This window comes from Acinetobacter septicus (assembly GCF_019355975.1).
In the GTDB taxonomy this organism is placed as follows: Bacteria; Pseudomonadota; Gammaproteobacteria; order Pseudomonadales; family Moraxellaceae; genus Acinetobacter; species Acinetobacter ursingii.
The window spans coordinates 1,266,157-1,381,499 of record NZ_CP079898.1 but is presented as its reverse complement, the minus strand read 5'-3'; the positions used below and the strand labels follow the sequence as shown (position 1 = coordinate 1,381,499).

Below are 115,343 nucleotides of genomic sequence, written 5' to 3'. Positions count from 1 at the left end.
GACATTACATGACCATTTCGATTGGTTGTACAGGCGGTCAACATCGCTCAGTCTATATTGTAGATAGACTAAAAAAGGCACTTGAGGCAAAATGGTCTATTCAGGTTTTACATAGAGAAATGAAGCACTGGTCATGATTGATACCACTGTTGATGTAATTAATAAACTTGGCCTACATGCACGTGCGTCGGGGAAACTGATCGAAGTGACAACGAAATTTCGATCTTCTATTCAGATTGGTAAAGGCGAAAAGCTCGTCGATGCTAAAAATATTATGTCCTTGCTGATGCTTGGTGCTGGTAAGGGCACGACTTTGCGTTTGGTGATTGACGGCGCTGATGCTGAAAAAGCAGAAGAGGAAATCAAGGCATTATTCGCAGCAAAATTTTATGAGGCAGATTAACCGTGGCACGTCGTCCCAATAAGCGTTACAGTGAAGAAGATTTTGATTCTTTAGAAGGGCGTGCAAGTAAAACCGAACAGAAGAAAGCTGTGCAGCGTATGGCAGCATTAGGTGAACAGTTGGCAGAGCTTTCTGCGAAACAAATCCAGAAGTTACCTGTAGATGAACGTTTAATTGATGCTTTGCTCGATGCGCAAACGATTACTTCATTTGAAGCACGTCGTCGTCAATTTCAGCGTGTGGGTAAGTTGCTACGCAATGAAGATGAAACGGTTATTTTGTCCTATTTGACCCCACAACAGGGACTCAAAAAACAGGCACAATTACAGCGCTGGGTCGATCGTATGATTGAACAAGGTGATCCTGCGATTAATGAATTTAGTAAACTGCATAATGCTTCTGAACGTCATACCTTGCGTCAGCATGTATTGCGTATTCAACGTGACATCACTCAAGCGGTAAACGAAGAAGAACTTGCAGCCTCCAAGTTAAAGCTTTTTAACTATGTACAGCAAGTAGCATTACTATCGGATAATTGATTTTACTGACAGTTTCAAACGATGAATTTATAGTAAATGCCAGTCAAATTAAGTGTTGACTGGCATTTTTATTGACGTTAATTAAACTCACCTGTGGCACGTTGTTTGGCCCAGTCGCGTAAAATAAATTTCTGTAATTTACCTGTTGAGGTTTTTGGAATCTCGGTAATCACAATATCTTTAGGGACCTTAAACCGCGCCAATTGTTGCTGACAATGCGCAATCAATTCATCGGTACTGACACTGATGCCTTGTTTTAATTCAATAAAAGCGCAAGGCACTTCCTGCCAGCGTGGGTCAGGTTTGGCAACGACTGCGGCGGTCATGACCGCTGGATGCTGATATAACACCTCTTCCACTTCAAGCGATGAAATATTTTCACCACCTGAGATAATTACATCTTTGGCACGGTCGGTAATTTTGGCATAACCATCGGCCTGACAAACGGCTAAGTCGCCGCTATGAAACCATCCGCCTGCAAACGCTTCTTCAGTCGCTTTCGGATTTTTAAGATAACCCTTCATCACAATATTGCCACGGAACATAATTTCCCCCAGTGTTTGTCCATCGGCAGGCACAGGTTGCATGGTTTCAGGATCAAGTACCCGCATACTGTCTTGTAATGGATAAGGCACACCCTGACGAGAATGTAACTGCGCCTGTTCCTGAATTGATAAATCATTCCAGCCTGCTTGAGAGGCACAAAGCGCAGAAGGGCCATAGGTTTCAGTGAGTCCATAAACATGGGTCACATTGATACCAATATGGCGCATCCCTTCAATAATCGCAGCAGGTGGAGCTGCTCCAGCAACCATGACTTCAACGCGATGATCAAAATGAACCTGTTTGTCTTTAGGGGTATTGATTAACATGGATAATACGATGGGTGCGCCACAGAAATAATCCACTTTATGTTTGGCAATCAGCTCAAATACAAGTTCTGGATCTACTTTACGCAAACAGACATTGGTGCCGCCATTGGCTGCAATCGTCCATGCGAAACACCAACCATTACAGTGAAATAGTGGCAGTGTCCATAAATAACTGGCACGAGGCGTCATACCACAGGCAATAATATTGCTCGCTGCATTGAGATAAGCTCCGCGGTGATGATAAACCACACCTTTTGGATTACCTGTGGTGCCAGAGGTGTAATTCAGACTAATCGCATCCCATTCATCATTGGGAAGTGACCATTCAAAATTGGCATCGCCTTGACTCAGCCATGTTTCATACTCAATTTGACCAATCGGATTGGAAAGTTCAGATTCATATTCGAGATCAGCAACATCAATGACATAAATTTGTTGTGAGATCAGCGCTAGTGCTTCCCGAGCAACATGAGCAAATTCTGGATCGACTAAAAGTACTTTACTTTCTGCATGCTCCAACATAAACGCAATGGTTTTGGCATCAAGTCGGGTATTCAAGGTATTTAGTACAGCGCCTGCCATAGGAACAGCAAAATGTGCTTCAATCATGGCAGGGATATTCGGAAGTAGGACCGAAACTGTATCGTTTTTTTGAATCCCTAACTTTTGTAATTGATGTGCAAATTGGCAACAGCGTTGATAGGTTTGTTTCCATGAGAGCTGACGCGCACCATGAATAATAGCTGCCTGATCTGGATAAATATAAGCGGCGCGCTCTAGATACCGTAAGGGTGAAAGTGCTACAAAATTGGCAGCCGTTTTTGGTAGCTCATCATAAGCATTCATGGCAATAGACTCCGTGTCATTGTTTTAATGATTGTTGATTAAAAGATAGGGGTTTAATTTCATCAAATCATTTAGGCTTTAGTCTTAGAGTATGGGTTGCAATCTATGAGCTTTAAATGCTGGATGAAAAAAACTTGTGGTTATTTTTATCATAAACGCTTCATAAACCAATCCGAGCAATAATTTTGCGTCTATTTGTTTTTATATGATTGAGCTTGTAAATGCTCCAATTGTCCTCATTAACTAAGACATGAATGCAAAAAATTGAGAAACTTATCTTTTTTTAAGTGTAGCTGTTTTCTCAAACTCTTAACCCGTGTAAAATTCTGCCATAATTTTATATTATCCACCGTTTTTATCTTTTGAGGTCTTCCTCGATCATAATCTCGCGGTGATATGCTCCATTGTGCGGGGCATCACTCCTTAAGGATTTTCTTATGCCAATTATCACATTGCCAAATGGCGATCAAAAATCATTTGATCAAGCTGTCTCTGTTATGCAAGTTGCTCAGAGTATTGGGCCAGGTCTTGCTAAAAATACCGTTGCGGGTCGTGTCAACGATCGCCTTGTAGATGCATGTGATTTAATCACCGAAGATGCAACAGTACAAATTATTACGCCGAAAGACCCAGAAGGTGTCGAGATTATTCGTCACTCTTGTGCGCATTTGGTTGGACATGCCGTTAAGCAATTGTTCCCTGACGTGCAAATGGTGATTGGGCCTGTGATCGAAGAGGGCTTTTATTACGATATCTTTAGTCCAAAGCCATTTACTTTAGAGGATATGGCGGCGATTGAAGCACGAATGAAACAACTGATTGATCAGGATTATGATGTCATTAAAAAAATGACACCACGTGCTGAGGTGATCAAAGAATTTCAATCTCGCGGTGAAACTTATAAATTACGTTTGATTGATGACATGCCTGAAGAAACCCAAATGGGCTTGTACTATCATCAGGAATATGTGGATATGTGCCGTGGTCCTCACGTGCCAAATACCAAATTTCTAAAGAACTTCAAGCTGACTAAAATTTCAGGTGCTTATTGGCGTGGTGACGCTAAAAATGAGCAATTACAACGTATTTACGGCACAGCTTGGTCAGATAAAAAAGAGCTAGCAGCTTATATCAAACGTATTGAAGAAGCTGAAAAACGCGACCATCGTAAAATTGGTAAAGCGCTTGATTTGTTCCATATGCAAGAAGAAGCACCGGGTATGGTGTTTTGGCATGCCAATGGCTGGACGATTTATCAAGTTCTTGAACAATACATGCGTAAAGTTCAGCAAGAGAATGGTTATCAGGAAATCAAAACCCCGCAAATTGTCGATTTTAGTTTATGGGAAAAATCTGGACATGCAGCAAACTATGCTGAAAACATGTTTACCACACATTCTGAAAATCGCAATTATGCTGTTAAACCGATGAACTGTCCTTGCCATGTGCAAGTCTTTAATCAGGGTTTAAAATCTTACCGTGATTTGCCGATTCGTTTAGCCGAGTTTGGCTCATGTCATCGTAATGAACCATCTGGTTCTTTACATGGCATTATGCGTGTCCGAGGTTTTACTCAGGATGACGCGCATATTTTCTGTACCAAAGAACAGATTGGAAAAGAAGTTGCAGACTTTATCCAATTAACTTTGGATGTCTATAAAGACTTTGGTTTTGAAGATGTACAAATGAAACTTTCAACTCGCCCTGAAAAGCGGGTGGGTGAAGATGCACTTTGGGATCTGGCAGAAAAATCATTGGCAGATGCCTTAGATGCTGCTGGACTGGATTGGGAATTGCAACCCGGTGAAGGCGCATTCTATGGTCCAAAAATTGAGTTTTCATTAAAAGACTGTTTGGGTCGTGTTTGGCAATGCGGTACTATTCAATGTGACTTTAACTTGCCAGAGCGTCTGGATGCCTCGTTTGTGACAGAAGACAATGAGCGTGATCAGCCTGTCATGTTACATCGCGCAATACTTGGCAGTTTTGAGCGTTTTATTGGTATACTTATTGAACACTATGCGGGTTTTATGCCACCTTGGTTGTCACCTGTACAAGCTTGCGTTATGAATATTACCGATTCGCAAGCTGAAGCATGCCAACAAGTAGTGGCAAAACTCAAAGAAAATGGTCTTCGAGCGATTTCTGACTTGAGAAATGAGAAAATCGGCTTTAAGATTCGTGAGCGTACACTTGAGCGTATTCCGTACCTTTTGGTTCTTGGTGACCGTGAAGTAGAAGAAGGTACTGTTAATGTTCGTACTCGCTCAGGAAAAAATTTAGGTACTATGTCAATTGATGCATTCATTGACTTAGTGAAATCTGCCGTTGCCGAACGTGGCCGGTACATTGTGGAGTAAGAAAGATTAAACAGCCTGATCGTAACCAACAACAAGGTGCAAAAAGTAACCGTCCTGCGATTAATGACGAGATCCGTGCAAAAGAAGTACGCCTCGTAGCCGCAGATGGAGAACAAAAAGGGATCGTTTCACTTGCTGAAGCGTTGCGTGCTGCCGAAGATTCAGATCTTGACCTAGTCGAGATTGTTGCTAATGCAGAACCACCTGTTTGTAAAATCATGGATTACAACAAGCACTTGTTTGATTTGAAGCAGAAGCAAAAAGATGCGAAGAAAAAACAGCATCAAGTACAGGTCAAAGAAATCAAACTACGTCCAGCAACGGATGTAGGTGATTATCAGGTCAAGCTTCGTGCGATTTTAAAGTTCCTTGAAGAAGGGAACAAAGTTAAAATCACGTTACGTTTCCGTGGTCGTGAGATGGCACACCAACAGTTAGGTTTGGCGCAATTGCAAAAAATTGAAGCAGACGTGACCGATTTTGGTGTGGTTGAACAGGCTCCGAAAATGGAAGGTCGTCAAATGGGTATGTTACTTGGACCGAAAAAGAAAAAGTAAGCTTTTACCCATTTCAAAAAACGCAGCCTAAACGCTGCGTTTTTTTATGTTGCTGCTTTTTTTTATGTTTAGATTTATAGATAATTGAAAAATAATCAGCTCACTCTCACCGTATCAAAAAATTTGGAGAAAAACAGGAACTCATCCTAGTCATTCCTACATTATTTAAGGTGAATCTATTTGATCCGTTTCCTGTAGAAGAGTGGATAAACGGAGAAAATCAGGAACGTAAAATTTTCGGTAAGCAGGCAAAACCATATCAGAATAAACAGCATCGACTGACTAGATAAAGATTTAGATTCTCATTTTATGATTTTCTTTAAGGTTGTTAAGCAAAGTCACTGCTAAACTAAATCACTTTTTATACTTTTATTCGATGTTAAAAAACATGTTATAAACGTATACAAAGACTTAAAGATAGAAAAATAGGATAAGAAGGTATTTCATGATAGACCTATATTATTGGGGAACCCCCAATGGACATAAGATCAGCATCGCGCTCGAAGAAATGGAGCTGGAATATCAAATTTTTCCAATTAATATTTTAGAAAATGATCAGTTTCAGCCAGACTTTCTGAAAATATCACCGAACAATAAAATCCCTGCCATTATTGATCAAGATGGCCCAAATCATGAGCCAATTTCGATTTTTGAATCGGGTGCAATTTTACAATATTTGGGTCGTAAGACGGGACTTTTTTACCCGACAGATGAGCAAGAACGCGTTGAAGTTGAGCAATGGTTAATGTGGCAAATGGGCGGTTTGGGTCCAATGCTGGGTCAAAATCATCATTTTGGTCGCTTTGCCAAAGAAAAAATTCCCTATGCCATCGAGCGTTATGTCGCTGAAACTAAACGCTTGTATAGCGTACTTAATACGCAGCTCATTGGACAAAAATTTGTGGCAGGTGAGTACTCGATCGCAGATATGGCAATTTTACCGTGGATATTACGTCATGAGTGGCAATCCATCGATTTAAATGACTATCCTTATGTGAAGGATTATGTAGAACGTTTGACTGCGCGCCCAGCCGTACAGAAAGCTTTATCCATTCAAATCATCTGATTTTTTACTGAAAGATCATTCAATCTTTGATAAAAAGTAATGGCTTTTGTCAAAGATTCTCTGATGGCGTATTTTCTTTTATTTTTGTCTGCTTTTGGTGCTGCAACATTGTTGCCATTGCAGTCCGAAGCTGTATTATTTTCTCTGTTCGTACTTCAACAGCATCCAGTCGTGCTTTTATTATGTGTGGCGACGTTGGGTAATGTATTGGGTTCGTGTGTCAATTGGTGGTTAGGTCTACAAATTGAACATTTGAAACATAAAAAATGGTTTCCTGTTTCAGCAAAGCAATTGGAAAAAGCACAAAAGATTTATCATCGTTATGGTTTTTATTCCTTATTGCTAAGTTGGGCACCGATCATTGGGGATCCCATTACCTTAATTGCAGGTGTCCTGAAAGAAAATTTCTGGCGTTTTGTAATAGTGGTCAGTTTTGCGAAAGCAGGACGTTATTTGTTTATTTATTTACTTTATATCGGATTGATTCACTGACCAGAAAGCGATGTTTCTGGTCAATTTAAACTTTAGAGTGCAGAACATTTATCCAGTTTAAAATGGATTTCATCTTTAAGCTTGGATTTTTTAAAGAACCAAAGTTTTTTAGGAACATCCACTTGAGTATTTGAAAGGGCTTGCATCACCTGTGCATCTAAAGCGTAAATCCCTGAGCCTTTGTTAATTTTGACTTGGGTTGCTTCACCTTGTTTATTCACTTTAAAATTAAAACGCACCAAGCGATCTTTGCCTTTAAGTTCATCACGTGGCACATTTAATGTAGGTTGCTGAACATAGCGAAAAGGAACTGATTTGGCTGTTTGCTGTTTTAACCAGTTCTTTGAATCAAAATGATAAATACATTCAGCAGTTGAGTCATCGCGGTCTTTATAATCCAGATTAAAAGTTTGGTAACCTATTGTTGAAATGAGATTTCCATCTTGTTGGAACGGTTTTACTTTGGCTTGTTCTACTGCTTTTACGAGCAAATCGTCCAGCTTTTTATTACCAGTACTTTCCTGAACTTTGACTTGAGTGACTGTTCCTGTTTCATCTGCCGCGACACGTAAAATCGCAGCCCGATCCTGTCCTTGTAAATCTGCATTGTCATAATTGAGCTTTGGAAATTCACGCCATTCAAGCCGAGTTGTCAAATGTGCGGGAAGGGCAGAGCTTTTTTGTGGTGCCAATTGTGAAGAGTTTTCTTTTGCATCAGCTTGGGTGATGGATACACTTGCAAAAAGTGCAAGGCAAAAAATAGATTGTTTCATCTTGGATGGTTTGTGATTGTAAAAGCATTGTTGCGAAGTATTCCCTGTTCAGGAAATACACGCAACAAAAAAATGCAGACTTGAGGGTATCTAATGAAAAATCATATTATTTGAGTGAAAACATACCTTAAACTTAAGGATCGGTGCCTTTATTAATATCCATATGAAATAAATCTTTGGTTTTCGTCCAGCTTAATATCACCACTGCAAGCGTCATACAGCCACCAAACAGGGTTGCTGCAAGAGTTCCCATATATTTAGCAGCCAAACCTGATTCAAACGCTCCTAGCTCATTACTACTCGAAACAAACATACCATTGACCGCGGCAACGCGACCGCGCATATTTTCGGGTGGAAAAATTTGTAGAATGGTTTGACGCACCACCACAGAAATACTGTCGCAAGCGCCTGTCATAGCTAAAGCAAAGAGTGACAACCACATGTGACTTGAAAAAGCAAAAATAATGGTAAATATGCCGAAACCAGCTACAGCCAGTAGCATATTGCGCCATGCATGATGTGTTGGTGGAAATCGGGTTAAAGCAATCATGGTAAAGAGCGCACCAATAGAAGGAGCTGCTCTTAAATAACCTAAACCTTCGGGACCAACTTTTAAAATATCCTCAGCAAAAATTGGCAGTAACGCCACTACGCCGCCAAATAAGACTGAAACCAGATCCAGTGAGATTGCCCAAAGCACAATCTTGGTTTTCCAGATAAAACGAAAGCCTTCTCCCAAACTTGACCACATATTTTCATGTTCAATTGCGGGAAAGCTTCTTTTCTTCAGCAACATGATTAAACAGAAGCAAATGAATAGGAGAATGGAAACACTTAATAGACTGGTTTCACGACCTAAAAAAGCCAGCATAAAGCCACCGAGCATTGGCCCTAAAATCACGCCACTTTGCCAACCTATAGTTGTCCAAGTTGCGCCATTGGTATAAAGCTCTCGTGGAATCAAAAATGGCTTAAGTGATGTCGCAGATGGGCTATAGAAGCCACGAATCACACCAAAACAGAAAATAACCGCATAAATCCCTAATGCTAGGACATGGACACTGATTTGATTTAAACCATATAAGTGAAAGAGTCCCCACAGCACTAAGGGCAATGGAAATGAAAAGAACAGACAAATTTTCATAATCAGTTGTTTATTAAACTTATCTGCTACATAGCCGCCCCAGAGTGACAGACTAATAAATGGAATCGCTTCTGCAAGACCAATCAGACCCAAAGTGAGTGGATCTTTGGTAATTTTATAAAGTGAATAGGCAACAATAATTTCCTGAATTAAAATGGCGAGTGTCAGGCAAAATTGATTGACCGTAATAATGGAAAAATCGCGATATCGGAGTGCGGCAAAAGCATCCTGCTTGGGTTTCATAACTATCGTATTTTGAGAATCTTGCTTTAATTATAAGCACGAATTCTTAAAACAAGGCTATAAAACTAAGTTTTTTGATGGGTAAAATATTAAAACTCAGAGCTGTGTATACGATACAATTTCAATTGAATTTGCTTTTGTTTTAAGCAAAGATGCTATATCATACTGCCTTCCTTACCTGCAGGTCGATTTGCAATGGTGCAAACGTGCCGAACAGGTGCCCAAAAGAGGTTACTATGGCTAAGTTAAAAACTCGCCGTGGTGCAGCTAAACGCTTCAAAGCGACTGCAAACGGTTTTAAGCGTAAACAAGCGTTCAAGCGCCACATCTTGACCAAAAAATCTGCTAAACGTATTCGTCAATTACGCGGCTGTGTAATGGTTCATGTTTCTGACATGAATTCAGTTCGTCGTATGTGCCCATACATCTAAGGAGATTATAAATGGCTCGTGTAAAACGTGGTGTAGTGGCTCATCGTCGTCACAAAAAAATTCTTGCTCGCGCTAAAGGTTACTATGGTGCTCGTTCACGCGTTTATCGCGTAGCGTTCCAAGCGGTAATCAAAGCTGGTCAATACGCTTACCGTGACCGTCGTCAGAAGAAACGTCAATTCCGTGCTCTATGGATTGCGCGTATCAATGCCGGTGCTCGTCAAAACGGTTTGTCTTACAGCCGTATGATCGATGGCTTGAAAAAAGCTCAAGTGATCATCGACCGTCGCGTATTAGCTGACATCGCTATGCATGATGCAGTTGCATTTGCTGCTTTAGCTGAAAAAGCGAAAGGTGCATTAGCTGCATAAGCTTAGAGATTCAAAAGAAGGCCGCTTTTTAGCGGTCTTTTTTATTGGTTGATTTATGGTTGAGGCAGATTTTTCAAAAATTATAAAAGAAAGAGAGATAAAATGCGTAAACAATACCATTTTCGTCAGGTTGGTCATGATACTTATATTTGAGATATACATCGACTGGTCAATTTGTCAAAAGATTTTAAAATTAAAGAAATCTTATTAGATCAAATTTTGGAGTTAAATGAAGCGTATTGGTTTCCTGATCAATTTCCGACGACACTGCAAATTCTTGAACATATTCAACTTATCGAACAGGCGGATTTAACCTATCCAATCATTCTAAGCGCTGATGGTCGAGTCATGGATGGTATGCATCGAGTGGCTAAGGCAAAACTACAGGGAGATTTGAAGATTCTAGCTGTACAATTTGAGAAAACGCCTGTACCTGATTTTATCAACGTTGATGAGGATGATTTAAACTATGATGAATAAGATGATGCATTGATTTGTATTGAAGATTACACAACCCCAACATCTTTGATTAGACATTTAGCCTCGAATCTTTCTACAGTAAAGAAACTTTTATAGTCAAGAGAACTTGAGGAGAATAAAAACATGTTAGTCAGCGTAGAAGGTTTAGAGCAAGGTACAATTGAAACGGAATTGAGTATTTTGCCAAGAAAAGGTGAAACAATTCGAGTTTTTTATGGACCAGATGCCGAAGTTGAAGGTGAAATTGAAAATGTTCATCACATTGTTAATCAACATGATGGTGGGCACAAAGTCATTATAAAAATAAAACCCAGCTATTGAGAGATAAACCTAAAAACCTAAAGTAAACGTACTTTAGGTTTTTATTCAAAATCCTTATAGACCAAAATAATACGCGCAAGCGCAAATAATAATGGTCAGAATAATAAGTTTGATCACTCCCGATGAACCTACTTTATGATGTTGATGATCTTTAGAGGTAGAAGGCTTTTTGTTTTGCGATAGCGTCTGTGCTTGAGGATCGAGAGGGGATACGATTTCGATAGAAGTCCGCTGTGCAGACTTATAATGATTGGCGATCTTTACAATCAGTTTGGCACTCAGGTCGTCAAGTTTCTGAGAAAAATTACGCAGATTAATCTGATCTTCAGGTGTAAGCATTTCACCAGATTCGCGATAAGGATGTTGACGTAACTGCTCAATAAAGTCGGACAAAGCTTCGGTACGATGCAAAAGTTCATGCGCAATATCGGCGGAATAATCTGTTGGAATAAGCGCTAGATATTGCATGTCCTGCAAAAGTGATCCATCCGGTTTTTGTACCAGTTTGGCGTCGATTCCATAATAGGGTAAATCATGATTTTGCGGTTCAATAAAGCCTTGCGCATATTTACTTTGGAATAATTCATTTTCAATAAAGATCTGAATCTCATCCCAATCTGATTCTTTTAAATCAGCTTCGATTTTTTTGCAGAGTTTATCGGACAAATCAAAACGCCAAAATGTTTCCTGATGCAAAGTTGATTGCTGTGAAGCTGGAATTTCAAAGTCATTGTCATTTAAGTACCATTCGGCAAGTTCTTTACCCAAGATCCATGCAGTTTTTTTATTCTTTTCATGACTCACAATAAAATGGGCAAAAGGCAGTAGCTCCACATTGGCATTTGGATTCTGTTCATCAGTGAGTAATGTGGAAAGATGTAGACTAATGCGGTAAACCCCCTGCTTTTTTAATCCCTCAAGCCAGACTTGAAAATGCTGTGCCAGCAGGTGCTGTGAACCCAGATCACGAAACTGAAAATAGTGCTGATAAAAAATAGAATGCTGTAACCAACGACTAAAACTGAGTTCATGGTTGAGATATTCATTGCCATAGGTGACTAGAGTAAGTTGTTGTTTCCAGATTTGATCAAGTGCCATAATTCAGTTTTCTCATCTGTGCTGAATGCAATCTTATACGTTTTATAATTCGTATGACTAGAGGTCCACTCGCATTGAACAGCAATTTTCCTGCGTTTGATCTTCATCATTGTGTCTAAAAACTGTTAGAATGCAGAGTTTTATTTTATTTATAACTTTGTTGCTTTGAGAGTTACTATGTCACTGGAAGCCCTGACCACCGAAGCGCTTGCTGCCATTGCAGCAGCTCAAGACCTTGCTGCACTCGATCAAGTCCGAGTTCAATTTACAGGGAAAAAAAGCCAGCTTGCAGAACAATCGAAAGCATTGGGCAAAATGGATCCTGAGGAACGTAAGGTTCAAGGTGCTGCGATTCATGCTGTTCGTGAAGCGATGAATAACGCACTGACTGAGCGTCAAAATGCGTTACAACAAGCTGCATTACAACAAAAACTGGCGAGCGAAACGATTGATATTACCTTGCCAGGACGTGGTCAACACACAGGGAGTATTCATCCTGTGATTCAGGTGCAAGAACGTATTTGTCAGTTCTTTACCAAAGCAGGTTTTATGGTCGCGACAGGGCCTGAAGTGGAAGATGATTATCATAACTTTGAAGCCTTGAATATTCCAGGACATCATCCTGCACGTGCGATGCACGATACGTTTTATTTTGATGCCAATCATTTATTGCGTACGCATACCTCTGGTGTGCAGATTCGTACCATGGAAACCACACAACCACCGATTCGTATCGTGTGTCCGGGTCGTGTCTATCGTTGTGATTCGGATCAAACCCATTCTCCGATGTTTCATCAAATTGAAGGTTTGTATGTTGCAGAACATACCAGTTTTGCTGAGTTGAAAGGTTTATTGATCAACTTGCTGAATGAGTTTTTTGAAAAAGATTTAAAAGTCCGTTTCCGTCCATCTTATTTCCCGTTCACAGAGCCGAGTGCTGAAGTGGATATTATGGATGAGCGCGGACGTTGGTTAGAAGTGTTAGGCTGTGGCATGGTACATCCAAATGTACTACAGGCAGCAGGAATTGATCCTGAAAAATACAAAGGCTTTGCCTTTGGTTTAGGGGTAGAGCGTTTTGCGATGTTGCGTTATGGCATTAATGATTTGCGGATGTTCTATCAAAACGATGTGCGTTTCTTGCGCCAATTTGCTTAAACATTTTTCAGGATTAAATAAGGTTTTATACAAATGAAAATTAGCGAAAACTGGTTACGCACTTGGGTGAATCCAGCGATTGATAGTGAAACTCTGGCTGATCAACTGACCATGCTGGGTCTGGAAGTCGATGAACTTGCACCTGTTGCCAAGCCATTTACTGGTGTGGTTGTCGGTGAAGTACTTACGGTTGAGCAGCATCCAGATGCAGATCGCTTACGTGTCACTACGGTCAATATTGGTTCAGGCGAAGCTTTGCAAATTGTGTGTGGCGCGCCCAATGTACGTGTAGGCATGAAAGCACCTGTTGCCACCATTGGTGCAGTATTGCCAGGCGATTTTAAAATTAAAAAAGGCAAACTGCGCGGAGTTGAATCCCAAGGCATGCTCTGTGGTGCTTCAGAAATTGATCTGGAAGACAAAATCGACGGTTTACTTGAATTGCCTGATGATGCACCAGTGGGTGTCAATGTTCGTGATTACTTAAAACTTGATGACAACGTCATTGATATTAGCATCACGCCGAACCGTGGTGACTGTTTTAGTATTCGTGGAATTGCGCGTGAAATTGGTGTGATCAATCAGTTGCCTGTTACTCAGCCTGAGATTCAAGCGATTGCAGCAAACATCACTGACCAAAAACAAGTTCAATTGACCACTGATGGCGCACCTCGTTATTTAGGCCGTGTTGTCAAAAATGTCAATATCAAAGCAGCGACACCTGCTTGGATGGAACAAGCTTTAGCACGTTCAGGGGTTCGTACCCATAGCATTTTGGTCGATATTACCAATTATGTGTTGATGGAATTGGGTCAGCCGATGCATGCCTTTGATTTGGCAAAATTGCAAGGCGATATTCAGGTCCGTCAAGCTCAGCCTCAAGAAAAACTCATGCTACTCAATGAGCAGGAAGTTGAACTCAATCCTGAGATTATGGTCATAGCGGATGATGCTAAAGTATTGGCGATTGCAGGGATCATGGGCGGTCTTGAAACTAGTGTAACTGATGACACACAAGATATTTTTCTTGAAAGCGCATTCTTTGCCCCACTTGCAATCGCAGGTCGTGCACGTCGTTTCGGTTTACATACAGATTCTTCACAACGTTATGAACGTGGGGTTGATTTTGAATTGCCAATGATCGCAATGGATCGTGCTTCACAGTTGATTCAGCAATATGCAGGTGGAGAGTTTGGTCCGATTACAGTAGCTGAAAAAACTGAGCGATTGCCACAACGTAACGCGATCGAACTCGATCAAGCACAGGTTGATGCATTGCTAGGTTACCAAGTGTCGGCTGAGTTTATTGCAGATGCTCTAACGCGTCTAGGTTGTGTGGTTACGGTTAAAGCACAAGGACAATGGTCAGTTCTACCGCCATCACATCGTTACGATATGGCAATTTATCAGGACTTGATTGAAGAAGTTGCCCGTATTCATGGCTATGACAATATTCAGATTCGTTTGCCACAGATTGATGTGAAATTTAGTGCTTATCAAGATGGTTTTGAGCAAGATCAGTTACGTCAAACGATGGTCACACTGGGTTATCAAGAAGCGATTAGTTTTAGCTTTGCTGACTTAAAACTGGAAAAACAACTGAATCCAGCCGTTCATCCGCTGGCATTGGCGAATCCAATTTCAAGTGATTTGGCGGTGATGCGTAGTACTTTACTGTCGAGTTTGATTCCGTGTGTACAATACAATTTAAATCGCCAACAAAATCGGGTACGTCTGTTCGAACTTGGTCTGCGTTTTGATTATCAAAATGCTCAGTCGATCCATGATTTAAAACAAATTCCGACTTTGGCTTTAATTGCAGTGGGTTCACGTATTCCTGAACAATGGCATGCCAAAGCACAGCCTATGGATTTCTTTGATCTTAAAGGTGAAGTTGAGCAGATATTGGCGGCTGGGCGAGTGCAAGTTGATTATGTCCGTTCAGAACGCGTTTGGTTGCATCCGGGGCAATCTGCTGAGATTGTGGTGAATGGTCAATCGATCGGATATTTGGGACGTTTACATCCATCACTTGAAAATGATCTGGATTTAGGTGTAACTTGGGTAGCAGAATTAGATCAAAGTGCAGTTTTGCAATCTTATGTATCTAATTTTACAGAATTATCACGTTTTCCATCGGTTCGACGTGATATTGCGCTGTTAATCAGTGATAATATAAATGTGAATGATATTCAGCAGTTAATTAAACAAACAGGTGGAGACCTTTTGGATTCTAGTTGGTTGTTTGATGTGTACACGGGTCAAGGTGTTGAACAAGGCAAGCGTTCTCTAGCATTTGCATTGTTATGGCAACATCCTTCACGTACGCTTGAAGATGCTGAAATTAAATCTGGTATGGATCAAATTATAGAAGTGTTAGAAAACACTTATCAAGCGACATTGAGGGCCTCATGACAGCACTAACTAAAGCAGACATGGCGGATCATTTAAGTGAGCTCACGAGCTTAAATCGTCGTGAAGCAAAACAAATGGTTGAGTTGTTTTTCGACGAGATTAGCCAAGCCCTCATCGCAGGTGAGCATGTGAAACTTTCGGGTTTTGGCAACTTTGAATTACGTGATAAACGTGAGCGCCCTGGGCGTAATCCTAAAACAGGAGAAGAAATTCCGATTTCTGCACGTCGTGTTGTGACTTTTAGAGCGGGTCAAAAATTTAGACAGCGCGTAGGAAATGAGCAGGATTAAACTGTTCTATTTCAGAGCTGTGTTTATTTGATTTTTCTTTTTTATAAAATGGCAGGTTTAATCCTGCCATTTTTTATGTCTAATTGGGTGATTTAGAAAATCCAGAAATTTACATATGACCTTTGATCACTTTATTTGCCGTTCTTATATATTTGAAGGTGTAGGCTGTTTGTTTGAAATTCGAGATAAAATTTACGCTGAACCTAATACTTTTCATTAGATGACTCTAATATTGCAAAATCGATTTGAATGCACTATGCCTTGATTTTATTATAAAAAATAAAATAATAATGAACTGGTAAATAGAAAGGAAAAGGAGCTTATGGTTATGAAAATTATGATCCTAAGCAATAATATGTGAATCGTGAATCGTGAATCGTGAATCGTGAATCGTGAATCGTGAATCGTGAATCGTGAATTTATTAATTTAATAGTGAATCATTTCTAAATAAAAAAGAGAGCTAAAAAGCTCTCTTTTTTGACACTAAATCTAGATACTAGATTAGTGAGCAGCTTCTGATGCAGAAGCAGCAGCGTCAGTTGCAGCGCCAGCAGCGTCAGTTGCAGCAGCAGCAGCTGTGTCAGCAGCAGCAGCAGCGTCAGATGCAGCAGCAGCAGCTTCTGGAGCAGAAACAGCAGCAGCGTCAGTTGCAGCAGCAGAAGCTTCAGATGCAGCAGCAGTAGCTTCAGATGCAGCAGCGTTAGCGTCAGCAGCAGCTTCTTCAGTTTTCTTTGCACAACCAACGAAAGCTAAAGTAGTAGCGATAGCAGCAGCAATAGCGATTTTCTTGAATAACATGGCATCACTCTCATAAATTTTGTGAGATTAAAAAAAACCGGTGTTAGCCTGTTTGTGCTTTAATTATTCCTAACGAAGCTAGGTAACAACGCATGGAGCAGTCTAACTGGTCTGGAAATATGCTATCATTGCCTATGATGAAATACTACTGCTGAACGATAAAATTAAGAGAAAAAAGCGATAAAATAGACGAATTATTAACAGAAAATAACAATCAAAAAGTCAGTTTATATTGGAGAAATAATTGTTAAGCCTCTAAAAGCTAAACGTTTTTTCTTTTTAATCTTGAAATTTATCATTTAATAACACGGGGTTTAACATTAAATACCTACAATTGTATATTTATGTAAAAAATGTCAACCAAAACAAAAGGCTGCCATATGGGCAGCCTTGATATGAAATAACAATGAAATTAATTCGCTGCTTTTCGTTTCATCTGATCGAAGAAATCATCATTGGTTTTGGTTTCTTTCATACGATCAAGTAAGAATTCCATTGCAGCAAGCTCATCCATTGGATGCAGTAGTTTGCGTAGAATCCAGACTTTACGTAGGTTATCTTCATCCATCAAACGCTCTTCACGACGCGTACCAGATTTCTTGATATTCATTGCAGGGAAGACGCGTTTTTCGGCAATACGACGATCCAGTGTAATTTCCTGGTTACCTGTACCTTTGAATTCTTCGTAGATCACATCATCCATCTTACTGCCAGTTTCGATCAATGCAGTTGAAATGATGGTCAGTGAACCGCCTTCCTCAATGTTACGTGCTGCACCAAAGAAACGTTTTGGACGTTCGAGAGCATGCGCATCGACACCACCCGTTAACACTTTACCTGATGATGGAATCACCGTGTTATAGGCGCGAGCCAGACGAGTAATCGAGTCGAGTAGAATCACGACATCTTTTTTGTGCTCAACCAGACGTTTCGCCTTCTCAATCACCATTTCGGCAACTTGAACATGACGTGCAGGAGATTCATCAAAAGTGGAAGCCACGACCTCACCGCGAACGGTACGTTCCATTTCAGTGACTTCTTCTGGACGTTCGTCAATGAGTAGAACGATCAGGAAAACCTCTGGATTATTACGAACAATCGACTGTGCGATGTTTTGTAATAACATGGTTTTACCCGCTTTAGGTGGGGCAACAATGATGGAACGCTGGCCTTTACCAATTGGCGCAATAAGATCTACAACACGTGAGGTCAAATCTTCAGTGGTACCGTTACCAAGCTCCATGACCAGTTGCTCGGTTGGGAAAAGTGGCGTTAAGTTTTCAAAAAGAATTTTATTACGAGAGTTTTCAGGAGTGTCGTAGTTAATTTGGTTGACTTTTAACAGTGCAAAATAACGTTCACCTTCTTTTGGTGGGCGAATGGTTCCTGTAATCGTGTCACCTGTGCGCAAATTAAAACGACGAATTTGCGAAGGGCTGACATAGATGTCGTCTGGACCTGCAAGGTAAGAACCCGCAGCTGAACGTAAAAAACCAAAACCATCAGAGAGGATTTCGAGAACACCATCACCAAAGATTTCTTCACCGTTCATGGCGTGGCGTTTTAAGATGGCGAAAATAATATCTTGCTTACGGTTACGAGCCATTCCTTCAAGGCCCATAAACTCAGCAATCTTAATGAGTTCGCCAATCGGTTTTTTCTTGAGTTCGGTTAAGTTCATAAGTGGTCAGATTGATAAGGAAAATAAAGTTGGAGTCAAATAAGAGAAGCAAAAGTCAGCCGCAAGTTTCAAATGCGAAATATACGCACTTGCATAGTCACAAACGCAGAAGTCTGGTTGATTGTTTCGGTATGAAATATATGAAAACAATTGCTAGTGCCGAGCGGCGATCTTATGTTTTGTGTCTTGCTTTGTAAGAAGGCAGGTGAAGTGATTTTCCTTCAGCACTTCTTGCTCAAGAAATATAAGTCAGATCAGCGCATTTGTCAATTTTTCAGCAAAAAAAATACGCTATTTGAAATAGCGTATTAGGGACTCGCATCGTTTGGCAAAAACTTAGGTGTTTTCATCCAGGAATGCAGCAAGTTTAGAACGAGGTGCCGCACCCACTTGTTGAGCAACAACTTGACCGTCTTTGAACAAAAGTAGTGCAGGAATATTACGGATGTTGTACTTCACCGCAGTTTCTTCGCAAGAAGTCACATCTACTTTTACAATTTTTACTTTACCTTCGTATTCTTGAGACAAATCTTCAAGCACAGGCGCAATGGCTTTACATGGCGCACACCATGCTGCCCAGAAGTCAACCAGTACAGGCGTTTGTGAGTCTAGAACATCTGCTTGGAAATCAGCATCAGTGGTATTTACAATATTAGCAGACATAAGCTTGCTCCAAATCTTTTAAGAAATTTTTAGAAGGATAAGAACGTATCGGCATGAAGTATTACATAGCCTTCTAGGTCAATGTAAGGGTTGTTTTACATTATTCAAGGATTCGATTAATTTGTCTAATAGATGTTGGCAATGCTGATCATCGTGACAAACAATGCTAGATCGTCATTATTTTTATATAAAAGCAGCCAACTGATTGGCAAAAATGGCTTTTCAATTGCATGTATGTGAATTACTCTAAGCGACAATTCTGTAGGGGTTAGTTTCAATGGCTGATTTTTTAATTGATGAAGAATTACTTGCTGCCATCGACATGGGATCGAACAGCTTCCATTTAGCCATTGCACGTGTAGATCATGGTGAAGTCAAAAAAGTCGCTTCAATGTCTGAAAAAGTGCAATTGGCGGCAGGCCTTGATGAAAATAAAAATTTGACCGAAGCCGCGCAACAGCGCGGTTTGGCGTGTCTGGCCCGTTTTGTCGGGCGTTTGGGTTCGGTACAGCCGAATCGTTTGCGGATTGTGGCAACTAATGCTTTGCGTCAGGCTAAAAATGGTCATGAATTTATTCAAAAAGCAGCTGAAATATTACCTAAACCCATCGAAATTATTGCGGGTCGTGAAGAAGCTCGTTTAATTTATTTGGGCGTCTCGCATACCATGGCGAACGGTGGTCGCAGATTGGTGATTGATATTGGTGGTGGTTCAACAGAGCTGATTATTGGTGAAGAGTTTGAGCCAATTCAAACCGAATCTTTACAAATGGGTTGTGTTGCCTATACCAAAGCTTTTTTTCCAGAAGGTGATATTAGCCCTAAAATTTTTGATAAGGCTGTCACAGCGGCACGTAAAGAATTATCTGCAATTGCCAATACCTATAAAGCTGAAGGATGGGACACTGTTGTTGGTTCTTCAGGCACTATCAAAGCGGCCAAGCAAATTATGGTCAATCTGGGCTTAAGCGATGAACAGGAAAATGTCACACGTGACGGTCTGGAAAAACTCAAAGATAAACTCCTCAAATTTAAGCATAGCGCCGAGATCGATTTTGAAGGTTTAAAAGACGATCGGCGAGCAGTTTTGCCAGCAGGCTTGGCGATTTTATATGCAGTTTTTGATGTTCTAAATATCGATAAACTCGCATATTCAGATGGTGCGCTACGTGAAGGGGTCATGTACGACTTACTTGGTCGTTTTAAGCATGAAGATATTCGTGATCGAAGCGTACAGGCACTAATGGGGCGCTATAATGCCGATTTAAAACAGGCAGAGCGGGTGGTCAATACCGCACAACAATTGTTTGATGATGTCGCGCAACAACTGGATTTAACCAACGAAGACAGTGATTTATTGCGCCGCGCAGCCTATTTACATGAAATAGGTTTAGCGATCAGTCACGGTGGTTATCATCGTCATGGTGCATACTTATTGCAACATTCGGACATTCCAGGCTTCTCACAAATTGACCAAAATCATCTATCTTTGTTGGTTGCCTATCATCGCCGCAAATTGCGTAATGACGCTAAACACGACGTTTTAAAAGGCGGCGGCATCAAATTGGTCTATCTTTGCCTACTGCTACGTTTGGCTGTTTTACTCAATCACAGCCGAAGTGATCAGATGCTTCCTGCCATTGAATTGACAGTACTAAATAGTCAACAATGGCAACTTAGTGTTTCTGGTGATGCAAAACAATGGCCGTTGCTGGTTGCCGATCTGCATGATGAGCAAGAGCAATTTAAGCATTGGGACATTGAGTTGGATATTCAGTCGGAAAAATTTATCGATTAACTCGACTTGGTTGGGCGATTGAGCATGTGCAATATGCCATCAATACGCCCCAATTTAGGGATAATACTCGACTTATGAAAAGTAAAGCTGCTCAGTCTAAAGCGTGGAAAACCGTACAAATTGCACGACATCCTGATCGACCACAATTTCTAGATTATGTCGGTGAAATTTTCACTGAATTTGATGCCTTGCATGGCGATCGTCTGTTTGGTGATGATGGTGCAATGGTCGGTGGTTTAGCACGTTTTGAAGGCCGCCCAGTCATGGTGGTGGGTCAGCATCGTGGTCGTAGTACCCGTGAAAAGTTAAAACATAATTTTGGGATGTCGAATCCCGAAGGTTATCGTAAATCACAACGCTTACTGGATATGGCGGAACGTTTTAATCTGCCTGTTTTTACCTTTATCGATACCATGGGAGCATATCCCGGTGTCGGTGCAGAAGAACGCGGTCAGGCTGAAGCGATTGCAACGAGCTTGGCGCAACTGTCTCACTTAAAAGTGCCTGTCATTGCGACAGTATTAGGTGAGGGTGGTTCTGGTGGAGCGTTGGGGATTGGCGTTGCTGACCGTGTGATTATGTTGTCACATAGTATCTATTCAGTGATTTCACCTGAAGGCTGTGCCTCTATTTTATGGAAAACAGCAGAAAAGGCAGAGCAAGCCAGTGATGCTTTGGCACTGACTGCAGATAAGCTGCAAAAGATTGGTATTGTCGAATATGTCGTCGATGAAGGCGAAGGCGCACATTTACATCCAGAACAGGTTATGCAAAATCTGCAAGTCGTGTTAAAACAGGCGCTAGATGAATTGCTACCGATGGATGCAGATGAACGATGCGAAGCTCGTTACCAGCGTTTAATGAAATTTGGCAGCGAAAATTTAGGTCTCACCTCTTAAATCAAGCTGAACAGTTTTCACCTGAAACCACATTTTTAATTGGATGCAGTGGTGGCATGGATTCCATGCTATTGCTGCATTTAATGTCGATTGTTTTTCCAGCGCACGTTCGTGCGATATATATCGATCATCAATTACAAGCCTCCAGTCATGAATGGGGTTTTTTTGTGCAAAACTATGCACAGCAACTCAATATTCCCGTTATTATTCAGAAGGTTGAAGTTGCCTCAGGTAATCTGGAAAATCAGGCACGTACTGCACGCTATTCTGCATATCAACAACATTTAAAATCTCATGACATTTTAGTCTTGGCACATCATCAACAAGATCAGGCAGAAACTGTTTTACTGCGATTACTGTCAGGTGCAGGAGTCAATGGTCTGTCTGCCATGCAAGCATTGGAAAATCGGGAAAATTTTCAATTGTGGCGACCTTTTTTATCGTTGTCGCGTGAACAAATTGAATTATGGTCGATGCAATTAAATCTGCCATTTGTACAAGATCAGACCAATTTTGACACACAGTATGATCGGGCATGGTGTCGTCAAGAGGTCTGGCCATTATTGCAACAACGTTATCCCAAAATGCAGCAAGCTTTGAGCCGTACCAGTATTTTAATGCAGGATGCCCACAACATTTTGCAAGAGGTATTTCTACAAGATCTACAATATTGTGGTAATAGCACTCAAATTGATTTGGAAAAATTACAACAACTCAGTTTGCCTCGGCAGCGTCAGCTTTTATCGGCGTGGATGAAAGGGGAGGCAGATTATCGACCGCCTTTTGAGATGGTGGCGCGTTTACAACAAGAAGTGATCAATGCCAAAGCAGATGCCCAGTCGGCTTTGCATTGGCATGGACACTATTATGTCCGTTATCAAAAACAACTTTATCGAATTGCTAAAACTTTATATTTAGCGTCAAAAAATTGTTCTCATGTAACTGGTACGATTTGTCTAGATCTTAATCAAAGTATTTCTTTAATTTCAGGGAAATTTAAAATCATTTATGCTGAGATAGGACTTTCTGCTGATTTATTAAAGCAAAACTTAACGATACACTCACGTCAGGGCGGTGAAAAAATCCATTTATATGGGCGTGTTGGACATTGGCCATTAAAAAAAGCCATACAAGAGGCACAAATTTTGCCGTGGTTACGTCATACAATTCAAATATTAGCCATAGATAATGTTATGCTAGGGGTTTTTACCCCAAAAGGGTTTTGGCTAGCACAATCGAAATATTGTGAAAATGACGGTTGGTTGCCACATTTAAGTTCTGAGATAGATAATTTGCGAGTTGAGCATAATTCATGAATGCGACATTAAATTCAAATATCACATTTATTGGTGGTGGTAATATGGCGCAAGCCCTGATTGGTGGCTTGCTGGCACGTGGATTACCAACAACTCGGATTATGGTGTCTGATCCTGTCGAAGCAATTCGTCAGTTATTGCATGAAAAAGAAATTCAGGCAGTGGATGATAATGTAAAAGCCATTAAGAATGCCGATGTGGTCGTTTTAGCAGTTAAACCACAAGTTTTAGGTACTGTTTTAAAACCTTTACATGGTCTATTTGAAGGTAAGTTAATTGTTTCGATTATTGCTGGAGCAGAAATAGAGACGATTGCTGCATTGACTGGAACGGATCGAGTTGTACGTGTCATGCCGAATACACCTGCTTTGGTTCAGACTGGTGCTCATGGTTTATATGCCAATGAAAATGTGACAACGAAAGACCGTGATTTAGCCAGTCAGATTTTGGCGGCAACAGGATTAACGATTTGGGTAAATTCTGAAGCACAAATTGATGCTGTGACAGCGGTTTCAGGCTCAGGCCCAGCGTACTTTTTCTATTTAATGGAAAGTATGATTCGCGCTGGAAAAAATATGGGACTGGATGAAAAAGTCGCGACTGCGCTCACTTTGCAAACTGCTTTGGGTGCAGCACAAATGGCAATTACCAGTTCCAATACCCCAGCGGAATTGCGTAAAAATGTGACGTCTCCAAATGGCACAACCCAAGCGGCCCTTGAAGTCTTTGATCGCGCCCAGATTTCACAGAATATCCAGACAGCACTTGCTGCTGCACAAAAACGTAGTCAAGAATTAGCACATGAGCTAAGTGACAGTACCAAGACCCATTAAGTAGGAAAGTAACAGTATGGCGAGTTCTGCGCTTATTTTTGGTATTTTAATTAATGTTGCCATTTTATTGGTGTTCTTCCGCTTTTTAATGCAGTTGACAGGGGTAAGTCCTTATAACCCTGTAGTTTTATCAACGGTCAAAGCGACTAAAATTGTGGATATTTTTAGTCGTATTTTTCCGACAGTGGCAAAAGGTCGTGTCAATCTAGCGGCATTGGCACTTTTAATCGTGTTGTACCTGCTCAAAATTTTTGGGGTGATGTATCTTTCTGGTGCGATGCCAAATAGCCCGATCCATTTGTTGATTTTAACTTTTGTGACCATGATTCAGGATTTAATCCGTTTCTGCCGTTATTTGATTTTTGCTACGATTATTTTGAGTTGGGTCGTGATGTTTACTCAATCACGTTCTCCGTATATTGAAGTGATTCAGGAATTGGCTGAACCTTTGCTTGCACCATTTCGTCGATTATTGCCGAATATGGGCATGATTGATCTTTCTCCAATTATTGCATTTTTAGCTTTATATATTGCTGAAATCTTAATGAATGAAGTTGCAAAAATTTTACTGACTGGATTGTAAAATTGATGTGGTTTTAAATGAATAAAACTTAGATAAAACAAAGGCCGAATCAATCGGCCTTTGTTTTATCTGGATTTTCTCTAAAGATTAATGTGCTTCTTCCCAGTTCAATCCTTTACCGACTTCAACCACTAAAGGCACTGAAATTTCAACCACCGATTGCATGGTTTCAGCCAACTTTGGAGCCAGTTCATCTGCCAAATCAGCATCGACTTCAAATACCAATTCATCGTGGACTTGAAGTAATAATACGGCCTGATCCTTTGGCAGCATTTTATCCACTTCAATCATCGCAAGTTTAATGATATCCGCCGCGCTGCCTTGCAATGGCGCATTAATCGCGGCACGTTCTGCACCTTTACGCACCATCATATTTCGGGCATCAATGTCTGGCGTATATAAACGACGACCTAAAATGGTCTCTACAAAGCCTTGTTCTAAAGCCACCTGACGGGTACGTTGCATATATTCATAAATACCCGGATAGCGATGGAAGTATTGTTTAATGTAGTTTTGTGATTCTTCACGGGTAAAACCCAATTGACGAATCAAACCAAATTCGGACATTCCATACAGCAAGCCAAAGTTAACAGCTTTGGCTTGGCGGCGCTGATCATGGGTGACTTCTTCTAGCGGAATGTTCAATACTTCGGCGGCGGTACGGCGGTGTACATCCTGACCGTGTTTAAATGCATCGAGTAAAGCTTCATCTTGAGAAAAATGTGCCATTAAACGTAATTCGATTTGTGAATAATCGGCAGCCAATAATACGCGACCTTCAGGAGCGATAAAGGCTTTGCGAATTTGACGACCAATTTCTCCACGAATGGGAATATTTTGTAGGTTCGGATCTGAAGAAGATAAACGACCAGTGGCAGTCAATGCCTGATGATAACTGGTATGCACTCGATGCGTTTCGTTGTGTGATTGCTCGACCAAACGATCGGTATAGGTGTTTTTCAACTTCGATAAAGTACGGTGTTCTAAGATCACTTCTGCAATCGGATGCTCGACTTTCTCAAGAATACTTTCCCCTGTACTGTGCTGACCTGTTGCGGTTTTTTTGCCGCCTTTTAGCCCCATTTTATCAAATAAAATTTCACCCACTTGTTTAGGGGAGCTGACGTTAAAGGTTTCGCCTGCCAATTCAATTGCCTGATTTTCCAGACCTTGAATAGTTTCAGTAAATTCGAGGCTGAGTTGATCCAAAAAGGCATGATCAAGTTTAATGCCAGCTTCTTCCATACCCGTGAGGATAGATGCCACAGGCATTTCGATGTGATACAGAATATTTTCAAGCTCAGGTGAAGCTTTTAGTTTTTTTGCCAACACTTCATATAAGCGATAGGTGACATGTGCATCTTCGGCAGCATAATGTGCAGCAACTTCAATTTCGATCTGATTAAAGGTTTTTTGTTTTGCGCCTTTTCCTGCAATTTGTTCAAAAGTTGTGGTCAAGTGACTTAGGTAGACTCGCGCTACATCATCCATACCATGACGTGTGGCGACTGAGTTCAACACATAAGAGGCCAGCATGGTATCAAAATACCAACCTTTAAGGTCAATGCCATGATTAGCAAAAATATGTGCATCGTATTTAAGGTGATGTCCAATTTTCTGGACTGAATCATCTTCCAGAATGGGCTTCATTTGTGCCAATATTTGCTCACGATCAAGTTGCTGTGGCGCGCCTTCATAATCATGGGATAGTGGAATGTAATAAGCATCATGAGCATCAAAAGCGATAGAGAAACCGACCATTTCGGCAACACGATAGTCCAGACTGGTGGTTTCTGTATCAATGGCAAAACGTTTCTCAGTCTGTAAACGCTTGAATAAATTGTCCCATGCATCTTGGGTGAGAATCGTATGATAATTGGCAGCACCGAGCTGATCATCATCACTGGTCATGCTAGATTGATCTTCTGTTTCAGTAGGTTGCGCACTTTCAGCTTTAGCGATTTCTTTGTTGGCTTCTTTATAGCTGTTGCTGACAGGATTATTAGGATGATCTAAAGATTGCAACTGATTTCTAAATTCGAGTTCGGTATAGAGATTACGTAAGCTATCGACATGTGGCTCACGTAGTTTTAAATCATCCCATGTTAGACCTAAGTCCAGATCGCAGACGATACTCGCAAGTTGATGATCAATGGCAATACCATCGACATTGTCTTTAATGCTCTGGCCAACTTTACCTTTGATTTGATCAACATTTTCTAAAATGCCACCGATCGAGCCATATTCCGTTAGCAGTTTAGCTGCGGTTTTAGCGCCAATGCCTGGTACCCCCATAATGCCATCTGAGGCATCACCCATCAGCGTTAGGTAATCAATGATCTGGTTCGGCCATACGCCAAACTTATCAAAAACCCCTTGAATATCCATCGGTTTATCTTTGAAACTATCTTCAAGCGTGACTTTTTCATTGACCAGTTGCGCCATGTCTTTATCACCAGTCGAAATTAAGACTTGATGACCTTCTTTTTCTGCATGTTTCGCCAACGTCCCAATAATATCATCGGCTTCTGCACCCGGTAGCATGTATAAAGGAATGCCTAACGCTTTAATTAAGGCATGCAAATATGGAATTTGCTGTGCCAACTCATCGGGCATGCTTGGGCGGTCGCCCTTATAAATAGGCGAAAGTTCATGTCGGAAAGTCGGTTCTGGGGTATCAAAAATTACCGCCATATGCGTGGGCTGAGTGCGGCGCATCAGTTTTTGAATGGCAGAAATCGCACCACGTATTGCATTGGTTTGTAATCCTGTTGAGGTCGTCAACGGTGGGAGTGCATGAAAGGCACGAAATAAAAAATAAGACCCATCAACCAAAACAAATGGTGGCATTGAATACTTCCTTACGAACGATTGGGTCTTATTCTACGTGAAAATGAAGCAAAATGTAGAACTTCGCCTTTAGGGACGGTGGCTAAATATACGCAGATGTTTTGATGAGGTAAGATAGCTTTAAAATAACTGAGTTTGTTTTTTTAATATGTATAAAAATGATAAGTATTACCCCACGATAATCATCATTATTCTTACTGTCGCTTTATTGGTTGCACTTGCTTTTGAGATCAAAAATGCAGTGGCCGTTGTTATTGTACTTTTGATCTTTTTTATCGTACAACAATTCACAGCTTTTGAACGCCGTATTCAACAGCTTGAACAGCAATATCAAATGACTGCATCTGTTGGTCATTTATATTTACCGCAATGGGCTATATATCTTGGAACTTTAATTGCTCTTGCAGGTTACTATTTGCACAGTGGTTCGGCTATTTTAGTTGGAAGTGGATTAGTGTTGTTTAGTCTGATTCAGATGTTAAGTTCGATGAATGAGCGTCTAAAGAATCTTGAAAACCATAAAAAGATACAACAAACATCACTGAGTTCTGATGTTGAACCAATTGAATTGAATCATTTGGAGCAATCGGAAACTCCTGTGTGGTTCCAATCTCAAAGTGATACACCGGTATTGTCAAGCCTAGAGAATGATCCGACTCATGATGCTCTTGCTGTAGATCCACCATCTAAAAAACGGGCATGGTGGCAACCAGCACTGGATTGGCTGATGCATGGTAATCCAATTTTACGAGTTGCGATTGCGATTTTAATGATTGGGGTGGTGTTGTTATTGCGTTTTGCCAGCGAACATTGGCAACTCAGTTTGAGTATAAAATTATTGGGAATCGCCATTACAGGCGGTGCATTGACTGTATTTGGCTACTATTTGAGAAAAAAGAACGCATTATTTGCAGTTGCTTTGCAAGGCGCAGGTCTGGCAATTATTTTCCTAACTTTAATTTTTGCGCATCATTATGCGGTGATTGCAAATTTAAGCATCGCAAGTGTTGGCTTTGCTGTTTTGTTGCTTATTACGGTCGCTTTGAGCTTAAAACAAAATGCGGTTTATCTATCGATGCTTGCATTAAGTATGGCTTATCTTGCACCTTTATTGATTCCACAATCGCATCCAGATAGTGTCTTTTTATTGAGTTACTATTTGATGATTAATCTGGCTGTGGCCGCGATGAATTTTATCAAGCCATGGAAAATACTCAATAAAATTGCTTTTTTCGCGTCAGGATTACTTGCGGGCAGTGTCATTGTTCTCTATGCAAATCCAGCACAATATCATACGCTTGATCTTATTTTGTGGCTGCATATCGCCTTGTTTATCTGGCTGAGTGTACGTTATAGCCAACTGATTCAGAAAGAATATCGCTCTTTAAAAGATCAGTCTTTAAATGATTCTTCCTTAAACCATCAATCCAATATTCAACTTCCACCATTGGTCGATGTCGGTTTGATTTTTAGTGTGCCGATTTTAGGATTTTCCTTACATGCTTTTTTAGTGCAACAGTCAAGTCTAGCACTGACTCTGGGGGCAGCACTTCTGGGGGGAACTTATGCTGCTTTGGGCTGGTGGATTAAACAAAAACAATCTGAATTATCAATTTTAGCCAAAAGTTTTTTTATTTTAGCGGTGGCATTTATTGCGCTGATTTTCCCGTTATATCAAGGGGCGCACTGGACAGCAATTGGTTGGGTGGTGCAAGGGACAGCTTTAATTGTTTGGGGTGTTTCTGAGCGGTATCGATTGAGTCGTTATCTGGGGATATTTTTAGTCGTACTCAGTTCTGTTGTCCTATTTTATCAAGTCTGGTCAGATGACCATTTTCCTGTGTTAAGCACCAGTATCTATGCGATTTCACAATTCATTTCGGCATATTTTTTATTTCGAGATCCATCCTCTCGACAGGATTCATCAGTCATTGCCAGTTTATTTTTGAGTCTGGCTTTATATTCAGGTGCAGTGGCAGGTGTCGAGTATTTTACATGGCACGGGCAGGGCTTAAGCCCTTATTTGGCGATCGCCGCAGTTTTATATTTTGGCTTTACTGGAGTGATGTATTTACGCGCACGTTTGGATTGGCAGTTTCCGCAGTTGATGATTCTGAGTATTTTTATCGGCTTGTGTTTCGTAGAGCTGATTCAACAGGGACTATTCACACATTTTGATTGGATTGCTTCGTTACAGCAAATGAGCTTTTTCATTGTAGCAACCACTTTGGCATTGCTCTTGATTGGTATTCAAAAAATCCAGCAAATTGATTCGAAGTTTAATGCTTGGTGGGCAGCTTTACTTTGGCTAAGTTTGGCGACAATAGGTCCAGCACTTTGGCCAGATGCTGCATTGCTTTCTTTCGCTGTGATTCCTGTCTTATATAGCATTTGGCTGTTTAAGCGAAAAAATGACCTTATGCTAGATCAGTTTTCAGTTTGGGCACTGACTTGGTTTTGGTTGTTAATAGTCAGTTTAAGTGATCAGGTTTTTGTCGCTTATTATTTACCGATCTTCAATCCTGTAGATTTACTGTGCTTAAGTTTGTTATCTGGATTATTGTGGATGGTTTATCATCATAATTTTACCGCTTCATTTAAAACATTAGAATGGTTTTCTAAAGTGGTCAGCATTCTGATTGCCTTGGTGGTGTTTAGCAGTATTGTCGTTCGGGCCTTACATATGTATTTGGCGACACCTCTTTGGGGCTGGACAATTTGGTCGAATGGTACGGTACAACTTAGCTTAACTTTACTTTGGGTAATTTTGGCTTTCGTGCTCATGACTTTTTCAAGTCAGCGTCAAATCCGTCAGCTTTGGTTTGTTGGGGCAGCATTACTTGCTATTGTGGTGATTAAGCTAGTGGTACTTGATTTGTCGCAGAGTGGAACCTTAACTCGTGTGGTTTCATTTATTGGTGCTGGAGGTATCATGTTGGTCATTGCTTATCTGGCGCCATTGCCACCAGCACAATCAAATAAGGAAAGCATTGAGCGTTAAATTTTAAAGCTTATGGATATACTATTTTAGCGGGTGGCAAACCACCCTTGTTAAGTCACCTAAAGTTTTGGTTCTCGTTTCAGTTCCTGTGTATTGGCATAGGAGTCAATGTCATCTTCTGTTAAAGGCGTTGTTGGTGGACGATCAACAAAGCCCATCTTCGGTACAGGAATCTCAATTTGATTTTCCAAAAAGCCATTACGAATACGTTCTTGCAATTCATCGCGAGTTTTTAAATACAACTCTTGACGGCACCAGACTGAAAATAACAGCTCAATTGAAGATTCACGAAAGGCGGTGACAGTCACCTCAGGTTTGGGGTCATCTAATGCCAAAGGATATCTGGATGCAACCTCAAGAAGAACCTTGCGCACTTTCATGATGTCTTCCTGAAAGTTAATGGCGAGGGTAATCGGAATACGTCGTATTGGATACTTGGACATATTCATGACGGGAGCTCGAATCAATTGTTCATTGGGTAAACGTACATAGACATTATCCAATGTCAGTAATTTGACCGAAAGTAAATCGATCGAAATCACTTGTCCTTCAATGGTATGACCACGAATTAAGGTAATTTGAATGGTATCTCCGACCTCAAATGAACCTTCACCAATCAGGAACAAACCGCTAATCAAGTTACTGGCTGAGGTTTGTGAAGCAAAACCCAAAGCGACAGTTAAAATTCCGGCTGCGCCTAAAAATACGCTGAGTTTAAAGCCTGCTTCTTTCAGGCTAGCCATCACAAAAATAATAAAAATAAAGTAGAAAATCCCGCGTCGCCAAACCATTCGTTGGTGTGCATTGAAGCGCATGCCTACGGTTCGGATAAACGTATTTGAAACCAAGCGGGCAAAAATAAAGCCAATTAAACATAGAACAACAGCGACCAGAATCTCACTCAGTCGATCCAGATTAATATTGGTAAAAATCCCTTTGAGGCTGACAGCGACATCTTTGGGGATATTGGAATCTGCCATAATGCCTCCTTAGAAAAATGAATCAAACATGTTAAACAATGCACCGCCTGGCGAACGTGGTGGATGTACATAAGTGACTTCACCAGCCAATGGGGGAGTACGATTTTCTAGACGAATACGCGGTGGACGATCTGAACCTTCGTGTATGACTTTAATTTGAGATGTCCATAAGCGATTAGTGCTTTCACTATAAAATAAAGGCAAAGCAGACACAGGCACATTCATACGATCAAAACGTAATTGTTGGCTACTGGTGTTATGAAATTCAACAGGGGTAACGGCTCGAAATGCGCGGGGTTTAAGTAGATTTAAATCGGTGCGACCATCAACCGCTGTGGCATAACACATTTCCCCAGTACGATGATCAGGGCCAAACCAGGTATCTTTGGGGCGAATCACTGGAAGATCAAAAATGGGTTCTCTCTGATTTTCAACAAAGCCTGCAATCCATAATGGCGTACTAATATAAAGTGTTCCGCGTTCACCTGCTGGAATATAAATGGGATCGACGGGTTTGATAACCACAGAACGATCTGCCAAACGTGGCATCAGTTGAAATTCATTATGGGTGTTGCGAAACATATAGCGTTCAATTTTTGCCCCTTGTGGAAAGGCAAAATGTGGATCTGCAATTCTCTGCCATTGTTGTTCATAGTCATGTTGGTATTGTGGACGATAATACTCCAGTCGCCATTCATTAATTCCGCGTGTCAAACGAAAGAGCAATGATCCAAACTGCCATGCTTTAGATTCGCTGAGTTCAAATTTCTGTTCACCCCACCATTTTAAATTGGTTTGCTCGGGTTCGAGATGATCGTATTGCTGTTGTTCCAAGTTAAAAAATTCCTCTGGTGAGTTTGTAAAAACAGACTTCACGCTGTAGTACGCTTAGAGTACACTCAAAACTCTATTTTTGATCATTATAAATTTGTGATGCAAATACTTAAACAAATACAAATTCCATATAGTTTTGCGAAACGTCATGGCGTTTTGTTGCGTTATGAAGGGGATCAAGTCTTTATTGTACGCCGTCAAAATACAGAGTGGATTGCCTTGCAGGAAGCAAGACGGATCGTAGGGAAACCAGCTCAACATCAAATTTGCGATGATCAGAGTTTTAATGCATTACTGAGTTCAAGTTATGCAGGCGATACAGGGGAATCGCAACAAGTTGCCGCGGGGCTTGAAGACCACCCAGATTTATTAAGTTTGGCAGATCAGGTGCCAGAAGCTGAAGATTTGATGGATCAGGAAGATGATGCGCCGATTGTCAGGTTGATTAATGCACTTTTGTCTGAAGCCATTCGGGTCAATGCGTCAGATATTCATATCGAATCTTTTGAAAAAAAACTTTCAGTGCGTTTGCGCGTCGATGGTCAACTGCGTGAAATTGTACAGCCGCGCCGTGAACTTGCGCCTTTATTAGTTTCACGTATCAAAGTTATGGCAAAATTGGATATTGCCGAGAAACGTATTCCTCAGGATGGTCGTATTTCGTTGCGTTTAGCGGGTCGAGAAGTGGATGTGCGGGTCTCAACTTTACCCTCATCACATGGCGAACGTGTGGTGATGCGGTTACTGGATAAACAGGCAGGACGTTTAAACATGACCCATTTGGGACTGATGTCAAACGATTACGAACGCTTGACGCATTTGGTACACCGACCCCATGGCATCATTTTAGTCACAGGGCCGACAGGTTCAGGTAAGACCACGACTTTATATGCGGCGCTTTCTGATTTAAATGACAATACTCGCAATATTTTGACTGCTGAAGATCCTATTGAATATCAGTTAGAAGGGATTGGGCAAACTCAGGTCAATACCAAAGTGGATATGACCTTTGCCCGTGCTTTAAAAGCCATGTTGCGTCAAGATCCCGATGTCGTGATGGTCGGAGAAATCCGCGATCTGGAAACAGCTGAAATTGCTGTACAAGCCTCATTGACAGGGCATTTGGTTTTATCTACGTTGCATACCAATACTGCAATTGGTGCAGTCACTCGTCTAAAAGATATGGGAATTGAACCTTTTCTTCTATCAAGTTCCTTAATTGGGGTAATCGCTCAGCGTTTGGTCCGGACCTTATGTTCACATTGCGCGACTTGGCGCGAAGCAGATGATTTTGAGCGTCAATTATTTCAGCATATTAGTGCTGAAGAAAACTTAAAACTACCAGAGCCTCAAGGTTGTGAGCATTGTTCACATTTAGGTTTTACTGGGCGAACTGCTATTTATGAAATTGTCCCTGTAGATGACCAAATGCGCCGTTTCATTCACGGCAATGCTGCTGAATTTGAACTAGAGCGCTACGCTCGTCAATATTCAGGTTCAATTCGTGATGATGGTTTAAGAAAAGTATTGGCGGGGAAAACCACATTGGAAGAAGTATTACGTGTGACCAATCAAGCTGAAGAATAGCGAACAAAATTTTAAAATTTAAAAAGCACAAAGCACCGATTAAGGTGCTTTGTGCTATGCATGAGAGGGAGTATGCATTGGGGGTGATATTGAAAGCCTATTCTTTAGCTAATTGTCTAGCAGTCAATTTTATGATGGCTTATCTCATCAAAAAACTATCCTGAAAACTAGCCCTGAAAACGACAGTGCTAATGGCTTCAATATCAAAATCTATTTAACGATTTATTTCCTTTAACTCAGTACATTCACCTTTAGAAGCATTGTTTATCATGGCAAATGCTTATCATTGTTTAGGTATGAATAAACCTATCATGATGACTGAGTACTGCTTAAATAAATTGTATGATATTAATTTGTGCTTAAATATATAGTATGCGATTTAAATAATTTAGCAAGATGATATTCAAAATATTTTTAAATTTTATTTGTTATGCATAAGTAGATTATTGCGTAAAATCTGTAATTGATCTTTGAGTGCTAACAGCTGATCTAAATCACAGGATGTCGTGCTAATGACTTTTTCAGGAACTTCGAGTGCTTTTTTTTGCAGATTAATCCCTGAATCAGTCAAGGTAATAATCACTTGTCGTTCATCCTGAGACGAGCGTTGACGTTGAATCAGTTGATGTGATTCCAGTTTTTTTAAAAGCGGAGTTAAGGTGGAGGATTCTAAAAATAAACGCGCGCCTATTTCAGAAACGGTCACCTGATCTTTTTCCCACAATACGAGCATCACCAGATATTGAGGATACGTTAGCCCTAAGGATGCTAGAACTTTTCGATAAATCTGATGAAATGCAAGATTCGTAGAATAAATCATAAAGCACAACTGATTATCTAGTTGTAAACCCGATGAATCTTGTTGCATAAAAATTCTTCAATACAAAAAAGATGCGATATTGGATTATAGCTTTAAATAAATGATTTCAGTAATAAAAAAATATGATGTATCAAAAAGAAATTAAACGTCGATGCTGCATCAGTGGCATAGATGCTCGAATTTGATCCTGTTCTTTGGCATCGAATTCAATTGTGATGAGTCCTGCGCCTTCATCTTGGATCATCTGCAAAAGCTGTCCACGACTATTGGTTGCTCCTGTATGCCCCCAAGTTTGACGCTTTTCACCATGCCAGCCTTGTTGCGCTGCACCCAATACATCACATTGAGTATCCATTGCACGAGCTTGTAATAAAAGCTGCCAATGCATTTGACCTGTCGTATAAGTAAAAGCCGCTGGAGCAGTTAAAATGCGTGCACCTTGCGCTCGAAGAGTTAATGCCAGTTCTGGAAAACGAAGATCATAACAGACCATCATCCCGATATTGCCAAACGGTGTTTTGGCGACCACAGGCTGATCACCGGGTTCAAAAAACTTGGATTCCTGATACCCTCCGACAGCATCACCCACTTGCACATCAAACAAATGAATTTTGTCATAACGTGCCTGTGTCCCTTCAGGACTGATACATAAGCTGACTGTACGTACACGTCCATCTTGAATGATCGATCCATCAGGACGAAATGGGCAGGGCAATGTCCCTGCAATAATCCAAATATGATATTGATGTGCCAGTTGTTCTAAACGCTGCTGGATATGTTCAAATTGTGCTGCTGTTTCATGCTGTTTCCCCGCAGCAAAACAGACAAAATTTTCAGGAAATACGATCAACTCTGCATGTTGCGCTTTACTCTGTTGAATCAAAGACTCGATCATACGAAAATTATCGTCGATCTCATTTTGAGAATTCATTTGTGCAACAGAGAGTAAAGTCATATGCCAATTTTATCCTGAAAATATCTGGAGGTTAAGCGTTTTGCTTAGCAGATACTTGATCCATTGTATCTTGTTCTTTTTGTAGTTGTTTGACTAAAGGCTCAAACATATTTTGGTTATTTTCGTTTAGTTGCATCAGGGTTTTATGTGCATCAAGTACTGTTTTAAGCATGGTGTTATGTGTAATTTCTTCTTCACATAATTCACGCGTACACACTTGTGGTTCTTTACAATAATTCAAGATAACAAAAACCTGCCCTAGCCCCATGCTATTGGCCAGAGTCGTAATATCCGGATTGGTTGATAACATGACTGCCTGAATATGATGGATCTGCTTCAGTTTTAGACCTAGCTTTGCCAATATTCCAAGAACCGTACTATCAATAAAAGTTGTTTCAGTTAAATCGACAATTGCACCAACCACATTTTGCTGTTGTTCAATTCGATTTAGAAGTTTGTCTAGACTTATGCAAGACTGGGCGCGTACTTCACCAATAAGTTTGAAAATATGCGTTCCATTCAAGCTTGCATATTCAACATGACCTGTTGACATATAAATGCCATTTTCAGAGAAGGATTGCAAAATTATCACATAGGGCGCTTAGATACTCAAGTATCTAACAGTCGTATAAAGAATACTAAAAAGACATGCTATTGATTATGCTGCTAATTCAGTCGACAAAGACTTAGGATTGCAATGTCATCAGCAACATGTTCAGGGGCTTGAAAAGACTGTTTTTGTAAATGATCAACCAATTGAGCAAACTGTTCATTTAGTCCACCATCAAAAGGTTCGAGTGCACCGTCTGAACAAATAATAAACCGAGTCTGACGATTTAAGGTAAATTCGAATTCTTCAATATCCAGATCATCCGTTAAACCCAGAGGAAAACTACTGGTGTTTAAAATTTTAGGCGATTGATTAGGTTCAAAAATAATCGGAGGCGGGTAGTGACCAGCACTTGACCAGCGAATTTGATGGGTGTGTAGATTTAAAATACCTGCCACCATCGTAATATGCTTTTCGATATTTTCCTGTAACAGCATTCCATTGAGTTTTTTAATTAACTCTCGTGGCGTTTTAGAACGTCCATGAAAAGCCGCCATCCATGAAGTGAGTAAACTACTGGTGACCCCATGTCCAGAAACATCGGCTAAATAAAATAATACTTCTTTATCATTAAGCTTCCAGTAATCATACCAGTCACCTGATAAATACGCAGAAGGCTGAAAAAAAGTTTCAATTTTATAGTCGAGTAAATCGAGGGTATTGGGCAGGAGTTTCTTCTGCAATTCAGCCGCAGCAGGTAGATCACGACTATCTTGATTACGCTTATATTGAGCATCAATCTGCAATAAAGCTTCTACAGGGTTTTGCGGCAATTTTCCCCAAATCCAACCTGCAAGTGCACCAAGTTGCCAAGCTTGAGCAAGGGCTGCACCTTCGTCTTCACGTGCAATAACTACGGTAGGTAGTGCCCACTGGTATTGTAAAAAATCCTGAACATCTGCAATCGCGATAATCGTAGGGTCATATAATTCCAGATCATCTATGTGAATGACTTGTAGGCTCGGTAGCTCATCAAGGGCTTTATCTAAATGAGGGACTGAACGTGTCGGTTGAATAAAATACATAGACGATTAAATGGAACCTTATTAATAATCACATTTACTATAATAGATGTACTATAGAAATCAAAAGATTGCTAGAAAAACTCAATCTCTAACAATCTTAAATGAATACATTATGTAAGCTAAAGCTTAATTTTGATCACCTGAATCATCTGATTCATCATCGATAAACTGGATTTGTTCTGTGGAATTGCCTTTTTTCTCTGCAATCTGGAAGTTTTTACGCTGTAAGTATAGATCACGAATGACTGCATACTTGTCGCCTTGCAAAATTTGCTCAATATCGAGAACTTGCGCACGAGTATCAATCGCTTGCAACATATTGGTCGACCAATATAAACCGTCTTGATCATCCATAATATATTTTTGTGGACGTGCTTGACTATCTACAGCAAGTCCAAAACCATCACGTAACGTACTTGGACCAAAGAACGGTAACATCAAAAATGGCCCAGATGGAACACCATAATACCCAAGTGTTACCCCAAAACTTTCTTCTTCAGCGGGTAAGCCTAAGCGACGTGCTGGATCGGCTAAGCCCAAGGTTGTTAACGTATTAATCGTAAAACGGCCAAATGTTTTTGCTGCACGAGAAGGTCGACCCTGAATTAACTGATTTACAGCATTCCACGGTTCGCCTAAATTTTTACGAAACTGGCGATAAGAACCACGAACTTGTTCAGGTGTTTTTTGGGTATATTGAACAGCGATCGGACGCACAATAGTTCGATCTAAAGCATCATTAAAAGCATAAAATTGACGATTAAGTGGCTGTAAAGGATCTTTAACTTGATCAGGCTGTGCAGCATTCGCATTTACCTTGAAATCACTGGCCTTAACATTTTTAAGATCGTCTTTGATTTCCTTTAACTTCTGAAATCGTGCACGGTGTTCAGGCGTATCAGATTCAGGAATAGACGAGTCTTCTGTAGCATCAGTCACCACATCATTTGTACTCTCTTGAGCAAAAAGGTGAAAAGACATGCCAGTTGAAAGAAGTCCAATAAAGACGAGTTTTGAGTAATGCATAAGAATCCTTAGTCGCCTCTTGCGGCAAGATTTTATACCATTCTATATAAAGATGGTTCTATTGAATAATAGGATCATAGCTGTTATTAAAACAAAACTGGGTAAAAAATGTTATAAAAAAGATAAAAAGATTAAAAACCGATCAAACACTCAAAATATTAAATAAAAGGACTTGCGTTGGTTGTGGAATGCTGTAGAATGCGCACTCATCGGCGGTGATTCGGATAAAAACTTGTTGAAAAACAGGGTGTTGGTTGGGTCTTGAGGGATTTGATTGGTATTTTAGTTGAGTAGATTGAGTTTTAAAAATATCTAAATTGCCTGTTGACTTTTAAGAGATTGAGAGTAATATAGCCGACCTAGCTTGATGCTGACGAAGCATGAAGAAGATCATTAAGAATATAGAAGAACAACTTGTGTGGATTTTTACTAATTGATTGATCGAAATATTATCATTGATTGATTGGTTTAAATTACTCGAAGTTTATTTGAGAGAATTTGTCAGTAATTGATGAGCCAGAATTGGCGTCTTGTCTTAACTAAGACGCGAAATGATTTTAACTGAAGAGTTTGATCATGGCTCAGATTGAACGCTGGCGGCAGGCTTAACACATGCAAGTCGAGCGGAGATGAGGTGCTTGCACCTTATCTTAGCGGCGGACGGGTGAGTAATACTTAGGAATCTGGCTATTAGTGGGGGACAACATTTCGAAAGGGATGCTAATACCGCATACGTCCTACGGGAGAAAGCAGGGGATCTTCGGACCTTGCGCTAATAGATGAGCCTAAGTCGGATTAGCTAGTTGGTGGGGTAAAGGCCTACCAAGGCGACGATCTGTAGCGGGTCTGAGAGGATGATCCGCCACACTGGGACTGAGACACGGCCCAGACTCCTACGGGAGGCAGCAGTGGGGAATATTGGACAATGGGGGGAACCCTGATCCAGCCATGCCGCGTGTGTGAAGAAGGCCTTATGGTTGTAAAGCACTTTAAGCGAGGAGGAGGGTACTGGTATTAATACTACCAGCTACTGGACGTTACTCGCAGAATAAGCACCGGCTAACTCTGTGCCAGCAGCCGCGGTAATACAGAGGGTGCGAGCGTTAATCGGATTTACTGGGCGTAAAGCGTGCGTAGGCGGCTAATTGAGTCGGATGTGAAATCCCCGAGCTTAACTTGGGAATTGCATTCGATACTGGTTAGCTAGAGTGTGGGAGAGGATGGTAGAATTCCAGGTGTAGCGGTGAAATGCGTAGAGATCTGGAGGAATACCGATGGCGAAGGCAGCCATCTGGCCTAACACTGACGCTGAGGTACGAAAGCATGGGGAGCAAACAGGATTAGATACCCTGGTAGTCCATGCCGTAAACGATGTCTACTAGCCGTTGGTCTCTTTGAGGGATTAGTGGCGCAGCTAACGCGATAAGTAGACCGCCTGGGGAGTACGGTCGCAAGACTAAAACTCAAATGAATTGACGGGGGCCCGCACAAGCGGTGGAGCATGTGGTTTAATTCGATGCAACGCGAAGAACCTTACCTGGTCTTGACATAGTAAGAACTTTCCAGAGATGGATTGGTGCCTTCGGGAGCTTACATACAGGTGCTGCATGGCTGTCGTCAGCTCGTGTCGTGAGATGTTGGGTTAAGTCCCGCAACGAGCGCAACCCTTTTCCTTATTTGCCAGCACTTTGGGTGGGAACTTTAAGGATACTGCCAGTGACAAACTGGAGGAAGGCGGGGACGACGTCAAGTCATCATGGCCCTTACGACCAGGGCTACACACGTGCTACAATGGTCGGTACAAAGGGTTGCTACCTAGCGATAGGATGCTAATCTCAAAAAGCCGATCGTAGTCCGGATTGGAGTCTGCAACTCGACTCCATGAAGTCGGAATCGCTAGTAATCGCGGATCAGAATGCCGCGGTGAATACGTTCCCGGGCCTTGTACACACCGCCCGTCACACCATGGGAGTTTGTTGCACCAGAAGTGGATAGTCTAACTGCAAAGAGGACGTTCACCACGGTGTGGCCGATGACTGGGGTGAAGTCGTAACAAGGTAGCCGTAGGGGAACCTGCGGCTGGATCACCTCCTTAACGAAAAGATTGGTTGATTGGTAAGAATCCACAACAAGTTGTTCTTCTGGTATCTGAATGAAAGATAGAAAAGGAACGAGTTTTCTCTTTTAATTTCAGAGATAAGTCATGCACTACGCGCTGCGCTTGTCTTGCGAAATAAAAAAAGAGATTATTAATCTCTTTTTTTATTTCTCAGGGTCTGTAGCTCAGTTGGTTAGAGCACACGCTTGATAAGCGTGGGGTCACAAGTTCAAGTCTTGTCAGACCCACCACTGCACAAGCTAAGCGCAGATGACAGATACTTAAATGATATAAGCTGGGGACTTAGCTTAGTTGGTAGAGCGCCTGCTTTGCACGCAGGAGGTCAGGAGTTCGACTCTCCTAGTCTCCACCAAATTTCAAGAACAGAAAACTTAAAGCATCGCTTTAAGGATTTTCCTTGAAATTTAAGCAAGAAGCTATGCTTCGCGCAGTATCTGATCGAACACGAAAGTGAAAGAAAAGATGATTATAGAGCTTAGTAAATATAATGATTTATTAAGCTCTGTGATTAATCACAGTTTAATGTAGCTGACGAGGTTACATTAATTCATTAACAGATTGAGAATTGAGTCTGAAATAAATTGTTCACTCAATAACAAAGAGAGAAGAAGTCATTCTGATCTTAGAGTTAATTGAGAACTAGCAAATTAACTGAATCAAGCGTTTTGGTATATGAATTTAGATTGAAGCTGTACGGTGCTTAAATGCACAGTACTTCAAACTGTAATGTTGGTAATACTACTTGTAGGTATTAACGACTGTTTGGGGTTGTATAGTCAAGTAATTAAGTGCATGTGGTGGATGCCTTGGCAGTCAGAGGCGAAGAAAGACGTGATAGCCTGCGAAAAGCTCCGGGGAGGCGGCAAATATCCATTGATCCGGAGATGTCTGAATGGGGGAACCCACCTACTATAAGGTAGGTATCAATAACTGAATACATAGGTTATTGAAGCGAACGAGGGGAAGTGAAACATCTCAGTACCCTTAGGAAAAGAAATCAATTGAGATTCCCTTAGTAGCGGCGAGCGAACGGGGATCAGCCCATTAAGTGATGTGTGTTTTAGCGGAACGCTCTGGGAAGTGCGACCGTAGAGGGTGATAGTCCCGTACACGAAAGGGCACACATCATGATGACGAGTAGGGCGAGGCACGTGAAACCTTGTCTGAATATGGGGGGACCATCCTCCAAGGCTAAATACTCCTGACTGACCGATAGTGAACCAGTACCGTGAGGGAAAGGCGAAAAGAACCCCTGTGAGGGGAGTGAAATAGATCCTGAAACCGCATGCATACAAGCAGTGGGAGCCGACTTGTTCGGTGACTGCGTACCTTTTGTATAATGGGTCAGCGACTTACATTCAGTAGCAAGGTTAACCGCATAGGGGAGCCGTAGAGAAATCGAGTCTTAATAGGGCGAATAGTTGCTGGGTGTAGACCCGAAACCAGGCGATCTATCCATGAGCAGGTTGAAGGTTGGGTAACACTAACTGGAGGACCGAACCCACTGTCGTTGAAAAGCCAGGGGATGACTTGTGGATAGGGGTGAAAGGCTAATCAAGCCTGGTGATAGCTGGTTCTCCCCGAAAGCTATTTAGGTAGCGCCTCGGACGAATACCATAGGGGGTAGAGCACTGTTTCGGCTAGGGGGTCATCCCGACTTACCAAACCGATGCAAACTCCGAATACCTATGAGTACTATCCGGGAGACAGACTGCGGGTGCTAACGTCCGTAGTCAAGAGGAAAACAATCCAGACCGCCAGCTAAGGCCCCAAAATCATAGTTAAGTGGGAAACGATGTGGGAAGGCATAGACAGCTAGGAGGTTGGCTTAGAAGCAGCCACCCTTTAAAGAAAGCGTAATAGCTCACTAGTCGAGTCGGCCTGCGCGGAAGATGTAACGGGGCTAAAACTATGTGCCGAAGCTGCGGATGTAACTTTAGAGTTACGTGGTAGGGGAGCGTTCTGTAAGCCGAAGAAGGTGTATTGAGAAGTATGCTGGAGGTATCAGAAGTGCGAATGCTGACGTGAGTAACGACAAAACGGGTGAAAAACCCGTTCGCCGAAAGACCAAGGGTTCCAGTCCAACGTTAATCGGGGCTGGGTGAGTCGACCCCTAAGGCGAGGCCGAAAGGCGTAGTCGATGGGAAATGGGTTAATATTCCCATACTTCTGTGTAATGCGATGAGAGGACGGAGAAGGTTAAGTCAGCCTGGCGTTGGTAGTCCAGGTGGAAGACAGTAGGCATGCATCTTAGGCAAATCCGGGGTGCTCTATGCTGAGAGTCGATATCAAGCTGTACTTGTACAGTGAAGTGGCTGATACCATACTTCCAAGAAAAGTCTCTAAGCTTCAGTTACACAGGAATCGTACCCGAAACCGACACAGGTGGTCAGGTCGAGTAGACCAAGGCGCTTGAGAGAACTCTGCTGAAGGAACTAGGCAAAATGGTACCGTAACTTCGGGAGAAGGTACGCTGCTGAGGGTGATGGGACTAGCTCCCTGAGCGCTTGGCAGCCGCAGAAACCAGGCCGCTGCAACTGTTTATTAAAAACATAGCACTCTGCAAACACGAAAGTGGACGTATAGGGTGTGATGCCTGCCCGGTGCTGGAAGGTTAATTGATGGGGTTAGCGTAAGCGAAGCTCTTGATCGAAGCCCCAGTAAACGGCGGCCGTAACTATAACGGTCCTAAGGTAGCGAAATTCCTTGTCGGGTAAGTTCCGACCTGCACGAATGGCATAATGATGGCGGCGCTGTCTCCAGCAGAGGCTCAGTGAAATCGAAATCGCTGTGAAGATGCAGTGTACCCGCGGCTAGACGGAAAGACCCCGTGAACCTTTACTGCAGCTTGACATTGAACTTTGACCTTACTTGTGTAGGATAGGTGGGAGGCTATGAAGATGTGACGCCAGTTGCATTGGAGCCATCCTTGAAATACCACCCTGGTAATGTTGAGGTTCTAACTCTGCCCCGTAATCCGGGGCGAGGACCATGTCTGGTGGGTAGTTTGACTGGGGCGGTCTCCTCCTAAAGAGTAACGGAGGAGTACGAAGGTGCGCTCAGCGTGGTCGGAAATCACGCGTAGAGTATAAAGGCAAAAGCGCGCTTAACTGCGAGACCCACAAGTCGAGCAGGTACGAAAGTAGGTCTTAGTGATCCGGTGGTTCTGTATGGAAGGGCCATCGCTCAACGGATAAAAGGTACTCTGGGGATAACAGGCTGATACCGCCCAAGAGTTCATATCGACGGCGGTGTTTGGCACCTCGATGTCGGCTCATCTCATCCTGGGGCTGAAGCAGGTCCCAAGGGTATGGCTGTTCGCCATTTAAAGAGGTACGCGAGCTGGGTTTAGAACGTCGTGAGACAGTTCGGTCCCTATCTACCGTGGGCGCTGGAAATTTGAGAGGATCTGCTCCTAGTACGAGAGGACCAGAGTGGACGAACCTCTGGTGTACCGGTTGTGACGCCAGTCGCATCGCCGGGTAGCTATGTTCGGAAGGGATAACCGCTGAAAGCATCTAAGCGGGAAGCCTACCTCAAGATAAGATTTCCCTGTGACTATATGTCACCTAAAGAGCCGTTCAAGACTAGGACGTTGATAGGTTGGATGTGGAAGCATAGTGATATGTGAAGCTGACCAATACTAATTGCTCGTGAGGCTTGACTATACAACACCCAAACAGTTGTTGTATTCAAGATAAATACGATACGAAAACTTGATTTAGTCAATAAACTAGTTACAATACCGACTCAATTTCCAATCCGTTAATAACTCTTTGGTTCGTAAGTAAGGCATACATTATTAAGTAATGTGAATAAGACCCCAAAGCACCACAACAGTTTGCTGGCGACAATAGCAAGAGTGAACCACCTGATCCCTTCCCGAACTCAGAAGTGAAACCTCTTCGCGCTGATGGTAGTGTGGCGTTAGCCATGTGAGAGTAAGTCATCGCCAGCTTTTAAATCTAAGGCACCCCCTGATCAAAAGATCAGGGGGTGTTTTTTATTGGGAAAAATTTATATAAATTAAAAATTGACTCATCAGGTTGATTAAACGTTATTGAATGATATAGTTTGAATAGGATATCGTTAAAACTTATGCTATAAATAGCATGTAGGCATATTTTTTGCTTGGCGGGCGTGATTAGGGTATCGATTTATGAAGCTATCTGTTGGATTGAAAGTTGCGAATAGTTTGTCGCTTACCCCTCAATTACAACAAGCAATTCGTTTATTGCAACTCTCGAGTCTTGAGCTTGAACAAGAAATTCAGATTCAACTGGATAGTAATCCGTTGCTTGAAAAAATAGAAGATGAAAGTAGCACAGAAAGCCTAACTCATTTAGAAAGCAATGATACTAATGATTTAACGCAAGATTTGAACGCTGATCATTTACCCAATGATCTTCCTGTCGATACCGATTGGGATGATGTCTATACGCATCAATCCACTGCTTTAGCATCGCCAGAATTTGAAGAGCGGGAAGATAATCGCCAAGCTCATCATACTTTAAAAGAACATATTTTAGAGCAAGTTAATTTATTGCATTTTTCTACAGTTGATAAATTAATTGCTTATTGCATTATTGATTGTCTGGATGATAAAGGTTTCCTTGATGCTGAAATTGAAGAAATTTTATTAGCAGCACAACATTTGCTGATAGAAGCAGACTATGATGAAGAAATAGAGCACGATGAAATTCTGGTGGTGCTTAAGCATATCCAGCGTCTTGATCCAGTTGGTGTCGCTTCAATGAATTTGGCTGAATGTTTAAAAATTCAATTAGAAATGATGGATATTCAAACAGCATTTCGTCGTGAAGCACTGAGTTTGTTACAGTGTTACGAGTTATTAATTGCCAATGACTTAAATAAGCTTTTGAAATCCACAGGCTTGAATATGAGTCAATTAAAAGAAGCAATTGGTTTATTAAAAACATTAAAACCTTATCCGGGTGCAGACTTTGAAAGTCAGGAGTCTGATTATCAAATTCCAGATGTGGTTGTAAATAAAAAAGATAATAGCTGGCAGGTGCAATTAAATCCTGATGTTTTACCTAAGCTAAGAATTAATTCTTTTTATTCAAATATGATTCGTCGAGCCGATCAGAGTGATGAAAATCTCTATTTACGTAATCAAATGCTGGAAGCTAAAAATTTTATTAAGAGTATTGATGAACGTCATAAAACATTATTAAAAGTTGCGACCTGTATTGTAGAACATCAGCGAGCTTTCTTTGAGATTGGTGCGGAAGGGATGAAACCGCTTGTATTGCGTGATGTGGCAGAAGAAGTGGAGTTGCACGAATCTACAGTTTCACGAGTGACCACCAATAAATATATGCTGACCCCACGTGGTTTATTTGAATTGAAATACTTTTTTTCAAGTCATGTGGGTACGACCTCAGGCGGTGAATGTTCTTCAACTGCAATTCGTGCCCGTATTAAAAAAATGATTTCAGTAGAAAATCCCCGTAAGCCTTTGTCTGATAATGCGATTGCGGAATTATTAAAAGAAGAGGGTATCGATGTGGCTCGTCGTACCGTGGCGAAATATCGAGAATCGTTACATATTCCTTCGTCATCTGAACGAAAAGTCTTGATCTGATTTTTAAAGTATGACTATTCTAGAGATTCATTGTTGCAAAATAATGAATCTTTTTTTTCACCAAAGGAGTAGCTGAAATGGTTTAATGATTGTGATGCAGAATTCTGTTTTGTCATTAGATCGGCTTGGCTATGACTTTATATCCTGAAAGAAGGTGAGGGATAGAATTATGCAAATAACAATTCGTGGACATCATTTAGTCATAACGCCTGCAATTGAGCAAAACATTAAAAGTAAGTTTGATCAACTGACTAAACATCTGGATCAGGTGAATAGTATGCAAGTGAAGCTTTCCAAAGACCATCAAATCGATAAAAGAACGCATAAAGGAAGTGCGAATCACATCGCGGAGGCGATTGTACGTTTGCCTGGCGTAGAACTTTTTGCTCAGGCTTCAGCCGATGATATGTATATGTCGATTAAAAAACTGAGTGAAAAATTAAAACGACAATTACAAAAACATCGCAAAATACAGTGTAATCATCAGCAACTCGTTGTTGATATTTAATTTTTATTTTCTGAAGAGGCTAACAATTAGCCTCTTTTTTTATTTATAAAATATGATCATGTGCTGAATTATATCGATGATTTATAGTAAAATAATGCGTTTTACGCCTAAGCTTGTATATGAGGTCTAGCAATGAATAGTGAGCAGCTCACTCAAATTTTACAAGAAGCTTTTCCAGATGCGGAAGTGGCTGTCACTGGTCAGGCGGGAAAATTTGACCTGCGTATTGTAGATGATCAATTTGAAGGTAAGCGCAGTGTTGCGCGTCAGCAAGCTGTTTATGCGCCTTTGAATTCTTATATTGCAAGTGGTGCCGTCCATGCGGTGACAATTCGGGCAATGACCAAAGCCGAATGGCGCAAAGCAAGCCTTTTCGGAGCATAATAATTAATGGATAAATTTTTAATTTCGGGTGGTACTAAGCTCGAAGGGGAAGTGCGCATTTCAGGTGCAAAAAATGCAGCTTTGCCCCTACTGGCTGCTATGATTTTAGCAGATTCTCCTATTACCTTGACCAATGTTCCAAATCTAAAAGATGTCAATACATTGGTGAAGTTAATTGCTGGTTTAGGTATTACCATGGAATATCAAGGTGATACGGTTAAGGCAGATACTTCGACTTTATCTAATCAGTTTGCACCATATGAATTGGTGAAAACCATGCGTGCTTCTATTCTGGTGTTGGGTCCTTTATTGGCACGTTATGGCAATGCACAAGTATCTTTGCCAGGTGGCTGTGCAATTGGCTCGCGCCCTGTCGATCAGCATTTGAAAGCTTTAGAAGCTCTAGGTGCGCACATCGAAGTTGAAAATGGCTATGTGCATGCCACGGTCGATGGGCGTTTAAAAGGCGCAGATATTACCTTTGATATGGTTACAGTCGGCGGGACTGAAAATATTCTGATGGCAGCAGTTTTAGCCGAGGGTGTGACCACACTACGCAATGCTGCACGAGAACCTGAGATTACCGACTTGGCTAATATGCTCGTGAAAATGGGCGCTAAAATTGATGGTATTGATACTGATACACTCATCATTACAGGTGTGGAAAGTTTGCATGGCTGCGAATATGCAGTCGTTGCAGATCGTATAGAAACAGGTTCTTATCTTGCGGCTGCTGCGATTACTGGCGGACGCGTGAAAACCACACATACCGATCCAAGTTTGCTTGAGTCAGTTCTTGAGAAATTTGAAGAAATGGGTGCAGAAGTGACCCGTGGTGATGATTGGATCGAGCTGGATATGCAAGGCAAACGTCCTAAAGCGGTGAGTTTTAGAACACTTCCTCATCCAGAATTTCCAACCGATATGCAGGCGCAGTTGATGGCGGTCAATGTGATTGGTCGTGGTTTTGCTACGATCTCAGAAACGATTTTTGAAAATCGTTTTATGCATGTACCTGAGCTTGCGCGTATGGGAGCCAACATTCAAGTTGAAGGGAACGATGCAGTGGTAACTGGTGTTGAAACCTTACAAGCCGCTCCTGTGATGGCAACGGATTTACGTGCATCTTTCTCTTTGGTCTTGGCAGCATTGGTTGCAGAGGGCGATACGCTGATTGACCGTATTTATCATATTGATCGCGGTTATGAAAATATTGAACAGAAATTGCAAAGTTTAGGCGCGAACATTAAGCGAGTCAGTTAATGAATGATATGAGAAACGATGATCTTAACTTTAACGTCATGGGAAATTTTGATCATGGTTTAACATTGGCACTCAGTAAAGGTCGAATTTTAAAAGAAACTCTGCCTTTACTGGAAGCAGCGGGCATAAATTTGCTTGAAGACCCAGAAAAGTCACGTAAATTAATTTTTCCAACGACACACAAGCAAGTGCGTATTTTAATTTTACGTGCTTCTGATGTGCCAACTTATGTTGAAAACGGTGCTGCCGATATTGGTGTCGCGGGTAAAGATGTGTTGATGGAACACGGTGCACAGCACGTTTATGAATTGCTTGATCTCAAAATAGCGAATTGTAAATTGATGACCGCTGGTAAAGTCGGCATGCAACGTCCACAAGGTCGCTTAAAAATCGCCACCAAATATGTCAATTTAACGCGTCAATACTATGCAAGCTTAGGTGAGCAAGTGGATGTGATTAAGCTCTACGGTTCGATGGAACTCGCGCCTTTAGTGGGTTTGGGTGATTATATTGTCGATGTGGTCGATACTGGAAATACTTTACGTGCCAATGGTTTAGAGCCATTGGACGAGATTATGAAAGTCTCTTCACGCTTGATTGTCAATAAAGCCAGCTTTAAGCGTAAACAGACTTTACTGGACCCGATCTTGTCGCAAGTCGAACAAGCAGTCAGTGATCGCCAATCTTAATTTTACTCCTTAAATGTCTTGTATTTCTGAACCGTCAATTTTTGGCGGTTTTTTATGGCTTGATCTTTATGAAGCAAGCGTAGAGAATAAAACCATAATTTTATTATGGGATTTTATAATGAAAAGTGTAAAACAACGTAAGCAAGAATCAATATCTAAATTAAGACAACAAGGTATTCCTTATATTGAACATTTACCCGTCATTGAATCGTTTGATGAGGCTTGTATTCGCTCTGCTGAGGAAATCGCGAAACGTGCAATTACTTGTTTACTCACCGTTCAGATTGCCTGTGATATTAACAACAATAAGTATGATCAACCAACCAAAGATTTTTTTATTGGATTATTCAATCAATATGAAGTGGCTGATCAACTCACGGCTAAAGAAAGTGCCATACTCAATGATCAAGCGGCGCCTCAAGATGTGATCAATATGGTGTGGAAATATGAATCTTATTGGGTTTTGCTTTGGGCTTTGGGAATTGTAGATGAATTAAATTATCCAGACCAAGTGGTTGATTGTGATTTTGCAATCCAAGCTGTTTCATCTTGTGATTCATTTGATACATTTATGCAAAAAACTCAACTTAGGGAAATCGAACAAATTTTGGATGAGGCCGATCTTATCTATCGTTATGACTGGGCATGTGTTGAGGCGAGATTAAAACAACGTCCGACACCTGCAAATCTAAATGCTTCGGTTGTTCTTGAACGTCATGCCGCACTCAATTGGCTTATTCAATATGATGCAGACTGGGATGAACCTGACGTGAATACCTGATTAGAAAATTAAATATAGTTTAATTTTATTTTCGATAAAACAAAGTCAGATCATTGATGATTGATTACCCACAAACCATCCGAAACAAGGTAAACTAAGTTTTTCTTTTCACTCAAAACCTTGTAGGTAAATTGATGCGACGTTTATCGACTCAAGATCAAAACTTCAAACAAATCTTTGCAGATTTGTTGGCGTTTGAGACTGTTAATGATCCTGAACTTTTAAAAACTGTAGATCAAATCATAGCTGATGTTCGTCAGTATGGTGATGATCATGTTCTTAAGCTCACTCAACAGTTTGATCGACATCCAGCGCATCAATTTTCAGATCTGGAACTGAGCCAAGAACAGCTCAAAGCGGCGTTTGATGCGCTACAACCTGAAATTCGTGAAGCACTCGAATTGGCTGCTGAACGTATTCGTAGTTTTCATCAGGCGCAAAAACAAGAAGGCTGGACTTATGTCGATTCATTAGGAAATACCTTAGGTCAGAAAGTTACGCCTTTAGATCGGGTCGGGATTTATGTGCCCGGTGGCTTAGCTTCTTATCCATCTTCTGTATTAATGAACGCGATTCCTGCACACGTTGCAGGCGTTCCTGAAATTATCATGGTAGTTCCAGCACCGCAGGGTGAGCTGAATCCATTGGTATTAGCTGCTGCCTATTTGGCTGGTGTAAATCGTATTTTTACCATTGGTGGCGCTCAAGCAGTAGCAGCATTGGCTTATGGAACCCAAACCATTCCTGCGGTGGATAAAATTACTGGGCCGGGGAATCGCTTTGTAGCGGCTGCCAAACGTGCAGTTTTTGGTCAGGTCGGTATTGATATGATTGCGGGACCATCTGAAATTTTGGTCTATGCAGAAGGCCAAAACAACGCCAAATGGCTAGCGATGGATGTTTTGTCACAAGCTGAACATGATACTGTTGCGCAAGCGATTTTTATTACGCCTGATGCAGACCTACTAGAGGATGTGGCGCACGCGATTGAGGAACATTTAGCTGCATTGCCTAAAGCCGATATTGCGCGCACATCGATTGCTAATCGAGGTGCTTTGGTCTTGGTGAAAGATCGAGCTGAAGCAATTCAACTCATCAATCAAGTTGCACCAGAGCATTTAGAGCTTTGTCTGGATGATGCCGAAGCCATGAGCCAAGACATCCGTCATGCAGGTGCCATTTTTATGGGACGCTATACACCAGAAGCGATTGGGGATTATTGTGCAGGGCCAAATCACGTTTTGCCGACCTCAGGTACAGCGCGGTTTTCTTCACCGCTTGGTGTCTATGATTTCCAAAAACGTTCAAGCCTGATTATGTGTTCAGAAGCGGGTGTTAAAACGCTTGCCAGAACAGCGGATTTGTTGGCGCAACAAGAAAATCTGGATGCCCATGCACGTTCTGCTCGTTATCGTTATGACGTTTAAAATAGAAATAGGTGTCGTGGTCTAGCGCTATCATCAATATAAACCTCTCCTTTTCGAAACTATATCGCTCCTCATCTCCTAAAAAGAGAGGGAACTTGTCAGGAGCGATGCGAAAGGTTTGAAGACTCCTCTCTCTTTGAGAGGTTAGGAGAGGGCAACAAGAGAATATAAAATGACGTTTACAACAGAACAAATGCGTTTCTGGAGTCCAGAAGTTCGTGAATTAGAACCCTATACACCGGGTGAACAGCCTAAAATCCAGAATTTACTCAAGCTTAATACCAATGAGAATCCGTATCCACCTTCTCCAAAAGTAGTGGAAGCGGTGCAAGCCGTATTGGCACACCAAGCAGATGCTTTGCGTTTATACCCAGATCCCGATGCGACTCAATTGAAACAAGCAATTGCCACTCAGCAAAATGTGAGCGTTGAACAAGTTTTTGTGGGTAATGGTTCGGATGAAGTCTTAGCTCATATTTTCAAAGCCTTTTTTATTCAGGATCAACCGATTCTTTATCCAGATATTACCTATAGTTTTTATCCTGTCTATAGTCAGTTTTTTGGTGTGAAAACTCAACAAATTCCACTGAATGATGATTTTGAAATCGTGTTGGATGATTATCGTCAAGCCAATGGCGGCATTATTATTACCAATCCGAATGCACCGACGAGTATTGCTTTGTCACTGCAACAGATTGAGCAGATTTTACAAGCCAATCCTGATCGTGTGGTGGTGATTGATGAGGCCTATATTGATTTCGGTGCTGAAACTGCGGTCGGGTTAGTCAATCAATATGACAATTTAGTGGTGTGTCAAACGACTTCAAAATCACGTTCATTGGCAGGTTTGCGTGTCGGCTTTGCCATTGCTCAAGCACATTTGATTGCTGCACTTGAAGCAGTAAAAAATAGTTTTAATTCATATCCGATGGATCGATTTGCGATTGCAGCGGCGGTTGCATCATTTGAAGATCAGGCTTATTTTGAAGCACAATGCCAAAAGGTGATTCAAAGTCGAGATAAGTTGGTTGAGGAATTAAAAGAAATTGGTTTTAAGGTGTTGCCATCTAAAGCCAATTTTATTTTTGTGACACATCCCGCGCGCGATGCTGCTGAGTTAGCAATACAATTACGTGAGCAAGGCGTGCTTGTACGTTACTTTAATAAACCAAGGATTGATCAATACTTACGAATTACTATTGGTACAGATCAACAAAACCAACGTCTTGTAGAGACTTTAAAGACACTACTTTAAGTTTATTTATCGTCAAAACTTAATCTTTGATCTGCCATGTATTGAGTAAGTCGAGCATGGCGGACACTTTATCAAAACATTCCTGATATTCTGCATCGCAATCAGACGCAATGGTAATTCCACCCCCCGCCCAAACCGAAAGCTCATCCTGAAACTTTTGAATGCTGCGAATCAGGATATTCCAACGACCAGAACCATCAAAATTAAAATAACCGAGTGAACCACAATACGCTCCACGTGGTGCCCCTTCGAGTTCTTCGATAATTTGCATCGCACGGATTTTAGGTGCTCCAGTGATAGAGCCACCCGGTAACGCGGACATCAATACTTCAAATGGATTGACGTCTGGCTTTAATGTCGCTTCAATTTCACTGACCATGTGATGAACCTGATTAAAACTTTCAATTTCAAACAGTTTATTGGTTTTGACCGAACCTGTTTCTGCATAAACACTTAAATCATTACGAAGCAAATCCACAATCATGACGTTTTCAGCTTGATCTTTTTCGGAAGCTTTTAATTTTTGTTTCGATGCAGCATCCAGTTCAGGATCATCAAAACGCGGCATCGTACCTTTAATTGGACGTGTAATAAGTTGCTGTTGATTAAATTCAATAAATAACTCTGGAGAACAACTGAGCAATTCAAAATCATCCAGTTTTAAATACCCTGCGTAAGGTGCATCGGTAAGTCTCCAAAGGTGTTCAGCACGGCTTAACAGTGAACCTTGCGCTTTGGCGATAAATTCTTGAGTTAAATTAATTTGATAGCAATCACCTGCTAAAATATAATCTTGAATCCGTTGAAATGCTTGACGATAAGTTGCGGGTGACCAACGTGGGCGTAGTGTTTGTTGTAAAGATAAAGTCTCAATTTGAGTCTTTTGATTGAGTAAGATTTCAAGTTGTTGCCATTGTTGTTCAGCATCATCCGCATCACTATAAAAATACCAATGATCATCGTGAAACTTTAAAAAGCTATCGTACTGCCCGATATAAAAAGAAGGCTGTAAACGTTCTTTGACAGGAGTAAATTGATGGGCTGCATAATCATAAGAGATGAAGCCAATATAGCCACCTGAAAAAGTTGCTGCTGTTTGAGGATTATTTGCAGAATGGAATTGAATAAAATTGTCAATAGTGAATTCATCCATCATTTCATATTGATAAATTGAATTAATTTTAAAATATTTAAATTGTTTATTGTTATAAACTACATAATGTCGAGGGTTAAATGCTATCACTGGATGATTTTGATCCTCTAGAAAAACCAGTCCATGTGTAGAGTGAAGTTTGAATAATATTTCAGAAGTAGATCTAATATTTTGATTTAACTTACAAAAAAACTTCACTGAGACAAGCCTAAAAATATGAATAAAGATGAAACCGTGATTTTACTACAGAACGCCAACAGACATAAGCTACCGAACCGTTTATCGGGTAGTTCATCAAATTTGATTAACAGCAGTTGAACAAAAATTAACAGAGTTGTAATTTAGAGAGGCAAATTCGGGTTGATGTTTCAGAAGTCAGTGATCAGACCGCTTTCGATATTGTGGTGAAAATGCTGAATATGCAAAATGCGGGTAGCTTCCAATCTGACTTTTTACCATGGCCACTCCCTGCCGAAAGTGGTGTCGATCAGCAATATATTGAAGGTTTCCATGGTAAGAGCTTATTAGGTAATGAAATTATTGCCAATATGTACTTATTGTCTGATCGTACTGGACACACATTTGGTTATGGTTTGCAATGGAAAGGCAAGCCTGATGATAAGACCAGTGAGGGGACGATCATCAGTGATTCCTTAAAACGTCTGACACTCATTAGTAAAATCGCACCAAAGAAAATGAATGCTGAGGCGCAAACGAACTGGATTAATCCATTAACTAAAAAGTTGGCAAATAGTCCTTTTGTATTTTCTATGGCGGATCAAAGTGGTGATCCACTCAAAATTACCCAAGGCCGTTTAATTAACGGTTACATCATCACAGGAACAGAGGCTGTCTATAAGCAGGCAACTGGTTCTAAAGAGGGTGATGCGGCCAGCTATGGTAAATGGACGCAGCAATTTAGTCCAGAACAGTTTGATGGCAGCATTGATGTCTCTAAAACCAATCCAATTACCTATCTCGACAAGAAAATCTTAACGACACCAAATAATGTGAAGTCGGGCGAATATTATGTTTTCCCAATGTATGCAACTTTGAATTTTAAATTTAGTGATACCAGTGTTAAGGATGTCAAACTGGGAATTGTGATTGATGAGAATGGTGATATTCGTTCGGATATCCGACCTGATGCTACAGCGAATGATATGTCGGGTACTTGTGCGAGCATAAATCCAGCGACAATGGTGGACAGCAATGGCGTTCAACAGTTTAGAATTGGGACTACGGGTACAGGTAATTATGCTGAAACCGATAAATCATTAACTATTCGAATGATTTTAACCAATGCAAAATTTGGATTACTGGAAGGAATTATTTTAGGATTGAACCAGAATCTCTCTGTTCGAGCAGGAAGTGATACAGGACAATCCTCTCAAACATTGACTTCAGGCGGCGTAAAAATTAACTTACACAACCTATTAACCGATCATAATACGACGCGTGGCGTGAATATTACGAATTTTAGTAATGCAGAAGCGAACTGGATTAATATTCATGCGGCTTATCAAAAAGTCTATAACAATATTAAAGATATCTCGCCTGCACCAACTCCTGTACAGCAAGACTTGGCCAAACGTGTTAATGGTACTTTAAGTATCGATCTACCAAGCTGTTATACGATTAAACAAAAGTAATCAGTTCTAAAATTAAAACAGGGGAATCATCATGATTTCCCTGTTTATATCGACTTATCTCTAGGATTTTTAAATATTTTAAAGTTAACCTGTATGATCTAAGCGTGTACCTAATGTTTCCAAATGAACTGGAAATTTTTGTATTTTTCGGTCTTCAAAATAATGTCTTAATGTGCGTTCTACACTTGGAAAAGCCAATTCCCCCCACGGAATCTCATGTTCTTCAAATAAGCGACATTCAATACTTTCTTCGCCAGCACCAAAATAACCTTCTTTCAAGTTTGCTTTAAATAGAACATAGATTTGGCCAATGCGGGGAATGTTGTACATGCAATATAAATGTTCAATGTCGATCTCAGCCTCAGCTTCTTCGCGTGTTTCACGTGCCGCACCTTGTTCCATGGTTTCAAATAACTCCATGTATCCCGCTGGCAGTGTCCATAACCCATAACGAGGTTCAATGGCACGACGACATAACAAGACTTTATTTTCCCAAATAGCCAAAGCGCCACAAATCAGTTTTGGGTTTTCATAATGAATATTCCCACAATGTGTACATACACGACGAAGCTGATGGTCGCCTAACGGAATTTTATCTTCAGTTTCATGTCCACAAACGGTGCAAAAACTCATAATGATCATCAACGATAAGGATGCCTCAGCATAACTGAAATTTTGGACTTTCGCATCATTTCTATACGAAGCCACGCATTTTTCAGCTATGATGAAAAGATAAGAAAACAGAGAGAGAAGCATGGTAGAGCAGGAACTCACGCATCTTTTGCAGCAACGCTTACGGTTCTCAAAACGTACTTCGCCTGCACAGGCCGCAGTGTTAATTGCGATTACCAATGAACACCATCCTAAAGTTTTGTTGACGCGCCGTTCCACCCAATTATCCAATCATGCGGGTGAAGTTTCATTTCCTGGTGGGAAACGTGATGCTGGTGATACCAGTAATATCGTAGTCGCATTAAGAGAAGCTCAAGAAGAAACGGCTCTCAATCCTTTCGATGTTGAGTTGATTGGTGATTTACCGATGCAACGTGCGCGTAGTGGGATGCTAGTTAAACCCATTGTAGGACTCATTCCTCCTAACGTTGATTTGATTGCTCAACCGACCGAAATTGATCGCATTTTTTTTGCATCTTTAAACCAACTCCTCAGCGCGCCTGCAACACCGTATGAAGTGAAATATGCACATCAATCGCTATATTTTCCCAGTCTACAAGTAGAAAATGAGGTCATTTGGGGGTTAACCGCAAGAATGTTAATTTCATTGTTTCATTATGGGTTGAATTATCAGAAAGACTGGCCTTTTCTTTTAAATTCGCCACATTTTCAGCCCCGCAAATTTTAATTCCACCACCAACTAAACAGGATGTTACCAATATGATGTACAGCTTTGAAGGACATTCACCAAAAGCATTGATTGAACCGTGGGACGGATGGATTGCAGACAATGCCACAGTGATTGGTCAGGTGGAATTAGGGCAACAGGTCAGTGTCTGGTTTGGCGCCGTGATTCGTGCAGATAATAGTCCAATCCGTCTAGGACATTTTACCAATATTCAGGAAAATGCTGTATTACATACCGATGCAGGAATTGAGCTTCATATTGGGGATTATGTCACGGTTGGACACCAAGCCATGTTGCATGGTTGCACGATTGGTGAAAATAGTCTGATTGGGATCAATGCTGTGGTGTTAAATCATGCGGTCATTGGTAAAAACTGTATTATTGGTGCGAATGCATTAATTCCAGAAGGTAAGGTGATTCCAGATAACTCAGTGGTCATGGGTTCTCCAGGTAAAATTGTTAAAACACTGGACGAAACTGGTGCTGCAAAATTACGTCTGAGTGCTTTACATTATGCAGAACACTATAAAAGATTTATGCAACTCAAGCCGTTTTCATTTTAGTGATTGCTTTTTGTTGTATTGCTAGAGCACAGTTTTTTGTATCAGCAAAACTCAAATTCTCGCCTAAATTAGTGTTGTAGAGTATGATAGCCCACGTTTTTTAAAAGATAATGGCGTGAAGTTGCATGAACGTGCTGGCATTGGAAACGGCAAATGATCATTGTTCAGTTTGTTTGATTGATGAATCAAATGAGCTTTTTTTTCAACTGGATACGCAAGCGAAGGCGCAAACACGTACCATCTTGCCGATGATTGAGCAGGCACTGCAACAGACACAACTCAGTTATAGCGATCTAACTGCAATTGCATTTAGTCGTGGACCAGGTTCCTTTAGTGGTGTCCGTATTAATGCGGCAGTGACGCAAGCTTTGGCTTGGGCTAATGATTTGCCTGTGATTCCTGTTTCTACTCTGCAAGCTTTGGCACAAGCGGCTTATCGTGAATTGCAACTCAGTCAGGTGACTGCGGTTTTGGATGCGCGGATGCAGGAAGTGTATCTGGCAAATTTTAACTGTGATACAGATGGCATCATGCAACTACAAGGCGAAGAACAACTGTTAAGTTACGACGTGGCAACGTCTTTCGCCAAGTTTAGCTGTGTAGGATCGGGAGCTAAACTTATTTCCTCTCCAATTTCAGAACAACACAGTATGATCAGCCCGTCTGCCCGAGATATTGCAATACTCGCCCGATATTATGCCAAACAAAAGCACTGGGTTAGTGCTGAGCAGGCATTACCCGTCTATTTAAGGGACAATGCTTGGAAAAAAATTGCAGAACAAGGTAAGCCGAACGAGAAAAAATGATGGATTTTTTACTGCTTTTAAAAGCGGCGATTATGGGAATTGTGGAAGGAATTACAGAATTTCTTCCAATTTCAAGCACTGGACACTTAATTTTAGCCTCTGAATTATTAAATTTTTGGACACCTGAGAAAAGTGCAGTTTTTGTGGTTGCGATCCAGATGGGCGCAATTGCCGCGGTGATTTATGAGTATTGGTCACGCCTTTGGGGTGCAGCTATTGGTATGGTGACAGGTGAAGCCAAAGGGCGTCATTTGGCGATTAGTCTGATCATCGCTTCTATACCGATTATCTTGGTGGGTCTCACCTTTGGGCAAACCGTAAAAGATTTATTATTTAATGATATTGCCGTTGCCGTGGGATTGATCGTGGGCGGTTTGATCATTATGTGGATCGAAAAAAATCCACCCAAAGTCAATGCAGTTGAAGTTGAAAATATCACCTTTAAGCAAGCCATCTGGATTGGTTTAATTCAAGTATTGTCTTTGATTCCGGGGACTTCACGTTCTGGTGCGACGATTATTGGTGCGATGTTTTTAGGTGTATCGCGTAAAGCCGCCACCGAATTCTCTTTTTTTCTTGGAATTCCTGTGATTATTGGTGCAGGGTTGCTTGATTTATATCAAAGTCATGATGTATTTCAAGGACAACAGGACTGGATCGTTTTAGCTGTAGGACTGCTGGTTTCATTTATTTCCGCGCTATTATTGATTCGTGCTTTGGTGGCTTATGTGGCAAAACGTGACTTTATGATTTTTGCATGGTATCGAATTTTTTCTGGGCTCATTATTTTACTTTTTGCTTTTACGGGCTGGAAATTGTGGTAATCAGGAGTTTTAGTTAATCATCATGCAATTATTTTCTACTGCCTCTTATTTAAATGCTGCGCATCACTATCAGCAAGTCTTGTCTCAGCGAGGGGTAGAGATTGATGTGTGTGAAGTGGAACAGCTCAATGCGCGTTTTTTTAGACAGCATCCTGATTTGGCACTTTGTGTAGATGAACAAGGTTTGTGGTTATGTGCCAATGGCATGCGAATGCAACCAGACTGGAAAGCGGAAGTTTCTCGTTTAAAACGCGCCAGTATTAAGTCAGAAATGATTGCACGTGCCTGTCAACTTAGCGAAGCGCCACAATTGATCGATGCGACAGCAGGTTTAGGTCACGATAGTTTACTGATGGCGCATTTGGGTGCAAAGGTGACATTGCTCGAACGACATCCGATTTTATTTACGTTGCTTGAAGATAGCCATTTTCAAGCACAGAATGATCCATTTTTAAAACAGATTGTTGATCGGATACATTTGGTTTTCATAGATTCTGCGGATTACTTGCAGTCATGTATTCAGCAGCATCAACAGGTAGATGTGATCTATCTTGACCCTATGTTTCCACAGCGTGATCAACATCAACAGGCCATTAAAAAACAGGCACAGGTTAAAAAACAAATGCAACTTTTGCATTTACTTTTACCAGAGCAAGGTGAAATGGATTTAGGCGATGCGTTACTGCCTTTGGCGAAACAAGTGGCGAAACGGGTCATTGTAAAACGTCCGCGACATGCTATTTTTCTTAATCAACAAACGCCCGATCATCAATGGTTGGGGGATGCTTGCCGTTTTGATGCGTATTTTCAGCTTGCTCTGTGATGAATTGTGATCATTGCTTCAATAATATCCAAATATTTGTTATATAGATAAAAGCATTATTGATATAATTCCACGCAAGCATAAACTGATTATGCATTATCACTCCTGAATAATTTTCTATGATTGACCTGAAGCCCTCCATCAATTTTTGGCATGATTTCAAAAGCAACCAAATTGCTGGGATGTGGTTATTTTTAGGGTCACGCCGTTGTTTACAAATTGTCCATCCCTCGATTTTTCAATTGTTGGTCTGGGGAGTGCTTGGCGGCGCGGCTAATACATTATTTAGCTGGTTGGTCGCTGGGCAGGATGGTCAGTTTAATTCTCAAGGTTTAGTGAGTTATGCGCTTTGGCCGTTTCTTGCTCTTATTGTCGGGATTTTTCTTTCACAGCGAACCAATAACGCCCGCTTGATGTTGGTGCCTGCCATTTTATGGTTAGTGCTGGATACCAATATCGCCTTACTGCAAAGTTTTATTCAGTTTCTGGGACAGCTCGATTACCTCCCTTACATTACTTATGACTATTTACCGACACTCTTTATGGTGTTATTTGTCTGGCAAAGTTTGGCTGTGGTTTGGGTATTTGCACGTGAGCTAAAATGGCCGTGGTGGGAACGTGCTTTGATTATGATTGCCACGCTAGTCACACTGGTGGTTTGGCAAGGTTCGGTACGTAGTCAGCCGATCTGGAAAGTTGAAGATGTTGCGCCGACGTTTACTGAAGATGCTTTTTATGCCCAGAGTCGCTTACTCAATCAGTCGCTTGAACAGATCCAATATGGTGAGTTTGCGCAAAGCCACTGGTATTTTCTCGGTGTTGCGGGTGCTAGCTATCAAGATGTATTCAAGTCGGAAATTATGCGGATCAAGGAGCAGTTTGATACACGTTTTGGCACGTTTGGCCGTTCGATGATGTTAATCAATAACCCAGATACCCGCACAGAGGTGCCTATAGCCTCTCAAACAAGTATTGGGGCAGCATTACGTCGTATGGGCCAGCAAATGAATAAAGAAAGCGACGTTTTGTTTTTATACATGACTTCGCATGGTGCGCCCAACGAATTTGAAATGGAAAATGCGCCGTTGGACTTGCATCAGGTCGATCCAAAATGGTTACGTGAAACTCTTGATAAATCAGGGATTCGCTGGCGAGTGATTGTGATTTCGTCGTGCTTTTCTGGAAGTTTTATTCCTGCACTTCAGTCACCTGATACGCTGATTATCACAGCTTCTGCGGCAGATCGTCAGTCGTTCGGCTGTACCAATGAAGCGGATTATACTTATTTTGGTCGTGCCCTGTTTGATCAGGCGATGCGTGATCAACATACGATGAAAGATGCATTTAAGCAAGCTCAGGATACTGTTGCCAAGTGGGAGTCTGCACAAGGCTTTGAACCTTCAGAACCACAATGGGTCATGGGTAAAAATATGGAATTGATGTTGCCACAACTTGAACAACATTTATTCCCTCAACAAAATCTCCCTCAAACTACGACTGCTGCCAAACACGAGGATAAAAAATATGCATATGTTGCAAAAAAATCGCTGCTTTGATGGTGAACAACGTATTTATCAATGCCCATCCAACGCATTAAAAGGTACAAGTAAATTTGGGGTATTTTTGCCACCAGCGGCATTGAAAGGCGAACAATGTTCGGTGTTATTTTATCTTGCAGGTCTGACTTGTACTGAGGAAACCTTTGCGATTAAGGCGCATGCACAACGATTGGCTGCTCAACTTGATCTGATTTTAATCACGCCCGATACGTCGCCACGAGGTGAAGATGTGGCCCAAGGCGATCATTGGGATTTGGGGTTGGGTGCAGGGTTTTATATTAATGCGACTCAAGCGCCGTGGGCAGAACATTATCAAATGGAACGTTACTTGCTTGAGGAACTTTATCCTTTAGTGCAAGCGGAATTTCCTGTGATTCAAGATCAAATCGGAATTTTTGGCCACAGTATGGGCGGGCATGGTGCCTTAACACTTGCACTCAAATATCCTGAAAAGTTTAAATCAGTTTCTGCTTTTGCACCGATTTGTGCGCCAAGTCAATGCCCGTGGGGTGAGAAAGCTTTTTCAAATTATTTGGGCGATGATCGTGGTGTCTGGAAACAACATGATGCAACCGCTTTAATTGAACAAAAAGGGGCATTATTTGCTGAAATCTTGATTGATCAGGGTTTAGATGATCAATTTTATAGTCAGTTAAATCCCGATTTATTCGAGCAAGCCTGTCATAAGGTGGGACAAAAACTGAGTTTAAGACAGCATGCTGGATATGATCACGGCTATTATTTTATTCAGAGCTTCATGGATGACCATTTGCAGTTTCATGCGGTTCAATTGAAAAGTTAAATTTACAAATAAGAACTATTTTCATTTAATAGCCTCGTCTGACTAGAAATTGCCCTGTAATATGAGTAACATATCGGGGCTTTATTCATTTTACTCTGTAAAATTTGTTCAAACGATCAAAAATAAAATATTAGGCAAACAATGCAAAACTCAGAATCATTTACTTTAAATCAAGATGAATTAGATTATCCTTCTGCACCAGTACCTCCTGAAAAAACAGGATTAGAATATTCAGGTAAACAGTATCGCTTTCAGTTTCATGGTCAGGCGATGGAATATTTTGGTATTTGGATCGTAAATATTGTATTAACCATTATTACTTTAAGTATTTATGCACCTTGGGCAAAAGTACGCCGTCTTCGCTATTTTTATGGCAATACCGAATTTTTTCATCGTAAGTTTGATTTTACGGGTATCCCTACAAAAATCTTATTTGGACGTTTGATTGCGATTGGAATTTATGTGGCTATTTCAGTCATTTCCCAATATTCAATGACGGCTACGTTGATTGGTATAGCGATTTTATATCTGGCGGTACCGTGGTTAATTCGTGCTACTTTGCGCTTTACAGCTAGAAATAATAAATATGCCAATAGCCGATTTTACTTTGCAGGAAGTTCTAAAGATGCGTATGTGCTGTTTTTAAAATCTATTTTAATTTATATTTTTACACTGGGTATTTTTACTCCATATTTGATTTATTTATATAAACGTTATTGTATCAATCACTTGTATGCTGGACAGCTCAACTTTCAATTACATGCCAAATGGGCTGAATATATGAAAGCCGTTTATTTTCCAGTATTAATCTTTTTGGTGATTTTAGCAGTTGCAGGTGGGCTGGCTTTCGGATTAATACGTTCAGGTAATTCGGCGGGAATTTATATGGCAATTGCTGTATATATCTTTGGTTTATTGTTTATTGGACCATTGGTGGTTGCCAGAATATTTATTACGACATGGAATAATGTGTCCATCGGTCAAAGTGTGTTTGCAACTGACTGTAATCAGTGGCGTTATACTTGGATTGTTGCAACTAACTGGATTGCCAAAGCACTGACTTTGGGATTAATGTCGGCGTGGGCTGCGGTGCGAATTTATAAATATCAGATTGAGTCACTTACTTTAACCTTAAATGACGACCCTGATGAAATGATAAATTTGGCACAACATGATATTAGTGCCGTTGCAGAAGAAATTAGCGATATTTTTGATATCGATATTTCTTTATAACATCGATAAGTGCTTATGATGTCTTTATCTACTTCTGTTATTTTTTATGATGGTGTGGTATCCAAACCACGCCAAGCTCAGATTTCTCCATTCGACCATAACAGCGTACAAGTTCGTTATGAGGAGGATGGTGAATCCATTCGCCAATATCAGTATCAGGACATGATCCTGATTGGTGCTTTGGGTGAACTGAAACCCGTGATTGAACTGCCTGATGATGCGCGCATAGAGTTTAGTGACGAGTTACCAGATTGGTTTGAACTGGGAAATAAAAAACTGCATCATTCCATTTGGAAACTTGAACGTTCACCTACGCTGATTTTGTGTAGTGTGCTTTTTATGGTGGCCTTTGCATTTGGGATTGTAAAATGGGGGATTCCACAAGCTGCACATATTGTGGCGTATCAGTTACCAGAGCAGAGTTTAACTCAGCTTGGCAATGAGGCTGAACGATATGTAGTCGATTGGACAACGCCGAGTCAGTTGCCAAAGTCACGTCAACAACAGATTCAAAAAGAATATTTGGCCTACGTCGCAGAAGGGCAACCTGCTCAACTGGTTTTTCGTGGAGGCGGTCAAATTGGAGCGAATGCCTTGGCATTACCCAATCACACCATTATCTTGACCGATGAGCTAGTGCAACTGGCAAAGAATGATCAGGAAATTATAGGTGTTTTGGCGCATGAGCAAGGACATTTAATCAAACGCCATAGTTTGCAACAGGCTTTGTCTAGTTTGGGACTAAGCGTGTTATATGTTGCGATTACTGGGGACAGTTCCGATCTGTTCACCACCATGCCGTTGGCTTTGGCAGGAGCAAATTATTCAAGAAATTTTGAAGCTGAAGCAGATCAATACGCTTTGCAAACCATGCATCGTCATCAAATTCAGGTTATTCATTTTGCCAACTTTCTACAAAGACTGGGTGCTGAAGATGAAAGTCAGGATCAGAATTCACCATTTAAATTTCTTTCAACCCATCCAGCAACGCCTGATCGAATTAAAGCTGTTAAAGCCTTTGAAATGAAACATCAGTCTCAATCATAAGTGTTCATTTAAGTGACCTGAGCAATAGGAGAACAGCTTTTCTCCTATTGCCGTGTCCAATCTGCCTGAAATTCTTGTTGTGCCATACGGTTTAAATGATCGAGGACTACACCTTCCAAACGAATATCTTCTGCATTTTCACTGCTGATCAGCACATCTAAATGGTGTTCAAGCGGTGTCAAAGTCACAGTTGCAGTCGGCATAAAAATTTTATAATCCTGCTCTGACTCCGCGACTTCAAATTTATGTTTCCAATGATTGAGCAGACGTTTTGCAATTCGTCGTGCTTCTGGGGTACTAATCGAGGTCGAGCTTTGCATAAAGGCTTACCTATAAAAGATGGTTGAGAAAATAGGAATTACCCTAACAAATTTAACGCTGAAATCGATAGAGAAAATAAAACAGAGTGTTATTTTTTTGCAAATGATCGCAGTGCTGAGTTTTGAGTTTGATCCACAGCAAAGTCAGTTTTTGTTATAATCAGGTTTTGTTTGCTATTTGCCAGGTCCCGCATGTCCAAGCCTTATTTAATTGCACCCTCTATTCTCTCTGCTGATTTTGCACGTTTAGGTGAAGATGTTGAAAAAGTATTGGAGGCAGGTGCGGATGTGGTGCATTTCGATGTGATGGATAACCATTATGTACCCAATTTAACTTTTGGTGCAGGAGTGTGTAAAGCTTTAAAAAATTATGGGATCAAGGCGCCCATTGATGTGCATCTGATGGTTTCGCCAGTCGATCGTATGATTGGCGATTTTATTGAAGCAGGCGCGGATATTATTACGTTTCATCCTGAAGCTTCGGATCATATCGATCGTTCCTTACAGTTAATTAAGGCTGGAGGGGCTAAAGCGGGCTTGGTCTTTAATCCTGCAACACCTTTACACTATTTAGATTATGTATTGGATAAAGTCGATCAGATCTTATTGATGAGTGTTAACCCTGGATTTGGCGGTCAAAAATTTATTCCGATGACTTTAGAAAAACTCCGTCAGGCACGTCAACTGATTAATGCCAGTGGTCGCGATATTCGTTTAGAAGTCGATGGTGGGGTTGGGCCTGCTAATATTCGTGAAATTGCGGAAGCGGGTGCAGACATGTTTGTGGCAGGATCAGCGATTTTTGGAAAACCAGATTATAAAACGGTCATTGATGAAATGCGTGCTGAATTGGCAAAAGTCGGTGCACAAAACGCTTAATCCTATTTTTCGATATCATCATTATACGCACCGCATAAGCATTCATATGGTGCGTAGTATTTTATTTCTCTTTTTTCTTAGATATACAACAAAGCCCGCTGTATTGCATTCTCAGTAAAGCGTTGACTATTGTCTTTACTCATAGCGCAAAACTATTCGTTTTACGCCAGAAATAAAGCGATGCTTTATTTGCTGCTCATGTGGATAACTTTGTTTATAACTCTCTGGATAACTATGTTGATAAGGCGGTGGATAAGCTGCTGATAGAATAATCAAAACGATATCAATCGTTTAAAAAATCCATAAAATCTGTATAAAACTCATTCGATCTGATTTATTTTTATGCGATTTAAGTCATTTATTTTGCTTTATTTTTAATCTGTGAGCCATGTCACGGATATTGGTTAAAAAATAGAAAGTGATCAAAATAAATTCTCATAAAATGTAGATAAAAATTGTCAAAATCGGCCTATTTTTATCTACTGATGCTCATCAACGTTCCAGAATTGAAAAACAGTTTTATCCTTGATGGATGGGGATAAAATGATTCAGATTTGTATCAAGTCATAAACTTGGTTATGCTGTGTTTATATATCGACTGATCAATGTATTTGTGAGGATTTCCAGTTTGCATCTAGCTCAGCGCAGACAGACGTGGTTTGTGTTGCTTATGGTTTTTATCATGAGCTGGAGTGGTGTGGCTGTTGCTTCAGTCAAAAATATGCATGCCTCTATGATGCAACAGACTGCTCAATCGATGTCGCATGTTTCTGATCAATCGTCGTGTCATCACATGGGCATGCAAGCTACAAAAGCAGCGCATGCGTCGCATGATTTTAAACATGCCAATACAAGTATGTTGCATTGTAATCAACCAACTTCCTTACATGCTTCTAACGCCGCACAGTCCTGTCAGGATTGTCATCAGTTACATTGTCAAAATCTAAATACGTATGTTGAACATGTGATGCCAGCATTGCCGCAACAAACTGTCTTTGCTGCCATCTCAGATTCTCATACGGATTATAGAGGTCAGCATTTTTCTGGTTTTTGGCAAGAAATTCTCAGACCACCCAAAGCCTAATCTCAAATTCAAACTAAATATTCAGTTTTAAATTTTGAGGTTAGTCATGTCTATTTTATTAAGAAATGTCCTTTTTACAGGACTGTGTTTGGCTATTTCGCCGTTTAGTCTAGCGGCGGTCAAAGAATACCATTTGGATATTGCTGAAAAAACCGTCAATATCACGGGAACACCTGTTCAGCGAATTACCGTTAATGGTCAGTTTCCTGCTCCCAAACTTGAATTTGAAGAGGGTGATGAAGCGGTTATTCATGTTCATAATAGCCTGAAAAATCAGGATTCTTCGATTCATTGGCATGGTTTATTGTTGCCCGGCATTATGGATGGCGTACCTGGATTTAATGGCTTTCAAGGCATCAAACCTGACGGTTCATTTGAATATCGTTTTAAAATCCGTCAAAACGGAACGTATTGGTATCACGCGCATAGTAAGGGACAAGAGCAGGATGGCTTATATGGCGCTTTTATTGTCTATCCTAAAGATAACAAGCCACTGACAGCGCAGGAACAAACTAAACGGGATTATGTGGTGATGCTGTCAGATTTTCATGATTCATCGAGTGAAACATTGATGAAAAATCTGAAAAAGTCAGCCGAATATTATCAAAATCAGCGTGAAACATTAGGCGATGTATTGCAACAGGTCAAACAACAAGGGCTGAAAGCCACGTGGCAAGATCGTAAAATGTGGAATCAGATGCGGATGCTGAAAACCGATCTGTCAGATGTCACAGGCTATACTTTCTTGGTCAATGGTAAAACGCCAGAACAGAACTGGACTGGCGAATTTACTTCGGGTGAAAAAGTTCGATTACGTTTTATCAATGCATCTGCGATGTCATTTTTTGATGTGCGTATTCCCAACTTGAAAATGACCGTGGTCAGTGCTGATGGGCAAGCTGTCAAGCCTGTTTTAGTGGATGAATTTCGAATTGGGACAGCAGAAACTTATGATGTGATTGTTGAGCCGAAAGCCGCGCATTATCAAATACAGGCTGAATCGATTGATCGGAGTGGGTTTGCATTGGCAAGTCTGCAAAATGTGGCGATGCCTGCACCACAGCAGATCACCATTCCAGACGCACGACCACGTGCATTGCTCACAATGCAAGACATGGGACATGGCAACATGTCTGATAGTTCAGAACATACAAATCACGCTGCTATGCCAATGTCGCAGAAGATGTCACATAGAGCTAAACCTTCATCAATCAAAGCATCATCGATACCAGATATGTCAGAACACATGAATCATGATGCGATGTCACATAAACAGATGACTCAAGAAATGTCACATCAGCAAATGACGCAGCATGAGACATCCTATCCGCCAACCCTATCCGAGTCAAAACAAACCGTACAAGGTTGGGCCAATGCTTCGACTCCAGAAGGTGCAAAGGTATTGCAATATCAGGATTTACAATCACTCACCTCGCAACCAGATACGCGTCAGCCGACCAAAGAATTAGTGATTGGTTTGGGCGGAAATATGGAACGTTATATCTGGACTATGAATGGCAAAAAATATAATGAGGCTGAACCTTTACAGGTCAAATATGGAGAGCGAATTCGGCTGAAATTTATTAATGACAGCATGATGGCACATCCAATGCACTTGCATGGCATGTTTGTACAATTGGAAAATGGTCAATCTATACAAAATCTTCCAAATAAACACACTCTCATTGTGCCGCCCGGTAAAACAGTGACAGCACTTTTAACCGCAGATGAATTAGGTGAATGGGCAATTCATTGTCATTTGTTGTACCACATGTCGGCGGGCATGATGAATAAACTGATTGTGGCAAAAGTCGATCAAGATACACTGCCTCATATTTCATCTGAAAATACTGAACAACCTGTTCAAGGAGGCCAACATGCGCACCACTAAAATGATGACGGTGTTGATGTTTTCAACAGGCTTTATGATGAGCTCATGGGCTTTTGCTCATGAAGGGCATGACATGATGATGTCCAATATGTCGATGTCGGAGGGTCAAGATCATGCTGAAATGCCAATGCCAGAAAAAAATAGGGCACAGACAAACAGAGAAGTCAGCTCAAATGTGAGCGTTGATGATCATTCAGATCATGATCATCGCCGTGAACATGGTGGACAGATTTATCAGGCAACGAAACTGGATAATCAATGGCGATTGGATAAACACGGGCAGGGCGAGTTTAATACTGAACTGGAAACTTGGATTGGCACAGATCAAAATAAACTTTTCATCAAAGCTCACAGTGAAAAGTCAGAATCTGAGAAAGCTGATTATGCGATTTCGGCATTATATAGCCGAAACATTGCTGATTTTTGGGATGCTCAAGTCGGCTTGCGTTATCGCAGTGAAGCCTTTGATACACATCGTCAGGAAGCGGTGGATGCAGCATTTGGTCTACATGGTTTAGCCCCATATTTCTTTGAAACCGATGCCTATGTTTATGTCGGTAAAGATCAACATGTCAGCTTAAGTCTGGAAACTGAGCGCGACATTTTGCTGACGCAAAAGCTCATTACTCAGCCTTATCTTAAAGCGGATGTTTTAATTCGGGATGAATCTGATAATGCAAAAAAGACAGGCTTAAGCTCTTTGCAAACAGGCGTTCAAACCCGTTATGAGATCAGCAAAAAAGTAATGCCGTTTATGGATGTCGCCTATCGTTATGAAAAAGGGGATCGTGAAACCAGTCGTCAAGTTGCAACCAGTTCAGAATCGGGCTGGCTGTATGGTGCAGGGATTACTTTCAAGTTTTAATTGATTCGTCAAAATAAAGCTGTATAGAATGTCATCACAATTAACCTGATGACATTCTTTTTGCATCTAATCTGGTGCGTCAATGAGCCTAAAACAACAGTACCAACGCTTTTTACTTTCAAATGCTTTTTTTCAATCGCAACGGGAGTTACACACAGACGGCAATTTACTTGCAGATGATGAATATGATTTTTCAGAACAAGAGAATATTCAGTCGGAATGGGTGAGTTATTACTATATTCCCCAACTGGATATGGCGCATGAACGCGAATTGCGCAAGGCTTTGGTGCAATGCCATCAGGTCAAATATATTGAGATGGATCATCAAACTCAACATATGGCCATTTTCCATGATGGTGAAGTAGAGGTATTGACCAGTTTATTAAAGAACCAAGTGAAACAGGCGGATTATCAACAAACCCTATCTAATTTTGTGCCTGTCACCACCACCTTAAAACCCGTGATCAAAACCACGCAAATCCTGTCGTGGCTATCTTCAATTTATATTATTTTGTGTCTGGTCACTTTGTGTATGGCGATTCTGGCGACCTCGTTTAGTCTCTTGGCGATGAGTTTGTTGATCCTGATGGATGCCGTGATTTATTTGGTTGCCAATAATGCCATCGTGATTGAGCCTTTGCTTCGAAATAGATTAATTCAGGCATTGGCGTGGTTTGAACTGGTCGCAGCCACTGCTTTAATGATCGGCATTGTATATGATTATTTTAATGCACAGGTTGCATTGGCGGGATTTGTGCTGTTGCAAGGATTGGTGATCCTGACAGCGACTATTTTATCGCGTTATTTGATTGCTAAAGACTATATTAAACATCGACCTTTGCACTGGAGTCATTTAGTGCGCAATATAGATGTAACAATTGCAATCACGTTGGTGATGGCTGGTGTGCTACTTCAACTCACACAGAACATAAGTATTGATTTGATGATGGCCATGTTGGTGATATTTTTAATTTTTTTAAGAGTGTTTAATATTCTGATTTTAAATAAACTTGCACTGAAACCATCAAAATATTGAGTACACAAATGCGTAAATGGATGTACTTTTTATTGATCATCGCGGTCGCGTGGGGTGCTTGGACAACATGGATAAAACCAGCGCCCGATATTCAGACCTTTAGTTCAGATCACAACATTCATATTCAACAATTACAGGCTTATGAAGGAACATTCAGGGTTTTGTCACGTGAGGACTATCACGCTGGGAGAGAAGCTCAATTTTCACCGATGGATATTGCGGTGGGATGGGGCGAAATGGCAAATCCCAGTATTTATAAACAGATTGATATTTCACAAGGCAATCGTTGGTACCATTGGCGTATTGATTCAATTCCTCCAATTTCATTGAATGATATTTCGACACACAGTGCCAATATGCATCTGGTTCCTGCAACGCCAGAGATTGCCAAACAATTGCAGCAGCTAAAAAAAGATGATTTAGTTTTCCTCAAAGGCGCTTTAATCGAAATTCAGTCAAGCGATGGCTGGCGTTGGCGAAGTTCCTTATCACGTGAGGATACGGGTGCGGGAGCGTGTGAATTGATGCGAGTGGATAAAATCATTTGGCGTGAACAATAAACGTTTCAAAATCAAAATTGGTCATCCCGATTAAATTGACTATAATCATCGTTTCGGAGGAACGACCTCCCCCAGATGAGGGAAACAATGTCAGGACGACCTGACGCCTGATTATGGAGCAAAAATGGCTTGGGCAATCTTAATTTTGGCGGGACTTTTTGAAGTCATCTGGGCATATTCGATGAAAATGTCAGACGGTTTTACCCGTTTGCTGCCAAGTGTCATTACCATCTTATTTATGGTGTTGAGTGTCATATTATTATCAATTTCAATGCGGAGCTTGCCGCTTGGTACGGCTTATACAGTCTGGACAGGAATTGGTGCCATTGGTTCTTTTATCGTGGGTATTTTGATTTTGCATGAACCTATGGGAGCAATGCGCATGATGGCTGCGATTTTAATCGTCTCAGGTCTCGTGCTCATGAAACTGTCATCACCTACTTAAGGTTATTTGGTATGCAGTTATCTTATTGTTATATGGCTTCGCCTGTTGGACAGCTCAAATTAGTGGCGAATGAGCAGGCTTTGGTGGCTATTCTTTGGGACAATGAAAATCCAAAAAGAGTGCGTCTGGCTGAGTTGATTGAAGACGTATCCCATCCGATTTTATTGAATACCCAACAGCAATTAATCGAGTATTTCTCAGGTCAGCGCAAGGTATTTGATATTCCACTTGATTTTGAAGGAACAGATTTTCAGAAACAAGTCTGGAGTGCCTTACTGACGATTCCTTATGGGGAAACTCGCAGTTATAAACAAATTGCTCAGCAACTTGGTAATGAAAAAGCGGTTCGCGCTGTAGGGGCCGCCAATGGTAAGAATCCGATTTCAATTGTCGCACCTTGTCATCGTGTAATTGGAGCGGGAGGAGCATTGGTAGGGTTTGCAGGCGGTTTAGATAAAAAAGAAATTTTACTGCGTTTGGAATTCAAGCATCGTATTTAAATTGGCTAAACTGTCACCTCTATAAAATAAGGATAATGAGATGTTTTTATATATCGTTTTTTTCATTGTTATCATGGGGATTCTTGCTTATCTATCTTCGCCTGCATTTAAAGGAAAAATGGGTGAGAGTATGGTGATTGATCATGCGAAACGTCATTTAGGCGAAGAATATATCATGCTGAATAACTGCACGATTCCCGATCAGCAAAATGGAACAACACAAATTGATCATATTTTGATTAGTCCATATGGCGTTTTTATTATAGAAACTAAAAATTATACAGGCTGGATTTTTGGCAGTATTAATCAAAAACAATGGACGCAAAAAATCTATAAAAAAAGTTATCGTTTTCAAAACCCAATTCATCAGAACTTCAAGCATTTAAAAGTATTGGAGCAAATTCTTGAAGATGTGGTTGCTCCTGAATATCTACATTCAGTCATTGTATTTACATCACGTAGCGAGTTTAAAACCGTCATGCCTGAACATGTTTGTCGGGGTAAAGATTGGATCACACATGTGAAAAAATTTAATCAGGAGGTGATTCCAACTATGAAGCAAAAACGCATTAAATATCGGATCGAAAAAGAAATATTGGAGCCTTCATGGAAAACCAATCGTACACATATTGCTAACTTGCAACAGAAAAATTCAGTGACAACGAATATATCTCAATAAATGGCTACATTTCATAGCCATTTATAAGATAAGGTTTGTACGTTTTAAAAATCATGCGACTTCATGTTGACGAGCCAAAGCCTGATTTTTTAATAATTGCTTTTCCTGTTCAGATAAAAAAGCCACTTTGAGACCATTTTCCTGTGCAGTTCGGATCTGATCTTCGCTTAAACCCGCTTGTGGTGCTGCAACTCGATATTCATGCTGAATTTCAATGCCTTCTACCGCAGGGTCATCGGTATTGATCGTCGCCAAAATTCCATGTTGTAAAAAGTCCTTGATGGGATGCTTTTCAATTGAACTGACCGTGCTGGTTTGTACATTTGATGTGATACACGATTCAATCCCGATCTGATGTTCAGCTAGATAATCCATCAGCTTTGGATCATGAATAGCTTTGACGCCATGCCCGATACGCTCTGCTCCAAGTTCCCGTATGGCTTGCCAGATACTTTCTGGCCCTACGGCTTCGCCTGCATGAACGGTAATATGCCAGCCTGCATTCCGAGCCTGTTTAAATTGATCCAGAAAAAGTGTTCCAGGAAATCCCAGTTCATCACCTGCCAAATCCAAAGCTGTGATATGGGTTTTATGGGTGAGTAAGGCATCGAGTTCAGCCTGACAAGCGGCTTGTCCAAAAGTGCGACTCATAATACCAATCAAATTTGCCTGAATCCCTAAATCACGGCAACCCTGTTGTACGCCGTCAATCACCGCCTCAACCACACCTGCTAAAGGCAGATGATGAGTCATGCCCATATAACCCGGAGAAAAACGTAATTCGACATAGTCCAGACCTTGTTGCTTGGCATCCTCAATATTTTCATAGGCGATCCGTTGGCATGCTTCCAGACTTGCCAAAACCTTGACACCCCAGTCCAGTTTTGCCAAAAAACTGAGTAAATCGGGTTGATTATCCATGACTTGTACGTGTGGACGTAACTCTTCGAGCGTTTGAGCGGGCAGGGCAATATGATATTGCTGTCCCAAATCTAAAATGGTTTGTGCACGAATATTGCCATCCAGATGTCGATGAATATCGGTGAGGGGGAGGTTTGTTGAAATCATCGGCATTACCTCTCTAGCATTGTTTTATAGTGTTTTTATCTTGGCAGAGATGGATTCAATAAAAAAGTAAGGCGATGTTATTTTTTGCTGATAAGTTGAAAAATGACCATTCATGCATGTTCAAAATAAAAATGCCGTGAGCTTGGAGTCACGGCATTTTAAATACAAAATAAATTTAGAAAATCACTTTAGTGGTCAAACCGAGTACCAGTGCATTATCCACTTTATCGGTCGCACCCGGTTGAATGACATATTGCACTACAGGGCGTAACATCAACCACGGTGTGACATAGTGCGAATAGTTCAATTCAATATTGTATTCAGCATCTTCATTAATTAAGGCTTTTTTGTTGTAGATGCCATCCCGATAACGATCATTGACGTGAATGCGATTGACACCTAAGCCTAACATATCAGTGGGATGATCATCTAATAAGCCCAGATAACGAATCCCGATTTGTTGAGTATTGTCAATTTTATTCACAGCGGTGTCATGGAAGGAAATATTGGTAAATCCGTATAAACCCCGTTTGCCACCATCCACAGAAGTGAATTGTTGATCTGCGGTAAACCAACCTGCATAAGCACGGTCTTTCTGCTCACTTGTAAGGACATCTTTGTTTTGGGTTTTATCGGCATTGTTATAAAAAACACCTAGACGATAGCTACCCGGTAAATGGTTAATCCCTTGTTTAGGTTGATAATGCAGTTCAACAGGGACAGTGACACCATCCATGTGGTCGGATTTTAAATTCCAACCTTGATTTTCTTTGATATTGGTCGGGTTAAACTCAAATACACCCACTTGGGCAGAGAGTTCAGGGGTAAATCGATATTTAACAATGCCTGCCCATTGCGCCACTGGTTCGTTATACCAAACATTACCCATCCATTTTCCGTTTTGTGCGGTACAAAACGAGGTGCTTTGGAAGTCACATCCCATCGTATTAAAGTATGAACCCATACCGATACGACCAACGCGAACACTCCAACCCGTATCTGTAAAAATCTTTTCAATCGAGAGTTGAGTCAAGCGAGAGTCGACATTGCCGCGACCCCAAGTGGCTTGTGTATTGGCCATTTGTGGCGCACCCGGATAAGAAATATTATCAACACTGGTACTTTGTCCCTGACGAGCAGTGACAATGGCACGAACTGAAACGCCATTCCAGCCCAACATTTTTTCCAGATCCAGACTACTGCCTAACCAGAGCTGACTTGCGAAGGTTGCACCATCTCGTGGTTTATAGCCACCATCTGCCAGATAGTCGGTATCGACATAAAGATTGGCATCAAAATTTACGCCCTGACTAGCGAGCTCTGTCCGTTTTCCATTCCAGTCACCAAACAAATACTTGCTTTGAGGACTGAAAGCATCATCCGCATGACTTAAATTAAAACATGTTATTGCTGTCACAAAGCTAGCAAAGCTTATTTGTTTCAGTCCCTGAATTTTCATTTGACTCAACCACGCATACTTAAAATTTGTCCATTCATTGTTTATCAACAATGAGTTTGAAAAATCTAACCATGTTTTAAAATTTAATCAACAAAAATTCACTTGAATTTTCATATTTAATATTTGACTGAACGGTTTAGTTTTTATGAATGATTTGATTTAAAGTTGTGATAAGTGGGCCACTACTGTTTAAGGGTTGTAGTAAGGTCGTGTAAAGTTGTTATAAGTATTTCATTTAGAAATTTTTTGAGAAAATCCGAAAAAAGACGATATTTGTCTAGAAGAATGGTGGTAGTCCATAATATATTTTTAAAGTCCCCAGTAAGGAACCTAGATTACTTACTGGGTGTATTATATTTCTTATTAATGATAGAGGATGTGTCGCGTGACGGTGACGGCGTCACGCGACACATCCTCTGTCATTTTTGAATTGTTAAACTCAAAAACTTAGCAATCTTTGCGACACATGATGAGAAAATATAACGACACAGCCCATGTCACTATCACAAAGAAGTGACACATTTGGTGTCATTTTGATAAGAGCACATAAATTCATGAAAAGCAGTAATTGTGAAACTTATGTAAAATAATTTTAGTTTTTTGTTAAAAATACGTCTGTTTGTAATTAATATATAAAACGAACGGAGCTGATAGCTTATTTTTCACACGACAAATTTTGTCGTAGAACTAGAGTGTTTAACTTATAAAAAATAGGCTCAATGCTACTATTCCAGCTCTAACCTTACCAAAACCTAAAAGAGAGAGAATTATGTCTGACAAAGTATGGACTACCACTATTATGTTTGATGAAAACTATCGAGTATTTGAATTATCTTTCCCTGGTTTATTTAACTATCCTGAGTTTAATAAACTAAATAAAATGGAAGCATCGGCAGAGGGTAATCCTCCCATAAATAACCGAAGTTAAAAGTAGAGGTTAAGCAGCCATTAGAGGTGGTTTACCTCCATTGGCTTTGTGTGGTCGTTCATTGTTATAGAACCACAACCAATTTGTTGCATAGTCTTGCACTTGTTCCAATGTATCGAACAAATGTTTGCTCACCCAACTATAACGCATCGTACGATTGTAGCGCTCGATATATGCATTTTGTTGTGGCTTGCCAGGCTGAATATAGTCGATACGTATGTCATGCAACTTTGCCCAGTTAACAAATTCATGGCTGATAAATTCAGGTCCATTATCGCAGCGAATCGCTAGAGGTTTATTGCGCCATTCAAGCAACTGGTTCAATGTACGGATGACGCGCAGTGCTGGCAATGATAACCCAGCCTCAATTGCCAAACCCTCACGACGATAATCGTCAATCACATTCAGCAAGCGATAACTTCGTCCATCACTTAGCTGGTCATGCATAAAATCTAAAGACCATACTTGATCAGGTCGGATCGGTTCTTTCAGTGGCTCAGGTGCATGTCGTTTCAATCTGCGTCTTGGTCTAATGCGTAAGTTCAGCGCCAACTCACAGTAAATACGATATACACGCTTATGGTTCCAACATTCTTGCTCAATATGGCGCAGATGATCAAAGCATAATCCAAAGCCCCAATCGGTGTGTTGCTCAGTCAGCTCTATCAAATGATGAGCAATAATTTCATTTTCATCTTTTAGCTTTGCCTGATAGCGATAACAAGTTTCACTGATACTAAATGCCTTGCAGGCCAAGCGAATGCTGATAGCATGATAAGCAACGGCTTGTTGTGCCATCTGCCGACGACAAGATGGCTTTACCACTTTTTTGACATAGCTTCCTGAATGATTTCAGCTTTGAGCCGCTCTTCAGCATACATCTTTTTAAGCTTGGCATTTTCTGCCTCTAGTTCTTTCAGTCGAGCAATTAATGAAGCATCCATACCACCATATTTGGCACGCCATTTATAAAAAGTCGCATTACTCATGCCATGTTCACGGCAAAGAGTGGCAACAGGTGTACCTGATTCAGCTTGCTTCAAGATGGACATGATTTGGCTGTCAGTAAATTTAGATGTTTTCATGCAGAATCTCCTGCTTCTATCTTAAGAGAAAATTCTACTTTTACATCCTTTTATTTTTAGGGGGGATTACCAGAGGAAAAAGAGAAAAAAAATGAAATGACTCAAAAGAGTATAGAAATAATTAAAAGATACCATAAAGCTGAAAAGCTAGACCTAGCCAATGTGCCGACTATTTTATATGCACATGGTTTTAGCAAAACAGTTAAATTACCAAGTTTTTTTCGTACCCAAGATGGCTTTGTGATTGTCACTGAAGCATGTGCAAATGTACTAAAACAATTTCGTTTAGGGGAAAGTGTACTTTATCCATTGTCATTTTTTGATATTCAATTAAATGAACCTGTAAATGCTCAGACTTACTATTTTTTCAATATTGCTGAGCTAAAAAGCTATTTATGCCCAGAATACTGTACACAAGAGTTGGACAAACGTTCATATACCAAGCATGAAGGTTACCAACTTTTTAGCTTATACCATGCCGATTATGCCGATTATGCGATAGCAGTAGAGAAAGAAGTTTTAGCATGTGATGTCGATTTATGGCAAGATCCAGAATTAAATCACTCAATTTTTATGTCTGATGAACTCAAGAAAGCTCTAGATGAAGCTCAATTGAGTGATGCATGGCAATTATTTTTATGTGACCTTAAATAATAAAATAGATTAGAAATAACTAACATGGCTATTTCGTTTCAAGTACATCATATTTTATGAAGTCAGATTCTTAATTTTTATTTTTTATAATTAGATAGCTATTTGAATAGCCACCAAAATTATTGACACACAAAACCATCTTTCGGTGGGCTTTTTCATAATTTATGGCTCAAAAAATTTTATACATAAATTAATTTTCATTACTTCTTTTGAGCTTAGAGATGAATAATCAGTCGATAATTTAGCCAATTTGTTAGACATACAAAAAACGAAAAGATGGACAACAGAGTGCCTTAAGCGTGGTATTGCACCACTAAGTATTGACTCAGTTGAGTTTAGTCCTTTTAGTCATTAAGTTGAAAAAAAGGCTGCGAATTGCAGCCTTTTTACTATGGTCTCTATGACAACATATGTGTCGCGTGACGAGCGGTAAAAGACAAATAGTTTGATATTTAATTATTTAATAAAAACAAAAGCTTATTATTTTTATTGACACATAATCTCAGCATAATTTTGTCACATAAGTTAAGACTTTTCTAAAATCCTTGCCATATAAGTTAAGATTTTTTTAAAAATTAACTTAAAAAGCTATTCAAATTTCATCATAGAGGCTTTCTAAAAATTCACGACTTTCGTAATAAGGTACTTTTACATTGAACTTATTTCTTAATTCTTCATACGTTATCGGAGGTTCTCCAATCCCTGCAAATTCATATAGATGTTTTGCAGACTCTTTATCACGAACTTCAATAGGGAAGGATTTTGCACCATTCACTAACAGCCACATTGTACGTGTCACCCCATCTGTAAAACCAATATAAGGATTACCGCGTTCGAATCGTGCTGAAACAAATGCAAGAGGAACAGGATTGTGTTCACTTATTGAAAAACCATCAATAGCATGTTTGAATTTATAATCATTTGGCATATCCTTTCTTAGAATACAATGATTTGAGCGATGTTGATCATCTAGATAAATAGATGAAACTAACCAGTAGTAGTAAAATTTCAATGCATCTACATGAACTATATAAAATTTATCATCAATACATCCGAAATCATTACGCATACGACATATTTTATTATTGCCAAGATTAATGTTCCAGACTGCTCTTTTGTGATTAATTGACTCCATTTCTGGGGGAAGAGGGGAGGTATAGTTTTGCGCAAATTGAGTTTCCAGCTTAAAACATTCAAGTTTCTTTAAGTATCCATAGTGATTGCTGATTGGTACAAATATTTTTGTGAACATTACTAATCTCCTGAATTAGTCTAATTTTTAATAAATTTTTGAAATACAATATTTTTTTGTTGATTAGCTAAGTGTATTTCTAGTTCATCATTAAAACTAGTCAATACAGTGTTTAGGTCTTTTTCTTGAAAACTAAACAATTTCCAATGTACTTTTTTGAATATTAGTAGGCAAGAATTTTGTGGTAAAAACTTTGGATTATAGAAAAAAACGTAAGGAAGATTATATAAATCAATTATTTGCTGTATTTTTGATTGATCGTTGTAACTTAATAAGTAAGCTTTGTATTTATTATTAAAGTTTGACACTGCTGAGGCATTAAGATAAATCAGCTTAAGAGAGCCTGTTAGGTAAAATTGTATATTTAATTTAGCAGCGATATGGCGCATTGATGCGAAATGATGAGAACCTCCTTTACCATTCACTAAATAAAGAGTGGGGTTCCAGCCACACAAGAAAAAATGATCAAGAGTATCATGGTCATGAATTATACTAATGTCAGAGTGATTTAAATTTTTTTGAAAATGTTCTACATCTATTTCAAAATATTCACGACAGTCTTGTTCGACAAAATCCTCCATTGATCTACGATTTGTGATGTCACTTCGACTAGCACAAATACCAGTAATATCCTGAATTTCAAGAAATCCATTTATAGTTTTTAATAAAAATAAATTTTTTAACGACTGCTGCAGCGTAATAAAATCTTCACTTTTCAGGCGGTCATATTGATAGCGGCTTCTAGGATCTCTATTAGTAGATAAATCACTTAAGATATCTAAGCGTAATGCATCATCATAACTAATATTATTTTTATGTGTCCAAATAGGTGAAGGATGACGTGAATCTTTACGAGACTTGATAAAGCCCCGTAAAGATAAGAAAAAAAACAGTTGATCGATGACATTCATTATTACGATCTTAGAGAATAAAGTTAATTTCTTAGCTTCATTGAAATGCAAGTCAACTAGTTTTACTAGCATTACTTAGAAGTCTTTGGTATGTCCCTTACCATAACCTGCTTGTCGTAATTTTTCTACATCCGTTTTTTTGAATAACCTAATAGAATAATTATGATTTCCAAATAGATGTGGTTTGATTAAGCCCCGAGTTACTAAATTTGTAATATGAGTTCGATGCATTCCTAGATGAACATTAGCCTCTGATGCAGTAAAGAATTCTTTCTGAATTTCAAGCACATAGTTCAGTTGCTTTTTCGGAATAGAACGCCAATACCCCACACGTCGAATAGTTAAGAAACCTGTCATAACCCAATTCTTCTGGAGTTCATTAAATGTACAGTTGAGGATTTTTAGTGCCTCATCGATTTCGATGAATGAGGGATCATTTTTCCTCTGTAAGAACTTATCAATACTGCGTCTTAGAATGATGTAAGGACGTATTTCTGGGTCATCAATAATCAACCAATTATGTTGGATTAGTTGAGCTACTTGTTGAGATGAGATGTTTAAGAGTAGTGCTGCTTCATTTAGACTTAATAAATCATTATTCTTACTTTTTGAACAAGTTCCTTGTTTCTTTCGACCAAAACTATGTTCGTATGTCGTTATGTTCTCAATAATGGATTTATTTATATGTTTTACATCATCTCTAGAAAAATAAGCCGGATAAAGCTTATTTTCAATAATGGGTTTAATATTCAAGCTAGCTAGTTTGTCTTTTAAGGTAACTACTGAAACATTCAGTTTTTTTGCTAAAGGTGATAAAAAAATATACTTTTCATTAAAATCTATAACAAATTTTTTATCTAAACAATACTTTTTATGGTCATTGATAAATTTTTTAGTAGTAGGAATACTCGGTATTTTTAAAAATTTATGGGTGAGACATATATTAATACAAAGTATCTTGCTAATTTCTATAGAGCCAAAATAATCATTTGAGTCATCTGAATAAAGAGATGGCTTGTTGTATATATAAGGCTTATTAATGCTATTTTTATCTTTGACCAACCAATCTTCAATAATTCTAGTTGTGAAATGGGCTTTGTCATTTTTCATGAGTTCCTCATGATATAGAATTCCTGATTTTAATCTCTTATGAAAGGCAATAAAACTTACATCCAATATGTGTGTTGTATCTATCTTGCTTATTTTTCTAACAATAAGATTGGGTGATAAAGCGTTATGTTCTCTAAATGGGGAGAGTATTTTCTCAAGAAAATTACCAAATCTAGATTTCTTTCTAAGAAAAGGAAGTAATTGAATTCTTGGATGAGCATAAGCCAGATTTCTTTCTATTTCTTTTATAATTTTTTCCTTAAATATTTCTTGGGAAAAGAAGTAATTATGACATAATATTAAAATATAAGAATAATCGATCTCTTTTTCTAAATTTAAAAAGTATTCATGCAAAGCTGTCCAAATATCAAAAAAAATTTCTATGAAGTTGGCATCATCTAATGCTAAATTTTCTAGTAACCATTGATTGGTTTTAATATTATCTATTTTAGATGGATTTTTAGAACACTTTCTTAAATCGAACTTGCAGATCGGACATTCAAATAATGATCTACGATTTGTTGGTAAAAATTTATGGCACTCTGGACAGTTAATCGTTAAATCAATTTTATGATCAGGACAAACCGTTAAAGGATTTAAGAGCCAGTTTTTCTTCCAATAACCATCAAGCTCTAAGCAAATTGAACAGAATTTGTTTAAGCTAAATGATAAGAGTTCAGGTCGAACTATTTTATTGTTATTCCAGAAAAAATGTTGATAAGTTGGTGGGGTTTTATTAATAACAAGCTTCAATAAATCATCTGAAAAGTTAATATTTTTTATGATTTTTTTAACTTTAACCTCGTCAGTAAATATTGAATCATATGAATGTATATAAACTGAAATACCTGCACTATTTAACATTTGTTTTGGAGATTGGTAGCCATTTGAAAAAGAAGCTCTTAGTAAGAAACTTGCAATGAACTCATCTTGAAATGGAATTGGGGTATGAGAAAGCATTAATTTTTTCATAATTTAAATTAGAACTTCAGTAATTTGTGTAGAGTTAATTTTAAAAATTTCTTTTTGTGTCATTGGTTTATATAAGATGCTTTTCAAAGCGTAAGCTTCATGAAAATCACTTAAAGCAACAATGGAACGATTGTTTTTCAAGGCACATAAGCAACTCTGATATATAAGCTGCATGACATATGCCTGATAACCCGTAGTTGCCAAAAAAATACGCTTTAATAGATCGTTTGACGTAATGTCTGGATCAAATGAAATATTAAAATTTTTAGACATATATATAGATGTTTGCTTGAGAAATGGCCTAAGAGTTCCTTCTTGATGATTGTCCAATTTCAATGGGTTAAGCTTTAGAACACGAGAAAATCTGCGAGCTAATTGACTATCAATAAATAAATTTTCTTGAATATTAGGTAGACCGATCAAACATATACATATTTTAGTTTCATCAGCCAACGTCTTGATCCAGTTTGCAACATTTTCAGACGTTTTATTTTTTTGAGCACTGGAACTGTATATATGATGAAATTCGTCAAGCATAATGAGCTGTGTTTTACATTCTTTTAATAGAATGCGTAAACGATAATTCAATTGTTCACTTGTACCTCGATGATCTGTACAACCTAACTCTTCAAGCATGCGGATCGCTAAGCTTTTAATGGTGATAGGAGAGGGAACGGGAAAGTAGAAAGCAGTAACAATCAGTTTCTCCATGTTATCTTCAATAGATTTATAAGATTTATGCTTACTTTTAATTAGTTTACATATCGTTGATTTTCCAACACCTCCATCTCCAAGTAGTAAACAACCATTAGGTTGATTATTCATTTGGCTCATTTGCATACATTCTTCAATCGCACTTAGTGCATTTGAAAAATCAGAATGATGGCAAATAAAATTTCTTAAATTTGAAAGTGTTTGAATGTGTGAATTATTATTCATCTAAGTTAATCTCTTCATAGAAAAAATCGGTTAGATCAGTTTCTAAATTGTCATAAGTAAGCTGTGGAATCTCTTCCTGATGATTTGAGGATGATAGATTCTGAGGCATTTCAACAGTAAGTTTGGTGATATCTAAACGTTTTTCTTGCTCGAAAATCATTGTTTCTAGATCATTTTTAACTTGCCTAAAGCGCTTATTTTTCTTATTAAGATTTTGTATTTTTAGTAAAAAATTTAAGCGTGCAAGATATAACATCTCTTCATTCTTAATTTCTTGCGGATCAGTATTGTACTTTTCTCGCAATATTTCCTTAGCTTCTAGCCATTCCGCTAAAGTTAAATCCGCGGTCGCATGAGGGTATATTGAGTCAGCCTGAATAAAGTTGTTTTGATTAAAAGGATCTTGGATATAAATACTACTTAAATTTAACTGATCGACATAAATGGTGACTTTTTCTTTGAAGCGATAATTTAATGTAGCGAGGGCTTGAGACTTATATCTTAGACCTTTTAAGTTAATTTGCCCTTTATTAATTTTATATCGAAAAACAGTTCGACATTTTTGTTCAATTTCTAACTCAGAAAGTGTTAGTACTGGAAATATTCTTGATGCTTCTTTCCACATCGATTCAGGTCTTCGTTGAGTGCTTGAATGAATTCTTTTATGATAAATATTCTCAATCCATTCATTTATTAAATCTCTTAAAACTTCTAACGTATAACAAGCATTTCCAGTGGAGTTATAGTCTCCTCGATGTTGCGGTGATGAATATGTGGTACCTTTAAGTTTATGGATAACATTTTCATTTAATGATTTAAAAAAGCTTTCAATATGTGCTTTATTATCCGGACAATATGGTTGAGATTCTGATTTTGTAATATTAAAATTATTACAAAAATTAGCTAAAGCATTATTATTAAACTCGGCACCATTGTCAGGGATTATTATTGAAGGTAAACCGCCCATCAAACCATGATGTGGTCTTATTAACATACTTTTTAATGCTAATAATGTTTTTGTGGCACTAGCAGGTAACATGCATAAGTGCCAACCTACCATTGCTCGTGTGTAAACATCTATTGCGATACAAAGCTGAGGTCTACCGAGAATATTTCCACTTTTATCAACAATAATACAATCAATTTCATGTGTATCAATTTGGACTATTGCGAGTAGACCGCAAGAGTTTAAGCTTTGACCAGATGCCTTAAAAATTCGGTTTGCTTCCTTACGACCTTTTTTATTTTTGATCACAGAATATGGATCAAGTCTTTTGAAGCGTCGATAGACTGTCCGCTCTGACGGAATTTTTGCATTAGTATTTAGTGCTTTGATTCGATTTTTAATAATCAAATGAGCATCAGCAGGAGTGAAATCTTCTTGTTCTTTTATAAATTCAATAATCACTTCATTAATAATATTTTCAGCTTCGACTGAAAATCTAAGACTTTTATTCCCTCCTGTTTCTTGATAAAAAGAATTGAATGAATTTTCGTCATCTCGAAATTTTTTAATATATCTGGCTAAAGTACTTGCTGATATCTCTCTTAGATCTGGGTTGTCCTTCCTTAATTTTAAAATTGCACTTTTAAGTTTTTTGTTTGTGCAGGGAATTTTATTGCTAAAGATATAAGTGAGATATTTAGAAATTTCTTCTATAGTTAATGCTTGGTTTTTATGTAATTTTTGGATGCTTAAAGTCGTAAATTTTATATCTCCACTCAAAATCTTATTGATTAAATTATATTCTGTTATGAAATGCATACTTCCACTAGCGAAGTTTGAATATCGAATAACCTCATTTTCTATATAACATATTTCATAGTTCTCATTTAAATACGTAAAGCGATCACCGATGTTTAGCTTGAAATTATTTTTCATGATCAAAACCCCAATGCTTTTTTATAAAAGATAAAATAATCAGCAATACTTTTTTCTAAATTATTTGATTTCATCAAAGTATATAATTCATCTCTACTGTTAAATATTTTATTTTTTATGATTGACTCAGCTCTTTTTAGTTCGATTTTAATTATTTCTTTATGATTTGCTCGTTGATAACTGATATTAAGAAAAATATAGTCCTCTTTCGATAGAAGAGTACTTCGATCAAAAGCTCTAAATTTGATATTGTAATTTTTTAGAATTTTTTCTACTAATTTGAATCTTGAAATTTTATTTTCTGAAAGAGATTCTAAATTTGGCTTTATTTCATGGACTTCAAATCCGTTTGATGTTTTGACAATAAAGTCAGGAATAATAAAATGTTGATCACTAATGAAGATTTGAACTGCTTGTGTTCGATATTGAAGTATATCTTCATTACGCTCAAGGCTTATTGCGTGCGCTAGTTCTAAATTGCTTTCAAGGCAGATGAGTCCTTCATTTTTAGCACTTGGAAAAAGTGAAACACGGCTACCAATACGTGATTTTATTCTACGCTCACCAATATGTTTTGATGATACATGTGTTTGTTTTTGAAAAGCTTCCTCAAATTTTCTTAGTAAATTTTGATTAAGTTGTGCTGTTTTGTGCTCTGTATAACTTACTTGCATGATTGCTCTCACATTTTTAGGATGAGACAAGCCTTTGTGCAGCATTAATCATGCTGCTCAAGACTTGACGGGACATTGCAATCAAGAGATACTAAAAACACCACATAGTTAGTAATCTTTTGATTGCAAACGGGTAGAGCGGATTCCATGAATCCGCTTTATTTTTTAAGTCATGTTTTTTTCTCCTCTCCAATTAAGCCCAAAGCGATCGCAATTCTTTTACTTTCACCTCTCTTAGGCAATCGATTTGTGTTAAGGATTCTGTAAACTAGATCTCTTGAGAAGTTATGTTTTAAGCTCCAATCAGAAATACTAATTCCTGCTCGCTCAAAATCATCTTTGATTTGCTGATTTGTCTTCATAATAATAAGAATAATAATTTAAACATAATCTCAAAATAGTTGTTTTTTTATCTTTTGCAAGTGTTTATTATTTTGGATTTATTTTTTTATTATCAATATAATAAACATTAGTTAAATATTTTATTTTTATTAATAAATATATGATTCTATATCGTTAATAATGTTGGATATAATATTCTTTTTATAATCTAAATTTGTTAAAATATCTTGGTTGCTTTTTATATGATTTTTAAGACAAAAGTTGATGTCAGGAAATTGCTTGCTAAGTTCTATAGTTAGCTGTATTTCCATAACTTTTTCTGTTTTCTCAAGTTCAATTAATTTCAGTTTTTCAGTTAAGACTCTTATAGCTTTTTCCTTACAATGTATAACCCTAAATTCAGTCAATTTATCCGTTTCTGAATAATAAAAATTACCAGATTCATCATATTTTTTTCTTACATATCCAAATCTCTCTAATTCTCGTATAAGAGAGTAGGTTTGCCATTTAATTGCTTGAGATTGACTCCCAAATCTGATCCAAAGATCTTTGGGTTTGTACCATGTAAGAAGAATTTCGTTCTCAATTAGCAAAAGAAATTCTGATTTTAGCGCATGCTTAATTTCGTCCATCTGAAATTGTACAGTAAAAATGAGGATTATAGTCCTTTTTATGTATTTGTGTTTAATCGTATTAAAGAAAATTGCAGTGATTAGTATTTGACGGATAAGAAATTATCAATAATTCAAGGTTTTGTGAGTGCATTTGCAACGCTGTAAGCAATGAGGATTATAAGCCGTGGATACTTAGTCCTCAAAAATGAATAGTTCTATTCTTTATGGGAATAGAACTTATGAACGATTTAGCACAAAAAATTGGACATGCAATTCGCACATGCAGAGTTGATCAAAAAATTACCCAAGAGAAATTAGCATTACTTTGTAATATTGATCGTAGTTATCTTGGTCGAATTGAACGGGGTGAAGTCAATATCACAGTTCTTAAGCTTTATGAAATTGCACATATGCTTGAAGTTGAACCTCAAACTTTATTACCTAAAGCTTGAGCAAGAGTTCATTCTATTTTCAATAACAATTAAATTCATACATCACCTGTACATTTGACTGAGCAATCAAAGTGGTATAGCCTTGGTCACTAGGGAGTACCTATAAGATTAGGCAACCCCAATTCCGAGGCTCGGCAAGATATGTCCGAGCTTTCGCGTTTTTGTACTCGTGTCTTTTTGAATTGCGAAATGAGGTCTTTTAAGCTTTCATTTCATCTTTTCTATTTTTTCCTGCTCAACATCTTGTAGCTGTTTTACTTTTGATAAGTCGAATGGTTTTATCTGGCTTAGCAATGCTAAATATGCAGCTGATTTCTCGGCATTCTTAGTATCTTGACGTAATTCTTCAATTTCTTCAGGCGTCATTCGGCAGTCATCTGGGAATTTAGACATAAAATATAACTCCAAATTTAAGACATCGTAATTTCAATTAATATTTTTGGGGATTATAATCCTCTTTTGTGCTAATCTTACTTTACTAAATAATAGTAAAAATATTTGGTTTTATATATTGTTGTGGATCATCTAAATGAAAAATATAAATTTATTTACTTTTCTAAGCGTATGTTTACCATTTGCAGGATGTGTAACAGTTAACTCAATTAAGCCTAGTGATGTAAAAGCTTATAACACACCAAATCATTTAATTAATTCTAAGTCTCTAAACGGTAAAGACGGAAATGGTAAGGAATACTTATTTGAAGATGCTGTACCCGATGCCTTAATTCCTTATACCTATATGAGTAATTTATGTGCTAGCCAAGATGGTCGTTTCTTTCAAATGTCTAAGAGCATGTTCCAGTATTTGAGTGGTACACATATTTCTGCTTTGAATAATCAACGGCTTGTTTCAGCCACAGGTACATTCAAATGTGCGGCAAAAACTCCATGGAATATCTCGATTGAACCTATTTCATCTCGTATTGGAGGAATGGGGCAGCCTTTGAACTTTGTCACTCTTAAGACTATGGTTATTTCGGATGATGAAGTCTATCGTGGTGTGACTGCATATCAGTCGAAGAAAAATATTGAAGACAATAAGAAAAAGCAAGCTATTGAACAATACAAACTTGAACAACAACAATTGAAAAATAACTATGAAAGAAATCTCATAACCAATGCTCCTAAACCTAAAGATATTGGTCAAACGATTTGTAAAAATGCAAGACTATCTGAATTTACAGGAACTATTGTTCTAGGGCAGCCAACTTATCGTCAAGTTGATGGTTTGGTCATAGCTAATTTAGAAAGTTTTTCAAATGATCATGTCAATTTAAAAATTAATTTTAAAGGTTGGTTGAATAGTTTCAATCAAATCTCATCAGGAGCAAATGTTCTATATAAACAGACACCGTTAGAGTCGGGGCAAGTTATATGGGATGATAAGCAGGGCTGGTATAAGTGTACTTACTAAATAGTAACTAGAATTTGATGGGGTTTAAAATTTAGCTAATTAATTTTATGTTGTATAGTCAGCTTTTAAAGTTGTTCTTTGTTACTTCTATTAAATCATTGATTAACTATCAAAACTTTGCAAAATTCTTTATTCTAATTATAAAGATCAAATATATGGCTTTAGAATGGATAAGAAGAAACTATCTGAACGAGATATATGTAGTAAATTTATCAACCCTGCCTTAGAACAAGCAGGATGGACTGCACATCAAATCCGTGAAGAAGTGACTTTTACCAATGGTCAAATAATGGTGCGTGGAAAACTACATACTCGTGGTGAGCGTAAACGTGCTGATTATGTTCTTTACTACAAGAAAAATATTCCTTTAGCGATCATTGAAGCTAAAGATAATAATCATAGTCTAGGAGCTGGTATGCAGCAGGCTTTAGCCTATGCTGATTGTTTACAAGTACCTTTTGTTTTTTCAAGCAATGGCGATGGCTTCTTATTCCATGACCAAACGGGTCTATTTGGAAAAGTTGAGCAAGAACTAGAATTGGAAGAATTTCCCTCACCTGAACGGTTATGGAAACTGTATGAACAATATAATGGTTTGACTACTCCTGAATCAAAGCAAATCGTTGAATATCCTTACTATGATGATGGTTCTGGAAATATTCCTCGTTACTACCAAGTTAACGCAATCAATAAAACGATAGAAGCATTGCGCGAGGGCAAAACCGTATTTTACTTGTCATGGCAACAGGTACAGGAAAAACCTATACAGCTTTTCAAATCATTTGGCGCTTATGGAAGTCGGGTGCAAAAAAACGGATTTTATTTTTGGCAGACCGAAATATTTTAGTTGATCAAACTAAAAATAAAGACTTCAAACCTTTTGGTCAGCACATGACTAAAATTTCAAAACGTATGATTGATAAGAGTTATGAAATTTATTTATCGCTTTATCAAGCAGTAACTGGTTCAGAAGAAGAAAAGAACATCTACAAGCAGTTTAGTCCTGAATTCTTTGACTTAATTGTGATTGATGAATGTCATCGAGGAAGTGCAAAAGAAGATTCATCATGGCGTGAAATTTTAGAATACTTTAGTTCAGCCACCCATGTTGGTTTAACAGCGACTCCAAAAGAAACCAAAGATACTTCAAACATTACTTATTTTGGTGATCCAGTTTATACCTATACGTTGAAACAAGGGATTCAAGATGGTTTCCTTGCACCTTATAAAGTTGTGCGTATCGACATAGATAAAGACCTAAGAGGTGGTCCCACATGTTTGAACAACTAAAAGCTTATTTATAAGTGATACTCTGCTCTAGTTAAGCTACCTTATTTTGTTGTGGTAGCTGGTCATAGTAAAACGTAAGCGTCCGCTGAACCCCACTTTTTCTAACGCATGTATATGCCGATAGTGTCCACTTAAATTTTAGTGGACACCTATTTATGGATTTAAAGACAGTTACAGACAGTGCACCGACGCTAAAAAAGCCCCGCCGAACCTTCACAGCTGAATTTAAAAATAAGCTTATTCAACAATGCCAGCAGCCAGACACATCTGTGGCCAAGGTTGCAATGCAACATCAGATCAATGCCAATCTACTGCATAAATGGATTCGCCAGTCCGAATCAATGCCCCCTCCATTAAAAAGACCGCCTAGCCCACAGGCCGACTTTCTTCCTGTCATTGCTCACCCGATGCCAGTCAAACAAGAGACATCACCGCCGTCTGTACCAGAGGAGAAAGCTACTGCCTATATCAGGATTCCACTGCATGAGGAACAACATTCCGTAAGACATCAAATGATTGAAATCGAGTGGCCTGTGGAATCAACAACTGAATTGCTATGTCTGCTGCAAGGCTTGATCAAATGATTCGTATTGATGAAATATGGTTGTCTACCCAGCCCATGGATATGCGAGCAGGTACAGATACTGCACTTGCTCAAGTTCTTAAAGCCTTCGGCTGTGTCAAACCGCATTGTGCTTATCTGTTCTGTAATAAACGTGGTCATCGTATGAAAGTATTGGTACATGATGGATTGGGTATTTGGCTCTGTGCAAGGCGGCTGGAACAAGGGAAATTCCACTGGGCTAAGATTCATCAGGGTGAAACAATGAGTATCAGTGTAGAACAATTACAGGCACTGATTCAGGGTTTAGCCTGGCAGAGAATTGGACAATCTCAGGTGGTCAATATGCTCTAAACCAGATAGATCTATTTTGCCATCCTCCAAAGGATCTATTTCCTCCTTGACCTGATCTCAGGCATACTGCGGTCATGAATATATTGCCTAATTTAAGCCAACTGACCCATGAACAATTACTGGAATTTACCCAGCAGTTGGCAGTGCAGAATCGGCAACTTGTAGAAGATAAGCAGCAGCTTGAAGCATCAAAACAACAGTTAGAACAATCTAATCAACACCTAGATGCCAAAGTTCAACATCTTTCCATTCTCACGCAAAAATACGAGCATGAACTTGCTCTGTTTAAACGACATAAATTCGCTCAGAAGAATGAACACTTAACAGCTAAACAAATTAGCCTGTTAGATGAAGCAGTCGAAGAAGACATCGCAGCCGTTGATCTTGAATTGGAACGACTGAATGCGGATCAACCCAACACCCATAAAACCAAGGCAATCAAACCTAAACGTCGAGCACTGCCAGATCATCTCGCCACCATTCGTATAGAGCATGAACCCGCCTCAATAGTATGCACTTGTGGCTGTACTTTGCGTCGTATCGGTGAAGATGTCAGTGAGAAACTGACCTTTAAATCCGCACAGTTTATGAAAGAGCAGCATATCCGTGGCAAATGGGTGTGTGATCAGTGCGAAATCATCAAGCAGGAACCGATGCCTGCTTATGTGATTGATAAAGGCATTGCGAGCCCTGAACTGCTCAGCCATGTACTGGTTTGCAAATATGCGGATCATTTACCTTTATACCGTCAGAGACTGATCTACCAACGAGCTGGCGTAGACTTGGCTCGATCCACTTTAGCTGATTGGGTGGGCCGTTGCGGCGTGGAACTTGAGCCATTGGCAGAAGCTTTAAAACAGATCATATTACAACAACAGGTGATTCATGCAGATGAAACGCCTGTGACCGTGATGCAGATTGCTGAGAAGAAACCGAAGAAAGGTTATGTCTGGGCTTATGCCACCACACAGTACAATTCGATTCAAGCGATCGTGTATGACTTTCAAGCGAGTCGATCAGGTCAACATGCCGAAGATTTCCTTAAAGGCTGGCAAGGTCATCTGGTCTGTGATGATTACAGTGGTTATAAGGCACGTTTTGCCTCAGGTCAGATGATTGAAGTGGGTTGTATGGCGCATGCCCGTCGTAAATTCCATGAGCTGCATGTGACGGGTAAAAGTTTGATTGCTGAGCAAGCGTTATCAATGATTCAACAGCTTTACCGAATTGAAGCAGAATTAAGAGACATTCCAGACTGTACAGCAGAACAACGACGACAGCGAAGGCAACAGGACAGTGAGCCAATCATGCAGCAACTGTATGATTGGCTCAAACAACATCAGCTCAAAGTACCAGCAAGTTCGCCTACGGCAAAAGCGATCAATTACAGTCTAAAACGTTGGTCTGCCTTAAGCCGTTATTTGGATGATGGTCATTTGCCTATATGTAATAACTGGGTGGAAAATCAAATGCGACCATGGGCTTTGGGACGTAAGAACTGGTTATTTGCTGGCTCATTGCGAAGTGGTCAACGGGCAGCCAATATCATGACGTTAATTCAGTCCGCCAAGCTCAATGGTCTTGATCCATATGCTTATTTAACCGATGTTCTTAGAAGGTTACCAACGCATAAAATGAAAGACATTGAAGAGTTGCTGCCGCATAACTGGAAGCCTGCTTGAATTCAAGTGCGGTTCACTGGATGCTTACAGTAAAACTCATCTGGAGTCATTTTGTCCAGACTCGAATGAGGTCGTTTCAAATTATAAAATTCAAAATATGCGTTTAATTGCTTCTTCGCATCCAAAACATTGCTGTAGGCTTTGAGATACACCTCTTCATATTTAACGCTCCGCCATAATCGTTCAACCATCACATTATCAACCCATCGACCTTTACCATCCATACTGATTTGAATGCCATTTGATTTCAATACATCAATAAATGCATCACTGGTAAACTGACTGCCTTGGTCTGTATTAAATATTTCAGGTCGACCATATTTTTCAATAGCTTCATTTAATGTTTCTATGCAAAATGTAACCTCCATACTAATCGATACTCTATGCGCAAGTACCTTGCGGCTATGCCAATCAATCACAGCACATAAATAAACAAAGCCTTTTGCCATAGGGATATACGTTATATCCGTAGACCACACTTGATTACTGCGCTGAATAGCCAATCCTTTGAGCAGATATGGATATTTGCGGTGAGCTTGATTAGCCTGGCTTAAATTTGGTTTGCAATATAACGCATTAATGCCCATTTTCTTCATTAAAGTACGTGTATGACGTCGTCCTATATGATGTCCTTGACGATTCAACAAATCACGCATCATCCGGCTACCTGCAAAAGGGTATTGCATATGTAACTCATCCATACACCGCATTAGCTTCAGATCTGATGCACTCACAGGTTTTGGGCGATAGTAATAACAACCACGGGAGACTTTCAGCAGCTGAGCTTGCTTAGATACTGAAATCTGAAGTGAGTCATCGATTAACTTTTGTGGTTGAAGCGGCCCAGTTTCTTCAACACACCTTCTAAAAAATCAATTTCTAATGCCTGCTCACCGATTTTTGCATGTAGTTTTTTTAGATCGATGGGTGGTTCTGTTGGAGCTTTTGATTGATCGAAAGCTTGCGAGGAAGCTGAAATCAGTTGATTTTTCCAGTCGATAATTTGGTTTTGATGAACATCAAATTCAGCACTCAATTCAGCAAGTGTTTTTTCTGCTTTAATCGCAGCAAGTGCTACCTTAGCTTTAAAATCATTTGAATGATTTCTTCTTGGTCTACGTGCCATAAAATACTCCATATATTGATGTTTATAACATCATTTGGGGAGCAAAATATCACTTATAAGTGTTGTTCAAATTTCCTGATCCACCTCTCTACAAGGATGGCGACCAGAAAAAGGCAAAAAGGATCAGCATGGCAACGAAATTACTGATCGTATCTATAACCTTAAAGATATGGATAAAGGGCTTGTTTTAAAGAAGCGTACAGAACTTGTCGCTCAAAAAATTACAGAATTTTTGGTGAATACTGATCCTTACGCCAAGACAATTGTGTTCTGTGATGATATTGATCATGCAGAGCGTATGCGACAAGCTTTAGCTAACTTGAACCCTGAACGAATCAAAGAAAATCGTAAATTTGTCATGCGTATTACTGGTGATGATAAAGAGGGTAAGGCTGAACTAGATAACTTTATTAATCCTGAGGAACGTTATCCTGTCATAGCAACAACGTCTAAACTGATGACTACAGGCGTGGATTCACAAACGTGTAAATTGATTGTGCTTGATCAGCATATTAAATCCATGACTGAGTTTAAACAGATGATTGGTCGTGGTACACGTATCAATGAAGAGTTTGGAAAAACTTGGTTTACGATTATGGATTTCAAAAAGGCGACAGAACTTTTTAGTGATCCAGCTTTTGACGGTGAACCTGTTGTCATTTATGAGCCTAAACCAGATGAACCTGTCGTACCACTTGATGAGCCAGATATTGGAGATGAAGGTGATGAGACAGATTATCCTGATGATGATTCAACAACAGGTGGTACTTCTGATGGTGACGATACTGGTGGGGGTGATGGCGAGCCACCAAGAAAATTCTATGTAAATGATGTTGCTGTTAATGTGATTGGAGAGCGAGTTCAGTTTTATGATAACGATGGAAAATTAGTGACTGAATCTCTGAAAGATTATACTCGTCAGCATATTTTAAAAGACTATGAATCTTTAGATGCATTTTTAAGAAAATGGAAAGGTACTGATAAAAAGTCACTTATTATTGATGAGTTCAAAAAGCAGGGCGTAATTTTTGAAGCGTTAGAGGATGAAGTGGGCAAAGACTTTGATCCTTTTGATATGATTTGCCATATTGCTTTCGATCAGCCTGCATTAACTAAAAAAGAACGTGCTAACAATGTGCGTAAACGTAACTATTTTACCAAATATAATGATCAGGCTCGTCAGGTATTAGATGCTTTACTAGATAAATATGCTGATCAAGGGATTGAGCCAATTGAAGATGTAAAGATTTTACAAATTCCTCCGTTTAATCAAATGGGGTCAATCATTGAAATTATTCAGTCATTTGGGTCGGTTGAAGCATATACAAATGCTTTAAAAGAATTAGGAGATCATTTATATGAGGATGCATCTTAATCGTCTGATTGGTACAATTGCCGCCAAATTTTTATTGATGCAGTTGTAGTATGAGCATTTCAGGAACAATTAAATCCATTCAGGATACCATGCGTGAAGATGTTGGCGTAGACGGTGATGTCCAACGCTTAGGGCAGTTGGTATGGATGTTGTTCCTTAAAGTTGTTGATGATCGAGAAAATGAACTAGCAACTTTGGCTCTATTTGAAGGTAAAACTTTTAAATCACCAATCCCTGAGAAATTCCGTTGGCGTAATTGGGCAGCAAATGATGAAGGTATGACAGGAGATGAGCTTAAAAATTTCATCGACAATGAATTGTTTCCTGCATTACAAAATTTAGCTGTTGAAAATGATGATCCACGCGCTCGTGTAGTACAAAATGTATTTGCTGATGCATATAACTATATGAAATCTGGAGGTTTGATTCGTAAAGTCATTAACCAGATTCAAAAGGGCTTTGATTTTAATAAATCTAAAGAACGTCATGCCTTTGGTGATATTTACGAACAATTATTACGTGATTTGCAAGCTGCTAAGAACTCAGGTGAGTTTTATACTCCACGTGCAGTCACAACTTTCATGGCGCAGATGATCGATCCTCAATTAGGTGAATCTGTGCTTGATCCTGCGTGCGGTACAGGTGGATTCCTTACTTCTGCAATTGAACATAAGCGTGAAAATTATGTTCAAACTGCTGAAGATGAGAAGATATTACAAAATAGTATTTACGGAATTGAAAAGAAGCCTTTGCCACATTTGCTATGTACAACCAATATGATTCTGCATGGCATTGATGTACCAGTAAAAATTATTAGAGATAACACGCTCTCTTACTCTTTGAATCATTGGGTTAAAGAAAAGCGTGTAGATGTAGTTCTGACTAATCCTCCATTTGGTGGCACGGAAGAACAAGGCATTGAAAAGAATTTTCCTTCAAAATTCCAGACTCGTGAAACTGCCGATTTATTCATGGTGTTGATCATTCAGCTTTTAAAAGCGCATGGTCGTGCAGCAGTAGTATTACCAGATGGTTTTATGTTTGGTGAAGGCATTAAAACTGCGATTAAAGAAAAATTAATGGAAGATTGTAATCTACATACGATTGTTCGTTTACCTAAGTCTGTATTCGCACCATATACATCGATTAGTACCAATATATTGTTCTTTACCAAAGGCAAGAAAACAGAAGAGGTATGGTTCTATGAGCATCATTTGCCACAAGGTGTAAAAGCGTATAACAAAACTAAACCGCTTCAGCTTAAAGAGTTCGACACTTTAAAAGCATGGTGGGGCAAAGAAGGTGATAATTTTGCGAGTCGTGTAGCAAATGAACAGGCATGGAAAGTATCACTTCAAGATATTATTGGTCGCAGCTATAATCTTGATATAAAAAATCCGCATCAGGTTGAAGAGGATGTAAAAGACCCTAAAGAGCTTTTGGCTAAATATGAGAGCCTTGAGGCTGAGGTTGCTAAAATTCGTCAGCAATTAAAAGCAATTTTAGATGAAGCTTTAGGTCAATAGTTCGGGATGAGTAAAATGACAGATGTTAAAAAACTCATTACTGAGGATTTAGATATTTGGTTAACAGCAGAAACTGAGAAAAAGTCGGGACGTGGACGTAGTTCAGGTTCTAGATATTCAATTTATGGGATTTCAAAATTACGAAATTTGATAGTCCATTTAGCTACTAATGGAAAATTAGATACATATCGACCTAATGAAAACTCAGTAGACCTTGCTTCCTTAGATTTAAAATTTATCTCAAGAAATAGTTTTAAAAAAGTAAAAGACAAAACTATTAGCGTGCCTCATGAAAATTGGATTGTTTCAATTCTAGGGGAAACTATAAAAATAAATTCAGGAGATGGCTTAACCTCAAAACAAATGAATCAAGAAGGTTCAATTCCTGTTTATGGGGGAAATGGTATTGCTGGTTACCATGATTCATACAATGTTTGTGAACCGACCTTAGTTATTGGTCGTGTAGGCTATTATTGTGGTTCAATTCATATTACTGAACCTCAGGCTTGGGTAACAGATAATGCTTTCCTTACAAAATTTTCCAAAGACTGTTTTATAATTAGATATTTAGAACTCTTACTTAAATCAATTGATTTACAAGAAAATTCAAGTGCTACTGCTCAGCCTGTAATTTCAGGAGCTAAAATTTACCCTTTACCAATACTCATCCCACCATTAGAAGAACAACAACGTATTGTTGCTAAAGTCGATGAGCTTATGCAATTTTGTGATCAACTTGAACAACAGCACAATTTAAGCTCAGAAGCACATGATCAATTAGTTGATACATTGTTAAATGTTTTGATTTACTCATCTAATGTTGATGAGTTCCAACAGAATTGGCAACGTATTTCAGAAAACTTTGATCTTTTATTTACCACTGAATACAGTATTGAGCAGTTAAAGCAAACGATTTTGCAGTTGGCTGTAATGGGTAAACTAGTAAAACAAGACCCCAGCGATGAACCAGCAAGCCAGTTGCTAGAACAAATTGCTCAAGAGAAAGCAAGATTAGAAAAAGAAGGGAGGATTAAGAAGTCCAAGCCTTTGCCTGAAATAAGTGATGAAGAAAAGCCTTTTGATTTGCCTAGTGGGTGGATTTACACAAAAATCGCTGATCTTTGTCGTCCAATTTCTTCAGGTTCTACACCTAGCGCAGATAAATTCACACAGTCGGGTATCCCTTTCCTTAAAGTCTATAATATTAGAGATCAGAAGATAGATTTTTCTTATAAAGAGCAATTTATTGATGATGAAATTCATAAAGGAAAGCTAAGTCGCTCAAGACTTTATCCTAATGATGTTGTCATGAACATTGTTGGTCCACCTTTGGGTAAAATTGCAATTATTCCTGATGATTATCCAGAATGGAACTGTAACCAAGCCATAGTTTTCTTTGGTGTTTTAATTCCTGATATTTCAGAATATCTGTATACATATTTATGTGAAGGCTCATTTCTGAATCAAATTGAATTGATTGGTACAGCAGGGCAAGACAATATCTCTGTGACAAAATCACAGAATATTGTTATACCTTTACCACCATTAAATGAGCAAAGACGTATTGTTAAAAAAGTAAATCAACTCTTCTCTATTATTGGGCACTTTCAGGTTCTACAAAGTAAATTACGTAAAACTAAACTTCATTTGGCTGATAGCTTAGTTAGTAGTGCATTGAATGATTCAAACGATAAGAGTAAATCTGAAACTACAGACAATATTGTCCAGTTTGAAAAGCCAATTGAGATAGTTAAAAATTCGAAGCAAAAAAGTACTGATCAAATTGATTTGTTTACAGAAGAAAGTGTTGACGATGATGTGAAACTTTTGTCTTTAGCTGCTGAAATCACGTTTCAATTACATACAGAACCAACTTTTGGTCATTTAAAACTGCAAAAGTTGATCTACTTATGCCAACAACTAAAACATATGGATTTAGCTGCTGATTTTAAACAACATGCTGCTGGTCCTTACGATCCAGTTATGGCACGTTATTTAGATAAAGAGTTTAAAGATCGTGAGTGGTTTAGTTACGATCCTAAGCGGGACTTAAAGTACAAACCTCTCAGTAGATGTAATGATCATAAATCGGTATTTAATAGGTACTTTGCTAAGGATGGATCTGAGATTTATGACTTAATAGGACTTTTTAGAACAAGTAAGTCTGACCATATAGAAATTGTTGCAACACTTTTTGCTTGTTGGTTACGTTTGTTAGAGAAAAAACGATCTGTTACTGAAGAACAGCTTTTGAAAGATTTTTATGCTTGGTCGGAAGAAAAGAATCGATTTAGTAAAGCTGAAGTATTAAATGGTTACAAGTGGATGATGTTACATTTCATAACACCAATAAAATAATTGAAAGGGGAATTTATGTCGTATCAGGCTGTTTTTACAGGATGGGAAAATCTTCAACTGGAGGATTTATTAGTCGCTTATAGAAAAGCTAAAGCAGATTGTTTTTTTGAGAATACATTTCCAACAGCTGTAAAATTTGCTAAATACGAACAAAACTTGCTCGAAAATTTAAATGATCTACTTGCACAACTCAAGAGAAAGAAAGGATTTAAGGTAAATAAAAAGTTGTTAGGTGATTATCGAGTCGTTCCGAAAAAATTAAAAATTGAAAAGAAAAATAATTCTTCTATAGCTCATGTACACTTTTCTAATCCTGAAAAAATATTAGATAATTTATTTTCTGAAAATAAATTAGAACCTTCTTTTCGAATAATCGGGGATTTTCCTGTAGAAACTCATATTATTTCTGCTTTATGGATTAATATGATTGGAGAGAAGTTTGATGAAAAATTATCAGAATCCTGCTATGGTGCGAGGCTTAAACGCATTGATAATGATTCTCCTCTTGGTACATATAAACCTTTTCATATTAGTGCTATAGGTTCTTTTTTGCCTTATTTTCAACCTTATCAAAAATGGCGTAATGACGGATTAAATGCTATTAGATGTGAATTGGAAAAAGATAAAAGTGTGATAGCTGTCTCTTTGGATTTGAAAAGCTATTATCATTATATTGATCCGAAAATTATTTCATCTAAAAAATTTCTTGACTCCTTTGATTTTGAGCTTGATAAGAATGAACTTTTATTTACTCAACAATTAGCTGATTTTTTAGAAAAATGGGCAGTAGAAGCTGCTAATTTTTCTAAAAAAATTTCAGATCAGTCTGAAAGTATAACAGGTGGATTAGCTATAGGATTAACTGCGAGTAGAATCATTTCTAATATGATACTTCATAAGTGGGATAAATTGATTAATGAAAAATTAACTCCAATACATTATGGTCGCTATGTGGATGATATGTTCTTAGTCTTAAGAGATGCGGGGGATATTACAAATAGTGATAAACTGATGAAGTTTTTAAGGGAGCGTATAGGGGAAAAGGTCTTAGTACAAGATGCAGATGAACCTACCAATTGGTCTATTAATCAACCATATTTTAAAAATAATAAAACCCAAATTTGTTTGCAATCTAATAAGCAAAAGTTATTTATTTTGCAGGGGCAAATGGGTTTAGATTTACTTGATAGTATTGAAAAAGATATTTATGAGCTTTCAAGTGAACATCGTTTAATGCCTTCTCCTGATCAACTTGATAAATCAACAGCTGCAAAGGTTTTATCAGCTGCTGGAAGTGTTGGTGAAAATGCAGATACATTACGTCGTGCAGATGGTCTAACTCTAAGAAGATTAAGTTGGTCTTTACAGTTAAGACATGTGGAAACTCTTGCTAGAGATTTACCACCAAAGGTATGGAAAGAGCAGAGAGACGAGTTTTATCAATTTGCTCATAATCATATCTTAAGAGCAGATGTTATTTTTGATCATTTCAATTATTTACCTCGTCTTCTTGGCTTTGCTATTAGTCTGAATGAATGGCAGCAAGCACTGTTAATAGTGCTTAAATCCTATCAAGCACTAGATATTATAAAAAATCGAATTTTTGAACCATTGGGTGAAATTAATGGTACAGAATGTCAGCTTCGAGAAGAAGTATGGAAATATGTTTCGGGTTCGCTAACAATATTATTTATAGATGCAGCTACAAAATATTTTGATCCTAAACAATTATTTAAAGAGAAGGAAACTAAACAAAAGGCAATTGAAAAATTATTTTTTAAAAAATTGATAGATAGCATACATTCTATTAATGACTTATTAATTTTTGATTCAGACATTATTGATTTTTATAATAATGCTCCATTGGTCGCTAAGGCTGATTTAGCTAAAATTCCATATAAAGAAATTTTGAATTTCAAAGAGTCTAAGCAATTATTTGAAAGCTCTTTGGGTGAGAAAAATAAATTAATTAAAATGAAGTTTGAAAAAATCGATTTAATTAGTTTTGATTCACTAAAAAATTTCCTTAAGTCATCATATAAAAAACGACTAAAGTATGTTGAGCAGAGCAAATACTCTTATGAAAATTACATGCCATATTTGTTTCCAACAAGACCTTACACCCCTTTAGAAATATCCGAATTAGCACCAGAATGTGTAGGTCTTTTAACTAATGAAGGAAAAGTTTGTCCAACTAGACCTGCATTAATTTGGGCTAATTATACACAAGCTATGCGAGGCGTGTGGATTAAACCAAGCTTACTAGCAATAGAAAATGATAAGCAAATTGACAGCATAAGAAGAAATCCTGAGTCAAAAAAACCACGTAGATTCTTAAAGATAGGCACAAATAATAGAGACAACGTTATTATTGCCTTAACAAATTTAAAGACTACAGAAAAAGATTGGGCTAGTTCAGCAGCAAATAAACCTAATTTAAGTTTGGATAGATATCAAAGAATATCTAATTTGGTTAATGATATTTTAAAATTAAAACCTAAACCGGATTATGTAATCTTTCCTGAACTATCTATACCATTAGATTGGGTTGATAGTATTGCATCAAGGCTCTGCTCTCTAGGGATTAGTATTATAGCAGGAACAGAATACCGTCACACTGGTACTAATAAACTTATCAGTGAAGCAGTATTAATATTAGCTGATAATCGTTTAGGGTATTCAACATTTTCTAAAATTTGGCAGCCAAAGTTAGAACCTGCTGTAGCTGAAGATAAAGATTTAATAAGTATATATGGTAAAGAGTGGGATTTTGATCTAACAAGACGTAGATGTAAAGATGGTATTTTAAGATCACTTAGAAAGCCAATTTATATTCACAATAATTTTTATTTTGGAGTAATGGTGTGCTCTGAATTGCAAAATAGTAAATCAAGAATAAGTTTTCAAGGAAAAGTAGATGCACTCTCAATTCTTAGCTGGAATCAAGATTTAGAAACTTTCTCTACATTAATTGAATCTGCTGCTTTAGACGTTCATGCATATACGATTTTGGTAAATAATAGAATATATGGGGATAGTCGAATTCGGGTTCCAGCTAAAAAATCATATAATCGCGACTTAGCAAGAGTTAGAGGCGGCGAAAATGACTTTGTAGTAGCTGCTACTCTAGATATTAAAGAATTAAGAGCTTTTCAGAGCCATGCAAAGAGGTGGACTCAAGATAGTGATAAATTTAAACCATTACCTGAAGGATTTGAAATAATACAATCCAGAAAGCTATTACCTCCCATCAAGTAAGAAAAAAATAGAGCCATTAGGCTCTATTTTTTTGAATTAATGTAGTTGATGGAATCTGTAACAATCTCGAAATATGTGTCAAAAATCTCACATCAACTGTCATTCAGCGACGAGATCGTTGAACGACACATCAGTTGTCATTGTCTTCAGTCAATATCAATAAGTTGCGTCATCAACGACATTCTATGCCAATCCTTAATGACACAACAGTTGTCATTTTTTATTGGAAACGACATAAAACCTGTCATTTTAAGAATACATGCCAAGATCATTCATCTAAAGACTGTTGATTGAATTCAGTGAGCATCTCAAGAATCTCTTTATGTGAAATGATATTTGCATTATAGAATGCATATGTATTATTGCCAGGTATTCCACCTGCTGAAGTACCAATAGTTTGTAGTTCTATTCTATTGATTTTTTGTGGGTAATAAAATTCAAAGAGTTTTTTGAAATCTTCATTTGAAGCGGCATTGTATGTTGGTCGTAGAAAGCTTAATTCAGTTTCAAGCATATATCCTTTAGATGATAGCTCCTCAACTAATTCTTCAAAATTTAATGATCCATTTCTGGAATGATAAATAAGTGTGTATTTAGGAAATGAATGACTCATTTGATTGACCTCAAAATTTATTAAGTGATTGAACGGTTGGAAAATATTGTGTTTTTTAAAGCATAAATTTTTTATATAGAATATGATTTGTACAAATCAGGGTAAACATCAAAAGAATATTGAACGACTATTTGTGTCGTTTAAGTTCAGAAAACACTGGATTAATCGGCTAAGGATTGGATCTTTATGAAATCGCTATATTTTGTTCGTCATGGTCAAAGTCTTGCCAATACTGGTGCTGTCTCAATGCATGATGTATCCATTCCCTTAACTGACTTAGGTTTAGAACAGGCTCAAGACTTAAGGGATAGATGGGTAGTTGAACCATCAAACATCTATTGTTCGGAACTAAAACGAGCGCAACAGACAGCACAAATTTTTTCAGATAAGTATCAATTATCATCGAATGTTATAAAAGAATTAAATGAATTCAGATGTTTGGATTTTAAAACAGTAGAGGGCTTACAAGGTTCTGAAAGAGGTATCTTGGCACAAAGATACTGGCAAGATGCTGATTTGGTACATCGGGATGGTGAGGACTGTGATAGTTTTCAAGATTTTGTAGATCGGGTTGATAATTTTTTAGAACACATTCCAGAATTTCAGGATCGGAGTCTATTTTTTGGACATGGTATTTGGATAGGTTTATTAAGCTGGAGACTGATGAACTGTAAGATTGAAAGTAATCAAGATATGAGAAAGTTTCGTCAGTACCAAACAGCTTTGCCTATGTTTAACACTGTGGTTTATAAATTATCAATTTCTGATACGGGGGTTAAACAGCTTCAGTGGTTTGACGTTTAAAGCTAACTGTGGTCAATTTCAGTATCTACTACCTCATTATAATGATTCTAGATACTGAAATTATATTGGAATCAATAGGATGAGATTCTATTGCTTTTTACCATATCCTTGTTCAGCCAATCTTATAACATCTTCTCGTTTATATAAGTGCAATGAGTTAGATTCTCCAAAAGGAATGGAGTTGATGAGTCCCTGACTTTTCAAATTAATGATATGAGTTCGATGCATGCCTAGAAATGTGCTTGCTTCAATTGCCGTCATATATTCATTTTGTATGGATTGAATTCTATCTATATCTGCTGTGCTGACAAATTGCCAATACACAAAATCGTATAGAGTCAAATAGCCTGTTTTAATCCAGTTGATATGCAGCCAATTGATGGCACAGTTTAATTTTTTTGCGGCTTCCTGTAGAGATATAAAGTCTGGACGATGGAGTTCTTTGATTAAGGCATATATTGAGGCTTTTTCTACCCTGATTACAGAATGACAAAGCTCATCCTTTTTTAAGATTTTCTTTTGAACAAGAACGGCAACTTTGGATGGACCAATATGCAATTTGAAACTTGTATGTCTCACTGAAAGGTATAAAGTTGGATCTGACTCATAATGTATCATCCTCGCTCTATCCTTTGAGGGGCGGCCTGTATAAGTCTGATAATACTTAAGATTATTAATCATATCGGTAGTAATGTCCTTAATATCGGCTTGTTGATAAAGGTTTGTTCTTAAACCGTCAATGTGAGGGCCACCTATGGGTTCAATTCCAAAATGCTTTAACTTATCAGCTAGATTTGTAGAATTAACATTGAGTTGTCGAGCTAGAGTTCCGATAGAAATATAGTGATTAATAAATTCTTGTATTACCTCTGGCAAGGCTACATTTCGTACATATCCCTCTACTTTCTTTTTATCTAATTTTAGCCAGCCTTTGACACCAAGATCTCGGACTACTTCTTTATGAATTTGGAGTTGGCTTGCTATTTCTGGCAATGTGAGCAAATTACCTTTGGGTACACATTCTCCTCGTGGAGCCTTTAAATGGGCTTTATGTGAACCATCCAAAAGCACGCGCTCAATTTCAATACTACTAATATAAACAAAACGTTTTTGACCTTTTATGACGGTGAGTTTTCCTCCCTTAATTAAGTTTTTTAATCTGATATATGAAATATCAAGGATTGTCATGGTTTGATCTAATGAGAAAAATTTTTCTATAGGATTTTTAGTTGGTTGGTGAAGATGATTACATTCAGCCAATGCTGCATTTGCGTAATCGTGTAACGTTTGACTTTGCTTCTTAAAATATACGACCTGTATTCGGGGATGAGCCTGACAGCTTCTCTTATTCAACATATGACTCAATCTTTTTATAGATTGAATTTGATTCGTGCTGTATTCATGAGCGAGATTGAGACGGTTGTGGTCTATCTGAATATTATGAGTAAGCTCGTCAAATTTTTCTAAAACATACCAATACTCATACATTTGATTAAGGACTTGCTGATTCTCAGTTGCTATCAGATTCATAAACCATTGTGTGGAAACATGACTCTTTGATTGGGATGTTGTAAGTCTAATATCTTGGCCACAATGATTACAAATATGGATTTGGTTTCGCCCTATATCCAATATTTTCTGGCAATTGGGGCAACATTCATGCAATAAAATATGATGTTTTGTACAAACTGTATACGGACGTAAAAGCCAATGTTGCCGCCAATATAATTTTTCCTTTAAACATTCGGGACAAAATGTTTGAGCATCTTTTCTAAAGAATAATTCAGGAATTTGAATGCCTAAATATATGCGTGGTGAGCCTATAGTTGGGCCTGCTATTTTAAATGCTAGTTTGGAATATGTATTATCTAATCCCAATATTGCTATAAGTTGACAAAACTTTTTTTGCTGAGTAATTCTTGAACTTAACGTTTTAGGGTTACAGTATGCTTGCATATAACATAGTGAGTAGACACTGGAAAAGCCATTGGCTTTAGCTGCTCTAATCAAAAAGCTACCTGCACTTTCATCAGCATAAGGAATTGGTTGAATAAGCAAGGATTTCTGTGTCATAGATTAATCCTCATCTGACTCGCCAAAACACTGCGGGACATATTAAACGGGTTATTAGAGGTTAGGCTGACTTGTGCTGTAGTACCTTGCTGCCATGTTGTACTGAAATCTTGAAGTGTGATGAGTTCTCTAGAGTCTTTTAAGGCAAAAAGTACACTGTCTTTGAGTAAAGACATAATGAAAGCATGATTACCTGCTGTTGCTGCATAGATTTGAAGTGCCAGAAGTGGTGAATCTAAAGATTGATCAAATGACACATTACATCGTTGGCTAATCTGTGTTTCAACTTCTGCAAGAAATGGAAAGATTGAGCCTCTACAATCAGATGAGCCAAGTGACAAGGCATGTAATGGATAATGATATTGAAAGCGTCTGGCAAGCTGTGAGTCCATTTCTAAAAATGGTACAAACTCAGATAAGCCGACCAAACAAAAACTAATTTGAGTTTCATTTACAATCGATTTAATCCAGTCACATACAGTAATATTTAACTTAGTTGCTGTTTTTTGAATACGGAATAGGTGATGAAATTCATCCAGAAAAACCAGTTTGGTTTCACATTGTTGAAGTAAATGGCAAAGTCTTAAGGTAATTTGAGAAGCATTACCCGTAGCAGGATTTGGGTCACCTAATTCCTTGAGTAGCATACTTGCGACTGATTTGACTGATGCTGGAGATGGTATTTGGGCATAGAATGCTGGAATAATGGTTTTTTCATAACCATCGCCAACTCGTTTATAGGATGGCATTTGTTTAATCATGACTTTGCAGAGCAAGGTTTTACCATGACCGCCATTAGCATGTAGAATACTGCCTATAGGTTCTTGATAGGTATTACTTTTATACATACATTCTTGTATGCCTTGAAAGGCGTTGTTAAATTCAGGGTGTTGCACGATAAATCGGTTGATTTGGGCAACACGTCCATAAATAGCTTGATAATCCATAAATTAGATCTCCATAGAAGAAAAAGAAGAGTAAAAGTTAGATTTTTGATCTTCTGATGGAGTGGATTCATTCAGAGTGGCGTTTTGCTGAATTGGTCTAGAGAGGTTCTGGACTTCTTCAGGAAAATCTATTAATAGTTGGCGTAATTTAGGCTTTTTCCTCTGTAAATCTTCTTGGATCTTTTTCAGTAAATGCCAACGTGCAACTAGGTTAGCCTTTTCACCTAAACGTCTAAGATCTGCCTGAGCCATCTGTTTTTTGATTTTTTGTGCTTCTTGATGGGCATACATAGTCAAACCCTTTGCATAACTTGGATTGGTGCATTCAGCTTTGATGAGATTAGTTGGATCATTTGGATCAACGATAAATACATGCCCTAAATCTATTTCATCAACAAGTACAATCACTTTGGTGAGCTTTTGTTGTTCAAAGGTTGCGAGTGCTGGAGAAAAATAATACAAGTAGTCGATTAAGACACGTCCCTTGTTAATGCTACGCTCGTAAGGTTTTCGGCATAGTACAGATGCCTCATCATCTGAAAGCGAAGTTGGCTTAACTATTTTTGTGGCGTCTTCCCAAGCAAGTATAGGTACACGATTGGTTTCAGAATGAATACGTGTGTGGTAAATCTCATTGATCCATTGCTCTGCATATTTCTGAACATCTGCAAGTGTCATTTTGGCAGTTTTACTGGCGTTATAATCTCCTCTCGCTGTGGAGTTCGAGAAGGTTGTACCAGGTAGTTTTTGGGTTAAACCTTCAGTTAGTGTTCTAAAGAAGCTTTCAATATGCGGTTTATTATTTGGTGTACCAACTTGAGAAGGTGTAATGGTAATCTTTAAGGTTTCACATAGTCGTGCAAAAGAATTATTTTTGAACTCCACTCCATTGTCTGGAATAATTTGGCTCGGCACACCACCAGATAAACCTCTTTGGGGGCGGGTAATCATGTCCCGAATCACACACATTGTGGTTAATGCACTTGGCGGATATAAATTGACGAAAATCCCAACAATGACTCGAGTGTAAATATCAATCGCACATGATAAAAATGGACGACCTAAAATGGCTCCTGTTATATCATCAATAATAATGATATCCAGATAATGGGTATCAATTTCCACCAAAGCCATTACGGTTGGGCTGATGATGGATTGCCCCGCAGCTTTGAGTAATTTTCTTGCACTACGAGATCCTTTTTTGGCATTGATGACTACATAAGGATCTAAACGATTGATACGACGTTCAATTGTTCGTAAACAAGGAATTTTATGTGATACCCAGCCATTTTCCATAGCTTTACCAATAACAAATGCCAATACATCTTTACCATCTCGTCGTTCTGAACAAAGGTAAATTGCTTGGATGGCTTGATGGATTAGACGTTCGATTTCTAAAGAAAATCGGACATAATGATTACCTGATTTTTTCTTTTCAAGAGATTCTGAGCACTGATTACTTAGTCGATATACTCGAATCCATCGTGCAACAGATCTGGGGCTTGGTGGTATCTGGTCTTGAATCTCTTTGGCAATCTGTTGAATTAATATCGTTAATGGTTGAACTGCGGTTGGGTATGGCAGCTTTGTTATTGCAGCTTGTACATACCTGAATTTACGAATAGTACTTACAGTCATTTCAGGGCTGGTCAGTAAATTGGATGCGTTAAATTCATACTCAACAAGCCCTGATTTATACCATTCTTCAAACTGATGATATGGAATTTGAAATATACGACCACCAGCGATCGCAGAATAACGGCAAATACCATGACCGATAAAGCTAATTTCAAACTGTGAACCGCGAAATAAAAAACGAGTACCAATACTGGGAATAGGAATGGAAGTATTCATAGATCTACTCCCAAGGTGAGATGATTATTTTTGGCGTTTTTGACTTGAATGATTTGATGAAAAAGCAAATAGTCTGCAAGCTGTGGAGATAATTGGTCTTTTTCTAAAATACTATAAGCCTGTTCTAGATTATCCAATTCATAGCGAATCAAAAGGTCTTGTGCTAACTCAATTTCAAGTGATGTCCAATCCTGAAGATGGCCACGAGAATAAAGATGCAATAACTGTGTTAGGGATTGGCGTCGGGGTAATGTATTTGCGTCAACTAACTTAAAAGGGATATTTATAGACGCCAAAATGGAAGCTAGTCGCTCAAAGCGTTGTAGACTTTCCAGAGACAGATGCTGAATAGATGGTTTAACTTCGTGGACTTCAAAATTACCTTTGAGAGTACGAATTAGAAAGTCAGGATAAAGTTCCTGATTTTGTCCAATCGGAATTTTTAAGGTCTGTGTTCGATAAGATTCCACGGTAGGGTGGCTTTCTAGTTGCACAGCATAAGCCAATTCTAGAAAGCTTTCTAAAGCGATTGAACCACCAGCTTTACGGCTAGGAAAAAGAGAGGTTCGTCGTTCTAAGCAGCCTTGGTAAATACGACGCTGGCCATGTAGTGTTCCTGCAATATTTGGTTTTTTGTTAAATGCTGACTGGATCTGCTCAAGAATGAGTTGCTGTATATGTTGTTGAGTGTGGCTTATAGGATAAGACATATTATATCTCCATGTTTTTGAAGCATATGCATTCCTAGAATGCTATTTTCTAGGGATGAGTAAGCCCATCACATTTAAAAAAACTGATGTGAAATGACTTGACGTATGGTTCAACACAGAAGATACTTTGATTACTACGTCTGATACCTTGTGTATTAGAACCAACGGATCCGAAAGGGTCCGTTTTTTTATTTATGTGTAGTTAATTTCCCATTATTTTCCCTCCTGCATTTTTTCAAAAGTAAAGTCGGGATCAATGATGCCATCTTTCAAGCCAAGTTTGACGGCTATCATGTGACTTTTACCACGCATGGGTTTATGTTTGGCATTTAAAACTTGATATACCTGTCTTGGGGCAAAGCCGTTATCTCTAGCCCACTCAGCTATTGATACTCCTCGAGTGTGTAGAATTTCTTTGACCTCATCAGGTGTGCGCATAAAAATGCCTTGTACGAAATATATCCATCTTAGTTTATTTATATACAAAATAATAAAGGTTAGCAAGGAGAAATAAGGTTTAAATTATTGATTTTTCTATATAATATATACTCTATAGAAAAGTGTTTTAGTAGATACTTTAAAAACTTTTGAAATCAAAATGTTAATGATTGATAGAGTTAAGAAGAAACAGTATATTTAGTTTCTTCAGTTGGTTTTGTGGAAAGTAAATTTTTCACCTTGAAAATTGGGATTTCATCATGGCTTTAGTTCCTTTTACCGTTTCAGCAAGAGCAGCAATACTTATAGGTCGAGAAAATATTGCTAACTCGAAAGGGGCTATTATAGAGCTAGTTAAAAATTGTTATGATGCAGATTCTCCATTTTGTATAATTTATATTGATAATGAGTTTTGTGAAGTTCCAAAAATTTTATCTGAGGAACAATACAAAAAACTTATACGAAAAAATATAGATGAAGACCAAATCAATTTGTTTTATAAGGAAAAACAAGGTGAGTTTGAATTAGTTGATATCACTAAGTTATCGGCTTTAGAAACTGAAAAACTTACATTATTTAAAAATCAATTACTGCAATTATGTACTTTATATATCATTGATGTGGGTGATGGCATGACGAAGAGCATCATCGAAAATCATTGGATGACAATTGGGACTGATAACAAATTACATAACTATAAAACATCTTCTGGTCGAATAAAATCAGGTGCCAAAGGAATAGGTCGTTTTGCTTTGGATAAGCTTGGAGCAAAGTGCGAGATGCTCACAATAACTCGAGCAAGAGATACGAATACTAACAATGGATTGGTATGGGCCGTAAATTGGGGGGATTTTGAAGAATCAAATAAAATAATTAATGATGTAACAGCTAATTTGGAAGAGTTTGATTCTGGCGGATTAGTTGAAAATGTGCAAAAAATTAATGATTCATTTGATTTTCATTTTATTGCTTCAAAAGTATTAGAGCTAAGTAGTTCTGATCTACACAGTTTATTACCTGAAAGACTAGAGGATACTTTTTCTCGCGGAACAATTTTAAAAATATCTCATTTACATGATCTATGGGATGATAATTTAGTTAAGCAATTATTTAATGATCTAGAAGTATTAGTACCACCACGTGATACAGAAGACTTTTCTATACATATTTTATCAACTTTAGAGGTTGATAAATATGGTGAAGTATTGAGTTCAATTTGTGATGATTTTGATTATAAGTTAACAGCAATAGCTGATGAAAATCAGAGTGTAACTATCACTATTGAGCGAGAAGAATATGATACTCAAATTATTCCATCCGATTTTTTTGAGAGGGAGTTAGTTAAAAGCTCATTGTTTGCAAGTAGAAAAGAATTCTTAAAGAAAAAATATACTCAAACTTTTACCTTTGACCAATTGGTTGGAGAATCAGTGGAAGCGAATATTTTAAATCAAATAGGGTCATTTGAGTTTATCTTTTATTTTTTGAAAAAAACAACCAATACTTCAGACTCTAAAAGATTTTTTTATAAACCAATTGCTGCTAATTTACGAAAGCAATGGTTAGATAAATTTGGAGGAGTTAAAATTTATCGAGATAACTTTCGTGTAAGACCCTATGGCGAAGTAAACGAACCTGCATTTGATTGGCTAGGTTTGGGATCTAGAAAAGGGGCAAGTCCTGCTGGTGTTGCTAAGGCAGAGGGTGGCTATCGTGTAGAACCAGACAATATAGCAGGTGTTATCAAAATCTCTCGATTAACAAATTTAGAGTTTGAAGATAAATCTAGTCGTGAGGGTCTGCAAGAAACACAAACATTTCATGTGTTTAAAAATATTATTAAGTCTATTATCAATAAGTTTGAAGAAGACAGATCATTTATTGCAAGAGAGCTTAAACATTATGACGATGAGAAATTTGGTCCAGAGAGAGATCTTGCAAAAGCACGAAAATTAACAGAGAGTATTTTGGCTCGCAATCGTCAGAAAAAGGATGAGGGAAATAGCACAGACTCTGGAGTAAATGATGATGATCAATCAAAACAACATAGTGATACAGATGGTAATGAGGGGCTCGATAATTCAGAAACGAAGCTAATGGCTTTATATGCGGATTCTTTACAAGAAGAAAACGAGAGGTTGAAAGATGAACATAAGCTTCTTCGTGGAATGGCAAGTAGCGGTATTATATCTGCTGCTCTTGGACATGATTTAGGGAAAATTCAGGGGAAACTTAAATCTAGAGCAGATAAACTTTCAAATTTATTGAAAACTTTGTTTGAAAGTGATCAGTTTAATGGTGTTGAAGAGTATGAGAATCCATTCATATCACTTGATGAGATTAAAGCAGCCGATAAGAAAATTTTAACTTGGCTTGGTTTCTCATTAGGGTTTTCTCGTAAAGATAAAAGAAAGAGAAAACAGCTAAGCCTTGATTCTTATTTTGAGCATCTTAAATTAAATTGGGAAAGTACTTTAGCAGAGCGTGGAATAGATTTTTCAATAGAGTCTTCACAGAAAATAAACCTTAGGGCTTTTGAAATTGATTTTGATAGTATTTTTGTGAATTTATTGACGAATTCAATGGATGCTTTTACACGTCCATCTGGACGAAAAGTATCTAGAAAAATTCACATTATATTTAAAGAGGTAGGAAATCAGATTTTAATTGAATATAGAGATAATGGACCTGGACTTTCTTCCAGTATATCTAATCCTGAGTCAATTTTTGCACCATTGTATACAACAAAAAGAGATAGTAATGGTGATGAAGTCGGTACAGGGTTAGGAATGTGGATCGCAAAAACAGTTATTGAAGAATATGATGGAACAATTAAACTATTATTAAATCATATTAATGAAAGTGATACTGGATTTGGGGTTAGAATTTCTATTCCAGTAAAATATAAAGTTCAAGAGGTAAAGGATGGCCTATAAAATAGTCTTTATTGATGAACAAAAAAGTGAGCAGAATCAATTCAAAGCGGCTTTTGATGTTCATAAAAAAAGTGGTGAAGTTTGTATAATAACTTTATTTCCAGCTCCTACCCTTGATGAAATGATTGCGAATATATGTGAATTGCATCCAGATGCTTTAGTTTCTGATTGGAATCTTAATGAGATTAAAACTGATTTACCTAGTGTATATGAAGTCGACTATTATGGTTCAGAATTAATTTCAGAATTTAGAAAGATTAGAACAGATTTTCCTTGTTTTATTGCTTCTTCTTATGATACTGATGCTTCACATGCAGATTCTACATATGATGTAAACCAAGTTTATTCAAAAGAGTTGAATATAGAAAGTTTTGATAATGAACAACATTTAACTTTTCCTCAAAAAGTAATTCTTCAGATTCAAAAATATAATAAAAGGATAGATGATGCAAAAAATGAACTTCATGAATTGTGTTCTAGAAAGTTCCAAAATGAAATGTTAACAGTCTTTGAAGAGCAAAAAATTATTGAATTAGATAGTTTCTTAGAAAAAACTTTTGGTGCTGATTCTGCTGTTCCCGATGAATTAAAAAGTACAACTAATTCAAAACAGTTAAGCGATTTGTTGGAGTCAGTAAATAAAGTACTCGAGACTATTAAAAATGTTAAGTAATACTTTTAGAACTTTTATTCCTGTAAGAACATGCACAAATCAATACACTGTATATACTCGTTATAAAAGTATTTTAAAAAAAGATTTTAATGGTAGATGTGGTTATACAGATAGTCCAGATAATTGGTTTGGAGGATCAAAATGTTTTCATATTGATCATTTTAAACCTAAAGATCAGTTTCCTGAGTTAAGTTGTAGCTACTCAAATTTAGTATATTGTTGTTCGCATGTTAATAATAAAAAATCTAATAAAATAGGGTTATTTTTAGATCCATGTGATGTAGATATGAATGATCATTTTTTCAGAGATGATCATGGAAATATTTGTGCTAAAGAAACCAGTGCGGAAGCACAGTTCATGATGAAAGAGCTTGCATTAAACCAGAGACGTTATGGTCTTATTTGGCAACTGGAACAGTTGCAACTAAAATTGGAGGAAATAACATTTTTACTTGATAAACATCTTAATCTTGATACAAAAGAAGAGTTAATATTATTAAGACTTTATAAAGAAACGAGCTCAATGTTCCAAAAATATTTTAAATATTTAGGTACAGAATTATGAGTCTAAAGAAACAAACAGGTTCTTATTACACTCCAACCCATATTGCAAATTTTATTGTAAAAAGGGTTTTTAATAAATCTGAAGAAAGTAGATTAACCATTCTTGAACCTAGTGCAGGAGATGGTGAGTTTATTCGAGCTTTATCTAATAATATTTTGTGTTCTGATATTAAAGTAGAGAAAATTTTAGCAGTTGAAATATCTGAAACTGAGTCTAATAAAATTAAAAAAAATATTAATTTGGATGAGCTTGATGTTGTTCATGCAGATTTTTTAGATTTTCAAACTGGGTTGCAAGATTGTAGTTTTGATCTTGTAATTGGTAATCCCCCTTATGTAAAAAGGAATTATCTTAGTGATAAACAGATTGAGCTTTGTGCTGCTATTCATGCTCAATTTCCTACATTATCAACTAGTACAGTAAAAAACATATGGAGTTCATTTCTTGTAAGATCTATTAGCGTTTTAGCTGAAAATGGAATACTTGCATTGGTTTTACCATCTGAACTATTACAGGTTAAGTATGCGAAAGAGTTAAGAGAGCTTCTATTAAATGAATTCGAGCGTATAGAGGTTTTTACATTTAATGAGCTACTATTTAAAGAATGTAAAGGGCAAGATACGCTAATTTTAATTGCCGAAAAAAAATCAAGTGCTCCTGGTCTTTTTTTCTGTAATATTGAAGCTCCTGATGAGCTAGGTGGAGATGTTACTAAACTAAAATTAAATGAACATAAGGTAGTAAACTCCCTAAAATGGACAAGCCATGCTCTAACTACATCAGAATGTTCATTAATTGAGAAGCTTATCAAGAAAATTCCTAAAGTTAGTGATATAACATCTTCTAAGGCAGGCATAGTAACTGCCGCTAATTCCTTTTTTATTGTGAATCAGGATAATATCAATAAGTATTCTTTTGAAAAATATGCAAAACCAATTATACAGAAATCTACTTATGTTGGTTGTGGAGTCGTATTTGATAATAAATCTTTTAATGATTTATTAACGTTAGGTACTCCTTGTTTTTTATTGGATTTTAATAATGGTTTTGGGGTGAGTGATAATTTATCAAAGAGCCAATATATTTTAGAGGGAGTTGAACAAGGTCTACATAATCGATTTAAAATGCTCAGTAGAAAGGAATGGTTCCATGTTCCAAATATTGGTACACCAGCACCAGCTTTCTTTTTTAAAAGATGTCATGAGTATCCTAAGATTATAAAAAATGAAGCAAATGTATTAGCAACTGACACAGCATATCTTGTTTACCCTAAAGACAATTATGACATAAATAGTCTGATTTTTTCTTTTTATAATTCTTTAACTTTGCTTTTGGCTGAGTTATATGGCAGGTATTATGGAGGAGGGGTTCTTGAGTTAACACCTAATGAGTTTAAAAGTTTATCAATACCTTATATTTCAATAAGTGATTCTGATTTTGAGATTTATTCTAAAGAGTTTATGAATATAAGTTCAATAGATGATATTTGTCTTAAATATGATGAAATTATTTTAAGAAATTCATTTCCTAAAATTACGAGTGAGCAGATAAAAAAATTACAAAATATTCGTAAGAAGCTGTCTTTAAGACGACAAAGATTATAGATGCTTAAAACTCAATAATCATTTGAACTTTACTATGACACCTGTCATGTCGTTCCATGACAGGTGTTGTGTCGTTTATGACAACTGATGTGTCGTTCAACTGTAAGCGTCCGCTGAACCCCATACCAATTTTTAATTCGATTTAGGTTTCCAGCAGTGTGGCAGTAACTCTTCAATCTGGGTCGCTTTATGTGTCGGCAGCCTTTTCAGCACATCACTTAGATAGGCATACGGATCCAGCCCATTCAGCTTTGCTGACTGGATTAAAGTCATGATATTGGCTGCTCGTTGACCACTGCGCAGCGAACCTGCAAATAGCCAGTTCTTTCGTCCCAAGGCCCAGGGGCGCATTGAGTTCTCTGCCCAGTTATTGTCAATGGGTAGATTACCATCATCCAGATAGCGGCAGAGTGCCTGCCAACGTTTTAGGCTGTAATTGATCGCCTTGGCAGTTGGAGAACTCGATGGCACCGTCAGATAATGTTGGTTGAGCCATTCATACAGTTGTTGCATCACCAGTTGACTATGCTTTTGCCGATATTCGCGGCGGTGTTCTGCTGTACTATCGGTCTTTTTCCTGAGTTCTGCTTCTATCGCATACAGTT

General features: G+C 38.6%; 102 protein-coding genes, 2 tRNA genes, 3 rRNA genes and 2 pseudogenes (2 of these 109 only partly in view). 70 read left to right on the top strand and 39 right to left on the bottom strand.

All coding sequences use genetic code 11. From position 1 onward, the window contains the following. The 3 genes in view from rapZ to yjgA are tightly spaced (at most 2 nt apart) and all read left to right on the top strand, a layout consistent with a single transcriptional unit that may run on beyond the window. Nucleotides 1-137 carry the end of an RNase adapter RapZ gene (gene rapZ, locus I6L31_RS06600; RefSeq protein WP_004992999.1) on the top strand. Its footprint begins 715 nt before the window's first position, so 137 of the gene's 852 nt are visible here — the last part of the coding sequence; the start codon falls outside the window, past its left edge; its stop codon occupies nucleotides 135-137. Continuing rightward, on the top strand, nucleotides 134-403 hold the full coding sequence (locus I6L31_RS06595; RefSeq protein ID WP_004994657.1) for an HPr family phosphocarrier protein: 270 nt from the start codon (nucleotides 134-136) through the stop codon (nucleotides 401-403). Before rapZ ends, I6L31_RS06595 begins: the two co-directional genes overlap by 4 nt. 2 nt (nucleotides 404-405) lie before the next feature. Then, complete coding sequence (gene yjgA / locus I6L31_RS06590) at nucleotides 406-942, top strand: ribosome biogenesis factor YjgA (protein ID WP_005002502.1); 537 nt, start codon at nucleotides 406-408, stop codon at nucleotides 940-942. Nucleotides 943-1,019: 77 nt separating this feature from the next. Here yjgA and I6L31_RS06585 read toward each other — a convergent pair whose 3' ends face one another. Continuing rightward, nucleotides 1,020-2,660 carry an acyl-CoA synthetase gene (locus I6L31_RS06585; RefSeq protein ID WP_004993005.1) on the bottom strand — a complete coding sequence of 547 codons (1,641 nt, stop codon included), beginning with the start codon at nucleotides 2,658-2,660 and terminating at the stop codon, nucleotides 1,020-1,022. Nucleotides 2,661-3,097: 437 nt separating this feature from the next. Here I6L31_RS06585 and thrS point away from each other — a divergent pair, with 437 nt between their 5' ends. The 5 genes from thrS to I6L31_RS06565 all read left to right on the top strand — a co-directional run bounded on the left by thrS (nucleotide 3,098) and on the right by I6L31_RS06565 (nucleotide 7,135). Further along, nucleotides 3,098-5,020, top strand: a complete 1,923-nt coding sequence (thrS, locus tag I6L31_RS06580) for a threonine--tRNA ligase (RefSeq protein ID WP_004993008.1) — start codon at nucleotides 3,098-3,100, stop codon at nucleotides 5,018-5,020. A 5-nt stretch (nucleotides 5,021-5,025) separates the two neighbouring features. Continuing rightward, nucleotides 5,026-5,577, top strand: a complete 552-nt coding sequence (gene infC, locus I6L31_RS06575; protein ID WP_080632311.1) for a translation initiation factor IF-3 — start codon at nucleotides 5,026-5,028, stop codon at nucleotides 5,575-5,577. A gap of 113 nt (nucleotides 5,578-5,690) precedes the next feature. Further along, nucleotides 5,691-5,867 carry a DUF7709 family protein gene (locus tag I6L31_RS18640; protein ID WP_418655513.1) on the top strand — a complete coding sequence of 59 codons (177 nt, stop codon included), beginning with the start codon at nucleotides 5,691-5,693 and terminating at the stop codon, nucleotides 5,865-5,867. 155 nt (nucleotides 5,868-6,022) lie between these two features. Beyond that, entirely contained in the window at nucleotides 6,023-6,643 is a 621-nt protein-coding gene (locus tag I6L31_RS06570; protein WP_005002506.1) for a glutathione S-transferase N-terminal domain-containing protein, read from the top strand. A gap of 60 nt (nucleotides 6,644-6,703) precedes the next feature. Further along, nucleotides 6,704-7,135, top strand: a complete 432-nt coding sequence (locus I6L31_RS06565) for a YqaA family protein (protein WP_171064971.1) — start codon at nucleotides 6,704-6,706, stop codon at nucleotides 7,133-7,135. Nucleotides 7,136-7,167: 32 nt separating this feature from the next. Here the strand turns inward: I6L31_RS06565 and I6L31_RS06560 are convergent, their stop codons facing one another. Together I6L31_RS06560 and I6L31_RS06555 are read right to left on the bottom strand one after the other, a co-directional pair. Beyond that, nucleotides 7,168-7,908 (bottom strand): TonB family protein, encoded by a 741-nt coding sequence (locus tag I6L31_RS06560; protein WP_005002510.1) that lies wholly within the window; start codon nucleotides 7,906-7,908, stop codon nucleotides 7,168-7,170. Between the two features lie 133 nt (nucleotides 7,909-8,041). Then, the gene (locus I6L31_RS06555; protein WP_005002512.1) at nucleotides 8,042-9,295 is read right to left on the bottom strand and encodes an MFS transporter; all 1,254 of its coding nucleotides are present in this window, start codon (nucleotides 9,293-9,295) and stop codon (nucleotides 8,042-8,044) included. A gap of 236 nt (nucleotides 9,296-9,531) precedes the next feature. Between I6L31_RS06555 and rpmI the strand changes: the two genes are divergently transcribed. The 4 genes from rpmI to I6L31_RS06535 all read left to right on the top strand — a co-directional run bounded on the left by rpmI (nucleotide 9,532) and on the right by I6L31_RS06535 (nucleotide 10,898). Continuing rightward, a complete protein-coding gene (gene rpmI, locus I6L31_RS06550) occupies nucleotides 9,532-9,726 on the top strand; it encodes a 50S ribosomal protein L35 (RefSeq protein ID WP_002054552.1) in 195 nt (64 codons plus the stop codon). Between the two features lie 11 nt (nucleotides 9,727-9,737). Further along, nucleotides 9,738-10,097, top strand: a complete 360-nt coding sequence (rplT, locus tag I6L31_RS06545; protein ID WP_000124858.1) for a 50S ribosomal protein L20 — start codon at nucleotides 9,738-9,740, stop codon at nucleotides 10,095-10,097. A 156-nt stretch (nucleotides 10,098-10,253) separates the two neighbouring features. Further along, complete coding sequence (locus tag I6L31_RS06540; RefSeq protein WP_227546625.1) at nucleotides 10,254-10,577, top strand: hypothetical protein; 324 nt, start codon at nucleotides 10,254-10,256, stop codon at nucleotides 10,575-10,577. 123 nt (nucleotides 10,578-10,700) lie between these two features. Beyond that, nucleotides 10,701-10,898, top strand: a complete 198-nt coding sequence (locus tag I6L31_RS06535) for a hypothetical protein (protein ID WP_005002516.1) — start codon at nucleotides 10,701-10,703, stop codon at nucleotides 10,896-10,898. A 54-nt stretch (nucleotides 10,899-10,952) separates the two neighbouring features. Here the strand turns inward: I6L31_RS06535 and I6L31_RS06530 are convergent, their stop codons facing one another. Further along, nucleotides 10,953-11,996, bottom strand: a complete 1,044-nt coding sequence (locus I6L31_RS06530; RefSeq protein WP_005002517.1) for a hypothetical protein — start codon at nucleotides 11,994-11,996, stop codon at nucleotides 10,953-10,955. A gap of 177 nt (nucleotides 11,997-12,173) precedes the next feature. Between I6L31_RS06530 and pheS the strand changes: the two genes are divergently transcribed. From pheS to I6L31_RS06515, 3 genes are read left to right on the top strand one after another with little or no spacing between them, the layout of a single operon-like run. Further along, nucleotides 12,174-13,154 carry a phenylalanine--tRNA ligase subunit alpha gene (gene pheS, locus I6L31_RS06525; protein ID WP_004993033.1) on the top strand — a complete coding sequence of 327 codons (981 nt, stop codon included), beginning with the start codon at nucleotides 12,174-12,176 and terminating at the stop codon, nucleotides 13,152-13,154. A gap of 33 nt (nucleotides 13,155-13,187) precedes the next feature. Continuing rightward, nucleotides 13,188-15,569, top strand: coding sequence for a phenylalanine--tRNA ligase subunit beta (gene pheT / locus I6L31_RS06520; protein ID WP_005002518.1), 2,382 nt, complete (start codon nucleotides 13,188-13,190; stop codon nucleotides 15,567-15,569). Beyond that, entirely contained in the window at nucleotides 15,566-15,859 is a 294-nt protein-coding gene (locus tag I6L31_RS06515; protein ID WP_004993038.1) for an integration host factor subunit alpha, read from the top strand. Before pheT ends, I6L31_RS06515 begins: the two co-directional genes overlap by 4 nt. Nucleotides 15,860-16,361: 502 nt before the next feature. Here I6L31_RS06515 and I6L31_RS06510 read toward each other — a convergent pair. The 3 genes from I6L31_RS06510 to trxA all read right to left on the bottom strand — a co-directional run bounded on the left by I6L31_RS06510 (nucleotide 16,362) and on the right by trxA (nucleotide 19,002). Then, nucleotides 16,362-16,658, bottom strand: coding sequence for a hypothetical protein (locus I6L31_RS06510; protein ID WP_004993040.1), 297 nt, complete (start codon nucleotides 16,656-16,658; stop codon nucleotides 16,362-16,364). A gap of 412 nt (nucleotides 16,659-17,070) precedes the next feature. Beyond that, nucleotides 17,071-18,339, bottom strand: a complete 1,269-nt coding sequence (gene rho / locus I6L31_RS06505) for a transcription termination factor Rho (RefSeq protein WP_004993042.1) — start codon at nucleotides 18,337-18,339, stop codon at nucleotides 17,071-17,073. Nucleotides 18,340-18,675: 336 nt separating this feature from the next. Beyond that, entirely contained in the window at nucleotides 18,676-19,002 is a 327-nt protein-coding gene (gene trxA / locus I6L31_RS06500; protein WP_004993046.1) for a thioredoxin, read from the bottom strand. A gap of 277 nt (nucleotides 19,003-19,279) precedes the next feature. On the opposite strand from trxA, the gene ppx reads away from it, so the two are divergent. The 5 genes from ppx to I6L31_RS06475 all read left to right on the top strand — a co-directional run bounded on the left by ppx (nucleotide 19,280) and on the right by I6L31_RS06475 (nucleotide 24,431). Beyond that, complete coding sequence (gene ppx, locus I6L31_RS06495) at nucleotides 19,280-20,800, top strand: exopolyphosphatase (protein ID WP_004993048.1); 1,521 nt, start codon at nucleotides 19,280-19,282, stop codon at nucleotides 20,798-20,800. Nucleotides 20,801-20,874: 74 nt separating this feature from the next. After that, nucleotides 20,875-21,699 carry an acetyl-CoA carboxylase carboxyltransferase subunit alpha gene (locus I6L31_RS06490; protein WP_004993051.1) on the top strand — a complete coding sequence of 275 codons (825 nt, stop codon included), beginning with the start codon at nucleotides 20,875-20,877 and terminating at the stop codon, nucleotides 21,697-21,699. Next, nucleotides 21,636-23,015 (top strand): tRNA lysidine(34) synthetase TilS, encoded by a 1,380-nt coding sequence (gene tilS, locus I6L31_RS06485; RefSeq protein ID WP_080632312.1) that lies wholly within the window; start codon nucleotides 21,636-21,638, stop codon nucleotides 23,013-23,015. The genes I6L31_RS06490 and tilS overlap by 64 nt, the downstream gene beginning before the upstream one ends. Further along, a complete protein-coding gene (gene proC, locus I6L31_RS06480; protein ID WP_004994642.1) occupies nucleotides 23,012-23,848 on the top strand; it encodes a pyrroline-5-carboxylate reductase in 837 nt (278 codons plus the stop codon). Before tilS ends, proC begins: the two co-directional genes overlap by 4 nt. A 16-nt stretch (nucleotides 23,849-23,864) precedes the next feature. Beyond that, nucleotides 23,865-24,431: a YggT family protein gene (locus tag I6L31_RS06475; RefSeq protein ID WP_005002519.1), complete on the top strand. Its 567-nt coding sequence runs from the start codon at nucleotides 23,865-23,867 to the stop codon at nucleotides 24,429-24,431. Between the two features lie 87 nt (nucleotides 24,432-24,518). Here I6L31_RS06475 and polA read toward each other — a convergent pair whose 3' ends face one another. Next, complete coding sequence (gene polA, locus I6L31_RS06470) at nucleotides 24,519-27,281, bottom strand: DNA polymerase I (protein ID WP_005002520.1); 2,763 nt, start codon at nucleotides 27,279-27,281, stop codon at nucleotides 24,519-24,521. A 148-nt stretch (nucleotides 27,282-27,429) separates the two neighbouring features. On the opposite strand from polA, the gene I6L31_RS06465 reads away from it, so the two are divergent. Further along, nucleotides 27,430-30,282 (top strand): DUF2339 domain-containing protein, encoded by a 2,853-nt coding sequence (locus I6L31_RS06465; RefSeq protein ID WP_005002521.1) that lies wholly within the window; start codon nucleotides 27,430-27,432, stop codon nucleotides 30,280-30,282. A gap of 59 nt (nucleotides 30,283-30,341) precedes the next feature. Here the strand turns inward: I6L31_RS06465 and I6L31_RS06460 are convergent, their stop codons facing one another. Together I6L31_RS06460 and I6L31_RS06455 are read right to left on the bottom strand one after the other, a co-directional pair. Continuing rightward, on the bottom strand, nucleotides 30,342-31,262 hold the full coding sequence (locus I6L31_RS06460) for a mechanosensitive ion channel family protein (RefSeq protein ID WP_004994636.1): 921 nt from the start codon (nucleotides 31,260-31,262) through the stop codon (nucleotides 30,342-30,344). A gap of 9 nt (nucleotides 31,263-31,271) precedes the next feature. After that, nucleotides 31,272-32,096 (bottom strand): hypothetical protein, encoded by an 825-nt coding sequence (locus I6L31_RS06455; RefSeq protein ID WP_004994631.1) that lies wholly within the window; start codon nucleotides 32,094-32,096, stop codon nucleotides 31,272-31,274. Nucleotides 32,097-32,195: 99 nt separating this feature from the next. Between I6L31_RS06455 and gspE the strand changes: the two genes are divergently transcribed. Next, nucleotides 32,196-33,683: a type II secretion system ATPase GspE gene (gene gspE / locus I6L31_RS06450; protein ID WP_004993069.1), complete on the top strand. Its 1,488-nt coding sequence runs from the start codon at nucleotides 32,196-32,198 to the stop codon at nucleotides 33,681-33,683. Nucleotides 33,684-34,104: 421 nt separating this feature from the next. Here the strand turns inward: gspE and I6L31_RS06445 are convergent, their stop codons facing one another. The 5 genes from I6L31_RS06445 to I6L31_RS06425 form a co-directional block, all read right to left on the bottom strand. Next, nucleotides 34,105-34,551, bottom strand: coding sequence for a MarR family winged helix-turn-helix transcriptional regulator (locus I6L31_RS06445; protein WP_004993071.1), 447 nt, complete (start codon nucleotides 34,549-34,551; stop codon nucleotides 34,105-34,107). Nucleotides 34,552-34,633: 82 nt separating this feature from the next. Then, entirely contained in the window at nucleotides 34,634-35,458 is an 825-nt protein-coding gene (locus tag I6L31_RS06440) for a carbon-nitrogen hydrolase family protein (protein WP_005002522.1), read from the bottom strand. Between the two features lie 31 nt (nucleotides 35,459-35,489). After that, complete coding sequence (gene gigB, locus I6L31_RS06435) at nucleotides 35,490-36,011, bottom strand: anti-anti-sigma factor GigB (protein ID WP_005002524.1); 522 nt, start codon at nucleotides 36,009-36,011, stop codon at nucleotides 35,490-35,492. A 113-nt stretch (nucleotides 36,012-36,124) separates the two neighbouring features. Next, nucleotides 36,125-37,093 (bottom strand): RsbU family protein phosphatase GigA, encoded by a 969-nt coding sequence (gene gigA, locus I6L31_RS06430; RefSeq protein WP_005002526.1) that lies wholly within the window; start codon nucleotides 37,091-37,093, stop codon nucleotides 36,125-36,127. A gap of 126 nt (nucleotides 37,094-37,219) precedes the next feature. Then, nucleotides 37,220-38,119 carry an MlaA family lipoprotein gene (locus I6L31_RS06425; RefSeq protein ID WP_005002529.1) on the bottom strand — a complete coding sequence of 300 codons (900 nt, stop codon included), beginning with the start codon at nucleotides 38,117-38,119 and terminating at the stop codon, nucleotides 37,220-37,222. A 558-nt stretch (nucleotides 38,120-38,677) separates the two neighbouring features. Between I6L31_RS06425 and I6L31_RS06420 the strand changes: the two genes are divergently transcribed. The 13 genes from I6L31_RS06420 (at nucleotide 38,678) to hisC (ending at nucleotide 52,153) form a co-directional block, all read left to right on the top strand. Further along, nucleotides 38,678-40,214 (top strand): 16S ribosomal RNA (locus I6L31_RS06420). Between the two features lie 177 nt (nucleotides 40,215-40,391). Next, nucleotides 40,392-40,468 (top strand) — tRNA-Ile (locus tag I6L31_RS06415). A 46-nt stretch (nucleotides 40,469-40,514) separates the two neighbouring features. Continuing rightward, nucleotides 40,515-40,590: transfer RNA gene (locus I6L31_RS06410), tRNA-Ala, on the top strand. A gap of 422 nt (nucleotides 40,591-41,012) precedes the next feature. Beyond that, nucleotides 41,013-43,906: ribosomal RNA gene (locus tag I6L31_RS06405) — 23S ribosomal RNA — on the top strand. A gap of 175 nt (nucleotides 43,907-44,081) precedes the next feature. Next, nucleotides 44,082-44,196 (top strand): 5S ribosomal RNA (gene rrf / locus I6L31_RS06400). Together the 16S, 23S and 5S rRNA genes with 2 tRNA genes alongside form the textbook arrangement of a ribosomal RNA operon. 201 nt (nucleotides 44,197-44,397) lie before the next feature. Beyond that, nucleotides 44,398-45,846, top strand: a complete 1,449-nt coding sequence (locus I6L31_RS06395; protein WP_005005344.1) for an RNA polymerase factor sigma-54 — start codon at nucleotides 44,398-44,400, stop codon at nucleotides 45,844-45,846. A gap of 169 nt (nucleotides 45,847-46,015) precedes the next feature. Further along, nucleotides 46,016-46,354: a ribosome hibernation-promoting factor, HPF/YfiA family gene (gene hpf / locus I6L31_RS06390; protein WP_004987488.1), complete on the top strand. Its 339-nt coding sequence runs from the start codon at nucleotides 46,016-46,018 to the stop codon at nucleotides 46,352-46,354. A gap of 132 nt (nucleotides 46,355-46,486) precedes the next feature. Then, nucleotides 46,487-46,738 carry a BolA family iron metabolism protein IbaG gene (gene ibaG, locus I6L31_RS06385; RefSeq protein WP_004987487.1) on the top strand — a complete coding sequence of 84 codons (252 nt, stop codon included), beginning with the start codon at nucleotides 46,487-46,489 and terminating at the stop codon, nucleotides 46,736-46,738. 6 nt (nucleotides 46,739-46,744) lie between these two features. Further along, entirely contained in the window at nucleotides 46,745-48,001 is a 1,257-nt protein-coding gene (gene murA / locus I6L31_RS06380) for a UDP-N-acetylglucosamine 1-carboxyvinyltransferase (RefSeq protein WP_004987486.1), read from the top strand. Continuing rightward, nucleotides 48,001-48,690, top strand: coding sequence for an ATP phosphoribosyltransferase (gene hisG / locus I6L31_RS06375; protein ID WP_005005340.1), 690 nt, complete (start codon nucleotides 48,001-48,003; stop codon nucleotides 48,688-48,690). Before murA ends, hisG begins: the two co-directional genes overlap by 1 nt. Before the next feature lie 118 nt (nucleotides 48,691-48,808). Next, nucleotides 48,809-49,471 carry a DUF4272 domain-containing protein gene (locus I6L31_RS06370; protein WP_004987479.1) on the top strand — a complete coding sequence of 221 codons (663 nt, stop codon included), beginning with the start codon at nucleotides 48,809-48,811 and terminating at the stop codon, nucleotides 49,469-49,471. 134 nt (nucleotides 49,472-49,605) lie between these two features. Next, on the top strand, nucleotides 49,606-50,898 hold the full coding sequence (gene hisD, locus I6L31_RS06365) for a histidinol dehydrogenase (RefSeq protein WP_004987476.1): 1,293 nt from the start codon (nucleotides 49,606-49,608) through the stop codon (nucleotides 50,896-50,898). Between the two features lie 172 nt (nucleotides 50,899-51,070). Continuing rightward, nucleotides 51,071-52,153, top strand: coding sequence for a histidinol-phosphate transaminase (gene hisC / locus I6L31_RS06360; RefSeq protein ID WP_004987474.1), 1,083 nt, complete (start codon nucleotides 51,071-51,073; stop codon nucleotides 52,151-52,153). Nucleotides 52,154-52,172: 19 nt separating this feature from the next. Here hisC and I6L31_RS06355 read toward each other — a convergent pair whose 3' ends face one another. Then, complete coding sequence (locus I6L31_RS06355) at nucleotides 52,173-53,504, bottom strand: anthranilate synthase component I family protein (RefSeq protein WP_005005334.1); 1,332 nt, start codon at nucleotides 53,502-53,504, stop codon at nucleotides 52,173-52,175. Nucleotides 53,505-53,659: 155 nt separating this feature from the next. Here I6L31_RS06355 and filF point away from each other — a divergent pair, with 155 nt between their 5' ends. Then, nucleotides 53,660-54,958: a putative pilus system protein FilF gene (gene filF, locus I6L31_RS06350; RefSeq protein WP_456057502.1), complete on the top strand. Its 1,299-nt coding sequence runs from the start codon at nucleotides 53,660-53,662 to the stop codon at nucleotides 54,956-54,958. Nucleotides 54,959-55,042: 84 nt separating this feature from the next. Here filF and I6L31_RS06345 read toward each other — a convergent pair whose 3' ends face one another. Then, nucleotides 55,043-55,591, bottom strand: a complete 549-nt coding sequence (locus I6L31_RS06345) for an NUDIX hydrolase (protein WP_010588995.1) — start codon at nucleotides 55,589-55,591, stop codon at nucleotides 55,043-55,045. Nucleotides 55,592-55,712: 121 nt separating this feature from the next. Here I6L31_RS06345 and I6L31_RS06340 point away from each other — a divergent pair, with 121 nt between their 5' ends. The 9 genes from I6L31_RS06340 to I6L31_RS06300 all read left to right on the top strand — a co-directional run bounded on the left by I6L31_RS06340 (nucleotide 55,713) and on the right by I6L31_RS06300 (nucleotide 63,975). Further along, complete coding sequence (locus I6L31_RS06340; protein ID WP_004999107.1) at nucleotides 55,713-56,318, top strand: CoA pyrophosphatase; 606 nt, start codon at nucleotides 55,713-55,715, stop codon at nucleotides 56,316-56,318. Nucleotides 56,319-56,353: 35 nt separating this feature from the next. After that, on the top strand, nucleotides 56,354-56,881 hold the full coding sequence (locus I6L31_RS06335) for a gamma carbonic anhydrase family protein (protein ID WP_169331939.1): 528 nt from the start codon (nucleotides 56,354-56,356) through the stop codon (nucleotides 56,879-56,881). Nucleotides 56,882-57,006: 125 nt separating this feature from the next. Next, nucleotides 57,007-57,687 carry a tRNA (adenosine(37)-N6)-threonylcarbamoyltransferase complex dimerization subunit type 1 TsaB gene (tsaB, locus tag I6L31_RS06330; protein ID WP_005005329.1) on the top strand — a complete coding sequence of 227 codons (681 nt, stop codon included), beginning with the start codon at nucleotides 57,007-57,009 and terminating at the stop codon, nucleotides 57,685-57,687. Then, a complete protein-coding gene (locus tag I6L31_RS06325; RefSeq protein WP_010588997.1) occupies nucleotides 57,687-58,511 on the top strand; it encodes an undecaprenyl-diphosphate phosphatase in 825 nt (274 codons plus the stop codon). Before tsaB ends, I6L31_RS06325 begins: the two co-directional genes overlap by 1 nt. 22 nt (nucleotides 58,512-58,533) lie before the next feature. Beyond that, complete coding sequence (locus I6L31_RS06320) at nucleotides 58,534-59,334, top strand: class I SAM-dependent methyltransferase (protein WP_004987450.1); 801 nt, start codon at nucleotides 58,534-58,536, stop codon at nucleotides 59,332-59,334. 119 nt (nucleotides 59,335-59,453) lie between these two features. Further along, nucleotides 59,454-60,890 carry a C13 family peptidase gene (locus I6L31_RS06315; protein ID WP_005005325.1) on the top strand — a complete coding sequence of 479 codons (1,437 nt, stop codon included), beginning with the start codon at nucleotides 59,454-59,456 and terminating at the stop codon, nucleotides 60,888-60,890. After that, nucleotides 60,859-61,695, top strand: coding sequence for an S-formylglutathione hydrolase (gene fghA, locus I6L31_RS06310; protein ID WP_005005323.1), 837 nt, complete (start codon nucleotides 60,859-60,861; stop codon nucleotides 61,693-61,695). The genes I6L31_RS06315 and fghA overlap by 32 nt, the downstream gene beginning before the upstream one ends. Nucleotides 61,696-61,836: 141 nt before the next feature. Further along, nucleotides 61,837-62,928: a YjgN family protein gene (locus tag I6L31_RS06305; protein WP_005005316.1), complete on the top strand. Its 1,092-nt coding sequence runs from the start codon at nucleotides 61,837-61,839 to the stop codon at nucleotides 62,926-62,928. Between the two features lie 18 nt (nucleotides 62,929-62,946). Then, complete coding sequence (locus I6L31_RS06300) at nucleotides 62,947-63,975, top strand: M48 family metallopeptidase (protein ID WP_171064980.1); 1,029 nt, start codon at nucleotides 62,947-62,949, stop codon at nucleotides 63,973-63,975. Nucleotides 63,976-64,019: 44 nt separating this feature from the next. On the opposite strand, the gene I6L31_RS06295 is transcribed toward I6L31_RS06300, so the two are convergent. Further along, on the bottom strand, nucleotides 64,020-64,295 hold the full coding sequence (locus tag I6L31_RS06295; protein ID WP_005005311.1) for a DUF2218 domain-containing protein: 276 nt from the start codon (nucleotides 64,293-64,295) through the stop codon (nucleotides 64,020-64,022). A gap of 192 nt (nucleotides 64,296-64,487) precedes the next feature. On the opposite strand from I6L31_RS06295, the gene rpe reads away from it, so the two are divergent. Further along, entirely contained in the window at nucleotides 64,488-65,174 is a 687-nt protein-coding gene (gene rpe / locus I6L31_RS06290) for a ribulose-phosphate 3-epimerase (RefSeq protein WP_004987442.1), read from the top strand. Nucleotides 65,175-65,309: 135 nt separating this feature from the next. On the opposite strand, the gene I6L31_RS06285 is transcribed toward rpe, so the two are convergent. After that, nucleotides 65,310-65,450: a hypothetical protein gene (locus I6L31_RS06285; RefSeq protein ID WP_155237299.1), complete on the bottom strand. Its 141-nt coding sequence runs from the start codon at nucleotides 65,448-65,450 to the stop codon at nucleotides 65,310-65,312. Nucleotides 65,451-65,856: 406 nt separating this feature from the next. Between I6L31_RS06285 and I6L31_RS06280 the strand changes: the two genes are divergently transcribed. The 8 genes from I6L31_RS06280 to I6L31_RS06245 all read left to right on the top strand — a co-directional run bounded on the left by I6L31_RS06280 (nucleotide 65,857) and on the right by I6L31_RS06245 (nucleotide 72,234). Further along, on the top strand, nucleotides 65,857-66,258 hold the full coding sequence (locus tag I6L31_RS06280; RefSeq protein WP_228128612.1) for a hypothetical protein: 402 nt from the start codon (nucleotides 65,857-65,859) through the stop codon (nucleotides 66,256-66,258). Between the two features lie 46 nt (nucleotides 66,259-66,304). After that, nucleotides 66,305-68,149 (top strand): copper resistance system multicopper oxidase, encoded by a 1,845-nt coding sequence (locus I6L31_RS06275; RefSeq protein ID WP_005005302.1) that lies wholly within the window; start codon nucleotides 66,305-66,307, stop codon nucleotides 68,147-68,149. Beyond that, complete coding sequence (locus I6L31_RS06270; RefSeq protein ID WP_005005301.1) at nucleotides 68,136-69,014, top strand: copper resistance protein B; 879 nt, start codon at nucleotides 68,136-68,138, stop codon at nucleotides 69,012-69,014. The genes I6L31_RS06275 and I6L31_RS06270 overlap by 14 nt, the downstream gene beginning before the upstream one ends. 82 nt (nucleotides 69,015-69,096) lie before the next feature. Continuing rightward, nucleotides 69,097-70,050 (top strand): cation diffusion facilitator family transporter, encoded by a 954-nt coding sequence (locus I6L31_RS06265; protein WP_005005296.1) that lies wholly within the window; start codon nucleotides 69,097-69,099, stop codon nucleotides 70,048-70,050. A gap of 8 nt (nucleotides 70,051-70,058) precedes the next feature. After that, nucleotides 70,059-70,610: a hypothetical protein gene (locus I6L31_RS06260; RefSeq protein WP_005005294.1), complete on the top strand. Its 552-nt coding sequence runs from the start codon at nucleotides 70,059-70,061 to the stop codon at nucleotides 70,608-70,610. A gap of 124 nt (nucleotides 70,611-70,734) precedes the next feature. Then, nucleotides 70,735-71,055, top strand: coding sequence for a DMT family transporter (locus tag I6L31_RS06255; protein ID WP_005005292.1), 321 nt, complete (start codon nucleotides 70,735-70,737; stop codon nucleotides 71,053-71,055). An 11-nt stretch (nucleotides 71,056-71,066) separates the two neighbouring features. Beyond that, nucleotides 71,067-71,555 (top strand): methylated-DNA--[protein]-cysteine S-methyltransferase, encoded by a 489-nt coding sequence (locus I6L31_RS06250; protein WP_005005290.1) that lies wholly within the window; start codon nucleotides 71,067-71,069, stop codon nucleotides 71,553-71,555. 40 nt (nucleotides 71,556-71,595) lie between these two features. Further along, complete coding sequence (locus I6L31_RS06245; RefSeq protein ID WP_005005289.1) at nucleotides 71,596-72,234, top strand: nuclease-related domain-containing protein; 639 nt, start codon at nucleotides 71,596-71,598, stop codon at nucleotides 72,232-72,234. Between the two features lie 51 nt (nucleotides 72,235-72,285). Here I6L31_RS06245 and add read toward each other — a convergent pair whose 3' ends face one another. From add to I6L31_RS06230, 3 genes are all read right to left on the bottom strand, one after another. After that, nucleotides 72,286-73,302, bottom strand: coding sequence for an adenosine deaminase (gene add, locus I6L31_RS06240; RefSeq protein WP_005005287.1), 1,017 nt, complete (start codon nucleotides 73,300-73,302; stop codon nucleotides 72,286-72,288). A 175-nt stretch (nucleotides 73,303-73,477) separates the two neighbouring features. Further along, nucleotides 73,478-74,761, bottom strand: coding sequence for a carbohydrate porin (locus tag I6L31_RS06235; protein WP_005005273.1), 1,284 nt, complete (start codon nucleotides 74,759-74,761; stop codon nucleotides 73,478-73,480). 937 nt (nucleotides 74,762-75,698) lie between these two features. Next, nucleotides 75,699-76,774, bottom strand: a protein-coding gene (locus I6L31_RS06230; protein WP_119687015.1) for an IS3 family transposase whose coding sequence is annotated in 2 segments (ribosomal slippage) — nucleotides 75,699-76,522 and nucleotides 76,522-76,774 — 1,077 coding nt in all. Because the reading frame shifts where the segments join, the coding sequence is not laid out codon by codon here. Between the two features lie 96 nt (nucleotides 76,775-76,870). Between I6L31_RS06230 and I6L31_RS06225 the strand changes: the two genes are divergently transcribed. Then, complete coding sequence (locus tag I6L31_RS06225; protein ID WP_005005267.1) at nucleotides 76,871-77,428, top strand: hypothetical protein; 558 nt, start codon at nucleotides 76,871-76,873, stop codon at nucleotides 77,426-77,428. Between the two features lie 592 nt (nucleotides 77,429-78,020). Here the strand turns inward: I6L31_RS06225 and I6L31_RS06220 are convergent. The 8 genes from I6L31_RS06220 to I6L31_RS06185 form a co-directional block, all read right to left on the bottom strand. Beyond that, complete coding sequence (locus I6L31_RS06220; protein WP_005005266.1) at nucleotides 78,021-78,680, bottom strand: plasmid fertility inhibition factor family protein; 660 nt, start codon at nucleotides 78,678-78,680, stop codon at nucleotides 78,021-78,023. Nucleotides 78,681-78,700: 20 nt separating this feature from the next. Next, entirely contained in the window at nucleotides 78,701-79,591 is an 891-nt protein-coding gene (locus I6L31_RS06215) for a DUF6685 family protein (protein ID WP_035272212.1), read from the bottom strand. Nucleotides 79,592-79,666: 75 nt separating this feature from the next. Next, complete coding sequence (locus I6L31_RS06210) at nucleotides 79,667-81,661, bottom strand: TniQ family protein (protein ID WP_228128611.1); 1,995 nt, start codon at nucleotides 81,659-81,661, stop codon at nucleotides 79,667-79,669. Between the two features lie 15 nt (nucleotides 81,662-81,676). After that, entirely contained in the window at nucleotides 81,677-82,612 is a 936-nt protein-coding gene (locus tag I6L31_RS06205; protein ID WP_005005261.1) for a TniB family NTP-binding protein, read from the bottom strand. Continuing rightward, nucleotides 82,605-84,494 carry a DDE-type integrase/transposase/recombinase gene (locus I6L31_RS06200; protein WP_005005260.1) on the bottom strand — a complete coding sequence of 630 codons (1,890 nt, stop codon included), beginning with the start codon at nucleotides 84,492-84,494 and terminating at the stop codon, nucleotides 82,605-82,607. Before I6L31_RS06200 ends, I6L31_RS06205 begins: the two co-directional genes overlap by 8 nt. A 2-nt stretch (nucleotides 84,495-84,496) precedes the next feature. Beyond that, a complete protein-coding gene (locus tag I6L31_RS06195) occupies nucleotides 84,497-85,213 on the bottom strand; it encodes a Tn7 transposase TnsA N-terminal domain-containing protein (RefSeq protein WP_228128610.1) in 717 nt (238 codons plus the stop codon). Between the two features lie 125 nt (nucleotides 85,214-85,338). Then, nucleotides 85,339-85,530, bottom strand: a complete 192-nt coding sequence (locus I6L31_RS06190) for a helix-turn-helix domain-containing protein (protein ID WP_035272210.1) — start codon at nucleotides 85,528-85,530, stop codon at nucleotides 85,339-85,341. Nucleotides 85,531-85,659: 129 nt separating this feature from the next. Beyond that, nucleotides 85,660-86,142 carry a hypothetical protein gene (locus I6L31_RS06185; protein WP_005005258.1) on the bottom strand — a complete coding sequence of 161 codons (483 nt, stop codon included), beginning with the start codon at nucleotides 86,140-86,142 and terminating at the stop codon, nucleotides 85,660-85,662. 221 nt (nucleotides 86,143-86,363) lie between these two features. Between I6L31_RS06185 and I6L31_RS06180 the strand changes: the two genes are divergently transcribed. Then, complete coding sequence (locus tag I6L31_RS06180) at nucleotides 86,364-86,576, top strand: helix-turn-helix domain-containing protein (protein ID WP_005005256.1); 213 nt, start codon at nucleotides 86,364-86,366, stop codon at nucleotides 86,574-86,576. 207 nt (nucleotides 86,577-86,783) lie between these two features. Here the strand turns inward: I6L31_RS06180 and I6L31_RS06175 are convergent, their stop codons facing one another. Next, nucleotides 86,784-86,969: a hypothetical protein gene (locus I6L31_RS06175; protein WP_005005255.1), complete on the bottom strand. Its 186-nt coding sequence runs from the start codon at nucleotides 86,967-86,969 to the stop codon at nucleotides 86,784-86,786. 136 nt (nucleotides 86,970-87,105) lie between these two features. On the opposite strand from I6L31_RS06175, the gene I6L31_RS06170 reads away from it, so the two are divergent. From I6L31_RS06170 to tnpC (I6L31_RS06150), 5 genes and pseudogenes are all read left to right on the top strand, one after another. Further along, nucleotides 87,106-87,990, top strand: a complete 885-nt coding sequence (locus I6L31_RS06170) for a hypothetical protein (protein ID WP_005005254.1) — start codon at nucleotides 87,106-87,108, stop codon at nucleotides 87,988-87,990. Nucleotides 87,991-88,156: 166 nt separating this feature from the next. Next, nucleotides 88,157-89,256 (top strand): annotated as a pseudogene (hsdR, locus tag I6L31_RS06165) (EcoAI/FtnUII family type I restriction enzme subunit R); the annotation flags it as partial. A gap of 179 nt (nucleotides 89,257-89,435) precedes the next feature. Further along, on the top strand, nucleotides 89,436-89,864 hold the full coding sequence (gene tnpA, locus I6L31_RS06160; RefSeq protein WP_004985693.1) for an IS66-like element accessory protein TnpA: 429 nt from the start codon (nucleotides 89,436-89,438) through the stop codon (nucleotides 89,862-89,864). After that, the gene (tnpB, locus tag I6L31_RS06155) at nucleotides 89,861-90,196 is read left to right on the top strand and encodes an IS66 family insertion sequence element accessory protein TnpB (protein ID WP_004988643.1); all 336 of its coding nucleotides are present in this window, start codon (nucleotides 89,861-89,863) and stop codon (nucleotides 90,194-90,196) included. Before tnpA ends, tnpB begins: the two co-directional genes overlap by 4 nt. A 74-nt stretch (nucleotides 90,197-90,270) precedes the next feature. Continuing rightward, the gene (tnpC, locus tag I6L31_RS06150; RefSeq protein ID WP_004985690.1) at nucleotides 90,271-91,878 is read left to right on the top strand and encodes an IS66 family transposase; all 1,608 of its coding nucleotides are present in this window, start codon (nucleotides 90,271-90,273) and stop codon (nucleotides 91,876-91,878) included. A 2-nt stretch (nucleotides 91,879-91,880) separates the two neighbouring features. Here tnpC (I6L31_RS06150) and I6L31_RS06145 read toward each other — a convergent pair. Then, nucleotides 91,881-93,004 (bottom strand): IS3 family transposase gene (locus I6L31_RS06145; RefSeq protein ID WP_171064979.1). Its coding sequence is split into 2 segments (ribosomal slippage): nucleotides 91,881-92,752 and nucleotides 92,752-93,004, totalling 1,125 coding nucleotides; the frame shifts between segments, so codons are not numbered across the junction. An 88-nt stretch (nucleotides 93,005-93,092) separates the two neighbouring features. Between I6L31_RS06145 and hsdR (I6L31_RS06140) the strand changes: the two are divergent. The 4 genes and pseudogenes from hsdR (I6L31_RS06140) to I6L31_RS06125 form a co-directional block, all read left to right on the top strand. Beyond that, a pseudogene (gene hsdR, locus I6L31_RS06140) lies at nucleotides 93,093-94,379 on the top strand (EcoAI/FtnUII family type I restriction enzme subunit R); the annotation flags it as partial. Between the two features lie 50 nt (nucleotides 94,380-94,429). Continuing rightward, complete coding sequence (locus I6L31_RS06135; protein WP_035272208.1) at nucleotides 94,430-95,905, top strand: type I restriction-modification system subunit M; 1,476 nt, start codon at nucleotides 94,430-94,432, stop codon at nucleotides 95,903-95,905. Between the two features lie 15 nt (nucleotides 95,906-95,920). Continuing rightward, entirely contained in the window at nucleotides 95,921-98,263 is a 2,343-nt protein-coding gene (locus I6L31_RS06130) for a restriction endonuclease subunit S (RefSeq protein WP_005005248.1), read from the top strand. Between the two features lie 15 nt (nucleotides 98,264-98,278). After that, nucleotides 98,279-101,521, top strand: a complete 3,243-nt coding sequence (locus tag I6L31_RS06125) for an RNA-directed DNA polymerase (protein ID WP_005005247.1) — start codon at nucleotides 98,279-98,281, stop codon at nucleotides 101,519-101,521. A gap of 268 nt (nucleotides 101,522-101,789) precedes the next feature. Here I6L31_RS06125 and I6L31_RS06120 read toward each other — a convergent pair whose 3' ends face one another. Beyond that, a complete protein-coding gene (locus I6L31_RS06120; RefSeq protein WP_005005246.1) occupies nucleotides 101,790-102,134 on the bottom strand; it encodes a hypothetical protein in 345 nt (114 codons plus the stop codon). A 186-nt stretch (nucleotides 102,135-102,320) separates the two neighbouring features. Here I6L31_RS06120 and I6L31_RS06115 point away from each other — a divergent pair, with 186 nt between their 5' ends. Then, complete coding sequence (locus I6L31_RS06115) at nucleotides 102,321-102,938, top strand: histidine phosphatase family protein (RefSeq protein WP_005005245.1); 618 nt, start codon at nucleotides 102,321-102,323, stop codon at nucleotides 102,936-102,938. Nucleotides 102,939-103,025: 87 nt separating this feature from the next. Here the strand turns inward: I6L31_RS06115 and I6L31_RS06110 are convergent, their stop codons facing one another. The 5 genes from I6L31_RS06110 to I6L31_RS06090 all read right to left on the bottom strand — a co-directional run bounded on the left by I6L31_RS06110 (nucleotide 103,026) and on the right by I6L31_RS06090 (nucleotide 108,960). Then, nucleotides 103,026-105,011, bottom strand: coding sequence for a TniQ family protein (locus I6L31_RS06110; protein WP_005005244.1), 1,986 nt, complete (start codon nucleotides 105,009-105,011; stop codon nucleotides 103,026-103,028). Next, the gene (locus I6L31_RS06105; RefSeq protein WP_005005243.1) at nucleotides 105,008-105,958 is read right to left on the bottom strand and encodes a TniB family NTP-binding protein; all 951 of its coding nucleotides are present in this window, start codon (nucleotides 105,956-105,958) and stop codon (nucleotides 105,008-105,010) included. Before I6L31_RS06105 ends, I6L31_RS06110 begins: the two co-directional genes overlap by 4 nt. Nucleotides 105,959-105,961: 3 nt before the next feature. Beyond that, nucleotides 105,962-107,812 (bottom strand): Mu transposase C-terminal domain-containing protein, encoded by a 1,851-nt coding sequence (locus I6L31_RS06100; RefSeq protein WP_005005238.1) that lies wholly within the window; start codon nucleotides 107,810-107,812, stop codon nucleotides 105,962-105,964. Further along, the gene (locus tag I6L31_RS06095; protein ID WP_005005237.1) at nucleotides 107,809-108,522 is read right to left on the bottom strand and encodes a TnsA endonuclease N-terminal domain-containing protein; all 714 of its coding nucleotides are present in this window, start codon (nucleotides 108,520-108,522) and stop codon (nucleotides 107,809-107,811) included. The genes I6L31_RS06100 and I6L31_RS06095 overlap by 4 nt, the downstream gene beginning before the upstream one ends. Before the next feature lie 213 nt (nucleotides 108,523-108,735). Further along, nucleotides 108,736-108,960, bottom strand: coding sequence for a DNA-binding protein (locus I6L31_RS06090; protein ID WP_005005236.1), 225 nt, complete (start codon nucleotides 108,958-108,960; stop codon nucleotides 108,736-108,738). A gap of 260 nt (nucleotides 108,961-109,220) precedes the next feature. Between I6L31_RS06090 and I6L31_RS06085 the strand changes: the two genes are divergently transcribed. Genes I6L31_RS06085 through I6L31_RS06070 form a run of 4 tightly spaced genes read left to right on the top strand, consistent with a single transcriptional unit; the run spans nucleotide 109,221 to nucleotide 114,738 of the window. Then, on the top strand, nucleotides 109,221-111,896 hold the full coding sequence (locus I6L31_RS06085; RefSeq protein WP_005005235.1) for an ATP-binding protein: 2,676 nt from the start codon (nucleotides 109,221-109,223) through the stop codon (nucleotides 111,894-111,896). Beyond that, a complete protein-coding gene (locus I6L31_RS06080; protein ID WP_005005234.1) occupies nucleotides 111,886-112,569 on the top strand; it encodes a hypothetical protein in 684 nt (227 codons plus the stop codon). Before I6L31_RS06085 ends, I6L31_RS06080 begins: the two co-directional genes overlap by 11 nt. Then, on the top strand, nucleotides 112,559-113,134 hold the full coding sequence (locus tag I6L31_RS06075) for an HNH endonuclease (protein ID WP_005005233.1): 576 nt from the start codon (nucleotides 112,559-112,561) through the stop codon (nucleotides 113,132-113,134). The genes I6L31_RS06080 and I6L31_RS06075 overlap by 11 nt, the downstream gene beginning before the upstream one ends. Next, a complete protein-coding gene (locus I6L31_RS06070; RefSeq protein ID WP_005005230.1) occupies nucleotides 113,131-114,738 on the top strand; it encodes an Eco57I restriction-modification methylase domain-containing protein in 1,608 nt (535 codons plus the stop codon). Before I6L31_RS06075 ends, I6L31_RS06070 begins: the two co-directional genes overlap by 4 nt. A gap of 132 nt (nucleotides 114,739-114,870) precedes the next feature. Here I6L31_RS06070 and tnpC (I6L31_RS06065) read toward each other — a convergent pair whose 3' ends face one another. After that, nucleotides 114,871-115,343: the final stretch of an IS66 family transposase gene (tnpC, locus tag I6L31_RS06065; protein ID WP_035271574.1), read on the bottom strand. The gene runs 1,111 nt beyond the window's last position; 473 of the gene's 1,584 nt are visible here — the last part of the coding sequence; the start codon falls outside the window, past its right edge; it ends in the stop codon at nucleotides 114,871-114,873.

Coding starts and splice junctions, on each gene's coding strand:
- I6L31_RS06595 (WP_004994657.1), top strand. CDS start 134: ATGATTGATACCACTGTTGATGTAATTAATAAACTTGGCCTACATGCA.
- I6L31_RS06585 (WP_004993005.1), bottom strand. CDS start 2,660: ATGAATGCTTATGATGAGCTACCAAAAACGGCTGCCAATTTTGTAGCA.
- thrS (WP_004993008.1), top strand. CDS start 3,098: ATGCCAATTATCACATTGCCAAATGGCGATCAAAAATCATTTGATCAA.
- I6L31_RS06570 (WP_005002506.1), top strand. CDS start 6,023: ATGATAGACCTATATTATTGGGGAACCCCCAATGGACATAAGATCAGC.
- I6L31_RS06560 (WP_005002510.1), bottom strand. CDS start 7,908: ATGAAACAATCTATTTTTTGCCTTGCACTTTTTGCAAGTGTATCCATC.
- I6L31_RS06555 (WP_005002512.1), bottom strand. CDS start 9,295: ATGAAACCCAAGCAGGATGCTTTTGCCGCACTCCGATATCGCGATTTT.
- rpmI (WP_002054552.1), top strand. CDS start 9,532: ATGGCTAAGTTAAAAACTCGCCGTGGTGCAGCTAAACGCTTCAAAGCG.
- rplT (WP_000124858.1), top strand. CDS start 9,738: ATGGCTCGTGTAAAACGTGGTGTAGTGGCTCATCGTCGTCACAAAAAA.
- I6L31_RS06535 (WP_005002516.1), top strand. CDS start 10,701: ATGTTAGTCAGCGTAGAAGGTTTAGAGCAAGGTACAATTGAAACGGAA.
- I6L31_RS06530 (WP_005002517.1), bottom strand. CDS start 11,996: ATGGCACTTGATCAAATCTGGAAACAACAACTTACTCTAGTCACCTAT.
- pheS (WP_004993033.1), top strand. CDS start 12,174: ATGTCACTGGAAGCCCTGACCACCGAAGCGCTTGCTGCCATTGCAGCA.
- pheT (WP_005002518.1), top strand. CDS start 13,188: ATGAAAATTAGCGAAAACTGGTTACGCACTTGGGTGAATCCAGCGATT.
- I6L31_RS06515 (WP_004993038.1), top strand. CDS start 15,566: ATGACAGCACTAACTAAAGCAGACATGGCGGATCATTTAAGTGAGCTC.
- I6L31_RS06510 (WP_004993040.1), bottom strand. CDS start 16,658: ATGTTATTCAAGAAAATCGCTATTGCTGCTGCTATCGCTACTACTTTA.
- rho (WP_004993042.1), bottom strand. CDS start 18,339: ATGAACTTAACCGAACTCAAGAAAAAACCGATTGGCGAACTCATTAAG.
- trxA (WP_004993046.1), bottom strand. CDS start 19,002: ATGTCTGCTAATATTGTAAATACCACTGATGCTGATTTCCAAGCAGAT.
- ppx (WP_004993048.1), top strand. CDS start 19,280: ATGGCTGATTTTTTAATTGATGAAGAATTACTTGCTGCCATCGACATG.
- I6L31_RS06490 (WP_004993051.1), top strand. CDS start 20,875: ATGAAAAGTAAAGCTGCTCAGTCTAAAGCGTGGAAAACCGTACAAATT.
- tilS (WP_080632312.1), top strand. CDS start 21,636: ATGCGAAGCTCGTTACCAGCGTTTAATGAAATTTGGCAGCGAAAATTT.
- proC (WP_004994642.1), top strand. CDS start 23,012: ATGAATGCGACATTAAATTCAAATATCACATTTATTGGTGGTGGTAAT.
- I6L31_RS06475 (WP_005002519.1), top strand. CDS start 23,865: ATGGCGAGTTCTGCGCTTATTTTTGGTATTTTAATTAATGTTGCCATT.
- polA (WP_005002520.1), bottom strand. CDS start 27,281: ATGCCACCATTTGTTTTGGTTGATGGGTCTTATTTTTTATTTCGTGCC.
- I6L31_RS06465 (WP_005002521.1), top strand. CDS start 27,430: ATGTATAAAAATGATAAGTATTACCCCACGATAATCATCATTATTCTT.
- I6L31_RS06460 (WP_004994636.1), bottom strand. CDS start 31,262: ATGGCAGATTCCAATATCCCCAAAGATGTCGCTGTCAGCCTCAAAGGG.
- gspE (WP_004993069.1), top strand. CDS start 32,196: ATGCAAATACTTAAACAAATACAAATTCCATATAGTTTTGCGAAACGT.
- I6L31_RS06445 (WP_004993071.1), bottom strand. CDS start 34,551: ATGCAACAAGATTCATCGGGTTTACAACTAGATAATCAGTTGTGCTTT.
- I6L31_RS06440 (WP_005002522.1), bottom strand. CDS start 35,458: ATGACTTTACTCTCTGTTGCACAAATGAATTCTCAAAATGAGATCGAC.
- gigB (WP_005002524.1), bottom strand. CDS start 36,011: ATGTCAACAGGTCATGTTGAATATGCAAGCTTGAATGGAACGCATATT.
- gigA (WP_005002526.1), bottom strand. CDS start 37,093: ATGTATTTTATTCAACCGACACGTTCAGTCCCTCATTTAGATAAAGCC.
- I6L31_RS06425 (WP_005002529.1), bottom strand. CDS start 38,119: ATGCATTACTCAAAACTCGTCTTTATTGGACTTCTTTCAACTGGCATG.
- I6L31_RS06395 (WP_005005344.1), top strand. CDS start 44,398: ATGAAGCTATCTGTTGGATTGAAAGTTGCGAATAGTTTGTCGCTTACC.
- hpf (WP_004987488.1), top strand. CDS start 46,016: ATGCAAATAACAATTCGTGGACATCATTTAGTCATAACGCCTGCAATT.
- ibaG (WP_004987487.1), top strand. CDS start 46,487: ATGAATAGTGAGCAGCTCACTCAAATTTTACAAGAAGCTTTTCCAGAT.
- murA (WP_004987486.1), top strand. CDS start 46,745: ATGGATAAATTTTTAATTTCGGGTGGTACTAAGCTCGAAGGGGAAGTG.
- hisG (WP_005005340.1), top strand. CDS start 48,001: ATGAATGATATGAGAAACGATGATCTTAACTTTAACGTCATGGGAAAT.
- I6L31_RS06370 (WP_004987479.1), top strand. CDS start 48,809: ATGAAAAGTGTAAAACAACGTAAGCAAGAATCAATATCTAAATTAAGA.
- hisD (WP_004987476.1), top strand. CDS start 49,606: ATGCGACGTTTATCGACTCAAGATCAAAACTTCAAACAAATCTTTGCA.
- hisC (WP_004987474.1), top strand. CDS start 51,071: ATGACGTTTACAACAGAACAAATGCGTTTCTGGAGTCCAGAAGTTCGT.
- I6L31_RS06345 (WP_010588995.1), bottom strand. CDS start 55,591: ATGAGTTTTTGCACCGTTTGTGGACATGAAACTGAAGATAAAATTCCG.
- I6L31_RS06340 (WP_004999107.1), top strand. CDS start 55,713: ATGGTAGAGCAGGAACTCACGCATCTTTTGCAGCAACGCTTACGGTTC.
- I6L31_RS06335 (WP_169331939.1), top strand. CDS start 56,354: ATGTACAGCTTTGAAGGACATTCACCAAAAGCATTGATTGAACCGTGG.
- tsaB (WP_005005329.1), top strand. CDS start 57,007: ATGAACGTGCTGGCATTGGAAACGGCAAATGATCATTGTTCAGTTTGT.
- I6L31_RS06325 (WP_010588997.1), top strand. CDS start 57,687: ATGGATTTTTTACTGCTTTTAAAAGCGGCGATTATGGGAATTGTGGAA.
- I6L31_RS06320 (WP_004987450.1), top strand. CDS start 58,534: ATGCAATTATTTTCTACTGCCTCTTATTTAAATGCTGCGCATCACTAT.
- I6L31_RS06315 (WP_005005325.1), top strand. CDS start 59,454: ATGATTGACCTGAAGCCCTCCATCAATTTTTGGCATGATTTCAAAAGC.
- fghA (WP_005005323.1), top strand. CDS start 60,859: ATGCATATGTTGCAAAAAAATCGCTGCTTTGATGGTGAACAACGTATT.
- I6L31_RS06305 (WP_005005316.1), top strand. CDS start 61,837: ATGCAAAACTCAGAATCATTTACTTTAAATCAAGATGAATTAGATTAT.
- I6L31_RS06300 (WP_171064980.1), top strand. CDS start 62,947: ATGTCTTTATCTACTTCTGTTATTTTTTATGATGGTGTGGTATCCAAA.
- I6L31_RS06295 (WP_005005311.1), bottom strand. CDS start 64,295: ATGCAAAGCTCGACCTCGATTAGTACCCCAGAAGCACGACGAATTGCA.
- rpe (WP_004987442.1), top strand. CDS start 64,488: ATGTCCAAGCCTTATTTAATTGCACCCTCTATTCTCTCTGCTGATTTT.
- I6L31_RS06280 (WP_228128612.1), top strand. CDS start 65,857: ATGAGCTGGAGTGGTGTGGCTGTTGCTTCAGTCAAAAATATGCATGCC.
- I6L31_RS06275 (WP_005005302.1), top strand. CDS start 66,305: ATGTCTATTTTATTAAGAAATGTCCTTTTTACAGGACTGTGTTTGGCT.
- I6L31_RS06270 (WP_005005301.1), top strand. CDS start 68,136: ATGCGCACCACTAAAATGATGACGGTGTTGATGTTTTCAACAGGCTTT.
- I6L31_RS06265 (WP_005005296.1), top strand. CDS start 69,097: ATGAGCCTAAAACAACAGTACCAACGCTTTTTACTTTCAAATGCTTTT.
- I6L31_RS06260 (WP_005005294.1), top strand. CDS start 70,059: ATGCGTAAATGGATGTACTTTTTATTGATCATCGCGGTCGCGTGGGGT.
- I6L31_RS06255 (WP_005005292.1), top strand. CDS start 70,735: ATGGCTTGGGCAATCTTAATTTTGGCGGGACTTTTTGAAGTCATCTGG.
- I6L31_RS06250 (WP_005005290.1), top strand. CDS start 71,067: ATGCAGTTATCTTATTGTTATATGGCTTCGCCTGTTGGACAGCTCAAA.
- I6L31_RS06245 (WP_005005289.1), top strand. CDS start 71,596: ATGTTTTTATATATCGTTTTTTTCATTGTTATCATGGGGATTCTTGCT.
- add (WP_005005287.1), bottom strand. CDS start 73,302: ATGATTTCAACAAACCTCCCCCTCACCGATATTCATCGACATCTGGAT.
- I6L31_RS06235 (WP_005005273.1), bottom strand. CDS start 74,761: ATGAAAATTCAGGGACTGAAACAAATAAGCTTTGCTAGCTTTGTGACA.
- I6L31_RS06225 (WP_005005267.1), top strand. CDS start 76,871: ATGACTCAAAAGAGTATAGAAATAATTAAAAGATACCATAAAGCTGAA.
- I6L31_RS06220 (WP_005005266.1), bottom strand. CDS start 78,680: ATGTTCACAAAAATATTTGTACCAATCAGCAATCACTATGGATACTTA.
- I6L31_RS06215 (WP_035272212.1), bottom strand. CDS start 79,591: ATGAATGTCATCGATCAACTGTTTTTTTTCTTATCTTTACGGGGCTTT.
- I6L31_RS06210 (WP_228128611.1), bottom strand. CDS start 81,661: ATGCTTTCTCATACCCCAATTCCATTTCAAGATGAGTTCATTGCAAGT.
- I6L31_RS06205 (WP_005005261.1), bottom strand. CDS start 82,612: ATGAATAATAATTCACACATTCAAACACTTTCAAATTTAAGAAATTTT.
- I6L31_RS06200 (WP_005005260.1), bottom strand. CDS start 84,494: ATGAAAAATAATTTCAAGCTAAACATCGGTGATCGCTTTACGTATTTA.
- I6L31_RS06195 (WP_228128610.1), bottom strand. CDS start 85,213: ATGCTGCACAAAGGCTTGTCTCATCCTAAAAATGTGAGAGCAATCATG.
- I6L31_RS06190 (WP_035272210.1), bottom strand. CDS start 85,530: ATGAAGACAAATCAGCAAATCAAAGATGATTTTGAGCGAGCAGGAATT.
- I6L31_RS06185 (WP_005005258.1), bottom strand. CDS start 86,142: ATGGACGAAATTAAGCATGCGCTAAAATCAGAATTTCTTTTGCTAATT.
- I6L31_RS06180 (WP_005005256.1), top strand. CDS start 86,364: ATGAACGATTTAGCACAAAAAATTGGACATGCAATTCGCACATGCAGA.
- I6L31_RS06175 (WP_005005255.1), bottom strand. CDS start 86,969: ATGTCTAAATTCCCAGATGACTGCCGAATGACGCCTGAAGAAATTGAA.
- I6L31_RS06170 (WP_005005254.1), top strand. CDS start 87,106: ATGAAAAATATAAATTTATTTACTTTTCTAAGCGTATGTTTACCATTT.
- tnpA (WP_004985693.1), top strand. CDS start 89,436: ATGGATTTAAAGACAGTTACAGACAGTGCACCGACGCTAAAAAAGCCC.
- tnpB (WP_004988643.1), top strand. CDS start 89,861: ATGATTCGTATTGATGAAATATGGTTGTCTACCCAGCCCATGGATATG.
- tnpC (WP_004985690.1), top strand. CDS start 90,271: ATGAATATATTGCCTAATTTAAGCCAACTGACCCATGAACAATTACTG.
- I6L31_RS06135 (WP_035272208.1), top strand. CDS start 94,430: ATGAGCATTTCAGGAACAATTAAATCCATTCAGGATACCATGCGTGAA.
- I6L31_RS06130 (WP_005005248.1), top strand. CDS start 95,921: ATGACAGATGTTAAAAAACTCATTACTGAGGATTTAGATATTTGGTTA.
- I6L31_RS06125 (WP_005005247.1), top strand. CDS start 98,279: ATGTCGTATCAGGCTGTTTTTACAGGATGGGAAAATCTTCAACTGGAG.
- I6L31_RS06120 (WP_005005246.1), bottom strand. CDS start 102,134: ATGAGTCATTCATTTCCTAAATACACACTTATTTATCATTCCAGAAAT.
- I6L31_RS06115 (WP_005005245.1), top strand. CDS start 102,321: ATGAAATCGCTATATTTTGTTCGTCATGGTCAAAGTCTTGCCAATACT.
- I6L31_RS06110 (WP_005005244.1), bottom strand. CDS start 105,011: ATGACACAGAAATCCTTGCTTATTCAACCAATTCCTTATGCTGATGAA.
- I6L31_RS06105 (WP_005005243.1), bottom strand. CDS start 105,958: ATGGATTATCAAGCTATTTATGGACGTGTTGCCCAAATCAACCGATTT.
- I6L31_RS06100 (WP_005005238.1), bottom strand. CDS start 107,812: ATGAATACTTCCATTCCTATTCCCAGTATTGGTACTCGTTTTTTATTT.
- I6L31_RS06095 (WP_005005237.1), bottom strand. CDS start 108,522: ATGTCTTATCCTATAAGCCACACTCAACAACATATACAGCAACTCATT.
- I6L31_RS06090 (WP_005005236.1), bottom strand. CDS start 108,960: ATGCGCACACCTGATGAGGTCAAAGAAATTCTACACACTCGAGGAGTA.
- I6L31_RS06085 (WP_005005235.1), top strand. CDS start 109,221: ATGGCTTTAGTTCCTTTTACCGTTTCAGCAAGAGCAGCAATACTTATA.
- I6L31_RS06080 (WP_005005234.1), top strand. CDS start 111,886: ATGGCCTATAAAATAGTCTTTATTGATGAACAAAAAAGTGAGCAGAAT.
- I6L31_RS06075 (WP_005005233.1), top strand. CDS start 112,559: ATGTTAAGTAATACTTTTAGAACTTTTATTCCTGTAAGAACATGCACA.
- I6L31_RS06070 (WP_005005230.1), top strand. CDS start 113,131: ATGAGTCTAAAGAAACAAACAGGTTCTTATTACACTCCAACCCATATT.